Annotated in this window: 88 protein-coding genes; 57 read left to right on the forward strand and 31 right to left on the reverse strand. The window is 40.8% G+C overall.

The window, feature by feature from the left end; genetic code table 11:
- Positions 1 to 98 precede the first annotated feature (98 nt).
- From AC25JC_RS12705 to AC25JC_RS12715, 3 genes are read left to right on the forward strand one after another with little or no spacing between them, the layout of a single operon-like run.
- Entirely contained in the window at positions 99 to 527 is a 429-nt protein-coding gene (locus tag AC25JC_RS12705) for a hypothetical protein (protein ID WP_486924178.1), read from the forward strand.
- A complete protein-coding gene (locus tag AC25JC_RS12710; RefSeq protein WP_486924179.1) occupies positions 499 to 2,346 on the forward strand; it encodes a hypothetical protein in 1,848 nt (615 codons plus the stop codon). Before AC25JC_RS12705 ends, AC25JC_RS12710 begins: the two co-directional genes overlap by 29 nt.
- 1 nt (position 2,347) lies before the next feature.
- Complete coding sequence (locus AC25JC_RS12715) at positions 2,348 to 3,439, forward strand: DUF6708 domain-containing protein (RefSeq protein WP_180115855.1); 1,092 nt, start codon at positions 2,348 to 2,350, stop codon at positions 3,437 to 3,439.
- Between the two features lie 71 nt (positions 3,440 to 3,510).
- Here the strand turns inward: AC25JC_RS12715 and AC25JC_RS12720 are convergent, their stop codons facing one another.
- The 7 genes from AC25JC_RS12720 to AC25JC_RS12750 all read right to left on the reverse strand — a co-directional run bounded on the left by AC25JC_RS12720 (position 3,511) and on the right by AC25JC_RS12750 (position 13,168).
- Complete coding sequence (locus AC25JC_RS12720; RefSeq protein WP_180115854.1) at positions 3,511 to 4,914, reverse strand: efflux transporter outer membrane subunit; 1,404 nt, start codon at positions 4,912 to 4,914, stop codon at positions 3,511 to 3,513.
- Positions 4,915 to 4,924: 10 nt separating this feature from the next.
- Positions 4,925 to 6,904, reverse strand: coding sequence for a MacB family efflux pump subunit (locus AC25JC_RS12725; RefSeq protein ID WP_180055667.1), 1,980 nt, complete (start codon positions 6,902 to 6,904; stop codon positions 4,925 to 4,927).
- 2 nt (positions 6,905 to 6,906) lie between these two features.
- On the reverse strand, positions 6,907 to 8,259 hold the full coding sequence (locus tag AC25JC_RS12730; RefSeq protein WP_486924180.1) for a MacA family efflux pump subunit: 1,353 nt from the start codon (positions 8,257 to 8,259) through the stop codon (positions 6,907 to 6,909).
- A 136-nt stretch (positions 8,260 to 8,395) separates the two neighbouring features.
- Positions 8,396 to 9,379, reverse strand: a complete 984-nt coding sequence (gene holA / locus AC25JC_RS12735) for a DNA polymerase III subunit delta (RefSeq protein WP_180021025.1) — start codon at positions 9,377 to 9,379, stop codon at positions 8,396 to 8,398.
- 9 nt (positions 9,380 to 9,388) lie between these two features.
- Complete coding sequence (locus AC25JC_RS12740; RefSeq protein WP_078192675.1) at positions 9,389 to 9,922, reverse strand: LPS-assembly lipoprotein LptE; 534 nt, start codon at positions 9,920 to 9,922, stop codon at positions 9,389 to 9,391.
- Between the two features lie 197 nt (positions 9,923 to 10,119).
- A complete protein-coding gene (gene leuS / locus AC25JC_RS12745; protein WP_180115852.1) occupies positions 10,120 to 12,744 on the reverse strand; it encodes a leucine--tRNA ligase in 2,625 nt (874 codons plus the stop codon).
- Positions 12,745 to 12,871: 127 nt separating this feature from the next.
- Positions 12,872 to 13,168 carry a DUF4124 domain-containing protein gene (locus AC25JC_RS12750; protein WP_373684107.1) on the reverse strand — a complete coding sequence of 99 codons (297 nt, stop codon included), beginning with the start codon at positions 13,166 to 13,168 and terminating at the stop codon, positions 12,872 to 12,874.
- 744 nt (positions 13,169 to 13,912) lie between these two features.
- On the opposite strand from AC25JC_RS12750, the gene AC25JC_RS12755 reads away from it, so the two are divergent.
- The 22 genes from AC25JC_RS12755 to der all read left to right on the forward strand — a co-directional run bounded on the left by AC25JC_RS12755 (position 13,913) and on the right by der (position 37,170).
- Positions 13,913 to 15,640, forward strand: a complete 1,728-nt coding sequence (locus tag AC25JC_RS12755) for an acetolactate synthase 3 large subunit (protein ID WP_078192673.1) — start codon at positions 13,913 to 13,915, stop codon at positions 15,638 to 15,640.
- Positions 15,637 to 16,128 (forward strand): acetolactate synthase small subunit, encoded by a 492-nt coding sequence (gene ilvN, locus AC25JC_RS12760; RefSeq protein ID WP_078189625.1) that lies wholly within the window; start codon positions 15,637 to 15,639, stop codon positions 16,126 to 16,128. Before AC25JC_RS12755 ends, ilvN begins: the two co-directional genes overlap by 4 nt.
- A 109-nt stretch (positions 16,129 to 16,237) precedes the next feature.
- Positions 16,238 to 17,254: a ketol-acid reductoisomerase gene (gene ilvC, locus AC25JC_RS12765; protein WP_078192867.1), complete on the forward strand. Its 1,017-nt coding sequence runs from the start codon at positions 16,238 to 16,240 to the stop codon at positions 17,252 to 17,254.
- Between the two features lie 439 nt (positions 17,255 to 17,693).
- Positions 17,694 to 18,524, forward strand: a complete 831-nt coding sequence (locus AC25JC_RS12770; protein WP_249683113.1) for a DUF2971 domain-containing protein — start codon at positions 17,694 to 17,696, stop codon at positions 18,522 to 18,524.
- A 114-nt stretch (positions 18,525 to 18,638) separates the two neighbouring features.
- Complete coding sequence (locus tag AC25JC_RS12775; RefSeq protein WP_257227484.1) at positions 18,639 to 19,463, forward strand: XAC2610-related protein; 825 nt, start codon at positions 18,639 to 18,641, stop codon at positions 19,461 to 19,463.
- 835 nt (positions 19,464 to 20,298) lie between these two features.
- Positions 20,299 to 20,799 carry a hypothetical protein gene (locus tag AC25JC_RS12780; RefSeq protein ID WP_078192670.1) on the forward strand — a complete coding sequence of 167 codons (501 nt, stop codon included), beginning with the start codon at positions 20,299 to 20,301 and terminating at the stop codon, positions 20,797 to 20,799.
- A gap of 91 nt (positions 20,800 to 20,890) precedes the next feature.
- On the forward strand, positions 20,891 to 21,619 hold the full coding sequence (locus AC25JC_RS12785; RefSeq protein ID WP_180093362.1) for a fimbrial biogenesis chaperone: 729 nt from the start codon (positions 20,891 to 20,893) through the stop codon (positions 21,617 to 21,619).
- Positions 21,620 to 21,624: 5 nt separating this feature from the next.
- Positions 21,625 to 23,934: a fimbria/pilus outer membrane usher protein gene (locus tag AC25JC_RS12790; protein WP_180115849.1), complete on the forward strand. Its 2,310-nt coding sequence runs from the start codon at positions 21,625 to 21,627 to the stop codon at positions 23,932 to 23,934.
- Between the two features lie 13 nt (positions 23,935 to 23,947).
- Positions 23,948 to 24,358, forward strand: a complete 411-nt coding sequence (locus AC25JC_RS12795; protein ID WP_180007213.1) for a hypothetical protein — start codon at positions 23,948 to 23,950, stop codon at positions 24,356 to 24,358.
- A 475-nt stretch (positions 24,359 to 24,833) separates the two neighbouring features.
- Positions 24,834 to 25,307 (forward strand): sensor histidine kinase, encoded by a 474-nt coding sequence (locus tag AC25JC_RS12800; protein WP_180115848.1) that lies wholly within the window; start codon positions 24,834 to 24,836, stop codon positions 25,305 to 25,307.
- A 119-nt stretch (positions 25,308 to 25,426) separates the two neighbouring features.
- Complete coding sequence (locus AC25JC_RS12805) at positions 25,427 to 26,704, forward strand: glycosyltransferase family 4 protein (RefSeq protein WP_373685862.1); 1,278 nt, start codon at positions 25,427 to 25,429, stop codon at positions 26,702 to 26,704.
- Positions 26,705 to 26,894: 190 nt separating this feature from the next.
- On the forward strand, positions 26,895 to 27,446 hold the full coding sequence (locus AC25JC_RS12810) for a phosphatase PAP2 family protein (RefSeq protein WP_233944550.1): 552 nt from the start codon (positions 26,895 to 26,897) through the stop codon (positions 27,444 to 27,446).
- Between the two features lie 121 nt (positions 27,447 to 27,567).
- Positions 27,568 to 27,768, forward strand: coding sequence for a Fe-S cluster assembly protein IscX (iscX, locus tag AC25JC_RS12815; protein WP_078189615.1), 201 nt, complete (start codon positions 27,568 to 27,570; stop codon positions 27,766 to 27,768).
- Between the two features lie 109 nt (positions 27,769 to 27,877).
- Positions 27,878 to 28,309, forward strand: coding sequence for a nucleoside-diphosphate kinase (ndk, locus tag AC25JC_RS12820; RefSeq protein ID WP_078189614.1), 432 nt, complete (start codon positions 27,878 to 27,880; stop codon positions 28,307 to 28,309).
- A gap of 123 nt (positions 28,310 to 28,432) precedes the next feature.
- On the forward strand, positions 28,433 to 29,668 hold the full coding sequence (gene rlmN, locus AC25JC_RS12825) for a dual-specificity RNA methyltransferase RlmN (RefSeq protein WP_078189613.1): 1,236 nt from the start codon (positions 28,433 to 28,435) through the stop codon (positions 29,666 to 29,668).
- Between the two features lie 15 nt (positions 29,669 to 29,683).
- Positions 29,684 to 30,487 (forward strand): type IV pilus biogenesis/stability protein PilW, encoded by an 804-nt coding sequence (pilW, locus tag AC25JC_RS12830; protein ID WP_078189612.1) that lies wholly within the window; start codon positions 29,684 to 29,686, stop codon positions 30,485 to 30,487.
- Positions 30,478 to 31,272: a helix-turn-helix domain-containing protein gene (locus tag AC25JC_RS12835; RefSeq protein ID WP_180124989.1), complete on the forward strand. Its 795-nt coding sequence runs from the start codon at positions 30,478 to 30,480 to the stop codon at positions 31,270 to 31,272. The genes pilW and AC25JC_RS12835 overlap by 10 nt, the downstream gene beginning before the upstream one ends.
- 23 nt (positions 31,273 to 31,295) lie before the next feature.
- Positions 31,296 to 32,417: a flavodoxin-dependent (E)-4-hydroxy-3-methylbut-2-enyl-diphosphate synthase gene (ispG, locus tag AC25JC_RS12840; protein ID WP_180011668.1), complete on the forward strand. Its 1,122-nt coding sequence runs from the start codon at positions 31,296 to 31,298 to the stop codon at positions 32,415 to 32,417.
- Between the two features lie 3 nt (positions 32,418 to 32,420).
- Positions 32,421 to 33,716, forward strand: coding sequence for a histidine--tRNA ligase (hisS, locus tag AC25JC_RS12845; protein WP_486924181.1), 1,296 nt, complete (start codon positions 32,421 to 32,423; stop codon positions 33,714 to 33,716).
- 30 nt (positions 33,717 to 33,746) lie between these two features.
- The gene (locus tag AC25JC_RS12850) at positions 33,747 to 34,445 is read left to right on the forward strand and encodes a YfgM family protein (protein ID WP_078189608.1); all 699 of its coding nucleotides are present in this window, start codon (positions 33,747 to 33,749) and stop codon (positions 34,443 to 34,445) included.
- Positions 34,442 to 35,587, forward strand: coding sequence for an outer membrane protein assembly factor BamB (gene bamB / locus AC25JC_RS12855; RefSeq protein WP_486924182.1), 1,146 nt, complete (start codon positions 34,442 to 34,444; stop codon positions 35,585 to 35,587). The genes AC25JC_RS12850 and bamB overlap by 4 nt, the downstream gene beginning before the upstream one ends.
- Positions 35,588 to 35,760: 173 nt before the next feature.
- Positions 35,761 to 37,170, forward strand: coding sequence for a ribosome biogenesis GTPase Der (gene der, locus AC25JC_RS12860; RefSeq protein WP_078192658.1), 1,410 nt, complete (start codon positions 35,761 to 35,763; stop codon positions 37,168 to 37,170).
- A gap of 76 nt (positions 37,171 to 37,246) precedes the next feature.
- On the opposite strand, the gene AC25JC_RS12865 is transcribed toward der, so the two are convergent.
- Positions 37,247 to 37,816, reverse strand: coding sequence for a hypothetical protein (locus tag AC25JC_RS12865; RefSeq protein WP_486924183.1), 570 nt, complete (start codon positions 37,814 to 37,816; stop codon positions 37,247 to 37,249).
- 277 nt (positions 37,817 to 38,093) lie between these two features.
- On the opposite strand from AC25JC_RS12865, the gene AC25JC_RS12870 reads away from it, so the two are divergent.
- The gene (locus AC25JC_RS12870; protein ID WP_486924184.1) at positions 38,094 to 38,735 is read left to right on the forward strand and encodes a 4'-phosphopantetheinyl transferase family protein; all 642 of its coding nucleotides are present in this window, start codon (positions 38,094 to 38,096) and stop codon (positions 38,733 to 38,735) included.
- Between the two features lie 86 nt (positions 38,736 to 38,821).
- Here AC25JC_RS12870 and AC25JC_RS12875 read toward each other — a convergent pair whose 3' ends face one another.
- The gene (locus tag AC25JC_RS12875) at positions 38,822 to 39,241 is read right to left on the reverse strand and encodes a hypothetical protein (RefSeq protein ID WP_180144188.1); all 420 of its coding nucleotides are present in this window, start codon (positions 39,239 to 39,241) and stop codon (positions 38,822 to 38,824) included.
- A gap of 165 nt (positions 39,242 to 39,406) precedes the next feature.
- Positions 39,407 to 40,183 carry an SDR family oxidoreductase gene (locus AC25JC_RS12880; RefSeq protein ID WP_486924185.1) on the reverse strand — a complete coding sequence of 259 codons (777 nt, stop codon included), beginning with the start codon at positions 40,181 to 40,183 and terminating at the stop codon, positions 39,407 to 39,409.
- Between the two features lie 104 nt (positions 40,184 to 40,287).
- Between AC25JC_RS12880 and mazG the strand changes: the two genes are divergently transcribed.
- The 9 genes from mazG (at position 40,288) to yjgA (ending at position 46,961) form a co-directional block, all read left to right on the forward strand.
- Positions 40,288 to 41,082 (forward strand): nucleoside triphosphate pyrophosphohydrolase, encoded by a 795-nt coding sequence (gene mazG / locus AC25JC_RS12885; RefSeq protein ID WP_486924186.1) that lies wholly within the window; start codon positions 40,288 to 40,290, stop codon positions 41,080 to 41,082.
- The gene (locus AC25JC_RS12890) at positions 41,060 to 41,491 is read left to right on the forward strand and encodes a ComEA family DNA-binding protein (RefSeq protein WP_180115839.1); all 432 of its coding nucleotides are present in this window, start codon (positions 41,060 to 41,062) and stop codon (positions 41,489 to 41,491) included. The genes mazG and AC25JC_RS12890 overlap by 23 nt, the downstream gene beginning before the upstream one ends.
- A 134-nt stretch (positions 41,492 to 41,625) precedes the next feature.
- Positions 41,626 to 43,095, forward strand: coding sequence for a polynucleotide adenylyltransferase PcnB (gene pcnB / locus AC25JC_RS12895; protein ID WP_486924187.1), 1,470 nt, complete (start codon positions 41,626 to 41,628; stop codon positions 43,093 to 43,095).
- On the forward strand, positions 43,092 to 43,577 hold the full coding sequence (gene folK, locus AC25JC_RS12900; RefSeq protein WP_180005386.1) for a 2-amino-4-hydroxy-6-hydroxymethyldihydropteridine diphosphokinase: 486 nt from the start codon (positions 43,092 to 43,094) through the stop codon (positions 43,575 to 43,577). Before pcnB ends, folK begins: the two co-directional genes overlap by 4 nt.
- A gap of 46 nt (positions 43,578 to 43,623) precedes the next feature.
- Complete coding sequence (panB, locus tag AC25JC_RS12905) at positions 43,624 to 44,433, forward strand: 3-methyl-2-oxobutanoate hydroxymethyltransferase (RefSeq protein WP_180005387.1); 810 nt, start codon at positions 43,624 to 43,626, stop codon at positions 44,431 to 44,433.
- Between the two features lie 3 nt (positions 44,434 to 44,436).
- A complete protein-coding gene (gene panC, locus AC25JC_RS12910; RefSeq protein WP_078192648.1) occupies positions 44,437 to 45,285 on the forward strand; it encodes a pantoate--beta-alanine ligase in 849 nt (282 codons plus the stop codon).
- A gap of 22 nt (positions 45,286 to 45,307) precedes the next feature.
- On the forward strand, positions 45,308 to 46,159 hold the full coding sequence (rapZ, locus tag AC25JC_RS12915; RefSeq protein ID WP_078189595.1) for an RNase adapter RapZ: 852 nt from the start codon (positions 45,308 to 45,310) through the stop codon (positions 46,157 to 46,159).
- Positions 46,156 to 46,425 carry an HPr family phosphocarrier protein gene (locus AC25JC_RS12920; protein ID WP_067763492.1) on the forward strand — a complete coding sequence of 90 codons (270 nt, stop codon included), beginning with the start codon at positions 46,156 to 46,158 and terminating at the stop codon, positions 46,423 to 46,425. The genes rapZ and AC25JC_RS12920 overlap by 4 nt, the downstream gene beginning before the upstream one ends.
- 2 nt (positions 46,426 to 46,427) lie before the next feature.
- On the forward strand, positions 46,428 to 46,961 hold the full coding sequence (gene yjgA / locus AC25JC_RS12925) for a ribosome biogenesis factor YjgA (protein ID WP_078189593.1): 534 nt from the start codon (positions 46,428 to 46,430) through the stop codon (positions 46,959 to 46,961).
- A 175-nt stretch (positions 46,962 to 47,136) separates the two neighbouring features.
- Here yjgA and AC25JC_RS12930 read toward each other — a convergent pair whose 3' ends face one another.
- Positions 47,137 to 48,777, reverse strand: a complete 1,641-nt coding sequence (locus AC25JC_RS12930) for an acyl-CoA synthetase (protein ID WP_111884733.1) — start codon at positions 48,775 to 48,777, stop codon at positions 47,137 to 47,139.
- 535 nt (positions 48,778 to 49,312) lie between these two features.
- On the opposite strand from AC25JC_RS12930, the gene AC25JC_RS12935 reads away from it, so the two are divergent.
- Entirely contained in the window at positions 49,313 to 50,593 is a 1,281-nt protein-coding gene (locus AC25JC_RS12935; RefSeq protein WP_486924202.1) for a D-arabinono-1,4-lactone oxidase, read from the forward strand.
- A 57-nt stretch (positions 50,594 to 50,650) separates the two neighbouring features.
- Entirely contained in the window at positions 50,651 to 51,802 is a 1,152-nt protein-coding gene (locus AC25JC_RS12940; RefSeq protein ID WP_486924188.1) for an alanine racemase, read from the forward strand.
- 63 nt (positions 51,803 to 51,865) lie between these two features.
- Here AC25JC_RS12940 and AC25JC_RS12945 read toward each other — a convergent pair whose 3' ends face one another.
- A complete protein-coding gene (locus tag AC25JC_RS12945; protein WP_486924189.1) occupies positions 51,866 to 53,485 on the reverse strand; it encodes a glutamate synthase-related protein in 1,620 nt (539 codons plus the stop codon).
- A gap of 319 nt (positions 53,486 to 53,804) precedes the next feature.
- Between AC25JC_RS12945 and thrS the strand changes: the two genes are divergently transcribed.
- Together thrS and infC are read left to right on the forward strand one after the other, a co-directional pair.
- Positions 53,805 to 55,727 (forward strand): threonine--tRNA ligase, encoded by a 1,923-nt coding sequence (gene thrS / locus AC25JC_RS12950; RefSeq protein WP_078189589.1) that lies wholly within the window; start codon positions 53,805 to 53,807, stop codon positions 55,725 to 55,727.
- Positions 55,728 to 55,732: 5 nt separating this feature from the next.
- The gene (gene infC, locus AC25JC_RS12955; RefSeq protein ID WP_078192643.1) at positions 55,733 to 56,281 is read left to right on the forward strand and encodes a translation initiation factor IF-3; all 549 of its coding nucleotides are present in this window, start codon (positions 55,733 to 55,735) and stop codon (positions 56,279 to 56,281) included.
- 710 nt (positions 56,282 to 56,991) lie between these two features.
- On the opposite strand, the gene AC25JC_RS12960 is transcribed toward infC, so the two are convergent.
- Complete coding sequence (locus AC25JC_RS12960) at positions 56,992 to 57,453, reverse strand: Hsp20 family protein (RefSeq protein WP_078192642.1); 462 nt, start codon at positions 57,451 to 57,453, stop codon at positions 56,992 to 56,994.
- Positions 57,454 to 57,768: 315 nt separating this feature from the next.
- On the opposite strand from AC25JC_RS12960, the gene AC25JC_RS12965 reads away from it, so the two are divergent.
- Entirely contained in the window at positions 57,769 to 58,386 is a 618-nt protein-coding gene (locus tag AC25JC_RS12965; RefSeq protein WP_486924190.1) for a glutathione S-transferase N-terminal domain-containing protein, read from the forward strand.
- A gap of 30 nt (positions 58,387 to 58,416) precedes the next feature.
- Here AC25JC_RS12965 and AC25JC_RS12970 read toward each other — a convergent pair whose 3' ends face one another.
- A complete protein-coding gene (locus AC25JC_RS12970; protein ID WP_180034871.1) occupies positions 58,417 to 58,800 on the reverse strand; it encodes an energy transducer TonB in 384 nt (127 codons plus the stop codon).
- A 211-nt stretch (positions 58,801 to 59,011) separates the two neighbouring features.
- On the opposite strand from AC25JC_RS12970, the gene AC25JC_RS12975 reads away from it, so the two are divergent.
- Together AC25JC_RS12975 and AC25JC_RS12980 are read left to right on the forward strand one after the other, a co-directional pair.
- Positions 59,012 to 59,296 carry a hypothetical protein gene (locus AC25JC_RS12975; protein ID WP_078192639.1) on the forward strand — a complete coding sequence of 95 codons (285 nt, stop codon included), beginning with the start codon at positions 59,012 to 59,014 and terminating at the stop codon, positions 59,294 to 59,296.
- A gap of 12 nt (positions 59,297 to 59,308) precedes the next feature.
- Positions 59,309 to 59,737, forward strand: a complete 429-nt coding sequence (locus tag AC25JC_RS12980; protein ID WP_078192638.1) for a YqaA family protein — start codon at positions 59,309 to 59,311, stop codon at positions 59,735 to 59,737.
- A 58-nt stretch (positions 59,738 to 59,795) separates the two neighbouring features.
- Here AC25JC_RS12980 and AC25JC_RS12985 read toward each other — a convergent pair whose 3' ends face one another.
- Both AC25JC_RS12985 and AC25JC_RS12990 read right to left on the reverse strand, forming a co-directional pair.
- The gene (locus tag AC25JC_RS12985) at positions 59,796 to 60,530 is read right to left on the reverse strand and encodes a TonB family protein (protein ID WP_486924191.1); all 735 of its coding nucleotides are present in this window, start codon (positions 60,528 to 60,530) and stop codon (positions 59,796 to 59,798) included.
- A 104-nt stretch (positions 60,531 to 60,634) separates the two neighbouring features.
- A complete protein-coding gene (locus tag AC25JC_RS12990) occupies positions 60,635 to 61,888 on the reverse strand; it encodes an MFS transporter (protein WP_486924203.1) in 1,254 nt (417 codons plus the stop codon).
- Positions 61,889 to 62,111: 223 nt separating this feature from the next.
- On the opposite strand from AC25JC_RS12990, the gene rpmI reads away from it, so the two are divergent.
- Both rpmI and rplT read left to right on the forward strand, forming a co-directional pair.
- Positions 62,112 to 62,306: a 50S ribosomal protein L35 gene (rpmI, locus tag AC25JC_RS12995; RefSeq protein WP_065994397.1), complete on the forward strand. Its 195-nt coding sequence runs from the start codon at positions 62,112 to 62,114 to the stop codon at positions 62,304 to 62,306.
- An 11-nt stretch (positions 62,307 to 62,317) separates the two neighbouring features.
- Complete coding sequence (gene rplT, locus AC25JC_RS13000; protein ID WP_004647525.1) at positions 62,318 to 62,677, forward strand: 50S ribosomal protein L20; 360 nt, start codon at positions 62,318 to 62,320, stop codon at positions 62,675 to 62,677.
- A gap of 65 nt (positions 62,678 to 62,742) precedes the next feature.
- On the opposite strand, the gene AC25JC_RS13005 is transcribed toward rplT, so the two are convergent.
- On the reverse strand, positions 62,743 to 63,861 hold the full coding sequence (locus AC25JC_RS13005) for a hypothetical protein (protein WP_486924192.1): 1,119 nt from the start codon (positions 63,859 to 63,861) through the stop codon (positions 62,743 to 62,745).
- A gap of 104 nt (positions 63,862 to 63,965) precedes the next feature.
- On the opposite strand from AC25JC_RS13005, the gene AC25JC_RS13010 reads away from it, so the two are divergent.
- The 3 genes from AC25JC_RS13010 (at position 63,966) to AC25JC_RS13020 (ending at position 65,292) form a co-directional block, all read left to right on the forward strand.
- Positions 63,966 to 64,346 (forward strand): hypothetical protein, encoded by a 381-nt coding sequence (locus AC25JC_RS13010; RefSeq protein WP_486924193.1) that lies wholly within the window; start codon positions 63,966 to 63,968, stop codon positions 64,344 to 64,346.
- Positions 64,347 to 64,416: 70 nt separating this feature from the next.
- Complete coding sequence (locus AC25JC_RS13015) at positions 64,417 to 64,968, forward strand: P-loop NTPase family protein (RefSeq protein WP_486924194.1); 552 nt, start codon at positions 64,417 to 64,419, stop codon at positions 64,966 to 64,968.
- 111 nt (positions 64,969 to 65,079) lie between these two features.
- Positions 65,080 to 65,292, forward strand: coding sequence for a KOW domain-containing RNA-binding protein (locus tag AC25JC_RS13020; protein ID WP_180084650.1), 213 nt, complete (start codon positions 65,080 to 65,082; stop codon positions 65,290 to 65,292).
- Positions 65,293 to 65,376: 84 nt separating this feature from the next.
- Here the strand turns inward: AC25JC_RS13020 and AC25JC_RS13025 are convergent, their stop codons facing one another.
- The gene (locus AC25JC_RS13025; protein ID WP_486924195.1) at positions 65,377 to 66,405 is read right to left on the reverse strand and encodes a hypothetical protein; all 1,029 of its coding nucleotides are present in this window, start codon (positions 66,403 to 66,405) and stop codon (positions 65,377 to 65,379) included.
- A gap of 160 nt (positions 66,406 to 66,565) precedes the next feature.
- Here AC25JC_RS13025 and pheS point away from each other — a divergent pair, with 160 nt between their 5' ends.
- The 3 genes from pheS (at position 66,566) to AC25JC_RS13040 (ending at position 70,351) form a co-directional block, all read left to right on the forward strand.
- A complete protein-coding gene (gene pheS, locus AC25JC_RS13030) occupies positions 66,566 to 67,546 on the forward strand; it encodes a phenylalanine--tRNA ligase subunit alpha (RefSeq protein ID WP_078192633.1) in 981 nt (326 codons plus the stop codon).
- Between the two features lie 130 nt (positions 67,547 to 67,676).
- Entirely contained in the window at positions 67,677 to 70,058 is a 2,382-nt protein-coding gene (gene pheT, locus AC25JC_RS13035) for a phenylalanine--tRNA ligase subunit beta (protein ID WP_486924196.1), read from the forward strand.
- Positions 70,055 to 70,351: an integration host factor subunit alpha gene (locus AC25JC_RS13040; protein ID WP_004783565.1), complete on the forward strand. Its 297-nt coding sequence runs from the start codon at positions 70,055 to 70,057 to the stop codon at positions 70,349 to 70,351. The genes pheT and AC25JC_RS13040 overlap by 4 nt, the downstream gene beginning before the upstream one ends.
- Before the next feature lie 286 nt (positions 70,352 to 70,637).
- Here AC25JC_RS13040 and AC25JC_RS13045 read toward each other — a convergent pair whose 3' ends face one another.
- The 3 genes from AC25JC_RS13045 to trxA all read right to left on the reverse strand — a co-directional run bounded on the left by AC25JC_RS13045 (position 70,638) and on the right by trxA (position 73,214).
- Complete coding sequence (locus tag AC25JC_RS13045; RefSeq protein ID WP_078192631.1) at positions 70,638 to 70,883, reverse strand: hypothetical protein; 246 nt, start codon at positions 70,881 to 70,883, stop codon at positions 70,638 to 70,640.
- A 412-nt stretch (positions 70,884 to 71,295) separates the two neighbouring features.
- Complete coding sequence (rho, locus tag AC25JC_RS13050; RefSeq protein ID WP_067731074.1) at positions 71,296 to 72,564, reverse strand: transcription termination factor Rho; 1,269 nt, start codon at positions 72,562 to 72,564, stop codon at positions 71,296 to 71,298.
- A gap of 323 nt (positions 72,565 to 72,887) precedes the next feature.
- Positions 72,888 to 73,214, reverse strand: a complete 327-nt coding sequence (trxA, locus tag AC25JC_RS13055; RefSeq protein WP_078192629.1) for a thioredoxin — start codon at positions 73,212 to 73,214, stop codon at positions 72,888 to 72,890.
- A 266-nt stretch (positions 73,215 to 73,480) separates the two neighbouring features.
- Here trxA and ppx point away from each other — a divergent pair, with 266 nt between their 5' ends.
- Genes ppx through AC25JC_RS13080 form a run of 5 tightly spaced genes read left to right on the forward strand, consistent with a single transcriptional unit; the run spans position 73,481 to position 78,590 of the window.
- On the forward strand, positions 73,481 to 75,001 hold the full coding sequence (ppx, locus tag AC25JC_RS13060; RefSeq protein ID WP_168378483.1) for an exopolyphosphatase: 1,521 nt from the start codon (positions 73,481 to 73,483) through the stop codon (positions 74,999 to 75,001).
- 33 nt (positions 75,002 to 75,034) lie between these two features.
- A complete protein-coding gene (locus AC25JC_RS13065; protein WP_111884716.1) occupies positions 75,035 to 75,859 on the forward strand; it encodes an acetyl-CoA carboxylase carboxyltransferase subunit alpha in 825 nt (274 codons plus the stop codon).
- Positions 75,796 to 77,172 (forward strand): tRNA lysidine(34) synthetase TilS, encoded by a 1,377-nt coding sequence (tilS, locus tag AC25JC_RS13070; protein ID WP_486924197.1) that lies wholly within the window; start codon positions 75,796 to 75,798, stop codon positions 77,170 to 77,172. The genes AC25JC_RS13065 and tilS overlap by 64 nt, the downstream gene beginning before the upstream one ends.
- On the forward strand, positions 77,169 to 77,999 hold the full coding sequence (gene proC / locus AC25JC_RS13075) for a pyrroline-5-carboxylate reductase (protein ID WP_078189568.1): 831 nt from the start codon (positions 77,169 to 77,171) through the stop codon (positions 77,997 to 77,999). Before tilS ends, proC begins: the two co-directional genes overlap by 4 nt.
- 27 nt (positions 78,000 to 78,026) lie before the next feature.
- Positions 78,027 to 78,590, forward strand: coding sequence for a YggT family protein (locus AC25JC_RS13080; protein ID WP_180007241.1), 564 nt, complete (start codon positions 78,027 to 78,029; stop codon positions 78,588 to 78,590).
- Positions 78,591 to 78,741: 151 nt separating this feature from the next.
- Here AC25JC_RS13080 and polA read toward each other — a convergent pair whose 3' ends face one another.
- On the reverse strand, positions 78,742 to 81,507 hold the full coding sequence (polA, locus tag AC25JC_RS13085; protein ID WP_486924198.1) for a DNA polymerase I: 2,766 nt from the start codon (positions 81,505 to 81,507) through the stop codon (positions 78,742 to 78,744).
- A gap of 163 nt (positions 81,508 to 81,670) precedes the next feature.
- Here polA and AC25JC_RS13090 point away from each other — a divergent pair, with 163 nt between their 5' ends.
- The gene (locus tag AC25JC_RS13090) at positions 81,671 to 84,457 is read left to right on the forward strand and encodes a DUF2339 domain-containing protein (protein WP_486924204.1); all 2,787 of its coding nucleotides are present in this window, start codon (positions 81,671 to 81,673) and stop codon (positions 84,455 to 84,457) included.
- 121 nt (positions 84,458 to 84,578) lie between these two features.
- Here the strand turns inward: AC25JC_RS13090 and AC25JC_RS13095 are convergent, their stop codons facing one another.
- Both AC25JC_RS13095 and AC25JC_RS13100 read right to left on the reverse strand, forming a co-directional pair.
- Positions 84,579 to 85,502, reverse strand: a complete 924-nt coding sequence (locus AC25JC_RS13095) for a mechanosensitive ion channel family protein (RefSeq protein ID WP_180024385.1) — start codon at positions 85,500 to 85,502, stop codon at positions 84,579 to 84,581.
- Positions 85,503 to 85,511: 9 nt separating this feature from the next.
- Positions 85,512 to 86,333 (reverse strand): hypothetical protein, encoded by an 822-nt coding sequence (locus AC25JC_RS13100; protein ID WP_111884712.1) that lies wholly within the window; start codon positions 86,331 to 86,333, stop codon positions 85,512 to 85,514.
- A 100-nt stretch (positions 86,334 to 86,433) separates the two neighbouring features.
- Here AC25JC_RS13100 and gspE point away from each other — a divergent pair, with 100 nt between their 5' ends.
- Entirely contained in the window at positions 86,434 to 87,921 is a 1,488-nt protein-coding gene (gene gspE / locus AC25JC_RS13105) for a type II secretion system ATPase GspE (protein ID WP_111884711.1), read from the forward strand.
- Between the two features lie 56 nt (positions 87,922 to 87,977).
- On the opposite strand, the gene AC25JC_RS13110 is transcribed toward gspE, so the two are convergent.
- From AC25JC_RS13110 to AC25JC_RS13140, 7 genes are all read right to left on the reverse strand, one after another.
- A complete protein-coding gene (locus tag AC25JC_RS13110) occupies positions 87,978 to 88,328 on the reverse strand; it encodes a putative periplasmic lipoprotein (protein WP_180007244.1) in 351 nt (116 codons plus the stop codon).
- A 173-nt stretch (positions 88,329 to 88,501) separates the two neighbouring features.
- On the reverse strand, positions 88,502 to 88,894 hold the full coding sequence (locus tag AC25JC_RS13115) for a DUF4951 domain-containing protein (protein WP_486924199.1): 393 nt from the start codon (positions 88,892 to 88,894) through the stop codon (positions 88,502 to 88,504).
- A gap of 201 nt (positions 88,895 to 89,095) precedes the next feature.
- The gene (locus AC25JC_RS13120) at positions 89,096 to 89,521 is read right to left on the reverse strand and encodes an organic hydroperoxide resistance protein (protein ID WP_486924200.1); all 426 of its coding nucleotides are present in this window, start codon (positions 89,519 to 89,521) and stop codon (positions 89,096 to 89,098) included.
- Between the two features lie 95 nt (positions 89,522 to 89,616).
- On the reverse strand, positions 89,617 to 90,441 hold the full coding sequence (locus AC25JC_RS13125; RefSeq protein WP_486924201.1) for a carbon-nitrogen hydrolase family protein: 825 nt from the start codon (positions 90,439 to 90,441) through the stop codon (positions 89,617 to 89,619).
- A 32-nt stretch (positions 90,442 to 90,473) separates the two neighbouring features.
- The gene (gigB, locus tag AC25JC_RS13130) at positions 90,474 to 90,992 is read right to left on the reverse strand and encodes an anti-anti-sigma factor GigB (protein WP_078189558.1); all 519 of its coding nucleotides are present in this window, start codon (positions 90,990 to 90,992) and stop codon (positions 90,474 to 90,476) included.
- A 112-nt stretch (positions 90,993 to 91,104) separates the two neighbouring features.
- Positions 91,105 to 92,073, reverse strand: coding sequence for an RsbU family protein phosphatase GigA (gene gigA / locus AC25JC_RS13135; protein WP_078192616.1), 969 nt, complete (start codon positions 92,071 to 92,073; stop codon positions 91,105 to 91,107).
- A gap of 98 nt (positions 92,074 to 92,171) precedes the next feature.
- Positions 92,172 to 93,128: an MlaA family lipoprotein gene (locus AC25JC_RS13140; RefSeq protein WP_180132641.1), complete on the reverse strand. Its 957-nt coding sequence runs from the start codon at positions 93,126 to 93,128 to the stop codon at positions 92,172 to 92,174.
- Positions 93,129 to 93,391 lie beyond the last annotated feature (263 nt).

Raw genomic sequence — 93,391 nt, forward strand, 5'->3', positions numbered from 1 at the left:
TAATCGAGGAAAAAGACTGGGCTTAAGATTCAATTTAATTGCGGGAATCTATAATTTAGAGCTGAGCAAAAAATGAATTATGAAAGAAGTCTATTATAATGCCATTAATAGATATAAAAAAGGGTTCAAATAATTTTTTGAATATAAAAGAGTGGGATATATTAGAGAATGTAGAGAATTTAAAAGACTCTTCCAAATTAGTTGCGTGGGAGAAAGATTTTGTTAATAAATTTTCTAAAATTAAATATTCGCATCCACATTATGCAAATAATCCTATATATCTACAAGCATATCAAAGGGATGAGGAAGGGAAAGTAATATTTGATAAAGATGATAATCCCATTCCAATTGAAGGAACAGAGGAGTTGTATGACATAATTAAAGAAGATCGACTAATTGTTTTGAATGATCCAATCGGAATGATTGAGGATCTGTTAAATATAATTGAATATAAGAAAAATTTATTTACTTCAGATCTAGATAAAAAAGTTTCAAGCTATGACGAATATTTTAACCTTGAAAGCTAATGTACAGGGAAAAATATTTACTGAGGAACTAAGTGATATAAAAACTCAGTATGACAGAAAAGTAATTTCTGAGGAAATGGGTAGACTTTCGTCTCTTGAGCAAGAAGGTTATGAAGTTAATAGACAAATTACGATTCAATATGAAAATAGATACTATGATTATACGTTAAAAGAAATCGAAAATCTTAATAAAAATGTCAAGAAAGAATTTGAAGATGCTTGGTACAAGAATGGTTTTTTTAGTAAATCATTTTCTAGTTATTATAAAGAAGAGGAAATGATTCAGTGGCTTGAATTATTAAATATGCAAAATGAAAATTATGTTAATAATAATTTATTGCCATTAATTGAGAAATATTTAAGTTTTTTAAAGTCCGATATTTTATTTAAATATATGGAATACAGTTTTGATCATGAAACTAAATTTTCTGCGACTAATTTTTTAGAAATTTGTTCTCGAATAATAGGTGAGTCTGATACTTTTAAAATTGTTTCAGAGTATTATTCTAAATTGCTAGATGAAAGTGATTTCAGTAATGGAAAAAACTATCTATTTCGTCTAATGACCTATGATTCTAAGAATATTCAATCAAAGGTTATAGCGGCTTCAGGGACATTAAATACTTATCAAATGACAGGTGTGGCATTTGCGACATCTCAATTGATTGATGAATCTGGTTTGAAAATATTAAATGGTGCTAATACTCAACTTAATCATTTGTCAGAAAGATTAAATAGCCTAAATAATTTACTAAGTGAGCAAATTGGAGGGTGTGCATCAAGAGTAATTAATGGGCAGGCAAAAAGAACATTTAATAAAACAGTTGCAATGAAATCACTTGAAACATTCTCAGATAAGTTGCTCATAGGTAGTGAGTATGAAGGTACGCTCAAACAAGTAACACAGAAAATTATCAAAGATTTTAATATTGATTATTCTGATTTAGTCTCTAAAAATAATCAAAGTAAAAGAAATGCTAAGAAAGCATTAAATTTGTCATATATAGCGAATATACAAAACTTGATTCAGGGTATTTTTATTTCAAATACAGATTTTTATAAATATGGAGAAAAAAATGTTAGAATAAAAGTGGTATTATTTAAAGATCGATCAGGGAGTTTAATCACAGGTGATGATGTGGTTCGAAATACTCAAGGAGAAATTATAAAAGCGCAAGATGATATTAATAAGGGAGAAGCTACTAAAAAGGCAGTTTATGCAAGAACGGGTACAGGTTTTGGTTTTGGTGTATTTGCTTTTAATTTACAATTTGTAACCCTTCTTGGAGCAATAGAAAAAACAACAGGAAGTGCACAAACACAATTTGAATTAGCTGCTGCATTAAGTGCTACTGTAGGTAACATTGCAGATGTGTTTAGTCGTAAATTAGATGCAAAAATAAAACTTATAGGTAGTGATGCGAGATCAAAAAGACTGCTTGAAGTACAACAGCGTATCATGAGATACGGTCTTTATGGAGCAGCATTAATTCTAAGTGGGATTGAAGTTTATAAAGGGATCAATGCAAGCAAACATAATAATTATGTGTTAGCTTTTAGTTATTTGGGTAATGCTAGTATGATTTTTTGGAGTACAAGCTTATTTGTTCGTGGAGCAAACTATTTGCGGTTAGGTTTAACTGGGGGATGGTGGGGGTTAATTACTTTACCGATTTTATATGGTATTTCACAATGGATTGAGTTTCAAAAAAATAATGTGATGAAAGAGTACATTGCAAAATCATTGTGGGGAGTTGAAAGTGCAGGTTGGTCGTTAGGTGGTGATGAGCAAGCCTTTAAAAACTCAGTAGGTAGTTAAAATGCTAAAAAATGATTATCAATGTGCTTTAAATACTATAGGTAAACCTTTTGAAATTAATGTGCGAAATAAGAATTTTCAAACGAGAATAAGAGAATTTAAATTAGAGAATTCGGAAAATATTCAACCTTTTGCTCATCGTAATATCATACGTATAAATTCAACTTATCTTGAATTGCTTGATAGTTGGGATGATATTCGAGGTATGCCAACGGCATTATTTTTACCTGCATTTTTTGTACTTTTATTTGGTTTTGTAGGTACTCTTTATACTTTGTTTTTAACAATAATAGATAAAGAATATGCAATAGCAATAGCATTTTGTCTTTTATCTATTTTTTTTTCTTATTTAATTTATAATTTTTATACGATGGGTGGTAAAACCGATTTATTTGGAAAAACATATTATCCTATCCGCTTGAATAGAAAAAATCGAAAAGTTTATGCTTTTTCTCCTTATAGGGGAAAAATTATTGAGCTCGATTGGGATGCTTTAAGATTTTCAGAAATGGGGTTCCATACAGGCTTTGAAAGGGAAATTCGAGCAAGTGTTGTCGATGAAAAGGGTATAGTTCAAGAAGAAATTATTTTATTTCGATATAGATCTTATATTAATGATATCGCTGAGAATAAGTTGGCATTTTTAAAAATCTATATGGATACAGATGACTTAAAGACTGTAGATCATGAGATTTCAGAATACTTCGATATTTATAATAGAAAGGAAACAGCAAAAGAAACATTAGAACGTTTATATTTGGCTTTTAACCATGAGGAATGGGAGACGAATCAGCGTAATAATAAGAAGGATTTAGTAGTGTTGTTTTACGAAATGCTATTCGCTTTCCCGTTATTCTTTCTAAGACGGTTGGGTTTAATCTTTTCAAAAGTTCCTATTTGGCCTGAATATATAGAACAAGAGTGTGCTGTTGCTGAAAATGACCCTTATGATTCGATGAAAAATAAACGTAAACTGCCACCAATACAATTTACCTTAGTTGAAATTATACTTCTAAGTGTGGGATGTATTGTGATGATGAGTTTGGCGGGATTATTTTTTTATGCTGTGGCTTATTGGGGTTTGCATAGATAATATTTTGAAAAGTATAATTAGTTTAAATAAATATTGAAATAAAAAGCCCTTCAGGGCTTTTTATCTATAACTTAAGGTAATTGCTTAATCGGACTACCACCCAACGCCTGCATCAAAGTTACATAAGCATTGTATTGACTCTGCTTAGTTTGAACCAAAGACAGTCGTGCATTACGCGTGGTCTCCTGTGCATCAAGCAAGTTTTTTAAGGCAATCGCACCATGACGATAACGCACTTCAGTCAAACGCTCGGTCTTTTCTGCAAGCTGTAAATTACGTTCTTGTAATGCAACTTGTTGGCTTAACTCAGTACGATTGGATAGTGCATTTTCCACATCGGCAAAAGCCTGATACAAGGTCTGACGATATTGAATAATGGCTTTTTCATAGTCTAAGTCACTAATCGCCAAATCCTTTTTCATATCGTTATATTGCAAGAAAGGTAAACTTAAACTTGCACCCAATGCCAAAGCAGGATTTTGCAATAAATTACTCAAAGAGGTACTACTCGAGCCTAAACTGCCAGTCAAACTAATCGAAGGGTAGTAACTCGCTTTCGTTGCATCTTTATTTGCCAAAGCTTTACGCAATCTTAATTCGCTCGCTTGTAAATCTGGACGGCGAGACAACAACTCGGCAGGTAAACCTGCTGCAATCGTCGGTAATGCAATTCGAGGTAAACGCTGCGGCTCTGAAATATTCAGTTGTTGCACAGGTTGATGCAATAACACAGCCAATGCAGTCCGAGTTTCTACTTTTTGTTGGGCAATTTGGCTTAAGGTCGCTTTTTGACTTTGCACCGATTGCTCGGCTTGCGTTAGATCTAAACCTGACACAGCACCGGCTTTATATTGCACCTTGACCAAGTCATAGGTTTTTTGCGTACTGGCCAAATTTTGCTGCGCAATACTGTAGCGCTCATTTAAATAGCCAAGTTGCCAATATAGGTTTGCTGTTGTTGCAATCAAACTTTGGGCAGTGGCTTGCAGGTCTTGTTCAGTTGCTAAAGCTTCCCATTTTGCGGCCTCAGTCTGGCTAGCCAAACGACCAAATAAATCTACTTCATAACTGACGCCACCACTGAGTGATACACCTTTTGATGAGTCATCACCTGAGTTAAGGTTAAAGTTATGCCCAGTTGAAACACTTGAACTCACGCGTGGCCCTTGCTGATTCTCAGCCAAACCAGCTTTTAGTCGAGCTTGCTGTAAATTAATACCTGCAACAGCAAGGTCTGTATTGGCAGCTAAAACTTGATTCACCAACTGGTTCAATTCAGCATCATTAAACAATGTCCACCATTGGTCAGCATAAGTATCTGCATGAACTTGCTGACTCATGGCTTTCGCATTTTGAAATTGCGTCGGGATTTGTGTTGCAGGGGCTTCATACGGCGTCTTAACCACAGCGGCACAGCCGACTAAGCTACTTCCGAGAATGAAGGCACTTGCAAGTTTAGTTAAGGTCATTTGCATCATTATTTCCTTATTCGCGAGAAAGCGCATCGACAGGGTTCAGCTGTGCGGCATTACGTGCAGGAATAAAGCCAAACACAATACCAATCATACTAGAGCAGACAAAAGCAGCAACGATAGACGTCGTTGAATAGGCCATTTGGAATGTTCCACCGGCAAAATGACTAATCAATTGTCCAATACCTAAAGATAATAAAACCCCAAGCACACCGCCTAAGATACACACCAACACCGCCTCAATCAGGAACTGCTGTAAAATATCACTTTGACGGGCACCCACGGCCATACGTACACCAATTTCTTGAGTACGCTCAGTCACAGAAACCAACATAATGTTCATGACCCCAATACCACCGACGATCAATGAAATCACCGCAATCGCAGACACCAATAAGGTCATTGTTGCAGTGGTTTGTTGAATGGTTTCACGGATACTATCGGAGTTTTGTGTAAAGACATCTTGCGCGCCATGACGTTGCACTAACAAGTTTAATATGGCGTTTTCAGCAGCGGCACTTGGGTATTCATCTTTTACGCGGACAATGATGCTACGTACGTTCGACTGCCCCAGCATACGACTCATAACCGTTGAATACGGCAAATACACATTCAGGCTATCTGAGTTGCCCATCATGCTTTTTTGTTCTTCGATCACGCCAATGATACGGCTCGGCACACTGCCTAATAAAATCACTTGACCCACAGGGTTGGTGCCATCTGCAAAGAAGGTATTTTTAGTATTACTATCAATCACCACATCTTGCGCTTGCTCAGTCACGCTTTCTTTATCAAAAGGCTGACCCGAAGCGAAGTTCATTCCTTTGACATAGAAGAAATCTTCACTCACGCCATTTACTGTGGTTGACGCTTCTGTGTCTTTAAAACGTGCTGTGACAGATGAGTTGACTGATGGACTGACACCGTCAACATAAGGTTGTTCCGCAAGGGCCGTCGCATCGGCTGGAACCAATGTTTTTACTTGCGATGATCTTGAGTTATCACCAAATCCACGACCTTGATACACCGTGATGGTATTGGTACCTAAACTACTGATATTTTCTAAAATCTGCTTTTGCGAACCATTCCCAAGAGCCACAACAGAAACCACAGAGGCAATACCAATAATGATCCCGAGCATGGTTAAAAATGTTCGCATACGGTGAGCATTCATGGCTAAAATCGCCATACGGAAGGCTTCACCTAAACGGTCAACGGCAGAGCGCCAGCTTGAGGTTTTTTTCTGTGTGTTTGGAACGAGTTGTTGTTTTTCTAAAGGTTCATCATCTGTTTCAGGTACATTGGGCTGATCTGAAATGATGTTACCATCTGAAATTTCAATAATTCTAGTCGCATTTTTTGCAACATTATGGTCGTGCGTGACCAAAATAATGGTATGACCTTTGGCATTGAGTTCGCGCAAAATCCGCATTACTTCAATACCACTATTCTTATCCAATGCACCGGTCGGTTCATCGGCAAGAATAACATCGCCACCATTCATGAGGGCACGCGCAATCGATACACGTTGTTGCTGACCACCCGAGAGTTGGCTCGGACGGTTTTGGGTTTTTTCACCCAGTCCAAGATCGGTTAGTAGTTGCTTGGCACGTGCATTGCGTTCGGTTGCATCTGCACCGGCATAGATTGCAGGAACTTCGACGTTACCAGCAGCATTCAAATCACCGAGTAAGTGATAGCGCTGGAAAATAAAGCCAAAATATTCACGGCGTAACTGTGCCAGTTCATCTGGTTCAAGTTCACGGGTTTCACGCCCCTTGACCTTGTAACTGCCATTGGTTGGCTTATCAAGGCACCCCAAAATGTTCATGAGGGTAGATTTACCAGAACCGGACTGACCTACAATTGCTACCAGTTCACCTGGGTAAATCTCAAGATTAACCCCTTTTAGAATTTGGACTGTGCTTTCACCGGCAGGGAATTCACGCGTCAGATTCTTGACCTCGAGTAGAGGTGTTTGATGTTGACTCATGATTACATTCTCATTGGGCCGCCAGCACCACCGCGGTTGCTGCGTTTCGCTGAATCATTTGAAGTATCAGAACCGTCGGCAATCACGACTTTGTCACCTTGTTTTAAGCCACGGATCACTTGTGCGGTCACACGGTTATTTAAACCGAGTAATACCTGTTGTGGTTGAGCTGAACCATCGGCTTGTAGTACACGAACCATCGCAACGCTGGCTTTACCTTGTTTGACCAATGCTTTTTCAGCTTCAGTCAGTTCTAAACGTTTAGGACGGTTTGGATTGTCTTTGTTCGATCTAGCTTCTGCGTTGGCATTTTTATCAGCAGATTGACCATTTGCAGATGCATTATTACGGCTACGTTGTGGACGGTTCGAGGTTTGAACGGCTGCGGCAGGTACAGTCAAGACATTCTTGGCTTCATCTAAAATGATATACACCTGAGCAGTCATATCGATACGCAATTTACCGTCTTCATTTGGGACATCAAATAACGCGTTGTAGTAAACCGCAGTACTTGAAGACGAAGAGGTGTTGTTGTTACTTTCGGTGTTAATTGAGTTTGGCGCAGGCTCAACTTGGCGCAGGGTAGCATAGTGTTTTGTTTCACTGTCGCCCAAGGTTGTAAAATAAACGTTTTGACCTTCTTGGACTTTCATCACATCGGCTTCAGAAATTTCAGCTTTAATGGTCATGGTGTCGAGTTTTGCCAATTTCACAATGGTTGGCGCACTTTGGTTGGCATTTACGGTTTGGCCTTCTTCAGTCACAATCGCCACGATGGTTCCATCCATAGGTGCAACAATTTGTGTATAGCCTAAGTCTTCTTTTGCAGTCGCTAAAGTTAAACGTGATTGTTCGATTTGTGCATTAATGGCTGCAATATCAGCTTGCGCAGTTTTATAACTTGCTAGCGCAGATTCAAGTTCTGCACGACTAGTCGCGTCTTGAGCGTACATTGCTTGTTGACGATTATATTCAGCTTGGACTTTTGCAAGATTTGCTTGTTTAACTGCCAATTGCGCTTGTTGGTTTTTGATGCTGGCTTCTGCAGTTTTTAAATCATTTTCCTGACGTACCGAGTCAATACGGGCAATCAGCTGACCTTGTTTCACTTCATCACCGAGTTGCACATACATCTTTTTCACCTGACCAGAAACCTGTGCACCAACACTCACCATTTTGGTTGCTTCAAGTACACCTGTTGCAAGTACAGAGTTTTCAATGTCACCACGACTCACTTCAGCAGTAATATATTGCGGCTGAGTTTCTTTAGGTTTTAGGAAATGCCATGCAGTGACAGCGATTGCCAAAGCAACGATGATGGCTACGATCAATTTTGCTGGTTTTATTTTTGGCATGATTGGCAGTTAAAAGTTTATAAAGATGATTGAATTATAAGATTTAAATACGGATAAATTGTGAACTTTTTGAACAAACAGTAATGATAATTATTCTTTCATACTGGAATGCAAGTTATTACAGCCTTTTATTAGACTAGAAGAGTCTGCGCCCACACAAGCTGGCAATAGCTTGTTGTACCAAGTGCTCAGGATTTTCATGACCTAAACCTTTTATTGACGCGTCTAAACGAAGTAATAGGGCAGGCCAAGTCAAAAAATCGTTCGCATTTAAACGGCGTAACGCTTGTTGATACAGCCCGACTTTGGTTTTCCAAATACCGATTTGCAAGGCATTTTGTGGCTGCTCAAACAGTTGCATCAGCAAACGCATTTCCTTACTGATACTCCATAAAATCAGCGACATCGGCTCGCCTGAAGCGATTAAGTATTGAAAGATTTTTATCGACTGTGCCAAATTGCCTTGCAGCATGGCATCATTTAAATCGTAAGTGGTATAGCGTGACTGATCTTGTAAGCAAGAGTACAGATGATCAATCTGAATCATTTCAGCTTCAGGAAAAGTATCTGCGACACGCATTAAACTATTTTTTGCAGCCAGTAAGTTGTGCTCATGATGCTGTTCTAGCCATTGCCAAGCATCATTGGCGAGTTTAATGCCGAGCTTTTGTGCTTCAACGGCCAAAATTTGCTGACGATCTTTAGGGTAGTTTGCAGTCAGTGCAACATTGACTCCATTGGCATCAATGGTTTGGAAGAAACTGGTCTTTAAACTCGCACTGTCTTGCTTCGGCATGACCACGAGCAGCAAGTTACTTTCATTTTGCTGCAAATAGCTTTTTAACAATTTTAGTCCATTGGCATCGGGTTTAATGCTGCCATGTGCCTCAATTGCCAGTTGACTGGAAAATAATGACAAGCTATTTAAAGCATTAAAGACATGTTTCCAATCAGCAGCAGAGCTAATGTCATACCGTTGACGCTCGACTTCTCGAGTGTTCCAACTCTTACGAAATGCATCCAGGAGATTTTGTTCAAGTAAAGGCTCTTGACCATGCAGCACCCAGGCACCTTGCGCTTCATCTACACGTTTTAATGCCTGAAGATAGTCAAGTTTCATAAATCAAAATTACTCAGCTTTGGTTGGTGCAGTTAGTGGGTTCGCTTTTGGTAAACGGTTTGATGAAATTTGGCGCACGATCTGTTGTGCAATGTCATCAATAATCACTTGTTTTAAATATTTTTCTTCTTGGTCATCGGTGTTCACGGTTGCTACGTCGTATTGGTAGCTACGTGTTGCCATCAATGTGCGGGGTTCAGTCACAGGGTTGCCTTGGGCATCTTCAATTTGGAACGTCACATTCAAGCGCAGTAAAGTTTCAACCAATTTACCATTGAGTTCTAAACGTCGCGGAGTGTAATCCAACACATGTAAGACATATGCATTTTGATTATTACTCAATTGCACGCCTGCAGAACCTAAATAAATCGCTAACTTTTCATGTAAGTCATCTGTATCTTCAGGAAGTGCCAATCGCATATTGGAATAGGCTACAGGTACAGCAGCAGGGTTGGTGCCTTTTAAATGAAAACCACAACCGACCATGCCTGCGCTCAGGCCCATAGTTAATACAATTGCAGCAACACGTTGAACCAAGTGCATAAAGTGTCCTCTGTTTCCCGAAGGGATAATGTTGAAATCCTGTGTGGATTGTAAAGTCAAAGCCCGTTGACTCGCAACGGGCTTTGTTTGGGAATTGTGAAATCCTTTTGTTCCCTCTCCTCATAGGAGAGGGTTAGGGGGAGGTTAATTACCCTCATCCCAACCTTCTCCCAAAGGGAGAAGGAAATATAAGGAATTTAAACCACCAAGTTCACTAATTTATTCGGCACCACAATTTCTTTCTTGGTTGGACCAGTCAAGAATTGTTGAACTTCAGGTAATGCTTTTGCTTGGGCCAAAATGTCATCTTTAGAGGCATCGACAGACACTTCTAATTTGCCACGAAGTTTACCGTTCACTTGCACTACAATCGTTTGTGTATTGCGAGTCAGCGCAGATTCATCTACAGCAGGGAAGCGTGCTGATGTTAATTCGATACCAAACTCAGCCAATAAGGTTTGGCTTAAATGTGGTGCAAACGGAGCCAGTAAAGTTAGAAGGGTAATGATTGATTCACGTGCAACGGCAACGTCGTTGTCATCTTTCGCTTCAAACTTATTGTTTGCATTCAAAAGTTCCATCATCGCAGCAATTGCGGTGTTGAAGGCATGACGACGCGCAATGTCATCACCCACTTTTTGAATGGTTTCGTGTGTTTTACGACGTAAGTCTTGTGCAGCGGTAGAAAGTGTCGCTTTGTCGATGTTTACAGCAGAGTTGCCTTGTTCAAGGAAACCTGTTGCTAGGCGCCATACACGTTTTAAGAAACGGTTTGCACCTTCAACACCAGCGTCAGACCATTCTAGTGATTGATCTGGTGGTGCAGCGAACATCATGAATACACGTGCAGTATCTGCACCGTATTGGTCAATAATCGCTTGCGGGTCGATACCGTTATTTTTCGATTTCGACATTTTTTCTTGACCGCCAACCACGACGTCTTGACCATCACCTTGATATTTCGCAGAAATGATACGGCCTTTTTCATCACGTTCTAAATCGATGTCAGCAGGGTTAAACCAAGTTTTCTTACCTGACTCAGATTCACGGTAGTAAGTATCCGCAAGAACCATACCTTGAGTAAGCAAGTTGGTGAATGGCTCGTTCCCTTGTACCACACCTTCATCACGCATCAATTTGTGGAAGAAGCGTGCATAAAGTAAATGAAGAATTGCGTGTTCAACACCACCGATGTATTGGTTCACAGGTAACCAAGTTTGACCCGCTTCAGGTTTCACCATACCGTCAGTGAAATCTGGAGATGCATAGCGTGCATAGTACCAAGATGATTCTACAAAGGTATCCAAAGTATCTGTTTCACGACGAGCATCGCCACCACAGCATGGGCAAGTTGTTTCGTAGAATTCAGGCATTTTGTTGAGTGGATTGCCTGAACCATCCGGCACCACGTCCGTTGGCAATACAACTGGAAGTTGTTCTTCAGGTACTGGAACCTGACCACATTTTTCACAGTTGATCATTGGAATTGGACAACCCCAATAACGCTGACGAGAAACACCCCAGTCACGTAAACGGAATTGAACTTTCGAGTTGGCAAGTCCAGTAGGTTCTAATTTTGCAAGGAATGCATCGTACGCGCCTTGTAAGTCTAAGCCGTCAAATTCGCCTGAATTCACCAGTTTGCCGTCTTTAGAGCCATACCATTCTTGCCAAATTGTTGCGTCAAAGTCTGCATCGTCTGCACCTTTGGCATCAATCACTTGCTTGATGGTTAAGCCATATTTATTCGCAAATTCGAAGTCACGTTCATCGTGTGATGGAACCGCCATCACCGCACCTGAACCGTAAGACATCAAGACGTAGTTTGCGATCCAAACAGGAACTTCTTCACCTGTAACTGGGTGCTTCACAGAAAGACCAGTTGCCATGCCTTTCTTTTCAGCAGTCGCAAGATCAGCTTCTGCAACAGAACCCATACGGCATTCTTCGATAAATGCAGCAAGCTCAGGATTGCTTTCCGCAGCTTTAAGTGCCATCGGATGTTCTGCTGCAACCGCAACATAAGTCACACCCATGAGTGTGTCAGCACGAGTGGTAAATACAGTTAAACCATCTGCGTAAATATCTGGATTCGCTGAAGGGAAGGTAATTTCCATACCCTGTGAGCGACCAATCCAGTTACGTTGCATGGTTAAAACTTGCTGTGGCCAGCCGTCTTTTAATGTTTCTAAATCGTCAAGTAATTCTTGCGCATAGTCAGTGATGCGGAAGTAGTACATTGGAATATCACGTTTTTCGACCAATGCACCAGAACGCCAGCCACGACCATTTTCAACTTGTTCATTCGCCAAAACAGTTTGGTCTACAGGATCCCAATTCACTGTAGAAAGCTTACGGTAAATTAAGCCTTTTTTATAAAGCTGAACGAATAACCATTGTTCCCATCGGTAGTATTCCGGTGTGCAAGTCGCGAATTCACGATCCCAATCTACAGAAAGACCTAACTTTTTAAGCTGATTACGCATGTAATCAATGTTTTCAAAAGTCCATTTTGCAGGAGCGACTTGATGGGCAATCGCCGCGTTTTCAGCAGGCAAACCGAAAGCATCCCAACCCATGGGTTGTAGCACAGTTTCACCTTGTAAACGGTGGAAACGGCTGATCACATCACCAATGGTGTAGTTACGCACATGACCCATATGCAGTTTGCCACTTGGATAAGGGAACATAGAGAGGATATAACGACGTGGTCCTTCTACTTGGTCGGCAACTTTAAAGGCTTTGCGATTTTCCCAGTCTTGTTGGACTGTAGGTTCAATCGCACTGGCTTGATATTCAGGGTCAATGTGAGTAGTAGTCATAAACGTAAATAGAAATAACGGTTAAAAAGTTTGTGCTACAGCATAGCGCAAAATACGCCTAGAGTGAATTTTGCGATGCTGTGTAGATGTAAATAATTTAAGTCAAAATTGAAGGCTTTGGCGTAAATTATTGTGGTGCGGAGGCTACGGCTTGACCTTGGCGGAGCGCTGCATTGGCTTCGCGTTGTTGTTCCGCCAGTTGCTCATTTTGTTCATTCGACTGTTCGGCTTCACGTGAAACCTCTTGTTGATTTTTGGCTGGAGCAGATTGCGTAGTCGTTGTTGCACCATAGGTATTCACTTTACCTTTACGCTGCGCATTTTTTGGCGGTGGCGTGGTGGTGTAATGCGTTGAACCTTTTGCATCCACCCACTTGTAATATTCTTTCGCTGAAAGGTCCAAACTGGTCAGGCAAAATGCCATGCTAGATAAAATACAGGCAGTGCGAGCAATCGTCGTCTTCATCATAAATTCAGTCCCATAGTTAGAGTGATCATGCAAAATTATGCTGAAAATTTTGCGCTTTTTTGACAGTAGAATCTATGCATTTTTTAGCACAAAGGATAAAAGGGACATCGCGTGGGATGAATAACTTTGTGAATGATGAATTGGGGGATTTATAAGCAATAAAAATATTGGATTCTTATCATTTAACCTATGCAGCAACTTCAATGTAAGGCAATTGAATTAAAAACATACATCCATTCATTTAATTTATTTATTGGATTTATAAAAGTATTTTATTAAATACATGCTAACTGGTTATAAATAAACAAACTACAAAGAATACGAAGAAAGAGAGGGTGCTTAAAAAACAAACGGTCTGTAAGTAATCAGAAAAAAGCCGATTTTTAAACTTGACTTTAATGGTTGAAACTACAAAAATGCTGTCTTTAGTTTTATATGCCTTAGATCGATCACCCTTCGAATGAGTGCATTTTAGCAATGGACTTCTTCTCTAGCCGAGACGTTGAACAAAGCCAACAAAATATGTTTATCCCAACATGTTTTAGACCCCATATTGCTCAAACAGCAAGCAGGTCAGATTTTTTTCTTATTGCTATGAAAACTATGAAATTTGTGTGCTATAACAGAGCACACAGTTAATGAATTAACCACGACAAATGCCCTCCATTTGTGCGTGAAAAAAGATTAGGGTGAATCACGTTGGAACTTTTATCTGGTGGTGAAATGCTTGTTCGCGCTTTAGCGGACGAAGGCGTTGAACATGTTTTTGGATACCCAGGCGGCGCAGTACTGCATATTTATGATGCGCTATTTCAACAAGAAAAAATCAATCATTACCTAGTGCGCCACGAGCAAGCTGCTGGTCATATGGCTGATGCTTACTCACGTGTCACAGGTAAAACAGGTGTCGTATTGGTGACATCTGGTCCTGGTGCAACAAATACCGTAACTCCAATTGCAACTGCCTATATGGACTCAATCCCAATGGTGATTTTGTCAGGTCAGGTTGCAAGCCATCTTATCGGTGAGGATGCGTTCCAAGAAACGGATATGGTCGGTATTTCGCGCCCAATCGTAAAACACAGCTTCCAAGTACGTCATGCAAGCGAAATCCCTTCGATTATTAAGAAGGCATTTTATATCGCTTCAAGTGGTCGTCCGGGTCCTGTTGTCGTTGATATTCCAAAAGATGCAACGAATCCTGCAGAGAAATTTGCTTACGAATATCCTGAAAAAGTGAAAATGCGTTCGTATCAACCGCCGCATCGTGGTCACTCAGGTCAAATTCGTAAAGCAATTGATGAATTGATTCATGCTAAACGCCCAATTATTTATTCAGGCGGTGGTGTGGTTCAAGGCAACGCTTCTGCACAGTTGACAGAACTTGCACATTTATTGGGTTATCCAGTAACCAGTACTTTAATGGGTCTTGGTGCGTATCCGGGCAATGATGAACAATTCATTGGTATGTTGGGTATGCATGGTACTTATGAAGCCAATATGACCATGCACAATGCAGATGTGATTCTGTGTGTAGGTGCGCGCTTCGATGACCGTGTAACCAATAACCCAGCGAAATTCTGTCCAAATGCGAAAGTCATTCATATTGATATTGACCCAGCAACGATTTCAAAAACAATTATGGCGCACATCCCAATTGTGGGTGCAGTAGAGCCTGTATTGACTGAAATGTTGGCGCAATTAAAACAATTGAATGTGTCTAAACCAAATCCTGAAGATATCGGGGCTTGGTGGAAACAAATCAATGAATGGCGCCAAGTTCATGGTTTGAACTATGACAAACCAACTGATGGTTCGATGAAGCCACAGCAAGTTGTTGAAGCGTTGGATAAAATTACCAATAGTCAAGCCATCATTACTTCAGACGTTGGTCAACACCAAATGTTTGGTGCGCTTTACTACAAATACACACGTCCACGTCAATGGATCAACTCAGGTGGTCTAGGAACCATGGGTGTAGGTTTGCCATATGCTATGGCAGCTAAACTTGCCTTCCCAGATCAACAAGTAGTGTGTATTACTGGCGAAGCATCGATTCAGATGTGTATCCAAGAACTATCTACATGTAAGCAATATGGCTTGAATGTAAAAATTCTATGCTTGAATAACCGTGCATTAGGTATGGTTAAGCAATGGCAAGACATGAACTACGAAGGTCGTCACTCAAGCTCGTATGTTGAGTCACTTCCTGACTTCCCTAAATTAATGGAAGCGTATGGTCATGTGGGTATTCAAATTGACCATGCAGATGAACTCGAGTCGAAGCTTGCTGAAGCGATGGCGATCAATGACAAGTGCGTGTTTATTAACGTGATGGTTGACCGTTCAGAGCATGTATATCCAATGTTGGTTGCTGGCCAGTCAATGAAAGATATGTGGTTAGGCAAAGGAGAGCGCACACAATGAGACATATTATCTCTGTACTTGTAGAAAACGAAGCAGGTGCGCTTTCACGTTTGGTAGGTTTATTCTCTCAGCGTGGTTATAACATTGAGACATTAAACGTAGCGCCAACAGAAGATCCGACGCTTTCGCGTTTGACTTTAACCACGTATGGCGATGAGCATAAAATTGAACAAATCACCAAACAACTCAACAAGCTTGTCGAAGTTGTTAAAGTTGTTGATTTGTCTGAAGGTGCTCATATTGAACGTGAATTGATGTTAATTAAAGTCAAAGCACTTGGTTCAGCGCGCGCAGAAATTAAACGTACTGCGGATATTTTCCGTGGACAAATTGTAGACGTAACACCAACGACATATACCATTCAAATCGCAGGTACAACTGAAAAGATAGATGGTTTTATTGATGCCTTAGCTGAAAATACAATTCTAGAAGTTGTACGTTCAGGTGTTTCAGGTATCGCACGTGGCGAAAAAGTTTTAACTATCTAATTTTATATTTTCACCTCACTCCTATGGGTGAGGTACTTGAAACGTGAATAATCAAACAGAATCACGTTATCAAGTTAAAGGAAACAAAAGCATTTTAGCGGAGACAGCAATGCAAATTTTTTACGATAAAGACACAGACTTATCTATCATCCAAGGCAAAAAAGTAGCAATCATTGGTTATGGTTCACAAGGCCATGCTCATGCGCTTAACCTTAAGGATTCAGGCGTTGATGTAACTGTTGGTCTACGTGCTGGTTCTACTTCTTGGAAAAAAGCTGAAAATGCTGGTCTTAAAGTTTCAGAAGTTCCTGCTGCTGTAGCTCAAGCTGACTTAGTTATGATTTTGACTCCAGATGAGTTCCAATCACAACTATACCGTGACGTAATTGAGCCAAACATCAAGCAAGGTGCAACGCTAGCATTTGCTCATGGTTTCTCTGTTCTTTATAACCAAGTTGTTCCACGTGCTGACCTTGACGTAATCATGGTTGCTCCAAAAGCGCCAGGTCATACTGTACGTTCAGAATTCCAACGTGGTTCAGGTGTACCTGATCTTATCGCTGTTCACCAAGATGCTTCTGGTAATGCACGTAACGTTGCGCTTTCTTACGCTTCAGGTGTTGGTGGCGGCCGTACTGGTATTATCGAAACTTCATTCCGTGAAGAAACTGAAACTGACCTTTTTGGTGAGCAAGCAGTTCTTTGTGGTGGTGCTGTTGAATTGGTTAAAATGGGCTTCGAAACTCTTGTTGAAGCTGGTTATGCACCAGAAATGGCTTACTTCGAATGTCTACACGAACTTAAATTGATCGTTGACTTAATGTTCGAAGGCGGTATCGCGGACATGAACTACTCGGTATCAAACAATGCTGAATATGGCGAATACGTAACTGGTGTTGAAGTAATTAACGAACAGTCTCGTGAAGCAATGCGTAATGCACTTAAACGTATTCAATCTGGCGAATACGCGAAGATGTTCATCCAAGAAGGTGCGTTGAACTATCCTTCTATGACTGCTCGTCGTCGTCAAAACGCGGCGCATGGTATCGAAGTAACTGGTAACAAGTTACGTGCGATGATGCCTTGGATCCAAGCGAACAAAATCGTTGATAAAGAGAAAAACTAATTTCTTGAATCAATTGATTTGAATATGAAGACCCACTCATTTTGAGTGGGTTTTTTAATATCTAAAGTTACGTGCCTTAAAAATAGAAAAGCATACTTTTCTATTTTTGCGTACCTTGGATCCAAGCGAACAAAATCATTGATAAAGAGAAAAACTAATTTCTTGAATCAATTGATTTGAATACGAAGACCCACTCATTTTGAGTGGGTTTTTTAATATCTAAAGTTACGTGCCTTAAAAATAGAAAAGTAGTGCTCTCATTCCTTACGCGTCACTCAAAACAGTGTGCTGCCTCGTTGTACTTCGTACAAAACAATGTTTTGTAATCGTTCATACTTTGGATCCAATCGAACAAAATCGTAAGCAAAGAAAAGAATTTATTTAATTATCTTTTGAGTTTTATGATACAAGGAACCCAATATTAGCGTGGGTTAGAATAATGATTTTATATAAATATGTGAGTTTTGAAGCTGCTTTAACGATTTTGAAAACAAAATCTCTAGGTTTTTCACATTTAGAAGATTTTAACGACCCATTTGAATGCACTGGTTTTGGTTTTTATGATTTGGATGTACCGACATCCGTAGCAATAGGGGCATTCCGTAATCAGTTTTCTAGAAAGTATGTGATTTTAAGTTTGACTAGAACCGCTTTAAATCCACTCATGTGGTCACATTATGGGGATAGTTACAAAGGTGTTGTGATCGGAATTGACACATGCAAAGCAGGTTTTGAAGATGGTGATCAATTTATTATTCCTTCAACAAAAGGAGAGTTGAGATATTTAAAAACAGCGCCGAAGCAGGCCAATGTGGCAAGTGTTGAAAAATTAATGTCGGTAGGAAATTCAAATATTTTAAATTGGGATAATGAAGAAGTTTTAATAAAGCATGGTTTGCTTTATAAAATGCAGGAATGGGCATACGAAGAGGAAGTACGTATTGTAAAGAATATTAGCGATGCTCAATTCGGGTATCACTTTTCTACAAAAACACATGCATATATCAATGACCAACTTTGGCAAAGAGTCCAATTGCAAACGCGTCCAATTTATACATTAAAATTGCCTGAAGAAGCCTTTGTTGAAGTATATGTTGGGAAAAATGCATATATTGATCTTAGAAGAAAGCAAGAGCTTGTGAAACCAGTAATTGATCATAAGGTAGATCAGTTTGAATTGCTGAAAGATCTATGTATTGAATCTAATATTGGTTTGAAATGCATTTCATTAGATTTGGAAACTTGGGCTTTAAAAGCGACTCCAATTTAATCTGATGATTTGAGTTGTAGGTGGTTTCAAAACTCCTATATTTGTGTCATCTGTGTTGAATTTAGGTTGTGATAGAGTAGGCATTATTCATGCTGTATGGAGTGTGTAATTGCAATGAAAATATCAAAAATCTCTCTTTTACTCGCTCTTTGTCTACCAGTGGTGAGTTTTGCACAAGAGGCAGATATAACACTGCCTGAGTTAAAGCCTTTACCTGATGTTCGGATATCCATGCAGCGGATGCTTCGCTCGACTGAAGGACGCTATTTCTTAGATTTGTATGCTGGTATATGGAATCCGCACGGGACTTTGACTGATCTGCAAGAGCCCAAACAAATTAACTTTAAAGGGACTCAAAAAGCTGATTTTATAGATCTGAATTCAGTCAATGTTGGGACTGAACAAAGTGCGGCAACTGCTTATCGATTGGCAGGAACCTTGAATGCAAATACAGGCTCGTTTAAAGCTGAACTGATGGAAAAAACGGCATCACCATCTACAAGTTATCTACAGTTTGAACCTGCGTTTAAAGCAGTAGATAAACCTATCCTGTTGTTTAAGTTCTATGGAGTGCAATCCGCAGATCAGCCTTATGGCAAATCTCTAAAGCGCGTAGATGTAATAAATAAGTCAAATGGCGAGGTACTACAGTCATTACAAGGCTTTAATGCCTTTGGGAATAGTATGGGATTCTTAGATGTAAACTTTGATGGATACTATGATGTTGTACTCTCAGACACTTCTGATGGTCGAAAAATAGAAGATAAGCGATTTATTTATTGGCTGTACAATCCTAAAACGAAGAATTTTCAACGCTCACCGCAATTGGAGAAAATTGCTGGCTTCCCAAAATTAAAAGGAGAGCTGCAGCAGATCGACTTTGGATCAGGTCAAATCTTTCGAGTCGATCAAGGATTGCTTTATCCAGTCAGTGAGTAAGTTAAATTTTTTAAAAAGCCCCATAACTTGGGGCTTTTTTATTTATAGAATTTTCTAAAGAAGAATTCAGGCAGTTTTAAAAGAGGTAGTCCGTATTTTGAATAAAAAAGCAAAGTAAAATGAGTGTTGAAAGAGAGGCGGTGAATTTATATATATGTGATAAATCACGTAATAAATGAGATTCTAAAAAATAGGAAAAACAAAAAATGAAATTTAAAGAAAGAAAATATGATTTACAAAAGCTTAACATTGGAAACTAAGACGTGTTTCAAAACCTGTAATTTAATACAAAGGCTCAGTATTTGGTGACGTAATTCTTGTATTGCGTTTCAAAAGACATACCTGAAAGTAGTGATTATATATTTAATATTCTATTTAAAATTTAAATTTAATCGGTCGTTACTATTAATATAGTTGAATATTCATGTAATATTGTTTTGTTTGAAAATTATTTTGAACTATTTCACAAATATTTGATGAAATATGTAACAGCCTATATTATTTTTAATGTTACTAAATTTAATAAAAACAATTAGATATAATATACCAAAAAATAGGGATATGAAAAAAATCCCCAAAATTTGGGATAAAGAGAAAAATTAAATAAAAATATAAAAATTAAAAATATTTAATATATTACAAACACATAATTTAAATATTTGTAAAAAATAATATTACATGAATATTCGTGTGAAATTTCCATATTAGGTTCTTTTTTTCTCAACATGATTAAGAATGAATCAGCACCTAGGGAAAGTAAGATTAATTAGTTTTTCTTAATAAATATCCTTTGATGCACATACTAATAAATCTCATATGAGAATGGAGAAGTGAAATGTCTACATCTAAAATTTTAACCGCAGTACTATCTGCAACATTGTTCGTAGCACTTCCAGCAACATCTGCAATCGCTGGTGGTAAAAAAGAATCTAAACAATGTGGCGGTGCGCCGTGTGAAGGCGAAATCGACATCGAGTTACAGATTCTGAAAGCATGTGAGCTTTTGGTAGGTAAAGACATCAAACTCGTTGAAGACAGTTATACAGGTGCTAGTAGCTTTCAAGTTACAACAAACACTCCATATACACTGAATTTATCTACAATGAATGCAGGCACAAGTGCAGATACTTTTGTAAAACATGAAACGACTACTGATAAAGTAGCTACAAAAATCACGACTACAAAAGGTGGTGTGAATTATCCAATCGGCTCTACACCTGTAGCTGGTATGAGTGTTGATAACTTCACAGTATCTGTTGCTCCAAAAACTGCAATTTCAGCGACTCAACGTGCTGGTACATACAAAGATACTTTATATATTAAAGTAGCTTACTAATCCAAATTTAGGGAGTTGATTCTACACAGTTAGGGTCAACTTCTTTTTATTTTGAATTGATAATAATATTTAAATGTACTGGGGTGAGTATATGAAAAGTTTATTCAAAGTCGTTTCATTAAGTTTAATGACTTGCTTATTGAGTGCTCAAATATTTGCAGGTATTTCAATTAGCCCTGTGCAATTATATTTAACCGATAAATCTAAACAACGCAGTGCGACATTTACTTTGGAATCGAAAGGGGATGATGAGACACCACGTATTTTTGAAGCTAAAGCATTTAAATGGACTCAAAATGCTGCAGGTGAAGATATTCTTTCACCTGAATCCAATATTATTATCAATCCGAAAAATTTCATTCTAAAACCAAACTCAAAACAAATGGTTCGTGTGGGTTTTACTCAATCTGTAGAGAGTATGAATCTACAACAAGAAGAAGCATGGCGTATTATTTATACTGAGCTACCTCAAGTGACGAACTCTGAATCGAAAATTGCACTGTTATTAAGTATTAATGTGCCATTTTTTGTCGGCAAACAAGAACCCGCTTATTTAAAATTTATTGCCAAAAAAATGAATGGTCGCACCATTATTCAGGTTGAAAATTTAGCAAAATCACACATTCAAATCCAAAAACTTTATGTCATCGATAAAAGCAAGAAAACAGTCGCTGAATCTTCCGATATGAAATATTTATTGGCATTAGGTAAAAACCAATACGACATCGGGAATGTTTCTTTACAAGGCGCTAGTAATTATAAAGTCGTTGTGGAAACAGATAAAGGTGACACTCCTTTGGAGTTTAATTTAGTTGAGTAGTGGCTATGAACAGAATTACATTGCTTCTATATTGTATTTTATGTGCTAATTCTGCTCATGCAGAAGCCGTTGATATGCCTGATGATTTATTTCCAACCAGTATTTGGGTAAACGAAGTAGACCGCAAGAGCGAAGTATTATTACTGACTGAAAATAACAAGTTTTATATAGAGTGCGCAGATCTTGATAAGCTGCAAATCAAAGTAGAAATTCTGAAACGACATGCAACTAAAAATTCATTTTGTTTGGTAACGGATCAAGATATTCAGTCTGGATTTGATTCTCAATTGCAAGCCGTCAAAATTAATCTTCCATCAAAATATTTCTTTGGGCTAGAAACTGATACCTTAATCAGCCAGCCGATGCCTGCAAATTTTGGTGCATTTCTTAATTATGAAATGCATTTTGAAAATAATACTCAACATAATAATTTTGGTGTGCTACCTGAGCTGGGCGTGTTTAAAGACAATTGGATTTTAAGAAATAATGCCTTTTATCGAAATAATAAAGGAGATGATTATCGTGAAGAAAAATTCGTCAGGTTAAATAGTAGTCTTGAGTTTGATTTTTCTAAAAGTGCGACCAAACTGATTATTGGTGATACGACCTCTGCATATAGTGCATTAATTCATGGTGTGCGATTTGGTGGTTTGAGTTTTGGTACAGACTATACGTCACGCCCAGATTTCGTGTATTGGAATATTCCAAGTCTAAAAGGCAGTGCGGTTTTACCTTCGACTGTTGACTTATATATTGATGGCGTAAATATTTATCAGAAAAAGATTTCACCTGGAGATTATAACTTACAAACAGGTGCCAACATTGAAAGTGCCGGTACAGCGCAAATGGTTGTACAAGATGTATTGGGGAATACTACTGTTAGAAGCTTCCCGGTATTAATTAGTAGTAAATTGCTTAAAGAAGATTTAAATGATTACAACATATCATTAGGGAAACTACGCTTCAGTTATGACGAAGAAAATAGCGATTATCGCGATTTTTTCAGTTCAGCCTATTGGCGTAGAGGTGTTACCAGTCGTACCACTTTAGGTGCAAGTGCTACCTATAGTGACAAAGTAAAAAATGCAGGACTGCTATGGACGCAAGCGGTCAATCGATGGTTTGTTTTAGACAGTATTTTTTTAGGCAGTAAAACCGATAATGACGATGGTTATTCTGCAGGTTTGGCTATCAGTCGTAATTTTGGGAAACTCAATTTTGGTGTGAGTTCACGCTACGCTACAAATGATTATCGGGCGTTGGGCTATGAAGATAATCATATTTTTCCAAAATTTGAAAATATGGCGTATTTAAGTTTTGCTAATTTTCCATTCTTTCAAAATTTAAACCTGAACTATATCGAACAAACCCAGTATGAATCTAATGATCCTTTATTTGAATTAGAGGATCGCAAAATGCTCACTGTAGGTGTGAGCCGCGAAATTACACAGAATTTAATGTATACCGCCAATTACTTTAAAGAATTTGGTGATAGCGATGACTCAGGTGCCTTTATTACATTTTCTTATAATTTTGGTGGTGGTAAACGTATTCAGGCTGATGCAGGTACCAATAAATCCGGCGGTGTACGTTTCATCCAAAATGCATTTGGTGAATATGGTGCAAATTATGCGCTCGGTGTGGATTATCGTAATGATGAAACGGTATTAAATGCCTATGGTGGTTTGTCCACTGATGTTGGGGATTTAACCCTAAGTCATCTCTATAGTGAAAATGATTCAACAACCCAGGTTGGCTACCGTGGTGCTATGGTGTGGTTGGGCGGTCAATATGCATTGACCAGTTTTGTCGATAATGCCTTTGCTTTAGTGAATGTTGGTGGTCGTGAAGATATTGATGTCATGCGATCAATGTCTCCAGTCGCGAAAACCAATAAAAAAGGCTATGCCTTTGTACACGATATCGTTCCTTATATTAATTACGATATTTCATTCGATGAAAACCAATTGCCGATCGAAAGCAAAGTTCCGAATGCTGCACATCGTTTAGTCGCATTAAGACAGCGTGGTTATAACATTAATTTTTCAGTATTTGATACACAACAAATATTGGTCAAAATATTGGATGAACAAGGTCATCAATTTGTGGCAGGAAGTGAAGTTGCAATTGATACCCCAGAAGCTGATGTTTATCCAGTGGGTTCAGATGGCACGGTAATGTTATATGGTTTGGTTGAAGGCTACTACAAGTTGACGGTGAGGACCAGTGGTGGTCGATCTTGCCAAACAGCGTTAACAGTGCCGAAAAAGGTAGAAAACCAAACTCCTGAATTAATTACATTGAAGTGTAAATAAAGGAGTATTTCCAATGAAAAGTATTTTACTCATCTCAGCAGCGTTATTTAGTTCAATGACATTTGCAGCGCCGAGTCGTTGTGAAATGGGACGAATCAGTGAAACCAATATGCGCTTGGCGAATTACTATAATAGTCAAGCGGCAAGTTCATTTAGTGTCGATTGTTCCGGTAAATACCGCATACGCTTTAATAGCCGTAATTTGCAGGATACTTCGGGCAGTAGTTTTGTGACGAATGGCCCGATTAAGCTCAAAACACGGATGACTGTTTCAGGTGCGATGGAAAATCTGTGGAATGTTTCTACAGAGCAAGGCGCTGGCAAAAATAACTATGTGATTGCTGTGCGTTTGGTGGAGCGAGTGAATGCAACGACACCTGCAGGAATCTACCGCGATACAGTCTTTGTAAATATGGTGTTTTGAGTTGCTTAGCGACAAAATTTATTTCAAGCCCAAGGTAGCTATATGCGGAGTGCTGATTTCGTTCATACCGCTAGATTGAAGCTTGAGGAAAGAAATTTAGGTGAATCTTGGGCTTTAATCTAAGTAGCTTAATTTTCTGCTATGCGTATAAAGTCAGAAATGAAGGAAATTTGATTTCAGCATATGCTTCCCCGAAAACTACTTTGGGTGTGGCGATTATTTTTGCACTACGCTTGACTAAAAGTGTAAGACGAATTGAAAAATTTAATGGCACTTTGGCCACACTGGTCACACAAGCAAATGAGAGTAAATACACATTTTACACAATCATTATCAGTTGGAAATGGAAAATACTTGCTTGCAAGAGCGTATTCAAATAGCACATGACCTACATGATGGCTCAGCTCGATCATTACGATTAATGGCATAGACTGAGCAGAGCGCCAAAGATCTGACCAATCCACAATTTTTATCGATGTTGAAAATTTTAAGAGATGATTTACGACAGATCATTGATAGCGGTTCTAGTTTGGGCACCAAACTGCCTGAAACCCCTTTGTTATGGATGGCATCCTTTGGGCACTGTTTTAATCAGTTATTTGATGAGCTCGATATACACGCTAAATGGTCAGTTCCTGCGAAATGGGAAGTGGATGTTACCCCATTGGAATGTCTAAGCTTACAGCGTGTAGCTGAAGAAGCATCTACCAATATTGTGAAGCATAGTCATGCGACCGTGGTGCAGATTCGGATTTATTATGAAAACTCGGCATTGATAATGGAAGTAGAAGACAATGGTGTGGGGTTTGATGTGGATCTGGTCAATCAAGCCGGTTTGAGTGTGGGGCTTCGTAGTATGAGTGGGCGTTTAGAGCGGATGAACGCAGATATGCAAATCACTTCTCGTGCGGGTCAGACGATTTTAAAAGTGATTAAAAATTACGGATAAATCATGATTTTGTAGAAGAAATTAGTCAATTTTTTTCAACAAACTGTCATCAAATAATCATCAAAATGCAAAAAACTGCTGCTTAAACTGTGGATAAACATTTATAAGAAGCATGTAAGATCATGACAGAATCGGCTAACGATTTGGGGCGTATGCAGGATGAACCTGCGCGATTTCAGTTCCAGTTTAAGCATATGCAATCACGAATGGATGTGCAAACGGTCTCAACCTTAATCCGTCCAGGTCTAAAAATCGCCATTGTGACAGATACGTGGGCGCCAGAAATTAATGGTGTTGCACATTCTTTATTGCAGTTGTGTAAAGGCTTGCAGCAACAAGGCAACTCAATATTTTTAATACGTCCTGAACAGTCCGAAAGTTGTCAGGATTTCAAACCTGATCAAGAGTGTTTGGTTCGAGCGCAGTCGATTCCTAAATATTCAGGTTTACAATTTGGCTGGCCGCAACTAATTAAGCTGAGTAAAGCTTTAAAAAAAGCCCAAGTCGACATTGTGCATATAGTCACTGAAGGGCCTTTGGGTTTTGCCATGCTTCAATTGGCGCATTCTTTACACATCCCTGTGTCTAGTGGTTTTCACTCGGCCTTTCATGACTTTAGTCGTTTCTTTGATTTAGCGTTTTTAATGAAGCCTGTACAGCATTATTTACGATGGTTTCATAACAATACTCAACTCACCTGTGTCCCGAGCCAAGATACTGCAGATGCCTTGCATCGATTAGGTTTTAGTTGTCCATTGGTGGTGGTGGGACGAGGTGTGGACCATAGTCGATTTTCTCCCTCACATTATCGAGCAGAACTGAGACAACAGTGGCAAGCAGATGAACATACCCGCGTGATGCTCTATGTCGGTCGGCTATCTCCTGAAAAAGAGGTGGATGTTTTAATTTCAGCCTATCGTTCGATGTTGGCCATGGGTGCACGAACGAAATTGGTCATTGTAGGTGATGGGCCAGATTGTGAACGATTAATGCAATTGGCAAAATCCCTAGATGTTATTTTTATGGGAAGTTTAAGTGGTCAGGCTTTATCGGAAGCCTACGCCAGTGCGGATGTTTTTGTTTTCGCAAGTCAGGTTGAGACCTTTGGTAATGTGGTTTTGGAGGCAATGGCCAGCGGATTGCCGGTGATTGCATATAATGCCGCATGTGCCCAACTGTACGTGAGAAATCAGCAAACGGGATGGTTGTGTCATTTATCTCGAACCGATGAATTTATTCGTCTTATGCAACAATTGCCGCAACGCGCTAAATTAAAAACAATGGGCATCGAGGCGGCAAAAGACGCTGCTAAAATCGGATGGCAATATCCTGTACAGCAATTTGAGCAAGCGCTATATCGCGTGGTGGATCAAGCCATGATGAGCCAATGGAGCTAGCGCTATTGGTTATATACTGGTTGAGCATCCTCATAACCAATATTCATTGAACTGTCATCAAAGCATCATTGCACTGTCAAAAAGAGAACCTAAGCTGAGTCAAACACAGAACTAAACTTGTAAAAATAACAACACAAATCTAGCTCAACCCCAACACAGTCAGGCTTTGACTGTAGATAGGAGATTAGCGATGAATTTTAAAAATGCAAAAACAAGAATGCTGCACCTCGATTTAAAAGGCTGTATTTATCTCAATCATTTTTCACATCAACAAGTTGTGGCTGATATATTTAAAATGGTGAGTCGACTTGGTGATGGTGTGTTTTGGTATGTCATGTTGGCGACGGTCTGGATCGTGCAGGGCATGTCTTACAGTTTGCAAATCGTTTATGTATTACTAGGTGGTTCAGTCGGCACCTCGATCTATAAACTCCTCAAAAAGAAAACTGTGCGCCCAAGACCGTACCAAGTGCATCAAGTGATTCGCTTAGGTGAACGCCCTCTAGATCATTTTAGTTTTCCATCGGGGCATACTCTACATGCGGTTATGGCAACAACAGTGCTGGGCTATATTCAACCCATGTTGTTGGTCTTAATGTTGCCCTTTAGCTTATTGGTGGCATTATCTCGCATGATCTTAGGTTTGCATTACCCGAGTGATGTTGCTGTCGGTGCTGCTATAGGTGCTGCAGTGGGTGCGGCGATTATTCTCTGTGCACCTCTTTTGGGTTTGGTTTTATAGTTTGATGTGGACACCACAATTGCAAAATCTGGTAATAAAAAAATTAAAAGGGTTTATCACGTCGAATTGCTGAAATTTGTTAAAGTAAGCCATCATTCTATAGACGATGTTAGGAAGACCCATGGGTTTACGCTGGACAGATACCATTGATATCGCAATTGAGCTGTATGAAGCTCACCCTGATGTTGATCCGCAATGGATTCGCTTTACTGACCTACATGCATGGGTATGTGCATTGCCAAATTTCACTGATGACCCTGAAAAGTCGACTGAAGGTCTGCTTGAGGGAATTCAGATGGCCTGGATTGATGAGGCGAGTTAATCCCTACATCGAAAAAAGCAATTTTTTTGTATAGCAAAAGCAGAAAATAGCGCATTATTCGGTATAATGCGGCAAATTTTTCACGTCAAATTGACTTAAGGAGCCTCTCATGGCTATTGAACGTACTTTATCTATCGTTAAACCAGACGCAGTTGCTAAAAACCACATCGGCGACATCTTTGCTCGTTTCGAAAAAGCTGGTCTTCAAATCGTTGCAACTAAAATGAAACACTTGACTCAAGCTGAAGCTGAAGGCTTCTACGCTGAGCACAAAGAACGTGGTTTCTTTGGTGACCTAGTTGCATTCATGACTTCTGGTCCAGTTGTAGTTTCAGTTCTTGAAGGCGAAAACGCAGTTCTTGCTCACCGTGAAATTCTTGGCGCAACTAACCCTAAAGAAGCTGCTCCTGGTACTATCCGTGCAGACTTCGCTGTAAGCATCGACGAAAACGCTGCTCACGGTTCTGACTCTGTAGCATCTGCTGATCGTGAAGTTAACTACTTCTTCGCTCAAACTGAGATCGCTCCACGTACTCGTTAATTCGAAGTATTCAAACCAGATAAGTGGTATACTGCTTGTCTGGTTTTTTTATTCTCTGAATAATTCTTTGCTCAATAACTGAGCTTCTCCTTTGATCTTTAGACATGGTTTAGGTAATTACACATGAGTACTGAAGTAGTCGCTACATCAGCTGTTTCTGATGCACAGCAACAATCTCCATCCGCTCCGACGCAGCAAAATACTGTTGAGAAAGTGAATTTACTGGGCATGTCACGTCCGCAAATGGAAAAATTCTTCGAAGAAATGGGGGAGAAAAAGTTCCGTGCTGGGCAGGTGATGAAATGGATTCATCAGTTCTTCGTGACTGATTTTGCTGAAATGACCAATATTTCAGGCAAATTGCGTGAAAAACTAGAAAAGATTTGTGAAATTAAAGCGCCTGAAGTGGTGCATAAAAATTATTCAAAAGACGGTACTCGTAAATGGGTATTCCGTGTGGGTGATGGTGCAGGTTCATTGGTTGAAACTGTACTCATTCCAGCAGAAGATAAAACCGGCGCACGTAAGACCTTGTGTATTTCGTCACAAGTAGGCTGTGCACTGGACTGTTCATTTTGTTCAACTGGTAAACAAGGTTTCCAACGTGACTTGAGCCAAGCTGAAATTATTGGACAGCTGTGGATGGCGAACTTCTCTTATATGGAAGATGTGCCAGTTGCTGATCGTGAACGTTCAGTGACCAACGTGGTGATGATGGGTATGGGTGAGCCACTGTTGAACTATGACGCCGTATTGAATTCAATGCGTATCATGCTGGATGACTTTGCGTATGGTATGTCGAAGCGTCGTGTGACTTTATCAACCTCAGGTGTAGTGCCTAAAATTGACCAATTGGCACAAGACATTGATGTAGCCTTGGCAATTTCACTCCATGCGCCAAATGATGAACTACGTAACGAACTTGTTCCGATCAATAAAAAATATCCGTTGGAACAGTTGATTGCAGCGTGTCAGCGTTATATCGCAAAAGATGGTAATGAAAGTTCGCGTAAACACGTGACTATCGAATACGTGATGTTAGATGGTGTAAATGACCATCCTGAACATGCACAGCAAATGTTAAAGCTATTGAAAAACTTACCAAGCAAAATTAATTTAATTCCGTTTAACCCGTTCCCGCATGCGCCATACGGTCGTTCAAGCCGTAACCGTATTATTTCTTTCCAAAAAACTTTGTCTGATGCCGGTTTTGTGTGTACGATTCGTCAGACACGTGGTGATGATATCGATGCTGCGTGTGGACAACTCGTGGGGCAAGTTGCTGACCGTACTCGTCGTGCGGAGCAATGGAAAAAGAAAGTTGCGCAGCAAAATGAGATACTGCGCTCACAAGGATAATAAAGAGGCAGCCAATTGAAAAAGTTAACGTATAAGTTCACTTTCGTTTCAGCTTTATGTGCATCGGTTTTGGCATTAACAGCATGTCAAACGCCTGAGATTGGGAAAAAAGACCCAGAGAAAGCCGTAAAAATCAGAACGCAATTGGCTGTTGAACATCTGAAAGCAGGGGATTTGGACTCTGCTAAGCGCGCATTAGATCAGGCTTTAGAGGTGGATTCTCGCGATTCCCAAGCCAATATGATGATGGGCGTCTTACTGCAACGAGAAGGCAGTCCAGCCAACTTAGAAAAAGCAGATAGTTATTTTAAGCGTGCAATTTCAGCAGACTCAAAAAATTCTCAAGCACGTAACAACTACGGTACGTATTTATACCAAGTTGAGCGCTATAATGATGCGATTGAACAGTTCAGCATCGCAGGTTCAACTTTAGGTTATGATCAACGTTTCAAAGCATTGGAAAATTTAGGTCGAATTTACCTGAAAGTGGGTGATGTGGCGAATGCTGAAAAATCATTCAAACAAGCTTTGCAGGCTAATCGTGATTCCTATGTTTCAATGTTAGAGTTGTCTGAAATCTTTTATTTGAATCAGCAGTTCCCTGCTGCTACACAAATGTATGAACAATTTGTACGTGCAGTAGGACAAAAAAATCAGGGTGCGCGTGCACTCTGGATTGGCATTCGAACAGCGCGTGCCAATGGCGACAATTTGGGTATGCAAGTACTGGTCAACCAGTTACGTGCTTTGTTCCCAGAAAGTCCTGAATACCAACGCTATTTGCAATTACAGTACAGTACTGAGGCCGTATGGAAGTAAATCCTAATTCACCGCAATCGAATGGTTCGAGCGTAGCTCCAAATGCATTAGGAAATGTACAACGCCCAGGTGAGTATTTACGTCAAGTACGTATTACGCAAAAACTGGAACTTGAAGCTGTCGCATCAGAACTCAATATTCCATTAAAAACACTGACTGCACTTGAGCAAGATGATTATAAGTCATTGCCTGAAGCGACCTTTATTAAAGGTTACTACCGCACTTATGCCAAATATTTAAAAGTTGATGCAACCAATATCATTCAACGTTTTGATGATATTTATGCCAACGATACGGGATTGTTGCCAAATCACGCGTTAAACAATTCACCGATTAAAATTATGGGTAAATTACCCGGTTCTAACCGTGACCGTAATCGTAAATGGATCAAACGTGGTCTGATTGCATTGGCGGTGTTGGTGGTCATTGGTGCGATCGTGGCAGCGATTCAGGGCATGACCTCGGGCAGCGATAATGAAGACGCTGTGACCAGTGAAGTCGCTTCAGAAGTTCAAGTCCTCGACATGAATGGCGGGAATGCAACAGTCAGCGGTGATCAATTGACATTGACCTTCAGTAGCCCAACTTCAGTACATATTGTTGATTCGACGGGTAAGGTGTTGGCGACTGGTCGTCAAGCATCGACGCTCAACTTAAACGGTGAAACACCATTCCAAATTCGTTTGGATGATGCAACAGCAGTGTCATTAAGCTTAAATAATGAAAATATTTCATTGTCACCATATACCGTAAACGGCAAAGCAGATTTCCGTTTATCACGTTAAGGGACAACAGAGCAGACTGAACAATGATTGAAAATCCAATTAAGCGCCGTCCAACGCGTAAAATTAAAGTAGGTTCGGTGTATGTCGGTGGTGATGCGCCGATCAGCATCCAAAGTATGACCAATACTGAAACCTGTGATGTCGAAGCGACCGTGGCACAGATTCAGCGCTGCGTTGATGTAGGCGCAGACATCATGCGTGTGTCTGTACCGAGTATGGAAGCTGCTGAAGCTTTTGGTGAAATTCGTAAACGTGTGCAAGTGCCACTGGTTGCCGATATTCACTTTGATTATAAAATTGCTTTACGTGTTGCAGACCTTGGTGCAGATTGTTTGCGTATTAACCCGGGTAATATTGGTTCTGAAGCCAAAATCCGTGAAGTGGTAGCTGCTGCACAACATAATGACATCTCTATGCGTATTGGTGTCAATGCCGGTTCACTGGAAAAAGATATTCAAAAGAAATATGGTGAGCCTACAGGTCAGGCTTTGCTTGAATCTGCAATGCGCCATATTGATATTTTAGACCGTTTAAATTTCCATGAATTTAAAGTGTCAGTTAAAGCATCGAATGTCTTTCTGACGATGGATGCTTACCGATTACTTTCTGCACAAATTGATAACCCATTACACTTAGGTGTGACTGAAGCAGGTGTCTACCGCACGGGTTCAGTCAAATCTGCTATCGCTTTAGGCGGTTTGTTGATGGAAGGCATTGGTGACACCATGCGTATTTCATTGGCAGCAGAGCCTGAAGAAGAAATCAAAATTGGCTTTGATATTTTAAAATCATTGGGCTTACGTTCAAACGGCATTAACTTTATTGCATGCCCAAGTTGTTCACGCCAAGAATTTAATGTCATCAAAGTCATGCAAACATTGGAAGAGCGTTTAGAAGATATTCGTACCCCAATGGATGTATCGGTGATTGGTTGTAAAGTAAATGGTCCGGGTGAAGCCAAAGAAGCCGATATTGGTGTAGTAGGTGCAAGTCCGCGTTCACTGGTGTATCGTAATGGCGAAAAGAGCCATTTAATTGACACAAATCAGTTGGTTGACGAAATCGAAGCGATGGTTCGTCAACGTGTTAGCGATCTTGAAGACGCTAAAGCTAAAGAGATTATTCGCACAAGTTTTTCTGAGTAGATCATGAGTTCAATCGTCGCAATCAAAGGTTTTAATGACATTCTCCCTACGCAAAGTCCTGCATGGAGACGTCTAGAACAGCATCTATCTAGCCTGATGGATGCTTATGGTTATCAGCAAATTCGCTTGCCGATTGTGGAGCAGACTCATCTGTTCAAACGTTCTATTGGTGATGCAACGGATATCGTTGAAAAAGAAATGTACACATTCTTAGATAAAGGTAATCCGCCTGAGTCTTTGACTTTGCGTCCAGAAGGAACAGCAGGGTGTGTGCGTGCAATGCTTGAACATAACTTACTTCGTGGTGCTACACCGCGTTTATGGTATGTTGGCCCAATGTTTCGCTATGAAAAACCACAAAAAGGTCGCTACCGTCAGTTCCATCAATTTGGCGTAGAAACCTTTGGTGTTGCAACACCAGATCAAGATGCAGAATTGATTTTAATGACTGCGCGTTTGTGGAAACGCATGGGCGTTGCAGATAAAGTTCAATTAGAACTCAATACCTTAGGTGAGTCTGATGAACGTGCTGCCTATCGTGCAGCATTGGTTGAATTCCTAGAGTCACATAAAAATGACTTAGATGAAGATTCACAGCGTCGTCTAACTACGAATCCACTGCGTATTTTGGATTCTAAAGATGCAAAAACACAAAGCATTTTGGAAAATGCGCCAAAACTTCACGACTTTATGGGTGAAGAAACGTTGGCTCACTTTGCCCAATTGCAGCAGTATTTGACTGATGCTGGTATTGGTTTTGTGATCAATCAAAAATTGGTTCGTGGTCTCGACTACTACAATAAAACGGTCTTTGAATGGACAACTACACACTTAGGTTCTCAAGGAACGGTATGTGCTGGTGGTCGTTATGACGGTTTAGTCGGTCAGCTTAAAGGTAAAGCAGACCAGTCTGTGCCTGCTGTTGGTTTTGCAATGGGTATGGAGCGTTTGCTTCTTCTACTTGAACAAGTGGAAGACAATACCCCAGTGCGTGACTGTGAGCTATTCTTGGTTTCAGATCCTGCAACTCAAGGTAAGGCATTGGTACTTGCTGAACAAATTCGTGATCAACTTGAAGCAGCGGGTAGCAACATTCGCTTAAAAGTTGGTTCACAAGGTTCAATGAAATCGCAAATGAAAAAAGCAGACCAATCGGGTGCTTTATTTGCTGTGATTTACGGTGAACGTGAGCAAGCAGCAGGGCAAGTGCTGGTAAAAGAGCTAGCGATTGCAGAACAACACGAAGTGAATGTGGCAGACTTTGTTGCCTTCATTATCGAAAAAATTTCTTCAAAATAATCCCTATAACATAAGGAAAAAGGTAATTTCATGAGCGCATTGAGTGAAGAAGAACAACTTGATAATTTAAAATCGTTTGCTAAAAAATATGGCTCTGCCATTGTTAGCGGCATTTTAATTGCGTTGATTGCCTTTTTCGGATGGGAATACTGGCAGAAGAAAACTTTGGCTGAATCACAAATGCAAACAGCCAAAGTCCAGCAGTTAATGGATGATGCTCAGTCGGCGACGGGTGACGCTTTTACACAACTTTCTGCGACTGCAGATAAAATTGTAAAAGAAGCGCCAGATTCGCCACAAGCCATCCAAACTCAGTTGCTTATGGCAAAATTGGCATATGATAAAGCGGATTATGCCAACGCTGAAAAAGCTTTGAAAAAAGTTGAAAATTCAAAAGTTGATGATGCAGGCTTAGTTCAATTGGTGAAATTACGTTTGGCGTATGCACAATTGGCACAAAAGAAATTTGATGAAGCATTAAAAACTTTAGAAGCGGTTAAAGAACCTGCTTTTCAAGCAACTGCAGATGAAGCCCGTGGCGATGTCTATGTTGCAAAAAATGATATCGAAAATGCAAAGAAAGTTTATCAAAGTGCATGGGATGCTTTGGTTGAGCGACAAGAAGAACGTCAAATTTTACAAATTAAACTCGAAAGTGTAGGCGTTTTAGTTGATGATCCTGAAATTGAACGTCCGATTATAGATACACAAGTGGAAGCAACTGAATGAATAGAAAATACAAAATTACCTGTGCGCTGACAGTTTTAACACTTGCTTTGGCTGGTTGTGCAAATAAAGGAAAAGTAGAAAAAGTAAAACCAAATCCTTTACCAAAATTGGAACAGGCAAAAACTTTAGCACCTGTATTTTCAAACAGTGTGGCTTCAACTGAAGAAGCAGATCCACTGCGTTTACGTATGGATGCAGATAACGGCGTTGTTTTTAGCGTAAATCCTAACGGTGAAGTTCAAGCCTACAAAGGCAAAGAGCGTTTATGGCAGAAGAAAATCTCTAAACAAGGTTTGACTGCAGGTGTAGAAGCTGCTGACGGAATTGTGGTTGTTGGTAATGCAAAAGGTCAATTATTTGCATTGGATCAGGCAACAGGTGAACAAAAGTGGACGGCGCAATTAACCGGCGCGTTACTTTCACCGTCGTTGATTCAAGCAGGTCGCGTTATTTCAGTTACCAATGATGGTACGGTATACGCAAACGATGTGGCAACGGGCCAACAAACTTGGACCTATAACTTGCCAAATGTGCAGTTTAGTTTACGTGGTATGGCAGCACCGGTATCACTCGATGCGCGTCATGTTCTCATCGCTTCTTCAAATGCCTATATCTATGTGATTGATGCATTGAGCGGTATTCCGAAAATGCAGCGTCGTGTTGCAGTGTCAGACGGTCGTTCAGATGTACAACGTCTCATTGATATTGACGGTGAACCGACTGTAGCAGGTCAATTTTTAATTACCACCAGTTACCAAGGCCAAGTGACAGCACTTGATCTTGCATCACAACAAGTGATCTGGAGTAATAATGCGAGCAGTATTCAGCGTCCTGAAGTTGCAGGCAATGGTGTCTTTGTGACACAAACTGATGGTAAAATTGTGGCTTACGAAATTACTACTGGTCAAACATTGTGGGAAAATGACCAATTGCTTAATCGTAATTTGAGTAACCCAGTGATGTTAGGTCAAGACCTTGTGGTTGGTGATCTGGATGGTGTACTTCACTTAATCAACCCAGCGACAGGTGAGTTGGTTGGTCGTTCTAAAACCAGTGGTGAAGTACGTTCACTACGTGTAATTGACAATCAATTATATGTGTCGACACGTAAGGGTGCATTAAGCATTTGGCAGAACCGTTAATTTTTCTGCGGCTTATGTTAAAATAAGCCAAACCGTATTTTTAACGCGGGGGATTGAACCATCAATGCCCCGTGTTTTTATTTATTTTAGGCATTTATCCTATTTCCATTCTTCCTAAGCTTTCTGATGTTCAGACCAGACCAAACTGGCTGATCTGGAATAAAGGTTAATCTATGAAACCCGTAATTGCGCTCATTGGTCGTCCGAACGTCGGAAAATCAACGTTGTTTAACCAGATAACCAAGAGCCGTGATGCTCTCGTTGCTGACTTTGCCGGTCTGACTCGTGACCGTAAATATGGTGACGCGACTTATCAAAATAAATCTTTCATCGTCGTTGATACTGGGGGTATTGGCGAAACTGAAGGTGGTATCGACTCGTACATGGCAGAACAGTCAAAAACTGCCATTAATGAAGCAGATATTATTGTCTTCGTGGTCGATGCGCGCGCAGGTTTATTAGCATCTGATGAGCAAATTGCTCGTGACCTACGTACGCTAGGTAAAAAAGTTTATCTTGTTGCTAACAAAGTCGATGGTGTACATGCCGAAGCAGCTTTAGTTGAATTCTTCAAATTGGGTATGGGCGAACCACTTCAAGTGGCTGCCAGCCATGGTCGTGGTGTTCAGCAAATGCTTGAAGAAGTGTTAGCTGAAGTGCCTGAAGATGAAAGTGAAGAACAACACGATAAAGACACAGGCTTACGTTTAGCGATTATTGGTCGTCCAAACGTGGGTAAATCGACTTTAGTGAACCGTTTGTTGGGTGAAGACCGTGTGGTTGCATTTGACCAGCCGGGTACTACACGTGACTCAATTTATATTCCATTTGAACGTGACGGTCGTAAATACACATTAATCGATACTGCGGGTGTACGTCGTAAAGGTAAAGTGGACGAAATGATCGAGAAATTCTCGATTGTGAAAACTTTACAAGCGATGAAAGATGCGCATGTTGTGGTTATTGTTGTCGATGCACGTGAAGGGATCGTTGAGCAAGACTTGCATTTGATCGGTTATGCGCTTGAAGCAGGCCGTGCGATGGTGATTGCCATCAACAAATGGGACAACATGTCTGACTATGACCGTAAACAGTGTAAATTAGATGTTGAACGTCGTTTTGACTTTATTCCATGGGCAAAAATTCACTTAATTTCTGCACTTCACGGTACAGGTGTTGGTGATCTTTATCCATCGATCCACCGTGCTTATGATTCTTCGCATTTGAAAGTATCACCTGCGAAAATCACTCAGATCTTGAATGATGCAACTGATGCGCACCAACCACCAATGGTTCAAGGTCGTCGTATCAAAATGCGTTATGCGCATATTGGCGGACAAAATCCACCGACGATTGTGATTCATGGTAACAAGGTCGATAAAACGCCAAATGACTATCGTCGTTACCTAGAAAACGTGTTCCGTAAAGTTTATAAACTTGAAGGTACGCCAGTCAAAATTGAATTTAAAACCTCTGATAACCCATTTGAAGGTCGTAAGTCGCAAATCGATGAGCGTACGGCTGCACGTAAACGTCGTTATGTTCAGAAGTTCAAAAAAGCGGAAAAGAAATTCAAACGCTAAGTTTGGATAAGAAAAAAAAGCCTGCAGATATGCAGGCTTTTTTATTTCACTTTATCTATCTAAAAAGATGTAGAAATTAGTTTTTACACTTTTTAGCTTGGCGGTAAATATCAATATTATCCAGATTAGCTTGAGCAATTTCCATGGCTTGCTGTGCGCTGCTGCTATCCTGTTGTGTATTTTTATTGCCAGAAAAAGCTGTCGCAAATTGTCCCATACGGGCCGCTGTTTCAGATTGACCTGAAAATGCGGATAGCGCGTTACCAGCAAGCCCCGCCCATTTTGAAACTTGATTATTTTGCTGTGCAGACGCTTGGCTTAATGCCAGTTGCGATGCTTCCAATGTACGTTCGAAAGTTTTACGTTCAACGCTCAGATCAGTGCAATCTAAGGTTTTTAAATAACTGGTGCTATAAACACTATTGTTGGTTGGGTTAGTTTGATTGAAATTTGAGGCATAGCCACGGTCTGCTTGAGCCACGGCGTTAGCAGCTTCTTGACGGCTTTGATTCATACGCGCTTCAGCTTGGTCCATAATCGCGCCATTTTTGGCACCCATTACTGCAACAGCTGCATCCAATAAGCCTGCTTGAGCGAAACATGGTAGGACACAAAGTGAACTGATTAACGTGATTTTTCTTAGCATCTGATTTACCCCGAGTTTTAAATTAAAGTTATAAGAATCTAGAGTATTTTATCTAATTAAAGATGTATTTAAAATATTTATTATACTTAAGTATTTGAATATATTTATAATATTAAGTATCTCTTAAGTGGGTTAAAATATTTTTAAACTGAGTTTTAAAATCTCTATAAGTCAAAGGACCGATGCGCTCATCTGTATTGTGGTGTATTTTGTGTCGGAGAGTCGCATAAAATATAGCGTCATGGACGTAGTGTAAAAGATATTGGATCAATAACTTATGGCGAAAATTCAGCTTGAATATAGTGCAATTACTGACTTCTTTGTGGAGCCGCATGGCTTGAGTCGTCAAGAGGTAATTGCCGTGCGTAAACAATCCATTTACCAATATCGCAATCAATTACTTGCGCAGCGGCTTAATAGATCAGTTGAAAATTCAGATTTTTCAAAGTCTGCGTTTGGTAAGCCTTTTATTCCTGATTTGCCACATTTTCATTTTAATCATAGTCATAGCCAGCAGCATTATGTTTTGGCCAGCAGTGAAAAAATCGCCAATATTGGTGTGGATATTGAGGATTTAAATCGAAAAGTTCGTTTTGATGCGATGGCTCAACATAGCTTTCATCCCGAAGAATTACTCAATTGGGAGAACTTTGAGCATGATCCTGATTTTTGGTTTAAAGTTTGGACCACCAAAGAGGCGGTACTTAAAGCATCAGGTTTAGGGATTCGAGTGAACCTGAATGAACTGAATACCCAGTGTCATCCTGAGCAGAATGGTGGGATGTGTAGTCATCCCGCAATTGGCACTTTTGCTTATCAGAATATTCAACTACCGCATGTGATGTTGACGGTGGCATGGCAAAGTGAACAATCTTGCCGAGGCTTTCATTTGCCTAATATTGAGTTGAATGTCTTATAAATCGGTATGACATATAAATCACCATGAAAAAAGCCCTGTTCTGGCTGAACAGGGCTTTTTTTAAATCAATCTAAACTGGCTTTAGATTAGATTTTGCATTTTTTAGAACCTTGGTAGATACCAATGTTGTCGATGTTTGCTTGAGCAGCAGATTTGTTCGCTTGTTGAAGTTCAAGATTACCTGCTTCTGAAGTATCTTGCTCACCAGCCAAGCTGTTTGCAATGTTGCCTGCACGAGCAGCTTTTTCAGAGTTACCACCGAAAGCAGCAAGAGCGCCACCCGCTAAACCAGCAAATTTGCTCAATGATTTGCCTGGCGCTTGAGCAGATGCTTGGATGTTTGCAATGTTTTTTTCAGCAGCTTCTAAAGAGCGCTTAGCATTCGCTTTTTCAACAGCAAGAGTTGCACAATCCATCGCTTTTAATTCTGAAGATGCGAATTGAGTTGTAGCAAAAGCAGAAATTGAAATAGAAGTAACAGTTGCAAGAACAAGTAATTTTTTCATGAAATAATTCACTTTTATTGTTAGAAAATAAACGCCCGAAAGTAATGGGCGGGTGAATATTATTCAAAAAAAGGAATTTTGTCCTGTTAAAATGTGACAATTGTGTAACTTTGTGTAATTTGCGTACAAATATGATTGCAAAATTAAATGATTAGTAACACGTTGCTATTTGGGTTTTTGTGCAATCCAAATATTACTTAAGCGGTTGACAAATTGCGGGCTAAACTTCGATAAATTAAATAAAAATTTAGCTTTCATCCCCACAGGTGTATGTGTGGCCATTAAGACCGAATCCCGTTTTTGTACCAAGGCATAAATTTGCTGAGCGACATCGCTCGGTTGAAGATTGACGCCCATTTTCTTAATGCTTTGTGTATCCATGTCTTGCACCATCGCGGTTTGAACAAATAAAGGCATTACATCTAAAACGCGAATATTGTATTTTTGCCATTCAATATCCAAGCTTTCAGTGAGCCCACGTACAGCAAATTTAGATGTGGCATAGCTGGCTAAATCTGCTTGTCCATAAATAGCTGAAGCCGACGAGAGGTTAATCACACGAGCAAAATGACTTTGTTTTAAATAGGGAAATGCCGCATAGCAACCGTTTATCACCCCTTTGACATTGATATCAATCGTTCGGTGGTGTGCAGACAGTTCCGTATGTTCAAAGCTGCCTGAATACAGAATTCCGGCATTATTGACTAAGATATTCAGCTGACCTGCCCAAGCAACAAATTCAGCTAAAGCGCTTTGCCATTGCTCTGGTTGTGTTACATCTAAATGTCCAGCTTTGGCATGGCTACCGAGTTCAGCCGCTAATGAGATAACTTGAGATTGGTTAATGTCGTAGAGCCCAACTTTATAGCCTTGTTGTATGAACAGTCGTGCAATTGCTGCGCCAATCCCTTGTCCTGCACCGCTAATAAAAATACTTTGCATGTTATGCTTCCCTGAATTGAGTTGCTCATTCCTTGAGTGAATTTTGAGCATATCAAATTCTGTAATCGAAACAATGTACTGATGAGTAAATAGCTGGAGTTCACATGGAACAATTATTAGCAGTGATGAAAGAATTACGTGAAAAATGTCCATGGGATCAAAAGCAAACCCCAGAAAGTCTGACTCGTTATGCCATTGAAGAGGCCTATGAAGTTGAAGCGGCAGTTCGTTCAGGTCAGAGTGATGATGTACGAGATGAACTGGGGGATTTATTACTACAAGTGGTTTTTCAGTCGCAGATGTATAGCGAACAAGGCGCATTTGATTTTCAAGATGTGGTGCAAGCCATTACAGATAAATTAATTCGCCGTCATCCCCATGTGTTTCAGGCAGAGCAATTCTCAGCACTCAATGCGGATGATGTGGCAACACTATGGAAACAGATTAAACAACAAGAAAAAGCGGGGAAATCAGCATCTAGATTAGATGAGGTTAAACATGCACCTGCATTAAGCCAAGCAGATGAAATCCAAAAAAATGTGGCGAAAATAGGCTTTGATTTTCCAGATATTGAAGGGGCCTATGGCAAGCTTGAGGAAGAGTTGGGGGAATTAAAAGAGGCCTTGGCAGGCAAAAAATCCGACGAAATATTTGATGAATTTGGTGATTGCTTATTTTCTCTGGTGAATGTTGGACGTAAGATTGGCATCTCAAGTGAGATGGCACTTTTAAGTACCATTCATAAATTTAGAAGCCGCTTTGCTTATATTGAAGCACAGGCCACATTACAACAAAAACATGTAGAAGACCTGTCTCTGACTGAAATGGATCAGTTATGGGAACAGGCAAAACAACAATTAAAACAACAGGCTAAATATGTATCATATCCTAAAGAATAAATACTTTACGCAACTACTCGTCTTGGTTTTGAGTTTAATGGCAGATTTAACTTTTGCGCAAAGCCCTTCGGGCTATGCGGAATGGAAAGCCATGCAGCAAGCTCAAGATCAGCAATTAAAAAAGCAATCTGAGGCCTCTAAGTCCAAAGCGACAACTGCACCCAGCAATGCAAACTATTATTTGTCACGACCCAGCACTCAGCAAAATAGCCGATCAGATCAGGTACGCTTAAATACAGCCTCAGTCGATGAACTGCAGACATTGCATGGAATTGGTCAGAAAAAAGCGGAAGCAATTGTGCAATATCGCAAAAGTAATGGCTTATTTAAAAGCATTGATGATATTCAACAGGTTAAGGGAATCGGTCCTGCGCTGTTTGCTAAAAATAAAGCAAAATTGGCACTTTAAGTGAAGTGTAAAAAAAAGAATTAGGTTAAGCTCAGCTTGAGCATCGAGATAATCAAATTGCCCTTTGATTGTGTTAGAGATATCATTAGCGACATCTTAAGAATTTTACGTTCAGACGTAGGAGACAGCGTCTTTTGCAAACTTTGCGCGCGTCCAAATGTGGTTTATCAACCACACAATTACCTTCTTCCATTTTAGATGTGATTGATGCCTTAACTAAGGCAGGCTATGAAGCTTATATCGTGGGTGGCAGTGTCCGCGACCTAATGTTGGGTCATGCACCTAAAGATTTTGATGCCGTAACTAATGCGACACCAGCTCAGGTGAAAGAAGTCTTCGGGCGACGTTGCCGAATTATTGGTCGTCGTTTTGAGCTGGCGCATGTCTACTCAGGACGTGAACTGATCGAAGTTGCGACCTTCCGTGCGCCGCCTAAAAAAGCCGTGACTTCTGCTGCGGGCATGATTTTACGTGATAATAATTGGGGTACGATTGAGCAAGACTTTGCACGTCGTGACTTCTCGATCAATGCAATGTATTACCAACCACGCAAAGGTGAAGTGCTAGATTTTTGTCATGCAGTAGATGACATAAAACATAAAATGTTGCGTTTATTGGGTGATCCACAATTACGTTTTGAAGAAGATCCTGTGCGGATGCTTCGGACTTTACGTTTTGCAGCCAAATTAAACTTTAATATTGATGAAAAAATTCTGGATGTCTTTACCCCAGAACTTACTCAATTGCTGCGTGATGTGTCTCCACATCGTTTATACGATGAGTCACAAAAGCTCTTTACTATGGGGCATCTCAATCGCGTCTTACCGATGCTGATCGATTTTGGTATTTGGTATCAGTTATTTGCAGATATCAAACCAGTCGTAACGCCATTTATTGAGTTGGCTGCAAAAAATACCGATCAACGTATTTCGATTGGGAAAACCATTAACCCTGCATTTTTCTATGCCGTGTTATTGTGGATTCCGTTCCAAGAGCGTTGTACGTTCTATCTAAATAAAGGTGTTGTTCCTGCTGAAGCGCGTGCTCAAGCAGGCTTGGATGTATTGAAACGTCAGGCTACACGAACCATTATTCCACGCTTTGCCGAAACATTTATTCGTGAAGTTTGGGAAATGCAAACCCGTTTACTAAGTCCAAAACCACAGCAAATTGAAGCACTTTCAGGTCATGCACGTTTCCGTGCAGGCTTTGACTTTCTGCTGCTGCGTGAAAAATCGGGCGATACAAGCACGCAAGGCATGGGGCAGTGGTGGGATGCTTATCAGCAGATGAGCACTGACGAAAAAGAACGAGCAATTAGCCAATACAATCGTCAACGTGCCAAGAGTCGTCGTAAAGCGGCGCATGAAGATGTGGAAGCCAAAACTTCTACTCATCAGCAAGTTGAAATTGAACCGCTGGTGAATGAACCAGAAAGCAGAAGTCGCCGTCAACGTAAGCCTAAATCACATGCTAATAGTCTAGAGACAGTGTCAATCGTTGCAGCGTCAGCCAGTGGTGAAATTGGTGCAGATCATCCGATTTTAAAACGTAAACGTGTGAAACGAGATTTGACTCAGGTTATTTTTGGGCCAACACAATGACGCTGACATATATTGGTTTAGGCAGTAATTTAGGTGATTCTCTACAGATCCTCAGTGAAGCGGTGCATAAACTTGCGACACTCGGTACAGTGAAAGTCTCACAACTGTACCAAAGTCCGCCAATGGGTCCACAAGATCAGCCGAATTATTTAAATGCAGCGGTTGCATTAGAAACGGATCTAGCACCTTTGGCCTTGTTGGATGAATTGCAACGCTTTGAACAAGAGTCGGGGCGTGTACGCCTACGTCATTGGGGGGAGCGTACACTGGATTTAGATTTACTGATTTATGGTGAACAGCACATTCAAAATGAACGTTTAACGGTGCCTCATGTTGGTGTTTTAGAACGTGATTTTGTGTTGAAACCTTTGTTGGATTTAGATGAGAATCTACAGATTAAAGGACAACCATTAAAAGATTTACCTATTTTGAATAATCCAAATTTAACTGTATTGGATGCAGGAAACTGGGCCCATCTTTAATTTTTGTATGACCACTTGAGAAAGCCGTCATCTGAGGAATATTGAAATGATTAGTCTAAGTGACTTGAAAAAATTTAAAGCGGAAGGCCGCAAATTCTCCTGCCTGACTTGCTATGATGCGAGCATGGCAAAAGCAATGGAAGTTGCTGAAGTCGATAGTATTCTGATTGGTGATTCATTGGGGATGACCATTCAAGGGAATGACTCAACTTTACCTGTCACTGTTGAAGATATGGTATATCACACTGCTGCAGTGCGTCGTGGCAATAAACATGCGTTTATTTTGACTGATTTGCCATTTATGACCTATGCCACTTTGAATGACGCTTTAGTGAATTCAAAGATCGTGATGCAAGCAGGCGCACAGATGGTCAAATTGGAAGGTGGCGCATGGTTGTCAGAAACAGTTGAAGTATTGACCCGTAATGGTATTCCAGTGTGTGTGCATTTAGGGTTAACTCCGCAATCGGTTCATGTGTTTGGCGGTTATAAAGTGCAAGCACGTACACGCGAAACCGCGGATCAACTCATTGCAGATTGTAAAGCTGTGGTTGATGCAGGTGCAGCAATTTTACTTTTGGAATGTGTTCCTGCCCAAGTGGGTAAAGAAATTAGTGAATTATTCCCAAATACACCTGTGATTGGGATCGGTGCCGGTGCAGAAACGGATGCTCAAGTCTTGGTTCAACAAGATATGTTGGGACTGACGTTTAGTCACGTGGCGAAATTTGTTCGCAACTTTATGAAAGAGCAAGCAGGGGAAACAGCAATTGTGGATGCGTTTAAGGCGTATCATGCTGCCGTACTTGATGGTAGTTTCCCTGCCAAAGAACATACATTCCAAATTGAGCTGTAAGACATGAAAACTGAAACAACGATTCAAGGTTTAAGTGCATCGCTAAATCCAGCACGTGCTGCGCGCAAAATCATTGGTTTTGTACCAACGATGGGGAACTTGCATGAAGGTCACCTCAATTTAGTTCGTGAAGCACGTAAACTGTGTGATGTCGTGGTGGTGAGTATTTTCGTTAACCCAATTCAGTTTGGTCCAAATGAAGACTTTGACAACTATCCACGTACTTTGGAACAAGATCAGCACTTATTGGCTGAAGTGGGTTGTGACATCGTGTTTGCACCGACTGTTGAACAAATGTATGGCAACAAACCGCGCTTAACCAATATTAGCGTGGGCGGCATTACCAATGATTTGTGTGGCGAACAGCGTCCGGGTCATTTTGACGGTGTTGCTGTTGTTGTGACAAAACTCTTTAATATTGTTCAACCGAATTTTGCATTCTTTGGGCAAAAAGATTACCAGCAACTTGCAGTGATTCGTCAGTTTGTACGTGACTTAAATATTCCACTAGAAGTGATTGGTGTGCCGATTACTCGTGCTGAAGATGGTTTGGCATTGAGTTCACGCAATGGTTATTTAAGTGCGGAAAATCGTGCGATTGCACCAACGATTTACCAAAGCTTGAAAACGGCTGAGGCAGAATTACATGCTGGAACTCAACTTGCAGATGTGTTAGCGAATATTAAAGCAACATTGACAGCGGCGGGTTTTGTTGTGGACTATGTTGAAGCACGTACACCTGAATTACAGAAAATTGAAGAATTTGATCAAGACGTGGTGTTGTTTATTGCGGCTAAATTAGGCGCAACACGTCTTATTGATAATATGCAGGTTAAATATACTGCAGTTTAAAACGGCTATGGGGTAGCAAGCGATGAAGCGCATTTTAATTGTTACAGGACAATCTGGATCTGGAAAGTCATCTGCATTACAGATACTTGAGGATTTGGGCTATTACTGTATCGATAATTTGCCATTGGCCTTACTCCCCGAAATTGTTGAAAAACTTGATTCAGAAAATAATCTTGAACAATTGGCACTGGGTGTGGATGTCCGCAGTACACGTGCAGATTTACAAGAGTTCGATTTGGTTTTTCAACAGCTACAACGCCATGGCTCAGTCGATATTATTTATTTGACCACGCGTGATCAGGAATTGATTGCGCGATTCAGTTCATCTCGACGTCCCCATCCGTTGGCAAGTCGTTTCAAAAGTTTAAATGAGTGCATACAGGAAGAAAAATCTTTACTGTTGCCGATTCAATTACGCTCGACAGTACATATTGATACTACAGATAAGAGCGTACATGATTTAAAACATACCTTGCTGTCTAAACTTGGACAGGCAGATAATTTAATTTTGATCTTACAGTCTTTTGGCTATAAGCATGGTATTCCACTCGATGCAGATTATGTTTTTGACGTCCGTCATTTGCCCAATCCGCACTGGGATATGGAATTACGTAAGTATTCAGGATTAGATGAGCCAGTTCGTCAATTTTTACAGCAAAGTGAACAAACCAATGAAATGTTCCAAGATATTTATAATTTCTTGGATAAATGGCTGCCAGCATTTGCCGAAGGGCATCGTCATTACATGACGGTGTCGATCGGTTGTACAGGTGGGCAACACCGTTCGGTATATATCGTAGATAGACTAAAAAAAGCACTTGAGGCAAAATGGTCTATTCAGGTTCTACATAGAGAAATGAAGCACTGGTCATGATCGACACAACTGTTGACGTAATTAATAAACTGGGTTTACATGCGCGTGCATCTGGCAAGCTAATCGAAGTCACGACCAAATTTCGCTCGTCGATTCAAATTGGTAAGGGTGGAAAATTAGTAGATGCCAAAAATATTATGTCTTTGCTGATGCTTGGCGCAGGCAAGGGCACAACTTTACGCTTAGTGATTGAAGGTGCAGATGAAGAAAAAGCTTTATCTGAAATTCAAGCACTGTTTGCGGCAAAATTTTACGAGGCAGATTAAACGTGGCACGTCGACCGAACCGCTATACCGAAGAAGACTTTGAATCCTTAGAAGGACGTGCAAGTAAAACTGAGCAAAAGAAAGCTGTACAACGTATGGCTGCTTTGGGCGAGGAACTTGCAAAACTGAATCCTAAACAGATTAAAAATCTTCCTGTTGAAGAGCGTCTGATCGAAGCACTACTAGATGCACAAACAATTACTTCACATGAAGCGCGACGCCGTCAGTTTCAACGTGTAGGTAAATTACTGCGTAATGAAGATGAAACCATGATTTTATCTTACTTAACCCCGCAGCAAGGTGCGAAAAAAACAGCGCAGCTTCAACGCTGGACTGAACGTATGATTGCCCAAGGTGATCCCGTCATTAAAGAGTTCATGAAAGCACATAATGCTGCTGAACATCATCCTATTCGTCAGCATATTTTGCGTATTCAACGTGATATAGCAAAAAATGTAAGCGAAGAAGAACTGACTGCGTCAAAGTTGAAATTGTTTAACTACATTCAACAAGTGGCTTTATTATCTGATAACTAATGCATGATTAGATAGCCAAGTACTTAGATAGCTCAATGATCAGAGAATTCAACATGATCTGATCATTGAAGCAAAACGTGAAGTTATAGACTTCACATCAAAAAAGCGACCTGATTAGGTCGCTTTTTTTGCTTAAATGATTGAAAAAATCATGCTTGGCTTTTGAGTTTTAATATTAACCAAATTCACCAACAGCGCGCTCTTTAGCCCATTCACGGAGAACGAACTTCTGAAGTTTACCTGTCGAGGTTTTTGGAATTTCGGTAATCACTACATCTTTAGGTACTTTGAAACGTGCAAGGTGCTGCTTACAGAATTCGATCAGTTCTTCAGGCGTTGCTTCTTTACCTGCTTTTAATTCAATAAAGGCACAAGGCACTTCTTGCCAACGAGGGTCAGGTTTTGCAACCACTGCAGCGGTCAGTACAGCAGGGTGTTGATATAGAATTTCTTCTACTTCGAGCGATGAAATGTTTTCACCCCCTGAAATGATCACATCTTTAGAGCGGTCAGTAATTTTGGCATAACCGTCAGGTTGGCAGACTGCTAAGTCGCCGGTATGGAACCAGCCACCGGCAAAGGCTTCAGCCGTTGCTTCTGGGTTTTTCAAATAACCTTTCATTACGATGTTGCCACGGAACATGATTTCACCCATGGTCTGGCCATCATGCGGAACAGGTAACATGGTTTCAGGATCAATGACTTTCATGCCATCTTGAAGCGGGTATGGCACACCTTGGCGAGAATGCAACTGTGCTTGTTCTTGAATGGAAAGATCAGACCAACCAGCTTGCGATGCGCAAAGTGCTGATGGACCATAGGTTTCAGTCAAACCGTAAACATGTGTGACATTGATACCAATATTACGCATCCCTTCAATAATCGCTGCAGGTGGCGCTGCACCAGCAACCATCACTTCAACGCGATGGTCAAATTGTGCTTTTTTCTCTTCAGGCGTATTGATCATCATTGAAAGTACGATTGGTGCACCGCAGAAATAATCTACTTTGTGTTCTGCAATCAATTTGAAAATCAGTTCAGGGTCAATTTTACGTAGACAAATATTGGTTCCGCCATTGGCTGCCATTGTCCAAGCAAAGCACCAGCCATTACAGTGGAATAGAGGAAGCGTCCACAGATACGTTGCACGTGGCGTCATGCCGCAAGCAATGATGTTACTCGCTGCATTGATATATGCGCCGCGGTGATGATACACCACGCCTTTTGGATTCCCTGTGGTACCCGAGGTATAGCTTAAACTAATCGCATCCCATTCATCTTGAGGTAAGTGCCATTCAAAGTTCGCATCGCCTTGCGCCAACCAGTCTTCAAATTCAATTTGTCCAATCGGTTGTGCTGTGCCTTCAAATTCAGCATCTGCAACATCAATGACATAAATGTCTTGATCGATCAAAGCCAAAGCTTCGGTGGCAACTTGAGCAAATTCAGGGTCAACCAACAGGACTTTGGTTTCTGCATGTTCCAGCATGAAGGCAATGGTTTTCGCATCAAGGCGTGTATTTAGCGTATTTAGTACAGCACCCGCCATCGGTACGGCAAAGTGTGCTTCAACCATAGCCGGAACGTTCGGTAATAACACAGACACGGTGTCGTTTTTGCCAATGCCTAATTGTTGCAACTGATGTGCAAATTGACGACAGCGGTTATATGTTTGGCGCCATGAAATATGACGATTGCCATGGATAATGGCATCCTGATCAGGATAAATATAAGCTGCACGCTCTAAATAACGTAGAGGCGAAAGTGCCACAAAATTTGCCGGGGTCCGTGGCAATTCATCGTATGCGCTAACCATCGTGGTACTCCAAGTCCATGTCTATTTGTTTTAAATCTGACTTAACAATAATTCAGTCCGTAGCTTCTCTGCATTTATGCTTTAGTCGAGTATTTACACTAAATTTTTAAGTGATTGAAATTGAATAAAATAAAAACAATAAGGTGACGAAAATGAACCCTGTGGTTCTCAAAATTGATTTTTTAGCATAAATAATTTAGTTGAAAAACATACAGGTATTGTTGGTTTTTTATACTGATTTGGCAGATATTTCTGTGTGTGATCTTTTTTATTGATTCGGTTTGAATGATGCTTAATGAAAAATGTAGAGCGCCTTGAATAGTCTGTGTGGGGATATAAACGAATGATATTTTTTTTAATTGATCGTGGCTTATTTGCTGTTTTATAACAATAAACTTAAATTTGAGAAGATACAGAACTTCGTATAATCTAAGTAAAAAAATCAAGATGGCTTGTGCATTAACATTGCAAAAGCGGAATCAAAAATAAAACAATACGGCTAAATACAATAAAAAGTATGGCGACAAGGATGAATATGACAATTCAACACGACATTGCATGGGAAAATTGGTCAGGTGCTCAGAAGTCGATCCCGAAGTCATTTATACAACCGCAAAATCTTGAGCAATTAATGGATGTGGTGCAATCCCATCCTAAGATTCGCTTGGTTGGCGCAGGGCACTCATTTAGCCCTTTGGTAAAAACCACAGATACCTTAGTAAGTTTAGATCATCTCAAAGGCATTCTAGATATCGATGCTGAACGCTGCCAAAGTACCGTCCAAGCTGGTACACGATTATTTGATTTGGGGGAGAAGCTCGCGGCTTTTGATCAAGCACTGATTAATCAAGGAGATATTGATCGTCAAAGTTTGGCTGGGGCTATTGCAACAGGGACGCATGGTACCGGACTCGAATTACCGTGTTTATCGGCAATGGTTACGGGGTTTAAATTATTAACCGCGCAGGGCGAATTACTACAATGTAGTGCTGAGCAGAATAGCGAAATTTTCCAAGCAGGGCGTGTTTCACTCGGGAGTTTAGGCGTGCTGACGCATGTACAGCTGCAAAACCGACCGATGTATAAACTCAAAGAACAAACGCGATTATGTCCGCTGAAAGATGTCTTGCAGAATATGCAGCAATGGCAATATGAACATCGACATATTGAGTTCTGGGCATTTAGTCATGCCGATCAGGTTATTTTAAAAACCTTAGATGAGACGGAAGATGACCTTCAACCGCGGAAAGAACAGTGGTTAGATGACGACGTATTACTCAAATTTTGTGCAGAATTGACGCGATTCTTTCCACCACTGAATCCATGGCTACAAAAATTATTGGGTGTTTTTGTCAAACCTTCGATGAGCGTAGATTGGTCAAGTCGAATATTTCCTTCTGCTCGAAATACAAAATTTAATGAGATGGAATACCAGATTCCGCTGCAACACGGGATGAATTGTTTAGAAGAAATTTTGCATACCCTTCGACGTCATAAGGTGCCGATGTTTTTTCCGCTAGAATATCGACTTGTACGTGGGGATGATATTTGGCTCAGTCCGTTTTATCAGCAAGATTCGGCCTCAATTTCGGTGCATCAGTTCTATAAGCAAGATTATCAAGTCATCTTTAAGCTCGTGGAGCCGATTTTTTTAAAATATGGCGGGCGTCCGCATTGGGGGAAATTGCATAGCCTAAATGCGCGGCAGCTTCAAAATGTGTACCCCAAGTGGCAGGATTTTTTAAAGATTCGACAAGAATTAGATCCTCAGCAAAAGTGGCTCAGTCCCGAGCTACAGCAGTTGCTGATTGATTAGGCATCGTGGAAAGTTAAACGTTGAAGACCAATCGAACGATATGAAAAAGGGGATGGCATGGATGCATATTTTCAAAAGTTGAATACGCTGCTAAAGCAAAACGGGACAGGGATGCCGCAGTTAATTGTGGATGTTGCAGCATTAAATCACAACTTGGTGATCACTCAGCAGCAGATACCACACAGTCTGCATCCGCGCTTGGTGGTGAAATCCTTGGCCTGCATGGCATTGCTTCAACACTGTGCTACACAGCTTCAGACACAGCGTTTCATGCTATTTCATTTTGCACATCTGAAAACACTTTTCGAATCGATACCGCAAGCCGATGTGTTGTTTGGAAAACCGATGCCGATTCAGGCCTTGAACCATGCAGACAAGGCGTTTTTGCAGGCAACGCAATCGCAAGTGCAATGGCTGATTGATAGTGAACAGCGTTTAGCCCAATACCTCAAATTTGCTGAGCAGCATCAACTGTGTCTACGCATCAATATTGAAATCGATGTGGGGCTACACCGTGGAGGTCTAAAAACGATTGATGAGCTAAAGGCTGTTTTGGATCTAATCGCTCGACATCCTCAACATTTAAAATTTTCAGGATTGATGGGCTATGACGCACATGTGGCGAAGATTCCACGACTGATTCAATCTGCTGAACAGACTTATCAACAGTCCCAGCAAAGTTATCAACAATTCAAAGCTTATGTACAACAGCGCTACCCAACCTTATGTGATGAACACACCTGTTGGAATGGTGGTGGTAGTCCTAGTTTTAGTTCTCATTGTCAGCAGAGTGTCTGTAACGAAGTCTCGTTTGGCTCGATGTTATTAAAACCTGCAGATTTTGAACTGAAAAATTTACAAGCTTTTCAAAGTGCCTTATGGATCGCCACACCTGTGTTAAAAGTGTTGCCGCGGACTGAATTACCACAGTTAGAATGGCTCAGTCGTTGGGCAAAATATCAGGCTGTATTTATTTATGGAGGCTATTGGCGAGGGGACTATGTTTATCCTCAAGACAGTCACCCCCATGCCTTATATGGTCGCAGTAGTAATCAGGAGCTTGTGCAAATTCCACAGACAAGCAGCATAGACGTAGATGATTATATTTTTTTACGCCCTACCCAGAGTGAAATGATCATCCCTCAATTTGCACAGCTTTGGTTGTACCAAGCCGATCAATTCATGGCCTTTGAAACCTTCAGAGAATAAAAAAGAGCCCGTATGGACTCTTTTTAGGTTCAATTGTTTTGAAAAAAGCTCATGATTTGAAGCTTATTCAAATCCACTGTAGTGAATACCCGTGAGGTTCGACATTTCTTTTTTCCATGTGGTCAGATCATCTTTGCAGAATTGATTCAGATGATGATGTCCGCAGGCACGTGCCATAACTTGCATCAGTTCAACGGATGCATTTAGAAAATTCGCCAGTTGCTGTGCCGATTTGTCTATTTCTAAACGACGACGTAAATGATCTTGTTGCGTGGCGATGCCAACAGAACAATCATTGCTTTGACAGGCACGCATAGCTAAACAGCCAATGGCTTGCATGGCAGAGTTTGAAATCGCGATGGCATCTGCACCTAAAGCGAGTGCCTTAATAAAGTCAGCGGGTACACGAAGTCCACCTGTGATCACTAAACTAATATCTGACCGTCCTAAACGGTCTAAATGACGACGTGCTCGTGCAAGTGCAGGAATGGTCGGTACAGAGATATTGTCACGGAATAAGGTTGGGGCTGCACCTGTTCCACCGCCACGACCATCTAAAATAATATAGTCCACACCGATGCTGAGTGCTGCGTCAATATCACGTTCAATATGCTGTGCGGAGAGTTTATAGCCGATCGGGATGCCGCCGGTTTCTGCTCGGACATATTCTGCAAATTCACGATATTGTGAAAGATGAGTCCAGTCGGGGAAAGTTGCAGGAGAAATGGCTGCGGTGCCTTCTGGTAATTTGCGCACTTCTGCAATTTTTCCAACCACTTTATGGCCTGGCAGATGTCCTCCCGTACCTGTTTTTGCAGCTTGACCGCCTTTAAAATGAAAGGCCTGACACTTTTTAACTTTTTCGATGTCATAGCCAAAACGACCCGATGCAAGTTCATAAAAATAACGTGAATTGGCCGCTTGTTCCTCAGCAAGCATTCCACCTTCACCTGAACAAATGCCTGTACCTGCAAGTTCAGCACCTATTGCAAGGGCAACTTTGGCTTCTTGAGATAATGCACCAAAACTCATATCTGACACAAACAGGGGGATTTTGAGTTTTAAGGGTTTTTTAGCATTTGGGCCAATCACTACTTCGGTTGCTACGGGTGCATCATCTAATAATGGAATTTTCCACAGTTGTGCGGTGATCAGTTGAATGTCCTCCCATTTCGGGAGTTGATTAAAAGGCACGCCCATCGCCGCTGTCGGACCATGATGTCCAAATTTACTTAAGCCATTTCGTGCGAGTTCTAAGATCAATTTATTATGTGGTTCTTCTGGCGCGGGCGCGGAATCAGCATATAGGCCTTGGTATTGATCACGCTTATATTGTTGAGGATTTCTTTTCTCCCACGCTTGAATTTCTTCAAGATCGACATACACCTGATCGCCTTCCACCCACGCTTTAAACTTTTGCAGATTTTTATTCAGATAACGTGGATTGATGCCAGTTTTATAAATATAGTGAGAACCATGCAGCCCACAGACGATTTTATCTCCTTGAATATGGGCATCGGCCATGAGTGCGCCGCGATGCTGACAGCGACCATACATGACCACGACTTTTTCTACATCATCATCTTCGAGCCGTAAGACCACAAGATCGACATTGGCTGCAAGGGCATAAGCGGGTTGGAGCGGTTTTAAACTAGACCAAGATATAAGTGAATGTGCTTGCATGATACCTGCCTACATAAAGATTTCAGTGGGTATAGGTGTTCGAAATTCGGAATAATTTTATGAATTAGAACGTGATTATTATGTTGACAGCATAAAGCGTATTTCGGCTGAAATCTGCTTGAATTATCAGGAGTCTTGTAAAAGGCAGCAGAAAAATCAACTTCCATGGGATTAGAGGTTTATTAAAGTTGGCAGGGCGTGTAAAATTTAGGTCGAATTTTATTTATCCACCGTTTTTATCTTTTGAGGGTCTCCCTCGATCATAATCTCGCGGTGACATGCTCCATTGTACGGGGCATCACTCCTTAAGGATTTTTATATGCCAATTATCACTTTGCCAAATGGCGATCAAAAAGAATTTGATCATGCCGTGTCTGTGATGGAAGTTGCTCAAAGCATCGGTCCTGGTCTAGCAAAAAATACAGTTGCGGGTCGTGTAAACGATCGTTTAGTTGATGCGTCTGATTTAATTACAGAAGATGCTAGCCTACAAATTATCACGCCTAAAGATGAAGATGGTATTCACATCATTCGTCACTCTTGTGCGCACTTGGTGGGTCATGCAGTTAAGCAATTGTTCCCAGAAGCAAAGATGGTCATTGGTCCTGTCATTGAAGAAGGTTTCTACTATGACATCTGGATGCCACGTCCGTTTACTTTAGATGACATGGCAGCAATCGAAGAGCGCATGAAAAAGCTCATCGACCAAGACTATGATGTCATCAAAAAAATGACTCCACGTGATGAAGTGATCAAAGAGTTCACTGCACGCGGCGAAGAATACAAATTGCGTCTGATCGAAGACATGCCTGAAGAAACTGAAATGGGCTTGTACTACCATCAAGACTACTTGGACATGTGCCGTGGTCCGCACGTTCCAAATACTAAATTCTTAAAATCGTTCAAGTTGACTAAAATCTCTGGTGCTTACTGGCGCGGTGATGCGAAAAACGAACAGCTGCAACGTATTTACGGTACAGCTTGGGCTGACAAAAAACAGTTAGCTGCGTATATCAAACGTATTGAAGAAGCTGAAAAACGCGATCACCGTAAAATTGGTAAAGCGTTAGACTTGTTCCATATGCAAGAAGAAGCGCCGGGTATGGTGTTCTGGCATCCAAACGGCTGGACGATTTACCAAGTGCTTGAACAATACATGCGTAAAGTTCAACAAGCCAACGGTTACCAAGAAATCCGTACACCGCAAGTGGTTGATTTCACGCTTTGGGAAAAATCAGGTCACGCAGCAAACTATGCTGAAAACATGTTTACGACTCACTCAGAGAACCGTAATTATGCAGTAAAACCAATGAACTGCCCATGTCACGTGCAAGTCTTCAACCAAGGTTTGAAATCTTACCGTGATCTTCCAATTCGTTTGGCTGAGTTTGGTTCATGTCACCGTAACGAACCATCGGGTTCATTACACGGCATTATGCGTGTACGTGGCTTTACACAAGATGATGCGCATATCTTCTGTACGAAAGAACAAATCGGTACTGAAGTTGCAGACTTCATTAAATTGACTTTAGATGTTTATAAAGACTTTGGCTTTGAAGAAGTACAAATGAAGTTGTCGACACGTCCAGAAAAACGTGTAGGTGATGACAAACTTTGGGATATGGCAGAAAAATCTTTGGCAGACGCTTTAGATGCTGCAGGCCTAGAATGGGAACTTCAACCGGGTGAAGGCGCATTCTACGGTCCGAAAATTGAATTCTCATTGAAAGACTGCTTAGGTCGTGTATGGCAGTGCGGTACAATTCAATGTGACTTTAACTTACCAGAACGTCTTGACGCATCTTATGTGACTGAAGATAACGACCGTGATCAGCCTGTAATGTTGCACCGTGCAATTCTTGGCAGTTTCGAGCGTTTTATTGGTATACTTATTGAACACTATGCTGGTTTCATGCCACCTTGGTTGTCTCCAATTCAAGCATGTGTGATGAACATTACCGATTCACAAGCTGAAGCATGTGAGTCAGTCGTCGCTAAACTTAAAGAAAGCGGTATCCGCGCGATTTCAGACTTGAGAAATGAGAAAATCGGCTTTAAGATTCGTGAACGTACTTTAGAGCGTATTCCTTACTTATTGGTTCTTGGAGACCGTGAAGTTGAGGAAGGTACTGTAAACGTCCGTACTCGCTCTGGAAAAAATTTGGGTACTATGTCAATTGATGCATTCGTTGACCTAGTAAAAGCAGCCGTAGCCGAACGCGGCCGGTACATTGTGGAGTAAAAGCGATTAAACAGCCTGACCGTAATCAACAGGGCGGAAAATCAAACCGTCCTGCCTTGAATGATGAAATTCGTGCAAAAGAAGTCCGTCTAGTAGACGAAAATGGCGAGCAAAAAGGGATTGTATCTCTTGCTGACGCTTTGCGTGCTGCAGAAGCAGTAGATCTTGACCTTGTTGAGATTGTTGCTAATGCTGAGCCACCAGTCTGCAAAATCATGGATTTTAACAAGCATTTGTTTGATCTAAAACAAAAGCAAAAAGAAGCGAAGAAAAAACAACATCAAGTACAGGTGAAAGAAATCAAGCTACGCCCTGGTACTGATGTTGGTGACTACAACGTTAAACTACGTGCCATTATCAAGTTCCTTGAAGAAGGCAATAAGGTAAAAATCACGCTTCGTTTCCGTGGTCGTGAAATGGCACACCAACAGTTAGGTTTGGCTCAATTGCAAAAAATTGAAGCTGACGTGGTTGACTATGGTGTTGTTGAACAAACACCAAAAATGGAAGGCCGTCAAATGGGTATGCTGCTTGGTCCTAAAAAGAAAAAGTAAGTATCCATTAAAAAAGCACTGCATTTGCAGTGCTTTTTTTTGCCTATATTTGGGTTTTTTAATCTCAATGATGTTCAAGGGTACCAATAATTTTTGCTGCGTATTGATTGGAAAATAGAGCAAAATTCATGAATGCGAACTTATGTCTGAGGGTATTAAGTAAGTTTCTTTAAGAAAGACAAATTTGATTATATTCTAATTGATATTCAATCGTTGTTTCGATTCAGACGTTTTGAAATGCTTTAATTTAGTTTTAATGTAGGTATAAAGTGAGCAAAGCTTTTTATTGAGCTAACTATGTGAGATCTATTTACATAACACCGGCAGTGAGATGGGGATTTTCAGTACCCTCCAATAGATTTTCATCTTGGTAATATTAGGTTGTATATTCCATGTCATAAAAGCAATCAGAACAAAGTACATTTCATAGAAATAGATAGTAATACAAAGTAGGATTATTTTTTGCAAGATACGCCAAAATTTAAAAAGAGTAGATGAACAGCTTGTAAGCCAGACCCACCAAGGATTCATTAAAAACACCTATGGGTAAGATTAAGTTGAGAATAGATAAAAAACGAAACATAAAATTTGCAATCTAGACACTATATTCTTGAGATGGCATGATTTTTTATTCTTGTTTGTCATGTTTTGAATCTAACTAATTTTCTTAATATAAAAAAGACCCCGAAGGGTCTTTTTTTTATGAGGGTTTACTCAGCGATATTTTCTTGGACAGGACTTTCTATCAATGCCTTTTTGCCAATTGGAATTTGGCGTGGTAGTTTTTCTTCAGGAATAATACGCTGTAAGTCCACTGTCAATAAACCATTTTCATATAGGGCTTGTTGCACTTCTATATGTTCATCTAAGCGTAAAGACAGTTTAAATGTACGACGAGCAATGCCTTTATGCAGGAATTCCACAGTTGTATCTTGCGCTTCAGTTGGTTTACCTGAAATGCTTAGCACTTGATTTTCTAAGTTTAGCGAAAGTTCATCTTCTGTAAAACCTGCGGTTGCCACCACAATGCGATAGCTATTTTCAGCCGTTTTTTCAATATTGTATGGCGGGTAATTTGGTGTGTCGCTTTGCATGGCATAATCAAATAAATCGTTGAAACGATCAAAACCAATGCTACGACGGAAAAGTGGGTTAAGATTTAAACTACTCATAATTAGAACTCTCTTTAATAAGCAAAGTTGTAACAATAAGAAATGTTCAGTGATGCTTGGCATCCACTGTTCACTAACAAGATCGTTTGATCCTTGTACATGTATCAATATCGGTCTGTGCTGATTTTTTTCAAGGGATTTTTATAAAAAAATTATATTTTTTGAATTTTTGTACCTTAAGTGATTTTAAAAGCAAAGTGATAATTCACATTTTAACGTTACTTTTCAGAAAAACTGACAAGCTTTCACTGGATTAAACATGTTATACATAAAGCAAAATGAGATTGCCTTACTGAAAATTAAAAAGGAATATAGATGATTGATCTCTACTATTGGGGTACACCCAATGGACATAAAATTACCATCGCTTTAGAAGAAATGGGTTTGGAATACCAAATTTTTCCGATTAATATCTTGGAAAATGATCAATTTCAGCCAGACTTTTTGAGAATTTCTCCGAACAATAAAATCCCTGCAATCGTGGATCAGAATGGCCCACGAGGAGAGTCAATTTCAGTTTTTGAGTCTGGTGCGATTCTGCAATATCTTGGACGTAAAACAGGTTTGTTTTATCCAGAAGATGAGTTTGAGCGCGTTGAAGTTGAACAATGGTTGATGTGGCAAATGGGTGGTTTTGGGCCCATGTTAGGACAAAATCATCATTTTAGTCGTTTTGCACCTGAACATATTCCGTATGCAACTGAACGTTATGTAAATGAATCTAAACGCTTATATAAAGTTTTGAACCATCAGTTGATTGGTCAAAAATTTGTGGCTGGAGAGTATTCGATTGCAGATATGGCTATTCTGCCTTGGGCACTGCGTCATGAATGGCAGCAAATTCAGTTGGAAGATTATCCATACGTGAAAGACTATATTGATCGACTGACGGCCCGTCCAGCGGTACAAAAAGCCTTAGCGATACAGGTTTAAAAAAAAGAGCATGGAAACATGCTCTTTTTTTTATGGAATGAATAGAAGCTTTTTCCACCAAGGTCTTTGGTTTTCTTTCAGTGTCTTGAGTGAAAAGGGCTGTACGGCAACAAAGGGGTAAGCGACACCATTTTTGATATAAGGTTTGAACTTGGCACGTAAAAGTGACTGCTCAACCCGCTTATCAATGTGCGTGAGTCCAGAGCTTTTGATTAATTCAGCTTTTTGAACTTCGCCAGTGGCTAAAACATACAATTTAAAACTAAGGTCACGATTTTGATTGCCAAGATCGTCATTGTTGAAGTTAAAAATAGGTCGCTTTTTCCAAATCATTTGATCTTGTGTAATCACGTGTTGTTTGGCAACTTCAGAAGGACTTTGTGCATATAAAGCGGTCAAAATTTGTAATAACACGATAAAACTTAAGCAAAGAATTTTTTTCATAAAGTGAGTTAAAATTATTCAATATTTGCGTGGCAGATTAGAAGTCTCATGTATAAAAGTAAAGTGCGGAAAGACTCACCTTAAGATTTTAGATAGGACGGAAGAAAATTCTAACGCTGTGTTAGAATGCGGCGCTGCCGAAAAGAACGCGTTGTTGACGGCTTAGTTGGACGATTTTGCGATGAAAGACTTTTTCTTAAATTTTACCCGTATTGTTGAAAATAACCCAAGAATCTATTGGAGTATTATTTTTGGTATTGCAGGCTGCTTAGTGCTATTTGTCGCTGAAATTGTGCATGTTCAAAATATTCTTGCAGATTTACATACCAAAGATCAAAACTTGATGCGAGCTGCGATTGAACCGATTTCTTCACAATATAAATGGTCGAGAATCGTTGTAATTGTTGCAGCAGTGCTTTGGTCAAATTTTGAATATTTGAAGTCGAAGAAAAAATTAGGTCTCTAAGCATTCGTTTCGATGTGGTCGTTTTTAGTTTTATTCTTCGCGGCATTTGGGGCTGCGACCTTACTTCCTTTACAGTCCGAAGCCGTATTGCTCGGCTTGTTGAGCTATGGTCAACATAATCCATGGCTGCTGATTGTGGTGGCCAGTATTGGTAATATTCTCGGTTCTTGTGTGAATTGGTGGCTCGGTTTAAAAGTAGAACATTATAAAAATAAAACATGGTTTCCCGTGTCAGAGCTGAAAATGCAGCAGGCACAGGGCATTTATCACAAATATGGCTATTGGTCTTTGCTACTGAGTTGGCTGCCGATGATTGGAGACCCAATTACTTTAATAGCGGGTTTAATGAAAGAAAACTTCTGGCGCTTTGTTTTCATGGTGACCGTAGCGAAAACCGGGCGTTATCTCTGTATTTATCTTATATTTTTAGGTTTTTTCTGAGATAACAAAACAGGGCATTGAAAGATTCAATCCCTGTTTGAAATGTTGCATCTATTATTTATTTACAGCCATTCACTTTAAATTGAATTTCATCTTTAAAGTTCGACTTTTTGTAGATCCAAAGGGTGCTCGCAGTACGTTTAACCGAGATCTGACTATTTCTTAGTGCTTCAACGACTTTCTGATCGAGTGCATAAATGCCAGAGCCTTGCTTGATCTTCACCTTTTTCACTTGTCCGTGTTTGTCCACTTTAAAGTTAAATTTGACTTTACGATCGTGCTGTTTCAACTCATGACTAGTGAGATCTAATTTTGGTTGAGATACATATTGGAATGGCGTTTTCTTATCTGCACTTTGTGCATTCCAAACTTTTGAATCAAAGTTGAAATCACATTCAGGCGTATTGCCTTTAACTCTCAAATTAAACGCTTGATAGCCAATAATGGCTTTGGCTTCACCATTTTCTAAATGTGGTTTGACTTTAGCTTTTTTGACAGCAGAAATTAAGATTCGGTCGAGTTGATCGACCCCTGTACTTTCTTCAACACTTGCATCGGTAATGGTGCCTTTTGCATTTGCTGTAACACGAATAATGGCCGCGCGGTCACGTTGCTTGAGATCTTCATTGGCATATACTGGTTTTGGGAAAACCGACCAATTTAAGCGCGTGGTTAAATGTGCATGAGCAACTTCAATATTCTGTGCCGGAAGTTGGTGGGGTTTGGTAGAAGCACTAAACGCTGTAGAAAATGGAGCGCAGGCCAAAAGGGTTAAGCACAGATATTGTTTCATAAGTCTATTCTAAGATCACAAAGTGAGTGATGAATGCGTCGATATTGCTGCGCAGTATTTCCTGTATTGGAAATACTGGCAAGGTTTAAATGGAAAATATGCCATTATTTTTTTGACTGATGGGTTATGTCGATTCCAAATAAGTCACGGGTTTTTGCCCAACTGATCGCAACTACAGCCATGGTCATACAGCCACCAAAGATTGTCGCCATGATCGTGCCCATATATTTTGCAGCCAATCCAGATTCAAAAGCTCCAAGTTCATTACTGCTAGAAACAAACATGCCATTCACCGCAGCAACACGACCCCGCATATTTTCAGGTGGATAAAGTTGCAAAATGGTCTGACGAACCACCACAGACACGCTGTCACATGCCCCAGTCATTGCCAGTGCAAAGAGTGATAACCAAAGATTGCTTGAAAATGCGAATAAAATGGTAAATACACCAAAACCCGCTACAGCCAATAACATATTACGCCATGCATGATGAGTTGGAGGGAGTTTGGTCAATGCAATCATAGTGATCAGGGCGCCAATAGACGGTGCTGCCCGTAAGTAGCCTAAACCTTCAGGCCCCACTTTTAAAATATCTTCGGCAAAAATCGGTAAGAGGGCAATCACGCCACCAAAAAGCACAGAAACTAAATCGAGTGAAATCGCCCAAAGGACAATTTTGGTTTTCCAGATAAATCGAAAACCTTCACTTAAACTATCTTTTAAATTGTCAGATTCAATTTTAGGAAAACTGCGTTTATTGAGTAGGTTAATGAGAACGAAGCAGACCGTTAGTAGCGCCGCAACACTGAGTAAGCTGGTTTCACGGCCTAAAAATGCCAACATAAAACCGCCAAGCATTGGCCCAATAATCACCCCACTTTGCCAACCAATCGTTGTCCATGTTGCACCATTGGCATAGAGCTCCCGCGGGATTAAAAAAGGTTTAAGCGACGTTGCCGAGGGATTATAGAAACCACGGATCGTTCCAAGCCCAAAAATGACCGCATAAATCCCCCAAGACAGTTGGGTGACATCAATTTGGCCGAGACCATATTGGTGAAATAACCCCCAAAGAATAAGTGGCATAGGTACAGAAAAAAACAGACAAATTTTCATAATGGTCTGTTTATTGAAACGATCTGCAAAGTATCCTCCCCACAAAGAGAGAGCAATAAAAGGAATTGCTTCGGCTAAACCAATTAAGCCCAGTGTTAGCGGGTCTTTAGTGATTTGATATAGTGAATAAGCAACGATAATTTCTTGAATCAAAATGGCTAAGGTCAGACAAAATTGATTAAGCGTAACAATCGAGAAATCCCGATAACGTAGGGCTGCAAAAGCATCCTGTGCAGGTTTCATAATGGACATTAATAGCTGGCGTGCCGACATTATATAAGCCTTATTGGGCATCGCTTCTAAAATCATCGGAAAATCTATATCAGAAAATTAATTAAGTTCGATATTCGGTAGAAAGATTCGCTTTTGTTTTGAGCAAAGATGCTTTAGAATACTCGCTCCCTTACCTGCAGGGCGTCTTTGCAATGGTGCAGGCGTGCCGAACAGGTGTTCAAAAGAGGTTCTTATGCCTAAGATGAAAACTCGCCGTGGTGCAGCTAAACGCTTCAAGCCAACTGCAAACGGTTTTAAACGTCACCAAGCGTTCAAACGACACATTTTGACCAAAAAATCTGCTAAGCGTATCCGTCAATTACGCGGCTGTGTAATGGTTCACGTAAGTGACGTTGCTTCAGTTCGCCGTATGTGCCCATACATCTAAGGAGATTATAAATGGCTCGTGTTAAACGTGGTGTACAGGCTCATCGCCGTCATAAAAAAATTCTTGCTCGTGCTAAAGGTTACTACGGCGCTCGTTCACGCGTATATCGCGTAGCGTTCCAAGCAGTAATCAAAGCAGGTCAATATGCTTACCGTGACCGTCGTCAAAAGAAACGTCAATTCCGTGCTCTATGGATTGCGCGTATCAATGCTGGTGCTCGTCAAAATGGTTTGTCGTACAGCCGTATGATCGCTGGCTTGAAAAAAGCTCAAGTGATTATCGACCGTCGCGTACTTGCTGACATCGCTATGCATGACGCAGTTGCGTTTGCTGCTTTAGCTTCTAAAGCTAAAGATGCATTAGCTGCATAAGTCTTTATGACTAAAAAAGACCGCTTTTAGCGGTCTTTTTTTATGGATGAATTTGATTAGACATCTTATTTTTTCGACCATATGGCTAAAAACACAATGATGCCAATTGTGATTGCGGCAAATTTTATAAAATCAAATTGTTTAAAAAGTAAATAAAAGCCATAAAGTAAAGCGAATAGCATGGCAAAAATTAAAACTAAAGAAAAAAATACAACCCATGGTTTTTCAGGCTCTTTATCTGTTGAAGTGTTGGTGGCGGAAAGAGCTTGATCAGATGTTGACTTGAAATAATTAACTTTGGGGTATTTTTTCTGTAGTTGTTTGAGTAAAGCTTTCTCTTCATCATTGACTAAATTTTCGCGGTTGAAATGATTGGCTGTATAGCACGTGACATCTACATGGTGTTCTGACAGTTTGTACTCATAATCCAATAGTTGTGCATATTCTTCGGTTGTAAATAAATGGATCGGTGAGCTTTCGTTTTTTACGTGTTTTAAATTTTGGATAGCAGCTTCGATTGAATTGAGCATTTCAAGCAGACTTAATCCAACTTGAGGTGAAGCTTGAGGATTCTCCAAAAGAGGGAGTGAGTCATCCAGAAGGCCATAATAATACAAATTATGGATTAGTTTAAATTGAGGCTGAATGTGGGTAGAAAACGGATGTTCAAATAAATCCAGTTGAATGCTATTTACTAAACTGCTCCAACTCGATTTTTTATCAAAGCAAAAGCATTCGTTCCGCTGTTGTTGATTGAGCTCAATTAATGTAAACAGTCCGAATGCGTCATGAAATTGTGTGGAACTTGCACCCCAAAACTCCCGAGGATCACCAATAGGGCTGATATCTAAAATTTTCGTTTCAGATTGGATTTGAACCAGTGCAAAGGCTTGATTTAAATTGTTGTGGAAAACAGCAAGAGGGTAGTTGGTTTTTACAAAGTCAAAATGAGGATGTTGATTAAGTTTTGCATGCTCAAAAAGAAGATCAAATGGATAAAGTGAGCATGTTCTAATCCGCTTTTCAGCCATATACATAATCAAATGATCAACTGAGTCATGTAGTAATGCATTGGTTTTAAAATCGCGAATCAAGAAAATGTCGCAAGCTTGGCCGCACCATGGGTGCAAAATCTCGTCATAGTAAATTTTCTGGTTAAAAAAGCGTTGAGCGTTATATTGCAAACCAAGAATAAATTGCTCGTAATGATCTATCATAATGAAGCATTTTTTTATTTTTCAATTGTAAGCTATCTTAGCTTTAATTTGACTTAAAAGGTAACTGCTTGATGCGCAAACAGTATCACTTCCGCCAAGTAGGCGACGATACGTATATTTGGGATGTACATCACTTAGTAAAACTCAGTCAAAATTTCAAGGTTCAGCAAATTCCTGTAAGTGACATTCAAGAGTTGAACGAAGCTTATTGGTTTCCAAAATCTGCTCCGACCACACAGCAAATTATTGAACATCTGGAATTGGTAAATGCTGCGGACTTAAGTTATCCCATTATTTTATGTGCTAGTGGTCGAGTGATGGATGGGATGCATCGAGTCGCAAAAGCATGCATAACCAGTCAGTCGCATATATTAGCCGTTCAATTTGAACAAACCCCAAAGCCTGACTTTATCAATATCGATGCAGATCTTTTAAATTATCGTGAAGAATAAAAGTTAACCTACAGATCCAATGCTGTTATCTTGAAGTAGATTCACCAGACTCAAGTTGATCATCATGACAATGAAAAGAATAAACGTAGTCGGTACATCGGCCACTGGAAAATCAACCTTTTCTAGGGCATTGGCAATAAAGCTTGGTTTGCATTACATTGAATTAGATAATTTGTTTTGGCTAGATGATTGGCAAGAATGTCCTGATGAGATCTTTTTTGCACGTATCGGAGCTGAAATTGCTAAAGCGAAAAATGGTTATGTTATTGATGGCAATTATACTCGGGCGATTCCTGTTAAATGGTCTGAAATAGATACGGTGATATGGTTAGACCTTCCGTTTCCAGTCAATTTATACCGCTCTGTAAGGCGCGCATTTTCTCGGGCTAAGTCCAAACAAGATCTTTGGCCAGATTCAAATAATCAGGAAAGTTTGTGGCGGATGTTTGGTCGAGATTCCATTGTCTGGTGGATGATTAAGACCCATAAAAAGAATCGTGAAAAATATCTACAGATGATGAATGCACCTGAATATCAACATATTCAATGGATTCGTTTAAAGTCTGCAAATGCAGTTGATGCATTTTTAGAACAATTGGACTCTTATGTTTTTGATGTTTAAGTTTTGATGTTTTATCAATAAAAAAGTGCAGTTAAGTTACAGAAATAATCTTTATACCGCGCTTTGCGACATGCCTAATGTATGGATAGAAAAGAACAAAAGGAAAATAAAATGTTGGCTGAAATAGTTGGTATGGGTCAAGGTAGCATCACTGTAGAGCTCGAAATGATTCCCCGCAAAGGTGAGGCGGTCAAAATCATGTATGGTGCAGACGCAGAGCTTGAAGGTGAAGTAGTCTCGGTCAGTCATTATATTAATCAACATGCCGATCAGCATCGCGTTCGATTAGAAGTTCGTCCATTTAATTATTTAACGACCTCATAATTTTGAGGTCATTCATACATAAGCATGTTCATAAAAAAGCCCTTCCATGAGAAGGGCTTTTTAGTGTTGATCACATTTATACAGTTAAAGTCCGAAGTAATAAGCCAATAAGCAAATCACTACCGTAATAATAATTAAGGTAACCACTCCACCTGCACCGGGTTTATGGGTTGGATTTGGCGTGTGTGCATGCTGAGGATTTGATTTTCTTTGCTCAGTTTTAAATCCATCCAGAGGAGAGCTTTCGACCACAGGAGTTAAACGTGCAGTTTTATAGTGATTGGCGACTTTTACGATAAATTTAGCCGTTAAATCTTCAGTTTTTTGAGCAAAATGGCGCAAATTTAACTGTTCTTCAGGTGTATAGATGCTGCCATCTGCATGATAGGGATGCTGAATTTTAGACTGAATGTGGCGGTTTAATGCATCTAAGCGATGTAAGCTATCATGTGCGAAATCCGCTTGTGCATCCGTTGGCAAGAGTGCAAGTTTTGCGGATTCATTCGATTCGCTGCTTAGATCAGGCTGCGTACCATAATAAGGTGTGCCCAACACCTCCGGCTCAATAAAACCTTCCGCAGATTTTTGTAAAAATAATTCCGCTTCAGTGAAGTTATGAATATCATCCCATTTTGGTAACTGCATATCCGCTGCGATGCGTTTAATGAGTTTATGGTTCAGCTCATAGCGCCAAAAAGTTTCTCGACGAATTTGCAGTTGTTGGGATGCCGGTGCTTCATAGTCATTTTCTGCGTTATACCACTCGGCAAGTTCTTTACCAAAAATCCATGCCTGCTTTTTATTTTGTTCGTGGCTCACAATAAAATGGGCAAAGGGAAGAAGTTCAACGTTAGCATTCGGATTTTGTTCATCATTCAGCAAGCTAGAGCTATGTAAACTTAAGCGTTGTACCCCTTGTTTTTTTAAGCCTTCTAGCCAAATTTGGAAATGTTGAGCCAATAAATGCTGTGATAGCAAATCACGAAAATGGAAACTGTGCTGATCAAAAATGTGGTGATTTAACCAACGTTGAAAACTTAAACCTTGGTTGAGAAATTCATTGCCATAAGTGACGAGTGTGAGCTGTTGTTTCCAGATTGGATCGAGTGCCATAAAGATTGGATCCCATTGATATTGTGTTTATCTTATACTTTTTTTAAAACTTGATGCTAATGCAATTTTAACTTGTGAATGCGCTTCATCATAACGGCTAAAAACTGTTAGAATAAGGGGTTTATATTATTTTTTTTAAATTGTTGCTTTGAGAGTTACTATGTCACTGGAAGCCCTGACCACTGAAGCGCTCGCTGCGATTGCAGCAGCAGAGGACCTTGCTACACTCGACCAAGTGCGAGTGCAATTTACAGGGAAGAAAAGCCAGCTCGCGGAACAATCGAAGTCGCTCGGTAAAATGGACCCAGAAGAACGTAAAGTTTTTGGTGCTCAAATTCATGCCGTTCGTGAATCGATTACTGGCGCACTGACTGCTCGTCAAGCTGAATTACAAAAAGCTGCATTAGAACAAAAGCTTGCTAGCGAAACGATTGATATTACTTTACCCGGCCGTGGTCAAACGGTGGGTAGCATTCACCCTGTGACTCAAGTTCAAGAACGTATTTGCCAATTCTTTACCAAAGCTGGCTTTACTGTTGCGACTGGTCCAGAAGTTGAAGATGATTATCACAACTTTGAAGCATTGAACATTCCGGGTCATCACCCTGCACGTGCGATGCACGACACTTTCTATTTTGATGCGAATCATTTACTTCGTACGCATACCTCAGGCGTGCAAATTCGTACGATGGAAAATCAGCAGCCTCCAATCCGTATTGTGTGCCCTGGTCGTGTTTACCGCTGTGACTCAGATCAAACGCATTCGCCAATGTTCCATCAAATCGAAGGTTTGTATGTGGCTGAAAACACCAGCTTTGCAGAACTTAAAGGTTTGTTGGTGAACTTGTTAAATGAGTTCTTTGAAAAAGATTTGAAAGTACGTTTCCGTCCATCTTATTTCCCATTCACAGAGCCAAGTGCAGAAGTGGATATCATGGATGAACGTGGTAAATGGTTGGAAGTTTTGGGCTGCGGTATGGTGCATCCAAACGTTTTACAAGCCGCTGGCATCGACCCAGAAAAATACAAAGGCTTTGCCTTCGGTTTAGGTGTAGAGCGTTTTGCCATGTTGCGTTACGGCATTAATGACCTGCGTATGTTCTACCAAAATGATGTGCGTTTCTTACGCCAATTTGCTTAAACAGTTTTATACCTCTCCCTAACCTCTCCTAAAAGGAGAGGGGGTGTCCATCATGACTTAGGGTTCGTCCTCTTTCTTTAAAGGGGCGCTAGAGGGGATTAGAAATTTAGAATTAATAGGTTTTTATACAATGAAAATTAGCGAAAATTGGTTGCGTACATGGGTTAACCCAGCCATTGATAGCGATACACTTTCTGACCAACTGACCATGTTAGGTTTAGAAGTTGATGATTTATCTCCTGCTGCAAAACCATTTACTGGTGTAGTAGTCGGTGAAGTTTTAACAGTGGTTCAACATCCCGATGCTGACCGTTTACGTGTCACTACTGTAAACATCGGTTCAGGCGAGCCGTTACAAATCGTTTGTGGTGCTCCAAACGTACGTGTAGGCATGAAAGCTCCTGTAGCAACCATTGGTGCAGTACTTCCGGGCGATTTCAAAATTAAAAAAGGCAAGCTTCGTGGTGTTGAATCACAAGGCATGCTGTGCGGTGCGTCTGAAATTGATCTTGAAGATAAAATCGACGGTCTATTAGAGCTTCCTGCCGATGCACCTGTTGGTGTAAATGTGCGTGAATATTTAGATCTTGATGACAATGTGATTGATATCAGCATCACGCCAAACCGTGGTGACTGCTTCAGTATTCGTGGTATTGCACGTGAAATTGGTGTGATTAACCAACTCCCTGTGACTGCACCATTGATTACAGAAGTGGCTGCAACAATTACTGATGAGAAGAAAGTTGTTGTTGAAACTGATGGTTGCCCACGCTATTTAGGTCGAGTGATCAAAAACGTTAATACCAAAGCACCAACTCCTGAGTGGATGGAGCGTGCATTAGCTCGTGCAGGCATTCGTCAGCACAGTATTTTGGTCGATATTACCAACTACGTTTTAATGGAATTGGGTCAACCTTTACATGCATTCGATGGCGGTAAAGTTGAAGGTTCTGTTCGTGTACGCCAAGCAACAGCAGCAGAAAAATTAACGTTGTTGAATGAACAAGAAGTTGAATTATCTGAAAACGTGATGGTGATTGCGGATGATCAAAAAGCTTTGGCGATTGCAGGAATCATGGGTGGCCTAAGTTCAGCGGTTTCTGATGATACCACAGAAATTTTCCTTGAGTCGGCGTTCTTTGATCAACTCTATATCGCAGGTCGTGCACGTAGTTTTGGTTTGCATACTGATGCATCTCAGCGTTATGAACGCGGTGTAGACTTTGAATTGCCGATGACGGCAATGCACCGTGCTTCTCAGCTTATCGCTGATTTAGCTGGTGGTGAGTTTGGTCCAATTACTGTTGCTGAAAAAGTAGAGCTATTACCAAAACGTGAAGCCATTGAACTGAACCAAGCGCAAGTCGATCAACTGCTTGGTTATAAAGTTGAATCTGCATTTATTACCGATGCTTTAACGCGTTTGGGTTGCAATGTCACTGTGAAAGCAGAAGGTGAGTGGACAGTTGTACCGCCATCACACCGCTTTGATATGGCGATTTATCAAGACCTCATCGAAGAAGTAGCACGTATTCACGGTTACGACAATATTCAAATCAGCTTGCCAGTGATTGATGTCAAACTGGCGAAATACCAAGACCAATTTGAATTGGTTCAGTTACGTCAAACTGCAGTGGCTTTGGGTTATCAAGAAGCAATTAGCTTTAGCTTTGCAGATGCGAAACTAGAGAAACAATTGAATCCACAGGTTCAACCACTAGCGCTTGCAAACCCGATTTCTAGCGACCTTGCAGTGATGCGTTCAACCTTATTATCAAGTTTGATCCCATGTGTGCAATACAACGTGAACCGTCAGCAAAATCGTGTGCGTTTCTATGAGCTTGGTCTACGTTTTGATTATCAAGGTGCGAACAGCATTCATGATCTTAAACAGATCCCAACATTTGCACTGGTTGCAACAGGTTCACGTACGACTGAATCTTGGCATGGTAAAGCACAGCCAATGGATTTCTTTGACTTTAAAGGCGATGTAGAAGAGATTTTAAATTCTGCACGTTTAAATGTTGAATATGTACGTTCAGAGCGTACCTGGTTGCATCCAGGTCAATCTGCTGAAATCTTAGTCAATGGTCAATCAATTGGTTACTTCGGTCGTTTACACCCATCTTTAGAAGATGAGTTGGATTTGGCGACTACTTGGGTCGCTGAATTAGATCAATCGGCTGTTTTGCAAACTTATGTATCTAATTTTACAGAATTATCACGTTTTCCGTCGGTTCGACGTGATATTGCGCTTTTAATTAGTGATAAGATTAATGTTAGTGAAATTCAGCAACTTATCGAAAAAACCGGCGGTGAGCTTTTAGACGCAGTTTGGTTATTCGATGTGTACACTGGTCAAGGTGTCGAAGAAGGCAAGCGCTCATTGGCGTTTGCAATTCAATGGCAACATCCAACACGTACATTAGAAGATGCTGAAATCAAAACCGGTATGGATAACATACTTCAGGTGTTGGAAAACACTTACCAGGCGACATTGAGGGCTTCATGACAGCATTAACAAAAGCAGAAATGGCTGATCATTTAAGTGAGCTCACGAGTTTAAACCGTCGTGAAGCAAAACAAATGGTCGAGTTATTCTTCGATGAGATTAGCCAAGCGCTAATCTCTGGGGAACAAGTTAAACTCTCAGGTTTCGGTAACTTTGAGTTGCGTGATAAACGTCAACGCCCAGGCCGTAACCCGAAAACGGGTGAAGAAATTCCGATTTCTGCCCGTCGTGTAGTGACCTTCCGTGCGGGACAAAAATTCCGTCAACGTGTTGGAAATGAGCAGATCAATTGATCTGCTTTTTTTTCCTTTGATTTAGGAGGCGCAGTGCTCATCATCTATCGCACAATTCATGTTGAAGAATATTCGTTTTAAAGTGAGACGATATACTTGAGTTGAGTTGAGTTGTCGTAGAGGTTGATTGTGGCTTTCCTTTAGCTAAATTGTCAGTTTTTATTTTTCAATAAGCATAGGCTTAGTATTTTGAATTTTAGCTCTTTTTATGAACTAGGGTTTAAAGTTTGAGGCAATAAAAAAGAGAGCCAAAGGGCTCTCTTTTTGTGCTGAATAATCGGTTAGATTATTGAGCTTCAGAAGCAGCAGCAGTAGCTTCAGATGCAGCAGCAGTAGCTTCAGATGCAGCAGCAGTAGCTTCAGAAGCAGCAGCAGAAGCTTCAACAGCAGCAGCGTCAGACGCAGCAACTACTTCAGAAGCAGCAGCTTCAGATGCAGCAGCAGGAGCAGCTTCTTCAGTTTTTTTAGCACAACCAACGAAAGCTAAAGTAGTAGCAACTGCAGCAGCAATAGCGATTTTTTTGAATAACATGGCATCACTCTCTAAAATATGAGATTAAAAAATAACCTGCGTTAGTCTGTTGTGTGCTTTTATTATGCCTAATTTGAATAGGTATTAAAAATGCATAGAGCAGTCTAACTGGTCTGCGTGTATGCTATCACTGAGTATTTTGAAATGCTACTAGTGACTTTGAAAAAACCGTTAAAAATAGGTGAAAAACGGCCATTTTTTAACAGAAAATAACAATTAAGAGAAAGTTTTATATTGGCGAAATAGCAAATAAACTACTAAAAAGAATAGGGTTTTTTAAAATATATTTTTTATAATCATAAACTTGAAAATAAGTTTACATGGAAATCCATCAAATGTTTCTTTGTGTAACTAAAGTCAACCAAATAAAAAAGCCATCGTTATAGATGGCCTTTTCAGTCAAAAATTCAACTTAGTTGGATGCTTTACGTTTCATTTGATCGAAGAAATCATCATTGGTTTTGGTTTCTTTCATGCGATCAAGCAAGAATTCCATCGCTGCAAGTTCGTCTTGTGTATGAAGCAATTTACGTAAAATCCAAACTTTACGTAGGTTATCTTCAGACATCAAACGCTCTTCACGACGTGTACCTGATTTTTTGATGTTCATCGCAGGGAACACGCGTTTTTCAGCAATACGACGGTCTAGGGTAATTTCTTGGTTACCTGTACCTTTGAATTCTTCGTAGATCACTTCATCCATCTTACTACCAGTTTCAATCAACGCAGTTGAGATAATTGTCAGTGAACCACCTTCTTCAATATTACGTGCTGCACCGAAGAAACGTTTTGGACGTTCTAAAGCATGGGCATCCACACCACCAGTAAGAACTTTACCAGATGAAGGGATTACAGTGTTGTAAGCACGTGCTAAACGAGTAATTGAGTCAAGCAAAATCACTACATCTTTTTTGTGTTCAACAAGACGTTTAGCTTTTTCAATCACCATCTCTGCAACTTGTACGTGACGAGCTGGTGATTCATCGAATGTCGAAGCAACCACTTCACCACGAACAGTACGTTCCATTTCTGTTACTTCTTCAGGACGTTCGTCAATCAGAAGGACAATCAAGAAACATTCAGGATTGTTACGAACAATCGACTGAGCGATGTTTTGTAACAACATGGTTTTACCCGCTTTTGGCGGTGCAACGATAATTGAACGTTGACCTTTACCAATCGGAGCAACCAAGTCAACCACACGCGCAGTTAAGTCTTCTGTTGTACCATTACCTAATTCCATTACCAATTGTTCGGTTGGAAATAAAGGTGTTAAGTTTTCGAAAAGAATCTTATTACGTGAGTTTTCGGGTGTGTCGTAGTTAATTTGATTAACTTTTAATAATGCAAAGTAACGTTCGCCTTCTTTAGGTGGACGAATCGTACCTGTAATAGTGTCACCAGTACGAAGGTTGAAGCGACGGATTTGTGATGGGCTCACATAGATATCGTCAGGGCCGGCTAGGTAAGAACCCGCTGCAGAGCGTAAGAAACCAAAGCCGTCCGACAGAATTTCTAGAACGCCATCACCAAAAATCTCTTCGCCGTTCATTGCGTGGCGCTTTAAGATGGCAAAAATAATATCTTGCTTACGGTTACGAGCCATTCCTTCGAGGCCCATAAACTCGGCAATCTTGATGAGTTCGCCAATCGGTTTTTTCTTGAGTTCGGTTAAGTTCATAGGTGGTCAGATAGAATCTAAAATTCTGAGGTACAGGTTGGAAAAGGGAGCAACAAATGTGCCGCGATCATGCAAGAAACGATAGCAATTGGTTTGCACAAAACAATTCAGAGATCTGATTCGTTATATGAAGAGAGATGTGAAAAACAATTCTGTTGCCGAGCGGCATTTTATGTGTTGTGTTGTAAGAAAATGACAGGATTTGAGATCCTTAATTTCTTGAGTAAACAATATAAGAGAGAACGCAGCATTTGTCAATTTATCAACCAAAAAAATACGCTGTGTAAAACAGCGTATTTTCGAGTGTTTTTATCGAAAAAATATTAGATGTTTTCTTCGATGAAAGCTGTCAATTTAGATTTTGGTGCTGCACCGACTTGAGTTGCTACAACTTCGCCGTTTTTAAACATTAATAATGCAGGAATGTTACGGATGTTGTAGTTTACAGCTGTTTGTTCGCAAGAAGTTACGTCTACTTTAACGATTTTAACTTTGCCTTCAAACTCAGTTGAAAGTACTTCAAGTACAGGTGCAATGGCTTTACAAGGAGCACACCAACCTGCCCAGAAATCTACAAGTACAGGAGTATCAGACTCTAGTACATCGGCTTGGAAGTTTTCATCAGTTGTATTTACGATATTGCCAGACATGGATTTTGCTCCGGAATTAATTTTTAAGTTGACTCTATGTTTATAAGTATTACATAGCCAACTATAACAATGTAGGGGGTTATGTAAATTTTCGACCTGAATGGCGAGTTTGTCTAATGGATGATCACGATGCCGATGATCGTGTATGACTATCATTGCTTCAGATAAAAAATCGATAAGTTCCGCCCGAACTACTCATAAATGGCTTTTAAATTACATGTATGTGAATTAATCTAAGCACAATTCTGAACAGGTTTTTTTGAATAATGTCTGATTTTTTGATTGATGAAGAATTACTTGCTGCTATCGATATGGGATCGAACAGCTTCCACTTGGCTATCGCACGCGTAGACCATGGTGAAGTGAAAAAAGTTGCATCAATGTCAGAAAAAGTACAGCTTGCCGCAGGTCTAGACGAAAATAAAAATTTGACTGAAGCCGCACAGCAACGAGGATTAGCCTGCCTAGCACGTTTTGTGGGGCGTTTAAATCCTGTACAAGCTAACCGTTTACGTATTGTGGCGACTAATGCCTTGCGTCAAGCAAAAAATGGTCATGAATTTATTCAAAAAGCCGCTGAGATTTTACCAAAACCAATTGAAATCATTGCTGGTCGTGAAGAAGCCCGTCTAATTTATTTAGGGGTTTCACATACTATGGCAAATAGTGGTCGCCGCCTTGTGATTGATATCGGTGGGGGGTCAACAGAGTTGATTATTGGTGAAGAGTTTGAACCGATTCATACAGAATCTGTGCAAATGGGCTGTGTCGCTTTTACCAAAGCGTTTTTTGCTGATGGTGAAATTAACCTGAAAAGTTTTGATAAAGCGGTAAATGCTGCTCGCAAGGAAATCGCAGGCATTGCCAACACTTATAAAGCTGCAGGCTGGGATACTGTTGTCGGTTCAAGTGGCACGATCAAAGCGTGTCGTCAGATTTGTGTCAATATGGGCTGGAGCAACGATCAGGAAGAACTGACACGTGACGGTTTATTTAAACTCAAAGATAAATTGCTTAAATATAAGCATGTCAATGAAATGGAATTTGATGGTCTAAAAGAAGACCGTCGAGCAGTTTTGCCAGCCGGCATTGCCATTTTGTATGCCGTCTTTGATGTGCTGAATATCGATAAATTGGTTTATTCTGATGGCGCGTTACGTGAAGGCGTGATGTACGACCTATTGGGACGTTTCCAACATGAAGATGTTCGTGACCGTTCTGTACATGCGTTGATGGGTCGCTACAACGCAGATATGAAACAAGCTGAACGTGTGGTAAATACCGCTCAACAACTGTTTAATGGTGTGGCGACCGCACTGAATTTGACCAGTGATGACAGTGATTTACTGCGTCGTGCAGCGTATTTGCATGAAATTGGCTTAGCGATCAGTCATAGTGGATACCATCGTCATGGTGCTTATTTACTGCAACATTCGGATATTCCGGGTTTCTCACAAATTGATCAAAATCATTTGTCGCATTTAGTGGCGCATCATCGTCGTAAGTTACGCAGTGATGCACGTGTCGATGTGATGAAAGTCGGTGGTAACAAACTTGTTTACTTATGTCTATTGCTTCGTTTAGCAGTTTTATTAAATCATAGTCGCAGCGATGAGATGCTTCCTGCCATTGAATTAAGCGTGGACAATGCGCAACAATGGCAACTTAGTGTTTCTGGTGATGCCAAACAGTGGCCTTTGTTGGTTGCAGACTTGCATGATGAGCAAGTGCAATTTAAGCATTGGGATATTGAACTGAATATCCAGTCGGAACAATTTATCAATTAACAGACCAGTTAAGTTAGGGATAATGATCGACCTATGAAAAATAAAGCAGCTCAATCTAAAGCCTGGACTACGGTTCAGATCGCACGTCATCCTGAACGTCCGCAGTTTTTGGATTATGTTGGCGAAATTTTTACAGAGTTCGATGCTTTGCACGGTGACCGCCTATTTGGTGATGACGGTGCGATGATTGGTGGTTTGGCTCGTTTAGATGGTCAGCCTGTGATGATCGTAGGTCAGCACCGTGGTCGTAGTACACGTGAAAAATTACAGCATAATTTTGGTATGAGTAACCCAGAAGGTTATCGTAAAGCGCAGCGTTTATTGGATATGGCGGAGCGTTTTAATCTGCCAGTCTTTACCTTTATTGATACCATGGGTGCGTACCCAGGTGTGGGTGCAGAAGAACGTGGTCAGGCTGAAGCGATTGCAACCAGCTTAGCTCAGCTTTCTTCACTCAAAGTGCCTGTAGTGGCAACGGTATTGGGTGAAGGTGGTTCGGGTGGTGCGCTCGGTATTGGCGTAGCTGACCGTGTGATTATGCTATCTCACAGTATTTATTCAGTGATTTCACCTGAAGGCTGTGCATCTATTTTGTGGAAAACTGCAGAAAAAGCAGAACAAGCAAGTGAAGCATTGGCATTGACGGCAGATAAATTGCAGAAGATGGGCATTGTAGAATACGTGGTGGACGAAGCGGAAGGCGCACATTTAAACCCTGAAAAAGTCATGCAGGATTTGAAAGTGGTCTTGAAGCAAGCTCTAGAAGAACTGCAACCAATGGATGCAAACGAACGATGCGAAGCGCGTTACCAGCGTTTAATGAAGTTTGGCAGCGACAATTTAGGGCTGATTGCTTAAGTCAAATTCAGGCGCTGCCTGAACAAAGCCGATTTTTAATAGGATGTAGTGGTGGCATGGACTCCATGTTGCTGCTGCATCTTATGTCGTTTTTGTGCCCTGAAAAAATACGGGTGATTTATATTGATCACCAATTACAAGATTGTAGTCATGCTTGGGGCGAATTTGTACGTGCTCAATGTAAAGCGCTGAATTTGCCATTCATCATACAAAAAGTTCAGGTTGCGCAAGGTAACCTTGAAAATCAAGCACGCTCGGCCCGCTATCAAGCCTTTCGCCAACATTTACAAGCAGATGAAATATTGGTACTCGCACATCATCAGCAAGATCAGGCGGAGACATTGATGTTGCGGCTACTTTCAGGTGCTGGTGTCCATGGCCTTGCTGCGATGAAAAAAATCGATGCGCGTGAAGATTTTATTTTATGGCGTCCCCTATTAGATCTTTCACGTGAGCAAATTTGCCAATGGGCAGCACAGCTGCATGTGCAAAATATTCAAGACCTCACCAATTTTGATACCGACTATGACCGTGCGTGGAGTCGTGAAATTTTGTGGCCACTACTCAGTGAGCGATTTCCTAAAATGCAGCAAGCTCTGAGCCGAACCAGTTACTTGATGCAAGATGCTGATGAAATTTTATATGAGGTGTTGCAGCAAGATTTAGCGGCCTGTGGTTCATCGCAAATGTTATCTTTGGCTGCTTTACAACAGCTCAGTCAGGCACGTCAGCGTCAGTTGTTATCGCACTGGATGAAAGGTGAGGGGCAATATCGTCCAAGTTTTGAAATGGTACAGCGTTTATTTTCAGAAGTGATTGGCTCACGCGAAGACTCGCAAGCGGCATTACACTGGAATGGATTTTATTATCTGCGCTTTCAACAGCAACTTCATCGGATTGCCAAAGCGGAATATCTGCCAACTGAACCCATTCAAGAGGTTGAGGTTGTAACTTGTGTTGCAGGTCAGTGCCTCAAGTTGCCTGCAGGACATTTTGTGATTCAACCCTCAGAGGTTGGCTTATCACCAGAATTATTGGGGCAGCAACTGCAGATTCGCCCACGCCTTGGCGGAGAAAAAATTCATTTATATGGTCGTGTCGGAAGTTGGCCTTTGAAAAAAGCCATTCAGCAGGCGCAAATTTTTCCATGGCAGCGTCATACTATTCAAATATTAAGCCGAGATAATGTTATGCTAGGCGTCTTTACGCCTCAGGGCTTTTGGTTGGCGCAGTCTGAATTTTGTACTCAAGCTGGCTGGCAACCGACATTATCTCTTAACGCTAAATCTGCAATATCGGATCTTCAATCATGAGCGCAATTCTAAATTGTAATATCAGTTTCATTGGTGGCGGCAACATGGCACAGGCTTTAATTGGTGGCCTAATTGCACGTGGTGTCCCGACTACACGTATTACAGTTTCAGATCCCGTAGAAAAAGTACGTGAGCTTTTGGCTGAAAAAGATTTGCATGTGACGGATGATAATGTTGTAGCAATTCGAGATGCGGATATTGTTCTTTTTGCCGTTAAACCTCAGGTGTTGGCTAAAGTTTTGGCACCATTACAAGGGTTGCTAGAAGGGAAGTTGGTGATTTCAATTGTTGCAGGTGCGGAAATTGCAACGATTTCAAAACTATTAGGTACAGAGCGTATTGTTCGTGTCATGCCAAACACACCTGCTTTAGTTCAAACCGGTGCGCATGGTTTGTATGCAGGTGAAGCGGTTTCGGCTGAAGATCGTGATCTTGCAAGTCAAGTTTTGGCTTCAACGGGTTTAACACTTTGGGTAAACTCAGAAGCGCAGATTGACGCAGTAACAGCTGTTTCTGGCTCAGGTCCTGCATACTTTTTCTATATGATGGAAAGTATGATCCGTGCAGGTAAAAACATGGGTTTGGATGAAAAAGTGGCTACAGCACTAACCTTGCAAACTGCATTGGGCGCTGCACAAATGGCGATTACCAGTGCCAACAGTCCTGCGGAGTTACGTAAAAATGTAACCTCTCCAAACGGTACCACACAAGCTGCGATTGAAGTATTTGATCGTGCTCAAATTTCACAAAATATTCAGGCCGCTTTAGCCGCAGCGCAAAAGCGTAGCCAAGAGTTGGCACAAGAGTTAAGCGAAAGCACCAAATAATTCGATTTGATTTAGGAAAGTTCAAGTATGGGCTCTGCTCAAATTTTTGGAATCATTATTAACGTTGCAATTTTGCTCGTATTTTTCCGTTTTTTAATGCAGCTTGCTGCCGTGAGTCCATATAACCCTGTGGTTTTGGCAACAGCAAAAGCAACAAAAATTGTCGATATCTTTAGCCGAATTTTCCCAACTTTGGCCAAAGGTCGAGTGAATACTGCAGCTTTGGTGTTGGTGGTGATTCTGTATTTGTTAAAAATGTTTGGTTTGATGTATTTGTCTGGCGTGGCAGTGAATAGCCCATTCCATTTGATCATTATGACCTTTGTGACCATGATTCAGGATTTAATCCGTTTCTGTCGTTACTTAATTATTGCATCGATTATTTTGAGTTGGGTGGTGATGTTTAGTCAGTCACGTTCGCCTTATATTGAAGTGGTTCAAGAGTTGGCAGAACCGCTACTTGCGCCATTCCGTCGTATTCTTCCAAATATGGGGATGATTGACTTGTCACCAATTTTTGCGATTTTGGCATTGTTGGTTGCGGAAACCATTATGAAGCAAGTCGCAATTGCATTATTGACTGGTCTTTAATCTGAGCTAAGACGAGTTAAATTAAAAAGGACGCCGAGGCGTCCTTTTTTTGTGGATTTAATATGAGGTGTAAAACAAGATATTTATACTAACTAATAAACATCTCACCTCCATCCAACCTTCCTCCTAGAGGGAGAAAGGCGTGAATGAATTAGTGTGCTTCGTCCCAGTTATTACCTTGACCGACTTCAACAATCAGTGGAACGGAAATTTTCAACACAGATTGCATCACTTCAGTCAGTTGGGCAGACAGTTCATCGGCAATTGCAGCATCAACTTCAAACACCAATTCATCGTGTACTTGCAGTAACATTTTGGCTTGATCTTTCGGTAAGATTTTATCGACTGCAATCATGGCCAGTTTAATGATATCCGCCGCAGAACCTTGTAGCGGCGCATTAATCGCTGCACGTTCAGCGCCTTGTTTCACCATTTTGTTGCTCGCCATAATGTCAGGTGTATACAGACGACGACCTAAAATAGTTTCCACAAAACCTTGTTCACGTGCGACTTGGCGAGTACGCTCCATATATTCCAAAACACCAGGGTAGCGTTGGAAGTATTTACCAATATAGTTACGTGACTCTTCACGAGTGAAACCTAGCTGACGAGTCAAACCAAATTCAGACATACCATAGAGCAGACCGAAGTTCACCGCTTTGGCTTGACGACGTTGGTTGCTAGTCACTTCGTCGAGTGGAATTCCCAAAACTTCTGCCGCAGTACGTTTATGTACATCTTGCCCATGATTGAAGGCATCGACCAATGCATGATCTTGCGAGAAATGCGCCATTAAACGTAATTCGATTTGCGAATAATCGGCTGCCAATAAAATGCGACCTTCAGGTGCAATAAAGGCTTTACGGATTTGACGTCCAATATCTTCACGGACAGGAATATTCTGTAAGTTTGGATCGGTAGATGACAAACGACCTGTAGCCGTTAAAGCTTGGTGGTAACTGGTATGCACACGATGTGTGTCATTATTCACTTGCTTTAATAGACCGTCGGTATAGGTGCTTTTCAGTTTAGATAGACCACGATATTCCAAAATTAAGTCGGTAATCGGATGGTCGATTTTTTCTAACACACTTTCACTGGTACTGTACTGACCTGTAGAAGTTTTCTTACCGCCTTTTAAACCTAATTTATCAAACAGAATCTCACCAACTTGTTTTGGTGAGCTGACATTGAAGCTTTGACCCGCAAGATCTGTAATTTCGGTTTCTAAATTTAGAATGGTATTGGCAAATTCCACACCAAGTTGGTCGAGGAAGTTCATATCTAGCTCAATGCCGTTTTCTTCCATAGAGGTTAGAACACGGGCAACCGGCATTTCAATATTGTGCAAAATATTGATCAGCTCCGGGTGAGTTTGTAACTTCTTATCGAGTACCTCATATAGACGATAGGTCACATGGGCATCTTCTGCCGCATAATGGGCTGCAGTTTCAAGCTCAATTTGGTTAAAGGTCTTTTGTTTTGCACCTTTGCCCGCCACTTGTTCGAACGTCGTAGTGAGATGACTTAAATACAAACGTGCGACGTCATCCATCCCATGACGTGTAGCCACAGAGTTAAGGACATAAGAGGCCAACATGGTATCGAAATACCAACCTGCCAAATGAATGCCATGATTTTCTAAGACATGTGCGTCATATTTGAGATGATGACCAATTTTTTGTACGTCATTATCTTCAAGTAAAGGTTTGAGTTGATTCAGGATCGTGTCACGATCAAGTTGTTGCGGCGCACCTTCATAATCATGCGCAAGCGGCACGTAATAGGCATCATGTGCATCTAAAGCCACCGAGAAACCCACAATCTGTGCCACGCGGTAGTCGAGGCTAGTGGTTTCAGTATCAAAGGCAAAACGCTTTTCAGTACTTAGACGTTTAAATAACACATCCCAATCTTCTTGAGTCAATACCGTGTGATAACGTGCTTCACCAAGTAAGTCATCAACACTGGTTTTGTCCGCTTGATCTTCCACTTCAGGTGCATTGGCTACAGTCGCCGTGGTGTTAATGGCTTTGGCTGCTTGTTTGTAGGTTGCACCATTGGGGTTGTTCGGATGATCTAAAGACTGCAGTTGGTTACGAAATTCTAGTTCCGTATATAAATCACGAAGTGCTGGAATATTTGGATCGGCAAGTTTCAGATCTTCGTATTTAAGGCCCATGTCGAGGTCACAAACGATGCTCGCCAGTTGGTGGTCAAGAGCAATCCCTTCTACATTATCTTTAATGTTTTGACCGACTTTACCTTTAATGCTGTCGACATTTTCTAAAATGCCGCCAATCGATCCGTACTCGGTTAAAAGTTTCGCTGCTGTTTTTGCGCCAACACCGGGTACACCACGGATGCCGTCAGAGGCATCGCCCATCAGCGTGAGGTAGTCAATGATTTGATTCGGCCACACCCCAAATTTTTCAAAAACGCCTTGAACGTCCATCGGTTTGTCTTTGAAGCTATCTTCTAAAGTGACACGCTCAGTAACGAGCTGTGCCATGTCTTTGTCACCAGTGGAGATCAAAACTTGATGACCGGCTGCTTCAGCGCGTTTGGCTAAAGTTCCGATAATGTCATCGGCTTCAGCGCCTGGCAACATATGTAGTGGAATCCCTAGAGCACGAATTAACGCATGAAGATATGGAATTTGTTGTGATAATTCTTCCGGCATCGCAGGACGGTCACCTTTATAGATCGGGGACAATTCATGACGGAAGGTTGGTTCAGGTGTATCGAAAATAACGGCCATGTGCGTCGGTTGGATACGACGCATTAATTTTTGGATGGCAGAAATGGCACCTCGGATTGCATTGGTATGCAAACCGGTTGAAGTGGTTAATGGTGGCAGTGCATGGTAAGCACGAAATAAAAAGTATGAGCCATCGACCAAGACAAATGGTGGCATTGATAATTTCCTAATCCTAAAAACGGTTTTATTGTACGTGATTTTTTGCCCGCACGCAGAGTCTAGATTGTATATGTAACTTACCGAATCACTGATGAATAGTTTTAATCCATCGGTCAGGCTCATGTATCATCAAAACATTCAGGAAAATGACGAAGCAGGTATGCTGAAACAGAATAATGAAATCAAGATGATTTGGTTGATGACGCTGATCATGGTGGGGATCGGGGCATGGTACTTAGATGTCCGTATCCTGAGTTATATCAGCGGCATTGGTTTTATGCTCAGTGTGATGAATTATGTCGATGATTTACAGCACGGCGCTGATGCACTGAGTTCATCAAAACAACCATTTCAAGTGACATCAAAGGTTCCGTTATATATTGCATCGTTATTAACGGTCGTTGGACTGTTAACAGAATTGGGTTATTTGGTTGCGATCGGGATTAGCCTGTGGGTCTATTTTTTTCTGCGTTGGCTGAAACGATTAGAACGTCAGCTGCATCTATTGCAAGGACAGGTGCTTCATTCGCAATCCAGCCAAACGGCTACTTCAATATCAGCGTCGACAATAGACCGTCCTGAAAATTTTGATTCTGACAATACACCATCTGTACATCCCGCGACGGCAGTTGGTACAGCTAGACATCAGGCATCATTCAATTCAATGCCTTCTAATACACCATCCAAGTCTGCGCCAAATCTATCTAGTCAAATTCAGCAATGGCTTTTCCAAGGCAATCCCGTGTTAAAAGTGGCGGTATTGGTCTTGGTGATTGGCGTGGTGCTATTACTCAGATTTGCCACAGAGCATTGGCAACTAAGCTTGGCCATGAAACTGCTGATCGTAAGCTTGATCAGTGCTGGTATTGTGGGACTGGGTTTTTTGCTGCAAACCAAAAACCGCAGTTTTGCCTTAGCGCTAGAAGGTCTAGGTCTTGCAGCGCTGTTTTTGACTTTATTTTTTGCCTATTACAATGTCGTCATTCCGGGCTTTGGCATAGCTTGTCTATTATATGCTGCACTTATGGCATTGACGATTTGGCTCAGTCTGAAACAACAGTCGGTAGAACTGGCAATTATGGCAATGCTGATCGCCTATCTTGCGCCATTTACCTTGCCTGTTCGTGATGCAACTGCAACGGAATTTATTGCCTATTATCTTGTAATTAATCTGGCTGTTGCGGTCATGAGTACATTAAGACCGTGGAAATATCTGAATCAAATCGCTTTTTTGATGACGGTGATTATGGGTGGAGGATATGCTTTTTACCACGGATACACCACCGAACGTCAGATGATGAGCGTGTTGGTTTTAGCTCACGCTGCGATTTTTATTTGGCTCGGTTTTCGTTTTAGTCAGTTATTGGCGAAACAAGATCTTGCGCATTTTCAGCTTAAACTTGCCTTGGATATTGCACTGATTTTTGCCGCACCAGTGCTTGCTTATCTGGCATTGTATTTGATGTATTTTGAGGAAACGGTATGGCAGGCGGGGTATAGCCTGTTATTCGCAGCGCTTTTTGCCGCACTGTATAGCATCAGTAAACGTAGTGCTGTGATCCCACTGATTGCACAAAGTTATTTGAGTTTGACCTTAATATTCTTGGCATTGATTCCACCGATAGTATTGAAAGAGCAGTGGAGTGTGGTTGGTTGGGCAGTTGAAGGTGCTTTGATATTTATATATGCCCTATACAAGCAGTCCAATATCAGCCGTTATTTAGGCATGGCGCTCTTGGTGATGGCGGGTTGTTCAAGTCTGTATTATTTGGTTCAACTGCCACATTTCCCTGCACAGATGTATTGGGGCGTGTGTTTGAGCTATTTGGCGGCCATTATCATGACGCATGCTGTTCCTGTATTTCATAAACAGCTTTCAAGTTCGAGTATTGCCTTTCAATGTGTGCAAATGCTCTCAGCAACCACCATGCTCATCATGTTGCTCTTAGATTGGTTGCAGACTAGCCATCAATTGGCCTTGAGTTTATTGATTGTCAGTGTGGCCTATCTGTTGGTAAATGAAGGCTTGTTAAAACGAAAAGCTTCGTGGAGTTGGTCCATCATTAAGTGGACCGGTCTAGTGCCTGTTTATGTGATGGGGCTGTACCAAGTTATTTCAGTGAGTGAGAACGGTCAGTTACTTTGGCATTCAACGATGGCGCAGATTTATTTTGCATTCGCTGGGCTGAGCTTGACGCTGCTTTGGCTACGACCATTACTCGGTGTGCGTGAAGAGAAAGAATGGGTCAGTTTCGGAATTTTGAGCAGCTTGGCGTGGACCAGTCTGACGCTGATACCCAGTATGCCGTATATCAGTGTGGTAATTTTGCCGCTGATATTTTGTGCATGGTGTTATTGGCAAGCGCAGCAACCGGCCTGGAAAATGTTTTGGCAAGCGCGTAGCAGTTTGTTTTTGGCTTTAAGTTGGATCATTAGTTCGCAATTATTTAGTCAGCAGGCCTTTGTGGGATATGTCTTGCCGATACTGAATCCTTTTGATGCAGTGAGTTTGCTGTTGTTAGCGGCTTTTTTATGGATGTTGAATCAACAGTTAAAAGCTGGTTTAGATCGTAGCTTGGCTGCCGTGTTGAGTGTCCTAGGGCTACTTTGGTTAAGTAGCTATGTTGTGCTACGTGCCTTACATATGTATCTGGATACGCCTTATAACAGTTTAGATATTTGGAGCGATGCGACCGTTCAACTAAGTTTTACCGTGCTGTGGGTGTTATTGGCTTTAGTGAGTATGCGCTTTGCCACTCAGCGCCAATTACGTTCAGTTTGGCTACTTGGTGGCAGTATTTTGGTCTTGGTGACGTTGAAATTGGTCTTGCTGGATTTATCTCATGTCGGCACTCTCATGAGAGTAATTTCATTTATGGCCGCAGGTTTTGCCATGCTTTTGATTGCCTATATTGCCCCTATGCCGAATGACAAGGTTGAACCATGATGAAATTCTTAAAGGTACGAGATCACTAAGCTGTACAGGTCGATGGCTATAAAAGTACATGATAAAAAAAACCTGCACATTTGAAGATATGCAGGGCCTTTCATATCAAGTCGATAGACCATTATTTAAGTTGAGGCTCTCGTTGAATCTCTTGTGCATTGGCATATTGATCGACGTCAGCATCGCTTGCTTGTGTAGAAAGCGGGTGGTCAACAAAACCCATTTTTGGTACAGGAATTTCAATTTTATTTTCGACAAAAGCATTACGAATCCGTTCCTGCATTTCATCACGGACTTTTAGGAAATTCTCTCTTTGACACCAAATAGCAAAAAGCAGCTCAATGGAAGATTCACGAAAGGCAGTGACGGTCACGGCAGGTTTAGGATCGGCCAAGACCAATGGATATTTACTAACGGCATCTAATAAAACTTCACGGACTTTGATGATGTCTTCATGAAAGTTAATCGCAAGGGTAATTGGAATGCGCCGTATTGGAAACTTAGACAAGTTATGTACAGGCGCGCGAATCAGTTGTTCATTCGGCAAACGGACATAGACATTGTCCTGCGTAAGTAATTTGACCGACAGTAAATCAATCGAGATCACTTCACCTTCAATAGTATGCCCACGAATCAGTGTCAATTGAATGGTATCACCAACTTCAAAAGACCCTTCACCGATCAAGAACATCCCGCTGATCAGGTTGGATGCGGACGTTTGCGAGGCAAAACCCAGTGCGACCGTTAAAATACCTGCCGCACCCAAGAAGACGCTGAGTTTAAAGCCGGCTTCTTTTAAACTTGCCATCACAAAGATTAAAAAGATGAAATAGAAAATCCCGCGACGCCAAACCAACTGCTGATGAGCATTGAAACGCATACCCACAGTACGAATAAAGGTATTCGAGATAAAACGGGCAATCAGAAAGCCGATGACTGCCAATAAAACAGCCACCAATAATTCTGTCAGCCGATCAGTATTGAGATTGGCGACCATTCCTTTTAGGCTGCTGGTGATTTCTGTCGAAATATTTAAATCTGCCATGGCTCGCCCTTAGAAAAATGAATCAAACATATTGAACAGCACATTGGCTGACTCGCGTGGCGGATGTAGATAAACAACGTCACCCGCTTGTGGTGGTGTACGGTTTTCAATTTTGACCCGCGGCGGTTTGTCATGACCTTCATGGACGACCCGAATTTGTGAAGTCCATAAACGTCCCGTACTTTCACTATAAAATAATGGCAAAGCCGGTACAGGGACATTCATTCGGTCAAAACGAATCTGTTGATTACTCACGTTATGAAACTCAATAGGGGTTACAGCACGAAAAGCACGAGGTTTGAGTTGTTTAAGTTCTGTACGACCATCAACTGCTGTGGCATAGCAAATTTCACCCATTCGATGATTCGGACCAAACCAGGTATCTTTTGGTAGAATAACAGGTATATCAAACAAGGGTTCTCTAAGACCTTCGACAAAGCCGGCAATCCACAGCGGTGTACTGATATATAGCGTTCCGCGTTGTCCGGCTGGAATATAAATCGGATCGACCGGTTTAATCACCACTGAACGATCTGCCAAACGTGGCATGATTTGAATTTTGTCATGCGTCTGGCGGAACATATAACGTTCCATTTTAATGGGTTGTGGAAAACCAAATTCAGGGTCTTGTATCGGATGCCATTGTTGCTCATAGTCAAACTGAAAGGTTGGGCGATGGTATTCCATACGCCACTCTTGCATGCCGCGCGTCACCCGGAACAATAAAGACCCAAACTGCCAACTGCGCGGGTGATTCAGTTCAAATTGATATTCCCCCCACCATTTACGTTTTGGGGATTCCTTTTCAGTCAAATCATTTTCTAATGGCAATGCGTATATCCCTTGTCCTGATAAATCCTAAAAACAGACTTCACGCTGTCAGATGCTTAGAGTACACTCAAAACAACTTTTTTCATCATTATAATGCGTGATGCAAGTACTTAAACAATTACAAATACCATATAGTTTTGCCAAACGTCATGGCGTATTGCTTCGATATGAGGGTGATCAAGCTTTTATTGTACGTCGTGACAGCACGCCACTGCTGGCTTTACAAGAAGCACGTCGCTATTTAGGGCATCCTGCACAATATCAATTATGTAGTGAGCAAGAGTTTAATCAATTACTCAGTGCAAGCTTTGCCGGAGACACCGGTGAGTCTCAACAAGTGGCAGCGGGTCTGGAAGATCATCCTGATTTACTTAGCCTTGCGGACTCTGTACCAGAAGCTGAAGATCTGATGGATCAGGAAGACGATGCACCGATTGTACGGTTAATCAATGCCTTATTGTCTGAAGCGATCCGTGTCGGTGCTTCAGATATTCATATCGAATCTTTTGAAAAAAAGCTGTCTGTCCGCTTACGTGTCGATGGTCAGTTACGTGAAATTGTGCAGCCACGTCGCGAGCTTGCTCCATTGTTGGTGTCACGGATCAAAGTCATGGCCAAACTCGATATTGCGGAAAAGCGAATTCCACAAGATGGTCGTATTTCACTGCGTTTGGCGGGCCGTGAAGTCGATGTTCGTGTATCAACCTTACCGTCTTCGTATGGTGAGCGTGTAGTGATGCGTTTACTCGATAAACAAGCTGGGCGTTTAAATATGACCCATTTGGGCTTGATGCAGCATGACTATGATCGATTGAAACAACTGGTACATCGTCCGCATGGCATTATTTTGGTTACAGGGCCGACGGGTTCGGGTAAAACCACAACCTTGTATGCGGCATTGTCTGATCTAAATGATGGTTCAAAAAATATTTTGACTGCGGAAGATCCAATTGAGTATCAACTTGAAGGGATCGGGCAGACGCAGGTCAATACCAAAGTAGATATGACCTTTGCTCGTGCATTAAAAGCCATGCTCCGCCAAGACCCAGATGTGGTGATGGTCGGGGAGATTCGTGATTTAGAAACTGCTGAAATTGCAGTACAAGCGTCATTAACAGGCCACTTGGTACTTTCAACGCTGCATACCAATACAGCAATCGGTGCGGTGACCCGTCTTAAAGACATGGGGATTGAACCCTTTCTACTGTCAAGCTCATTGATCGGTGTGGTGGCGCAGCGTTTGGTTCGAACCTTGTGCCGTCACTGTGCGACTTGGCATGATGCCGATGATTTTGAAAAAGACTTATTTAAGCATCTCGATGCATCGGCCGAATTAAAATTGCCACAACCTAAAGGCTGCGAACAATGCTCGCATACTGGATTTACAGGGCGTACCGCAATTTATGAAATCGTCCCGATTGATGAGCAAACACGTCGCCTCATCCATGGTAATGCTGCTGAGTTTGAGTTAGAAAATCATGTACGTGCAAATGCGGGTTCAATTCGTGATGATGGATTGCGTAAAGTTTTGGCAGGTAAAACCACCATTGAAGAAGTGCTCAGAGTGACGAATGAAGCGGCTGAATAGTCGGTGTGAATTATAAAAAAAGCCCCGAAGCCTGTGCAAGGACTCGAGGCTTTGCTTTAGTTAATCTTTTCAAAATGAATAACAGCATCGTATGCTTTATCTGTCAGAGTGAGGTGAGTTGCATCACTGAGTTTCATTTCAATGCTATTGCTCTCTTTATATTTCAAAACATCATTATTCACTTCGGCCATACCGGATGAAGCACTAGAAGTGCGCTCAGTATTATTTTTATCGAGCCAAAATTCGTCTTTAATTTGGTAGTCATCGCCTTGTTTGCTAATGGAAAGTTTGCGTAGGCTCTCCGTGTCAGGTGTTTGTTTCCATTCCCCTGAAAAATCAGGCGCAGGTGTTTGGCTACATGCGGCTAAGGCCAAGCTTAGAAAAAGCATCGAAAAGTATGTTTTCATTGTAAAGTCCTGAAAATGATTTTAATTTTTTTATGGATGTATAGTTAATTATAGTTTGAATATTAATAGTTTTTCAATTTTAATCATTATTCTTTCTATCGAATGTCTCATGATTTTTTATTTCTAATTTGAACTAAAAACAGCCCAAAAATATGGGCTGTGCAGTCTTTCACTTACCACAAACTGACAATTTTCTTCATCAATTCAGCACGAATAGGCGCGGTTGGGTTACCTGCATTGCGCTGCGTTTCATTTTCATAAAACTTTTGCCAAGTTTGAACCATCTCTAAAGTGACATCTTGAGTTTTAAGCTTTTCAACGTCGGCTTTGCTGATATTGGCTAAGCGTGCTGCAGCACCTTCTGGGCCTGTACCCCAACCAATGATGCCTTGACCATAGGCAGGTAAAGACATGTTGTTCGGTGTTGGTGGTAGCGCAAGACGTTGAATATCTGGATTGACCAAGGATTTAATTTGAGGGCGGACTTTTTCAGACAGCGTTAATTCAGCAAAACTGAGTGTGGATGCGCTGAGTAGCAACGTACTGATAAGGAGAGGTTTAAGCATCATAGATCAACAAATGAATGTAAATAAGAATCGTTATATATTTTAGCAAGGTTTTGGTAGCTGAATATGAATATTTAAATGTATTGGAAATGGATAAGATTTTATTTTGAGCTCAGCTGTAGATGTGTAGAAGTAAAAAAGCTCAAAGCACTATTTTATAAGAATTAAAACAGTGCTTTGTATAGATAGGTACAAATGGATTTAAGTCAAAACATTTAAAGTAACATTAATATTGTTTCGGGTCGCATTTGAATAGGGGCACACAATATTTGCAGCATCGACCAATTTCTGTGCCTCGCTTGCATCCATACCCTCAAGATGAATATTAAGCGTCACTTCGATACCAAATCCTGTTGGAATAGGGCCGATACCAACATCACCCTCGACGTAGGCAGCAGGGGTAATCGAAATTTTATCTCGGTTAGACACAAATTTCATTGCACCTAAAAAACAGGCTGAATAACCAGCGGCGAAGAGTTGTTCAGGATTCGTACCATTACCTGTACCCCCCATAATTTTCGGCACAGCCAATTGAACATCTAAATGACCATCGGATGTCGTTGCACGACCATCACGACCACCAGTGGCTTTTGCATGGGCTGTATAAACTGCTTTTTCTAAAGTCATTTTTCTAATCCCTCAGATGATGGTTCAAAATCATATCGTGGGGGATTTTGTTTAAATAATATTCAGTTTTTTTGTAATTTTATACAGAGTGAAAATCAATATTGAACCAAAACACGGTGCTGCATCAGTGGCATTGATGCGCGAATCTGTTGCTGTTCGTCTAAGTCAAAGGGAACTGTGAGTAGTTGAGCGCCTTCTTCTGCGGTGATTGCTAAAATTTGACCACGGCTGTTGCTTGCTCCAGCATGCCCCCAAGTTTGACGCTTTTCACCATGCCAACCTTGTTGTGCGGCACCTAATACAGCACATTGGCTATCCATGGCACGAGCTTGCAGTAACAACTGCCAGTGTATTTCACCCGTGGTATAGGTAAAAGCTGCAGGCGCCGTTAAAATGTTTGCACCTTGGCTACGAAGTTTCAAAGCCAGTTCAGGAAAGCGCAAGTCGTAGCACACCATCAGGCCAATATTGCCAAAAGGTGTTGTTGCAACTACGGTTTCAGTACCAGGTTCAAAGAATTTTGATTCTTGATAGCCACCGACAGCGTCACCAACTTGCACATCAAATAAATGAATTTTGTCATAACGTGCTTCGGTACGTTCAGGGCTGATACACAGGCTGACAGTACGGACACGACCATCTTGAATGATTGAACCATCTGGACGATAAGGGCATGGGAGTGTGCCCGCAACAATCCAAAGTTGATAACGATGTGCGAGTTGTTCTAGTCGCTGCTGAATACTTTCAAATTGCGCCGCGGTTTCGCGTTGTTTACCTGCGGCAAAGCAGACAAAATTTTCAGGAAATACAATGAGACTCGCACCTTGAGCCTGACTTTGTTGCATCAATGATTCGATCACTTTGAAGTTATCTTCAATGTCATTTTGAGAATTCATTTGTGCAACGGAAAGTAAAGTCATGCGAAGAGGGTCTCTGCTGTGATTAACCTAAATTAGACATTTTGCTGCTTGGGTTGCTCTAGATTGTCCTGCTCTTTTTGCAGTTGTTTGACCAAAGGCTCAAACATATTTTGGTTGCTATCATTTAGTTTCATCAGCGTTTTGTGTGCATCTAAAACCGTATTCAGCATATTGCTATGGGTAATGTGTTCTTCCATAAGTGCGCGAGTGCATACACTTGGATCACCACAATAATTCAAAATAACAAACACCTGACCTAAACCCATGCTATTGGCAAGCGTTGTGATATCAGAGTTTGTAGACAACATTACCGCTTGAATATGGTGAACTTGTTTGAGCTTCAAACCCAGTTTCGCCAAAATACCAAGAACAGTACTATCGATAAATGTCGTTTGGGTTAAATCAACGATTGCACCGACGACATTTTGTTGCTGTTCAATTTTGTTTAATAACTTGTCTAGACTAATACAAGATTGGGCACGCACTTCGCCAATAAGCTTAAAAATATGCGTTCCGTTCAAGCTTGCATATTCAACATGACCTGTTGACATATAAATGCCATTTGCAGAGAAGGATAGTAAATTATCCCATAGGGGCACAGCTTACTCAAGTAGCCGAGTATGATCAGAAAGTCGTATTCGGTTTAAGTAGTTGATTTCGTGACTAATTGATTCGACGTAAACTTAGGATGGCAATATCGTCGGCAACATGGTCTGGTGCTTGAAATGATTGATTTTGCAAGTGATAAACCAATTGACCTAGCTGTTCATTCAATCCACCATCAAAAGGTTCAAGTGCGCCATCCGAGCAAATTACAAAGCGCGAATAACGATTTAAGGTAAATTCAAACTCTTCAACTTCTAGGTCTTCAGTTAAGCCAAGTGGAAAGCTACTGGTATTTAAAATTCGTGCGGGAAGACCGGGTTCAAATAAAATGGCTGGCGGATAATGGCCTGCACTAGACCATTTCAAGACATGCGTATCGAGATTGAGTATCCCCGCAATCATGGTAATGTGCTTTTCAATATTTTCTTGAACCAACATGCCATTGAGCTTTTTGATGAGTTCTCTCGGGGTTTTTGAACGACCGTGGAAAGCAGCCATCCAAGAGGTCAGTAAACTACTCGTCACCCCATGACCAGATACATCTGCAAGATAAAACATGATTTCTTTATCGCTGATTTTCCAGTAATCGTACCAATCACCGGATAAATAGGCTGAAGGCTGGAAGAATGTTTCAATTTTATAGTTGTGGAGTTCAATCGGGTTGGGCAGTAAACGTTTTTGCAAATCTGCAGCAGAAGGGAGATCACGGCTGTCTTGATTGCGTTTGTATTGCGCATCAATTTTAGTGAGTGCCACCTGAAGGTTAGTTGGGATATGATCCCAAACCCATCCTGCTAAAGCGCCTTGTTGCCACGCTTGAGCCAATGCAGCGCCCTCATGCTCAAAAGCGAGCACAATGGTAGGAAGTGTCCATTGGTGATTTAAAAAGTCGGCAACATCAGCAATTGCAATGATTGTTGGATCATACAAGTCTAGATCTTCAATGTTAATCATTTGTACGCTAGGAAGCGCATCAAGTACCTGATCTAAATATGGAATATCACGAGTAGGTTGAATGAAATACATAAAGAATTAGATGAATCCTTCGATAGACAATAAGTGTACTATAGCAAGCTAATGATGGCTGGAGGGAAAAACCACACCAGCCAATTGAAAAATTTTATTTATTCAGTTGTTACCGTGTCGGTATCATCTGAACTGCTGTCATCAATGAAATCGGTAGAATCATCAGATGAAACATCTGTTGAATTATCTTCAGATTCATCAATATCGTCATCTTCTTCATCAATAAATAAGTTTTCTTCAGCGATACCTTTTTTCTCAGAAATTGAATAATTCAGGCGTTGTAAATAGATGTCGCGAATTTGAGCATATTTATCGCCTTGTAACACACCTTCAATATCCAGTAATTGAGCGCGAGTATCGATTCCACGTAAAGTTTGCTCAGACCAATACGCCACATCATGACCATCAAGCATATATTTCTGTGGACGTCCTTGACTATCTACTGCTAGACCGACGGTTTGGCGCAATGTGCTTGGACCAAGCACTGGTAGAACAATATAAGGACCAGAAGGAATACCGTAATAACCTAAAGTCGCGCCAAAGTTTTCATCTTCTGTTTCTAGACCTAGACGGCTTGCAGGGTCAGCAAAGCCTAAAGTTGTCAGTGTATTAACAGTAAAACGCCCCAGACTTTTTGCGGCACGTGTCGGTCGTCCTTGGATGAGTTGGTTAAACGCATTCCACGGTTCGCCCAAATTTTTACGGAATAAACGATAAGATTCACGAATATCCTTAGGAGTTTTTGCTACATATTGCACAGCAGCAGGGCGGGCAATATGGACGTCTAAATAATCATTAAATGCGTAAACTTTCCGGTTGATCGGTTGGAAAGGGTCTTTATCTTCTTCTGATTGTGCTGCATTGGCATTAACAGATAATTTTTTTGCAACTTCAGATGACTTAACCATCGCAGCATGCGCAAATTGTTGTGTTTTTGATTTATTGGCAGCTTCTGAGTCTTGAGCAATAGGTGATGAAGCCTCGTCATTTGCAATTACAGGAGTTGTTACGACAAGTGACAATAATCCTGCATATAAAAAAGAAGTTTGGCGCATATATAGTCCTGACGCTTTTAGCGCGGCAAAATGTTTGCCGTATAATAAGTAAAAACGTTCAAATAATCCTGATTTATTACTATTAAACCAAATTTGATCAAAATATGAATAAAAAAATGTAATTTGAGTGAAAATTGTGCGCTCAAAATAATTATTTAAAAAAAGGTGTTGCGTTGGATCAAAAATGCTGTAGAATGCACATCCATCGGCGGTGATGAAGATTAAAACTTCTGATAAAACAATGACTTGGTTGAATTGGTTAA

This window comes from Acinetobacter sp. P37 (genome assembly GCF_057480965.1).

Bases quoted from the DNA above. Each gene is read 5' to 3' on its own strand.
- AC25JC_RS13115 (WP_486924199.1), bottom strand. From the start codon at position 88,894: ATGCTTAAACCTCTCCTTATCAGTACGTTGCTACTCAGCGCATCCACA.
- ppx (WP_168378483.1), top strand. From the start codon at position 73,481: ATGTCTGATTTTTTGATTGATGAAGAATTACTTGCTGCTATCGATATG.
- AC25JC_RS13110 (WP_180007244.1), bottom strand. From the start codon at position 88,328: ATGAAAACATACTTTTCGATGCTTTTTCTAAGCTTGGCCTTAGCCGCA.
- AC25JC_RS12710 (WP_486924179.1), top strand. From the start codon at position 499: ATGACGAATATTTTAACCTTGAAAGCTAATGTACAGGGAAAAATATTT.
- der (WP_078192658.1), top strand. From the start codon at position 35,761: ATGAAACCCGTAATTGCGCTCATTGGTCGTCCGAACGTCGGAAAATCA.
- bamB (WP_486924182.1), top strand. From the start codon at position 34,442: ATGAATAGAAAATACAAAATTACCTGTGCGCTGACAGTTTTAACACTT.
- AC25JC_RS12865 (WP_486924183.1), bottom strand. From the start codon at position 37,816: ATGCTAAGAAAAATCACGTTAATCAGTTCACTTTGTGTCCTACCATGT.
- AC25JC_RS13080 (WP_180007241.1), top strand. From the start codon at position 78,027: ATGGGCTCTGCTCAAATTTTTGGAATCATTATTAACGTTGCAATTTTG.
- rapZ (WP_078189595.1), top strand. From the start codon at position 45,308: ATGAAGCGCATTTTAATTGTTACAGGACAATCTGGATCTGGAAAGTCA.
- panC (WP_078192648.1), top strand. From the start codon at position 44,437: ATGAAAACTGAAACAACGATTCAAGGTTTAAGTGCATCGCTAAATCCA.
- AC25JC_RS12985 (WP_486924191.1), bottom strand. From the start codon at position 60,530: ATGAAACAATATCTGTGCTTAACCCTTTTGGCCTGCGCTCCATTTTCT.
- AC25JC_RS13010 (WP_486924193.1), top strand. From the start codon at position 63,966: ATGCGCAAACAGTATCACTTCCGCCAAGTAGGCGACGATACGTATATT.
- AC25JC_RS12835 (WP_180124989.1), top strand. From the start codon at position 30,478: ATGGAAGTAAATCCTAATTCACCGCAATCGAATGGTTCGAGCGTAGCT.
- AC25JC_RS12930 (WP_111884733.1), bottom strand. From the start codon at position 48,777: ATGGTTAGCGCATACGATGAATTGCCACGGACCCCGGCAAATTTTGTG.
- AC25JC_RS12990 (WP_486924203.1), bottom strand. From the start codon at position 61,888: ATGAAACCTGCACAGGATGCTTTTGCAGCCCTACGTTATCGGGATTTC.
- AC25JC_RS12980 (WP_078192638.1), top strand. From the start codon at position 59,309: ATGTGGTCGTTTTTAGTTTTATTCTTCGCGGCATTTGGGGCTGCGACC.
- AC25JC_RS12785 (WP_180093362.1), top strand. From the start codon at position 20,891: ATGAAAAGTTTATTCAAAGTCGTTTCATTAAGTTTAATGACTTGCTTA.
- AC25JC_RS13125 (WP_486924201.1), bottom strand. From the start codon at position 90,441: ATGACTTTACTTTCCGTTGCACAAATGAATTCTCAAAATGACATTGAA.
- rpmI (WP_065994397.1), top strand. From the start codon at position 62,112: ATGCCTAAGATGAAAACTCGCCGTGGTGCAGCTAAACGCTTCAAGCCA.
- AC25JC_RS12945 (WP_486924189.1), bottom strand. From the start codon at position 53,485: ATGCAAGCACATTCACTTATATCTTGGTCTAGTTTAAAACCGCTCCAA.
- thrS (WP_078189589.1), top strand. From the start codon at position 53,805: ATGCCAATTATCACTTTGCCAAATGGCGATCAAAAAGAATTTGATCAT.
- pheT (WP_486924196.1), top strand. From the start codon at position 67,677: ATGAAAATTAGCGAAAATTGGTTGCGTACATGGGTTAACCCAGCCATT.
- AC25JC_RS13090 (WP_486924204.1), top strand. From the start codon at position 81,671: ATGCTGAAACAGAATAATGAAATCAAGATGATTTGGTTGATGACGCTG.
- AC25JC_RS12720 (WP_180115854.1), bottom strand. From the start codon at position 4,914: ATGCAAATGACCTTAACTAAACTTGCAAGTGCCTTCATTCTCGGAAGT.
- iscX (WP_078189615.1), top strand. From the start codon at position 27,568: ATGGGTTTACGCTGGACAGATACCATTGATATCGCAATTGAGCTGTAT.
- AC25JC_RS12740 (WP_078192675.1), bottom strand. From the start codon at position 9,922: ATGCACTTGGTTCAACGTGTTGCTGCAATTGTATTAACTATGGGCCTG.
- AC25JC_RS12965 (WP_486924190.1), top strand. From the start codon at position 57,769: ATGATTGATCTCTACTATTGGGGTACACCCAATGGACATAAAATTACC.
- AC25JC_RS13065 (WP_111884716.1), top strand. From the start codon at position 75,035: ATGAAAAATAAAGCAGCTCAATCTAAAGCCTGGACTACGGTTCAGATC.
- AC25JC_RS12880 (WP_486924185.1), bottom strand. From the start codon at position 40,183: ATGCAAAGTATTTTTATTAGCGGTGCAGGACAAGGGATTGGCGCAGCA.
- AC25JC_RS13120 (WP_486924200.1), bottom strand. From the start codon at position 89,521: ATGACTTTAGAAAAAGCAGTTTATACAGCCCATGCAAAAGCCACTGGT.
- AC25JC_RS12810 (WP_233944550.1), top strand. From the start codon at position 26,895: ATGAATTTTAAAAATGCAAAAACAAGAATGCTGCACCTCGATTTAAAA.
- AC25JC_RS13045 (WP_078192631.1), bottom strand. From the start codon at position 70,883: ATGTTATTCAAAAAAATCGCTATTGCTGCTGCAGTTGCTACTACTTTA.
- ispG (WP_180011668.1), top strand. From the start codon at position 31,296: ATGATTGAAAATCCAATTAAGCGCCGTCCAACGCGTAAAATTAAAGTA.
- AC25JC_RS12775 (WP_257227484.1), top strand. From the start codon at position 18,639: ATGAAAATATCAAAAATCTCTCTTTTACTCGCTCTTTGTCTACCAGTG.
- proC (WP_078189568.1), top strand. From the start codon at position 77,169: ATGAGCGCAATTCTAAATTGTAATATCAGTTTCATTGGTGGCGGCAAC.
- AC25JC_RS12730 (WP_486924180.1), bottom strand. From the start codon at position 8,259: ATGCCAAAAATAAAACCAGCAAAATTGATCGTAGCCATCATCGTTGCT.
- ilvN (WP_078189625.1), top strand. From the start codon at position 15,637: ATGAGACATATTATCTCTGTACTTGTAGAAAACGAAGCAGGTGCGCTT.
- AC25JC_RS12770 (WP_249683113.1), top strand. From the start codon at position 17,694: ATGATTTTATATAAATATGTGAGTTTTGAAGCTGCTTTAACGATTTTG.
- AC25JC_RS13040 (WP_004783565.1), top strand. From the start codon at position 70,055: ATGACAGCATTAACAAAAGCAGAAATGGCTGATCATTTAAGTGAGCTC.
- holA (WP_180021025.1), bottom strand. From the start codon at position 9,379: ATGAAACTTGACTATCTTCAGGCATTAAAACGTGTAGATGAAGCGCAA.
- AC25JC_RS13095 (WP_180024385.1), bottom strand. From the start codon at position 85,502: ATGGCAGATTTAAATATTTCGACAGAAATCACCAGCAGCCTAAAAGGA.
- AC25JC_RS13025 (WP_486924195.1), bottom strand. From the start codon at position 66,405: ATGGCACTCGATCCAATCTGGAAACAACAGCTCACACTCGTCACTTAT.
- gigA (WP_078192616.1), bottom strand. From the start codon at position 92,073: ATGTATTTCATTCAACCTACTCGTGATATTCCATATTTAGATCAGGTA.
- AC25JC_RS12870 (WP_486924184.1), top strand. From the start codon at position 38,094: ATGGCGAAAATTCAGCTTGAATATAGTGCAATTACTGACTTCTTTGTG.
- AC25JC_RS12935 (WP_486924202.1), top strand. From the start codon at position 49,313: ATGACAATTCAACACGACATTGCATGGGAAAATTGGTCAGGTGCTCAG.
- gspE (WP_111884711.1), top strand. From the start codon at position 86,434: ATGCAAGTACTTAAACAATTACAAATACCATATAGTTTTGCCAAACGT.
- AC25JC_RS12875 (WP_180144188.1), bottom strand. From the start codon at position 39,241: ATGAAAAAATTACTTGTTCTTGCAACTGTTACTTCTATTTCAATTTCT.
- folK (WP_180005386.1), top strand. From the start codon at position 43,092: ATGACGCTGACATATATTGGTTTAGGCAGTAATTTAGGTGATTCTCTA.
- pheS (WP_078192633.1), top strand. From the start codon at position 66,566: ATGTCACTGGAAGCCCTGACCACTGAAGCGCTCGCTGCGATTGCAGCA.
- leuS (WP_180115852.1), bottom strand. From the start codon at position 12,744: ATGACTACTACTCACATTGACCCTGAATATCAAGCCAGTGCGATTGAA.
- AC25JC_RS12960 (WP_078192642.1), bottom strand. From the start codon at position 57,453: ATGAGTAGTTTAAATCTTAACCCACTTTTCCGTCGTAGCATTGGTTTT.
- panB (WP_180005387.1), top strand. From the start codon at position 43,624: ATGATTAGTCTAAGTGACTTGAAAAAATTTAAAGCGGAAGGCCGCAAA.
- ilvC (WP_078192867.1), top strand. From the start codon at position 16,238: ATGCAAATTTTTTACGATAAAGACACAGACTTATCTATCATCCAAGGC.
- AC25JC_RS12940 (WP_486924188.1), top strand. From the start codon at position 50,651: ATGGATGCATATTTTCAAAAGTTGAATACGCTGCTAAAGCAAAACGGG.
- AC25JC_RS13140 (WP_180132641.1), bottom strand. From the start codon at position 93,128: ATGCGCCAAACTTCTTTTTTATATGCAGGATTATTGTCACTTGTCGTA.
- tilS (WP_486924197.1), top strand. From the start codon at position 75,796: ATGCGAAGCGCGTTACCAGCGTTTAATGAAGTTTGGCAGCGACAATTT.
- AC25JC_RS12890 (WP_180115839.1), top strand. From the start codon at position 41,060: ATGTATCATATCCTAAAGAATAAATACTTTACGCAACTACTCGTCTTG.
- mazG (WP_486924186.1), top strand. From the start codon at position 40,288: ATGGAACAATTATTAGCAGTGATGAAAGAATTACGTGAAAAATGTCCA.
- rlmN (WP_078189613.1), top strand. From the start codon at position 28,433: ATGAGTACTGAAGTAGTCGCTACATCAGCTGTTTCTGATGCACAGCAA.
- AC25JC_RS13020 (WP_180084650.1), top strand. From the start codon at position 65,080: ATGTTGGCTGAAATAGTTGGTATGGGTCAAGGTAGCATCACTGTAGAG.
- hisS (WP_486924181.1), top strand. From the start codon at position 32,421: ATGAGTTCAATCGTCGCAATCAAAGGTTTTAATGACATTCTCCCTACG.
- AC25JC_RS12780 (WP_078192670.1), top strand. From the start codon at position 20,299: ATGTCTACATCTAAAATTTTAACCGCAGTACTATCTGCAACATTGTTC.
- rho (WP_067731074.1), bottom strand. From the start codon at position 72,564: ATGAACTTAACCGAACTCAAGAAAAAACCGATTGGCGAACTCATCAAG.
- AC25JC_RS12800 (WP_180115848.1), top strand. From the start codon at position 24,834: ATGTTGAAAATTTTAAGAGATGATTTACGACAGATCATTGATAGCGGT.
- AC25JC_RS12715 (WP_180115855.1), top strand. From the start codon at position 2,348: ATGCTAAAAAATGATTATCAATGTGCTTTAAATACTATAGGTAAACCT.
- AC25JC_RS13015 (WP_486924194.1), top strand. From the start codon at position 64,417: ATGAAAAGAATAAACGTAGTCGGTACATCGGCCACTGGAAAATCAACC.
- trxA (WP_078192629.1), bottom strand. From the start codon at position 73,214: ATGTCTGGCAATATCGTAAATACAACTGATGAAAACTTCCAAGCCGAT.
- AC25JC_RS12850 (WP_078189608.1), top strand. From the start codon at position 33,747: ATGAGCGCATTGAGTGAAGAAGAACAACTTGATAATTTAAAATCGTTT.
- AC25JC_RS12750 (WP_373684107.1), bottom strand. From the start codon at position 13,168: ATGGCATTTTGCCTGACCAGTTTGGACCTTTCAGCGAAAGAATATTAC.
- AC25JC_RS12725 (WP_180055667.1), bottom strand. From the start codon at position 6,904: ATGAGTCAACATCAAACACCTCTACTCGAGGTCAAGAATCTGACGCGT.
- gigB (WP_078189558.1), bottom strand. From the start codon at position 90,992: ATGTCAACAGGTCATGTTGAATATGCAAGCTTGAACGGAACGCATATT.
- AC25JC_RS12975 (WP_078192639.1), top strand. From the start codon at position 59,012: ATGAAAGACTTTTTCTTAAATTTTACCCGTATTGTTGAAAATAACCCA.
- AC25JC_RS12705 (WP_486924178.1), top strand. From the start codon at position 99: ATGCCATTAATAGATATAAAAAAGGGTTCAAATAATTTTTTGAATATA.
- AC25JC_RS12790 (WP_180115849.1), top strand. From the start codon at position 21,625: ATGAACAGAATTACATTGCTTCTATATTGTATTTTATGTGCTAATTCT.
- AC25JC_RS12795 (WP_180007213.1), top strand. From the start codon at position 23,948: ATGAAAAGTATTTTACTCATCTCAGCAGCGTTATTTAGTTCAATGACA.
- ndk (WP_078189614.1), top strand. From the start codon at position 27,878: ATGGCTATTGAACGTACTTTATCTATCGTTAAACCAGACGCAGTTGCT.
- polA (WP_486924198.1), bottom strand. From the start codon at position 81,507: ATGCCACCATTTGTCTTGGTCGATGGCTCATACTTTTTATTTCGTGCT.
- rplT (WP_004647525.1), top strand. From the start codon at position 62,318: ATGGCTCGTGTTAAACGTGGTGTACAGGCTCATCGCCGTCATAAAAAA.
- AC25JC_RS12920 (WP_067763492.1), top strand. From the start codon at position 46,156: ATGATCGACACAACTGTTGACGTAATTAATAAACTGGGTTTACATGCG.